Origin of the sequence: Roseovarius sp. SK2, from assembly GCF_028807495.1 — a bacterium.
GTDB lineage: Bacteria > Pseudomonadota > Alphaproteobacteria > Rhodobacterales > Rhodobacteraceae > Roseovarius > Roseovarius confluentis.
On the sequence record NZ_JARAMK010000014.1, the window covers coordinates 1 to 84,643 of the forward strand.

At 64.0% G+C, this 84,643-nt stretch carries 78 protein-coding genes, 1 tRNA gene and 1 pseudogene; 44 read left to right on the top strand and 36 right to left on the bottom strand.

The features are described from left to right. A pseudogene (locus tag PVV74_RS20600) lies at window positions 1–604 on the bottom strand (hypothetical protein); the annotation flags it as partial. Between the two features lie 277 nt (window positions 605–881). Here PVV74_RS20600 and PVV74_RS20605 point away from each other — a divergent pair. Further along, window positions 882–958, top strand: a tRNA-Arg gene (locus tag PVV74_RS20605). A gap of 517 nt (window positions 959–1,475) precedes the next feature. Here PVV74_RS20605 and PVV74_RS20610 read toward each other — a convergent pair. The 5 genes from PVV74_RS20610 to PVV74_RS20630 all read right to left on the bottom strand — a co-directional run bounded on the left by PVV74_RS20610 (window position 1,476) and on the right by PVV74_RS20630 (window position 8,289). Further along, a complete protein-coding gene (locus PVV74_RS20610; RefSeq protein WP_274594494.1) occupies window positions 1,476–3,794 on the bottom strand; it encodes a S8 family peptidase in 2,319 nt (772 codons plus the stop codon). 103 nt (window positions 3,795–3,897) lie between these two features. Continuing rightward, entirely contained in the window at window positions 3,898–4,914 is a 1,017-nt protein-coding gene (locus tag PVV74_RS20615; RefSeq protein WP_274594495.1) for an AAA family ATPase, read from the bottom strand. Between the two features lie 669 nt (window positions 4,915–5,583). Continuing rightward, window positions 5,584–7,194 carry a BCCT family transporter gene (locus tag PVV74_RS20620; protein WP_103762916.1) on the bottom strand — a complete coding sequence of 537 codons (1,611 nt, stop codon included), beginning with the start codon at window positions 7,192–7,194 and terminating at the stop codon, window positions 5,584–5,586. 128 nt (window positions 7,195–7,322) lie between these two features. Then, window positions 7,323–8,027, bottom strand: coding sequence for a winged helix-turn-helix domain-containing protein (locus tag PVV74_RS20625; protein WP_211286128.1), 705 nt, complete (start codon window positions 8,025–8,027; stop codon window positions 7,323–7,325). 19 nt (window positions 8,028–8,046) lie between these two features. Continuing rightward, window positions 8,047–8,289: a hypothetical protein gene (locus PVV74_RS20630; protein ID WP_274594496.1), complete on the bottom strand. Its 243-nt coding sequence runs from the start codon at window positions 8,287–8,289 to the stop codon at window positions 8,047–8,049. A 212-nt stretch (window positions 8,290–8,501) separates the two neighbouring features. On the opposite strand from PVV74_RS20630, the gene PVV74_RS20635 reads away from it, so the two are divergent. From PVV74_RS20635 to PVV74_RS20665, 7 genes are all read left to right on the top strand, one after another. Beyond that, entirely contained in the window at window positions 8,502–9,032 is a 531-nt protein-coding gene (locus PVV74_RS20635; protein ID WP_274594497.1) for a hypothetical protein, read from the top strand. A 104-nt stretch (window positions 9,033–9,136) separates the two neighbouring features. Beyond that, window positions 9,137–9,781 carry a ribonuclease HII gene (locus PVV74_RS20640; protein WP_274594498.1) on the top strand — a complete coding sequence of 215 codons (645 nt, stop codon included), beginning with the start codon at window positions 9,137–9,139 and terminating at the stop codon, window positions 9,779–9,781. Between the two features lie 93 nt (window positions 9,782–9,874). Further along, window positions 9,875–10,987, top strand: a complete 1,113-nt coding sequence (locus tag PVV74_RS20645; protein ID WP_274594499.1) for a site-specific DNA-methyltransferase — start codon at window positions 9,875–9,877, stop codon at window positions 10,985–10,987. A gap of 266 nt (window positions 10,988–11,253) precedes the next feature. After that, window positions 11,254–12,198 (top strand): metal ABC transporter solute-binding protein, Zn/Mn family, encoded by a 945-nt coding sequence (locus PVV74_RS20650; RefSeq protein WP_274594500.1) that lies wholly within the window; start codon window positions 11,254–11,256, stop codon window positions 12,196–12,198. Between the two features lie 4 nt (window positions 12,199–12,202). Then, window positions 12,203–12,997 (top strand): metal ABC transporter ATP-binding protein, encoded by a 795-nt coding sequence (locus tag PVV74_RS20655; RefSeq protein WP_425061925.1) that lies wholly within the window; start codon window positions 12,203–12,205, stop codon window positions 12,995–12,997. A gap of 6 nt (window positions 12,998–13,003) precedes the next feature. Further along, window positions 13,004–14,203: a metal ABC transporter permease gene (locus PVV74_RS20660; RefSeq protein WP_274594501.1), complete on the top strand. Its 1,200-nt coding sequence runs from the start codon at window positions 13,004–13,006 to the stop codon at window positions 14,201–14,203. Beyond that, complete coding sequence (locus PVV74_RS20665) at window positions 14,200–15,132, top strand: metal ABC transporter permease (RefSeq protein WP_274594541.1); 933 nt, start codon at window positions 14,200–14,202, stop codon at window positions 15,130–15,132. Before PVV74_RS20660 ends, PVV74_RS20665 begins: the two co-directional genes overlap by 4 nt. Here the strand turns inward: PVV74_RS20665 and PVV74_RS20670 are convergent. Next, window positions 15,129–15,851 carry a 2-dehydro-3-deoxygalactonokinase gene (locus PVV74_RS20670; protein ID WP_274594502.1) on the bottom strand — a complete coding sequence of 241 codons (723 nt, stop codon included), beginning with the start codon at window positions 15,849–15,851 and terminating at the stop codon, window positions 15,129–15,131. The two genes, PVV74_RS20665 and PVV74_RS20670, sit on opposite strands and share 4 nt — an antisense overlap. Further along, window positions 15,848–16,264: a TIGR01244 family sulfur transferase gene (locus PVV74_RS20675; RefSeq protein WP_103762926.1), complete on the bottom strand. Its 417-nt coding sequence runs from the start codon at window positions 16,262–16,264 to the stop codon at window positions 15,848–15,850. Before PVV74_RS20675 ends, PVV74_RS20670 begins: the two co-directional genes overlap by 4 nt. 172 nt (window positions 16,265–16,436) lie before the next feature. On the opposite strand from PVV74_RS20675, the gene PVV74_RS20680 reads away from it, so the two are divergent. Further along, window positions 16,437–16,724, top strand: a complete 288-nt coding sequence (locus PVV74_RS20680; RefSeq protein WP_103762927.1) for a hypothetical protein — start codon at window positions 16,437–16,439, stop codon at window positions 16,722–16,724. A gap of 20 nt (window positions 16,725–16,744) precedes the next feature. On the opposite strand, the gene PVV74_RS20685 is transcribed toward PVV74_RS20680, so the two are convergent. From PVV74_RS20685 to PVV74_RS20700, 4 genes are all read right to left on the bottom strand, one after another. Further along, window positions 16,745–17,755, bottom strand: coding sequence for a cytochrome d ubiquinol oxidase subunit II (locus tag PVV74_RS20685; protein ID WP_274594503.1), 1,011 nt, complete (start codon window positions 17,753–17,755; stop codon window positions 16,745–16,747). A gap of 4 nt (window positions 17,756–17,759) precedes the next feature. Next, window positions 17,760–19,136 carry a cytochrome ubiquinol oxidase subunit I gene (locus PVV74_RS20690; RefSeq protein ID WP_274594504.1) on the bottom strand — a complete coding sequence of 459 codons (1,377 nt, stop codon included), beginning with the start codon at window positions 19,134–19,136 and terminating at the stop codon, window positions 17,760–17,762. Between the two features lie 156 nt (window positions 19,137–19,292). Continuing rightward, window positions 19,293–20,642 (bottom strand): aminotransferase class III-fold pyridoxal phosphate-dependent enzyme, encoded by a 1,350-nt coding sequence (locus tag PVV74_RS20695; RefSeq protein ID WP_274594505.1) that lies wholly within the window; start codon window positions 20,640–20,642, stop codon window positions 19,293–19,295. A gap of 552 nt (window positions 20,643–21,194) precedes the next feature. Then, entirely contained in the window at window positions 21,195–22,838 is a 1,644-nt protein-coding gene (locus tag PVV74_RS20700) for an ABC transporter substrate-binding protein (protein WP_274594506.1), read from the bottom strand. 266 nt (window positions 22,839–23,104) lie between these two features. On the opposite strand from PVV74_RS20700, the gene aroC reads away from it, so the two are divergent. Next, complete coding sequence (gene aroC, locus PVV74_RS20705) at window positions 23,105–24,208, top strand: chorismate synthase (protein WP_103762932.1); 1,104 nt, start codon at window positions 23,105–23,107, stop codon at window positions 24,206–24,208. Window positions 24,209–24,216: 8 nt separating this feature from the next. Here aroC and PVV74_RS20710 read toward each other — a convergent pair whose 3' ends face one another. The 6 genes from PVV74_RS20710 to PVV74_RS20735 form a co-directional block, all read right to left on the bottom strand. Then, window positions 24,217–24,993, bottom strand: a complete 777-nt coding sequence (locus PVV74_RS20710; protein ID WP_274594507.1) for a methyltransferase domain-containing protein — start codon at window positions 24,991–24,993, stop codon at window positions 24,217–24,219. A gap of 59 nt (window positions 24,994–25,052) precedes the next feature. Continuing rightward, window positions 25,053–25,925 (bottom strand): DMT family transporter, encoded by an 873-nt coding sequence (locus tag PVV74_RS20715; protein ID WP_103762934.1) that lies wholly within the window; start codon window positions 25,923–25,925, stop codon window positions 25,053–25,055. Between the two features lie 73 nt (window positions 25,926–25,998). Next, the gene (locus tag PVV74_RS20720) at window positions 25,999–26,286 is read right to left on the bottom strand and encodes an HU family DNA-binding protein (protein WP_057790788.1); all 288 of its coding nucleotides are present in this window, start codon (window positions 26,284–26,286) and stop codon (window positions 25,999–26,001) included. A 345-nt stretch (window positions 26,287–26,631) separates the two neighbouring features. After that, window positions 26,632–27,912, bottom strand: coding sequence for an organoarsenical effux MFS transporter ArsJ (gene arsJ, locus PVV74_RS20725; protein WP_274594508.1), 1,281 nt, complete (start codon window positions 27,910–27,912; stop codon window positions 26,632–26,634). Then, entirely contained in the window at window positions 27,909–28,907 is a 999-nt protein-coding gene (locus PVV74_RS20730; RefSeq protein WP_274594509.1) for an ArsJ-associated glyceraldehyde-3-phosphate dehydrogenase, read from the bottom strand. Before PVV74_RS20730 ends, arsJ begins: the two co-directional genes overlap by 4 nt. Then, entirely contained in the window at window positions 28,904–29,749 is an 846-nt protein-coding gene (locus PVV74_RS20735) for an arsenate reductase/protein-tyrosine-phosphatase family protein (protein ID WP_274594510.1), read from the bottom strand. The genes PVV74_RS20730 and PVV74_RS20735 overlap by 4 nt, the downstream gene beginning before the upstream one ends. 97 nt (window positions 29,750–29,846) lie before the next feature. Here PVV74_RS20735 and PVV74_RS20740 point away from each other — a divergent pair, with 97 nt between their 5' ends. Both PVV74_RS20740 and PVV74_RS20745 read left to right on the top strand, forming a co-directional pair. Further along, window positions 29,847–30,560, top strand: a complete 714-nt coding sequence (locus PVV74_RS20740) for a Crp/Fnr family transcriptional regulator (RefSeq protein ID WP_274594511.1) — start codon at window positions 29,847–29,849, stop codon at window positions 30,558–30,560. 114 nt (window positions 30,561–30,674) lie between these two features. Beyond that, on the top strand, window positions 30,675–31,757 hold the full coding sequence (locus tag PVV74_RS20745) for a PAS domain-containing protein (protein ID WP_274594512.1): 1,083 nt from the start codon (window positions 30,675–30,677) through the stop codon (window positions 31,755–31,757). Window positions 31,758–32,061: 304 nt separating this feature from the next. On the opposite strand, the gene PVV74_RS20750 is transcribed toward PVV74_RS20745, so the two are convergent. The 4 genes from PVV74_RS20750 to PVV74_RS20765 all read right to left on the bottom strand — a co-directional run bounded on the left by PVV74_RS20750 (window position 32,062) and on the right by PVV74_RS20765 (window position 36,859). Beyond that, a complete protein-coding gene (locus PVV74_RS20750; RefSeq protein WP_274594513.1) occupies window positions 32,062–32,727 on the bottom strand; it encodes a ZinT family metal-binding protein in 666 nt (221 codons plus the stop codon). A 413-nt stretch (window positions 32,728–33,140) separates the two neighbouring features. Next, window positions 33,141–34,685: an alanine/glycine:cation symporter family protein gene (locus PVV74_RS20755; protein WP_103762941.1), complete on the bottom strand. Its 1,545-nt coding sequence runs from the start codon at window positions 34,683–34,685 to the stop codon at window positions 33,141–33,143. Between the two features lie 40 nt (window positions 34,686–34,725). After that, the gene (locus tag PVV74_RS20760) at window positions 34,726–35,160 is read right to left on the bottom strand and encodes a universal stress protein (protein ID WP_103762942.1); all 435 of its coding nucleotides are present in this window, start codon (window positions 35,158–35,160) and stop codon (window positions 34,726–34,728) included. Window positions 35,161–35,374: 214 nt separating this feature from the next. Further along, entirely contained in the window at window positions 35,375–36,859 is a 1,485-nt protein-coding gene (locus PVV74_RS20765) for an AMP nucleosidase (RefSeq protein ID WP_103762943.1), read from the bottom strand. A gap of 94 nt (window positions 36,860–36,953) precedes the next feature. Here PVV74_RS20765 and PVV74_RS20770 point away from each other — a divergent pair, with 94 nt between their 5' ends. Together PVV74_RS20770 and PVV74_RS20775 are read left to right on the top strand one after the other, a co-directional pair. Then, window positions 36,954–37,391, top strand: coding sequence for a VOC family protein (locus PVV74_RS20770; RefSeq protein ID WP_103762944.1), 438 nt, complete (start codon window positions 36,954–36,956; stop codon window positions 37,389–37,391). A 16-nt stretch (window positions 37,392–37,407) separates the two neighbouring features. Then, window positions 37,408–38,274 carry an SDR family oxidoreductase gene (locus tag PVV74_RS20775; protein WP_274594514.1) on the top strand — a complete coding sequence of 289 codons (867 nt, stop codon included), beginning with the start codon at window positions 37,408–37,410 and terminating at the stop codon, window positions 38,272–38,274. 213 nt (window positions 38,275–38,487) lie between these two features. Here PVV74_RS20775 and PVV74_RS20780 read toward each other — a convergent pair whose 3' ends face one another. From PVV74_RS20780 to PVV74_RS20800, 5 genes are all read right to left on the bottom strand, one after another. Next, window positions 38,488–39,762, bottom strand: a complete 1,275-nt coding sequence (locus PVV74_RS20780) for a bifunctional folylpolyglutamate synthase/dihydrofolate synthase (protein WP_274594515.1) — start codon at window positions 39,760–39,762, stop codon at window positions 38,488–38,490. Further along, on the bottom strand, window positions 39,759–40,721 hold the full coding sequence (gene accD, locus PVV74_RS20785) for an acetyl-CoA carboxylase, carboxyltransferase subunit beta (protein WP_274594516.1): 963 nt from the start codon (window positions 40,719–40,721) through the stop codon (window positions 39,759–39,761). Before accD ends, PVV74_RS20780 begins: the two co-directional genes overlap by 4 nt. Window positions 40,722–40,782: 61 nt before the next feature. After that, window positions 40,783–41,679: a CPBP family intramembrane glutamic endopeptidase gene (locus PVV74_RS20790; protein ID WP_103762948.1), complete on the bottom strand. Its 897-nt coding sequence runs from the start codon at window positions 41,677–41,679 to the stop codon at window positions 40,783–40,785. A gap of 126 nt (window positions 41,680–41,805) precedes the next feature. After that, a complete protein-coding gene (locus PVV74_RS20795) occupies window positions 41,806–43,143 on the bottom strand; it encodes an ammonium transporter (RefSeq protein ID WP_103762949.1) in 1,338 nt (445 codons plus the stop codon). A gap of 28 nt (window positions 43,144–43,171) precedes the next feature. Next, the gene (locus PVV74_RS20800; protein ID WP_057790819.1) at window positions 43,172–43,510 is read right to left on the bottom strand and encodes a P-II family nitrogen regulator; all 339 of its coding nucleotides are present in this window, start codon (window positions 43,508–43,510) and stop codon (window positions 43,172–43,174) included. Between the two features lie 345 nt (window positions 43,511–43,855). On the opposite strand from PVV74_RS20800, the gene PVV74_RS20805 reads away from it, so the two are divergent. Beyond that, a complete protein-coding gene (locus PVV74_RS20805) occupies window positions 43,856–46,045 on the top strand; it encodes a transglycosylase domain-containing protein (RefSeq protein WP_274594517.1) in 2,190 nt (729 codons plus the stop codon). An 80-nt stretch (window positions 46,046–46,125) separates the two neighbouring features. Here the strand turns inward: PVV74_RS20805 and PVV74_RS20810 are convergent, their stop codons facing one another. Then, window positions 46,126–46,728 (bottom strand): MlaC/ttg2D family ABC transporter substrate-binding protein, encoded by a 603-nt coding sequence (locus tag PVV74_RS20810; RefSeq protein ID WP_103762951.1) that lies wholly within the window; start codon window positions 46,726–46,728, stop codon window positions 46,126–46,128. After that, entirely contained in the window at window positions 46,721–47,518 is a 798-nt protein-coding gene (locus PVV74_RS20815; protein ID WP_245890464.1) for an MlaA family lipoprotein, read from the bottom strand. Before PVV74_RS20815 ends, PVV74_RS20810 begins: the two co-directional genes overlap by 8 nt. Window positions 47,519–47,685: 167 nt before the next feature. Between PVV74_RS20815 and PVV74_RS20820 the strand changes: the two genes are divergently transcribed. The 6 genes from PVV74_RS20820 to PVV74_RS20845 all read left to right on the top strand — a co-directional run bounded on the left by PVV74_RS20820 (window position 47,686) and on the right by PVV74_RS20845 (window position 53,712). Continuing rightward, on the top strand, window positions 47,686–49,425 hold the full coding sequence (locus tag PVV74_RS20820; protein WP_274594518.1) for a type I secretion system permease/ATPase: 1,740 nt from the start codon (window positions 47,686–47,688) through the stop codon (window positions 49,423–49,425). 38 nt (window positions 49,426–49,463) lie between these two features. Continuing rightward, window positions 49,464–50,729 carry an HlyD family type I secretion periplasmic adaptor subunit gene (locus tag PVV74_RS20825; RefSeq protein ID WP_103763014.1) on the top strand — a complete coding sequence of 422 codons (1,266 nt, stop codon included), beginning with the start codon at window positions 49,464–49,466 and terminating at the stop codon, window positions 50,727–50,729. Between the two features lie 214 nt (window positions 50,730–50,943). Further along, on the top strand, window positions 50,944–51,405 hold the full coding sequence (locus PVV74_RS20830) for a RidA family protein (RefSeq protein ID WP_274594519.1): 462 nt from the start codon (window positions 50,944–50,946) through the stop codon (window positions 51,403–51,405). After that, window positions 51,402–52,169 carry a glycerophosphodiester phosphodiesterase family protein gene (locus tag PVV74_RS20835; RefSeq protein ID WP_274594520.1) on the top strand — a complete coding sequence of 256 codons (768 nt, stop codon included), beginning with the start codon at window positions 51,402–51,404 and terminating at the stop codon, window positions 52,167–52,169. The genes PVV74_RS20830 and PVV74_RS20835 overlap by 4 nt, the downstream gene beginning before the upstream one ends. Window positions 52,170–52,228: 59 nt before the next feature. Continuing rightward, entirely contained in the window at window positions 52,229–53,416 is a 1,188-nt protein-coding gene (locus PVV74_RS20840; RefSeq protein ID WP_274594521.1) for a GNAT family N-acetyltransferase, read from the top strand. Beyond that, window positions 53,413–53,712 (top strand): 4a-hydroxytetrahydrobiopterin dehydratase, encoded by a 300-nt coding sequence (locus PVV74_RS20845; protein ID WP_103762955.1) that lies wholly within the window; start codon window positions 53,413–53,415, stop codon window positions 53,710–53,712. Before PVV74_RS20840 ends, PVV74_RS20845 begins: the two co-directional genes overlap by 4 nt. Before the next feature lie 43 nt (window positions 53,713–53,755). On the opposite strand, the gene PVV74_RS20850 is transcribed toward PVV74_RS20845, so the two are convergent. Beyond that, entirely contained in the window at window positions 53,756–54,244 is a 489-nt protein-coding gene (locus tag PVV74_RS20850) for a peroxiredoxin (RefSeq protein ID WP_103762956.1), read from the bottom strand. A gap of 90 nt (window positions 54,245–54,334) precedes the next feature. On the opposite strand from PVV74_RS20850, the gene PVV74_RS20855 reads away from it, so the two are divergent. Continuing rightward, complete coding sequence (locus tag PVV74_RS20855; RefSeq protein ID WP_274594522.1) at window positions 54,335–55,540, top strand: NAD(P)/FAD-dependent oxidoreductase; 1,206 nt, start codon at window positions 54,335–54,337, stop codon at window positions 55,538–55,540. Further along, window positions 55,537–56,091 (top strand): 16S rRNA (guanine(966)-N(2))-methyltransferase RsmD, encoded by a 555-nt coding sequence (gene rsmD, locus PVV74_RS20860; RefSeq protein WP_274594523.1) that lies wholly within the window; start codon window positions 55,537–55,539, stop codon window positions 56,089–56,091. Before PVV74_RS20855 ends, rsmD begins: the two co-directional genes overlap by 4 nt. Window positions 56,092–56,197: 106 nt before the next feature. Here rsmD and PVV74_RS20865 read toward each other — a convergent pair whose 3' ends face one another. Further along, the gene (locus tag PVV74_RS20865; protein WP_338020438.1) at window positions 56,198–57,637 is read right to left on the bottom strand and encodes an FAD-dependent monooxygenase; all 1,440 of its coding nucleotides are present in this window, start codon (window positions 57,635–57,637) and stop codon (window positions 56,198–56,200) included. Between PVV74_RS20865 and PVV74_RS20870 the strand changes: the two genes are divergently transcribed. The 5 genes from PVV74_RS20870 (at window position 57,537) to PVV74_RS20890 (ending at window position 64,613) form a co-directional block, all read left to right on the top strand. After that, window positions 57,537–58,865: an amidase gene (locus tag PVV74_RS20870; RefSeq protein WP_274594524.1), complete on the top strand. Its 1,329-nt coding sequence runs from the start codon at window positions 57,537–57,539 to the stop codon at window positions 58,863–58,865. The genes PVV74_RS20865 and PVV74_RS20870 overlap by 101 nt on opposite strands. 211 nt (window positions 58,866–59,076) lie before the next feature. Continuing rightward, window positions 59,077–60,255 carry an aminotransferase class I/II-fold pyridoxal phosphate-dependent enzyme gene (locus tag PVV74_RS20875; RefSeq protein ID WP_274594525.1) on the top strand — a complete coding sequence of 393 codons (1,179 nt, stop codon included), beginning with the start codon at window positions 59,077–59,079 and terminating at the stop codon, window positions 60,253–60,255. 15 nt (window positions 60,256–60,270) lie between these two features. Next, window positions 60,271–63,240, top strand: a complete 2,970-nt coding sequence (locus PVV74_RS20880; protein ID WP_103762961.1) for a DNA translocase FtsK — start codon at window positions 60,271–60,273, stop codon at window positions 63,238–63,240. An 83-nt stretch (window positions 63,241–63,323) separates the two neighbouring features. Beyond that, window positions 63,324–63,902, top strand: coding sequence for an exopolysaccharide biosynthesis protein (locus PVV74_RS20885; RefSeq protein ID WP_274594526.1), 579 nt, complete (start codon window positions 63,324–63,326; stop codon window positions 63,900–63,902). Between the two features lie 114 nt (window positions 63,903–64,016). Beyond that, on the top strand, window positions 64,017–64,613 hold the full coding sequence (locus tag PVV74_RS20890; protein WP_274594527.1) for a LolA family protein: 597 nt from the start codon (window positions 64,017–64,019) through the stop codon (window positions 64,611–64,613). Between the two features lie 20 nt (window positions 64,614–64,633). Here the strand turns inward: PVV74_RS20890 and PVV74_RS20895 are convergent, their stop codons facing one another. Then, window positions 64,634–65,227 carry a transglycosylase SLT domain-containing protein gene (locus PVV74_RS20895; RefSeq protein ID WP_103762964.1) on the bottom strand — a complete coding sequence of 198 codons (594 nt, stop codon included), beginning with the start codon at window positions 65,225–65,227 and terminating at the stop codon, window positions 64,634–64,636. A 200-nt stretch (window positions 65,228–65,427) separates the two neighbouring features. Between PVV74_RS20895 and hspQ the strand changes: the two genes are divergently transcribed. After that, on the top strand, window positions 65,428–65,754 hold the full coding sequence (hspQ, locus tag PVV74_RS20900) for a heat shock protein HspQ (protein ID WP_103762965.1): 327 nt from the start codon (window positions 65,428–65,430) through the stop codon (window positions 65,752–65,754). Between the two features lie 41 nt (window positions 65,755–65,795). Here the strand turns inward: hspQ and PVV74_RS20905 are convergent, their stop codons facing one another. The 3 genes from PVV74_RS20905 to PVV74_RS20915 all read right to left on the bottom strand — a co-directional run bounded on the left by PVV74_RS20905 (window position 65,796) and on the right by PVV74_RS20915 (window position 68,390). Next, window positions 65,796–67,373 (bottom strand): gamma-glutamyltransferase family protein, encoded by a 1,578-nt coding sequence (locus tag PVV74_RS20905; RefSeq protein ID WP_274594528.1) that lies wholly within the window; start codon window positions 67,371–67,373, stop codon window positions 65,796–65,798. A gap of 201 nt (window positions 67,374–67,574) precedes the next feature. After that, on the bottom strand, window positions 67,575–68,042 hold the full coding sequence (locus PVV74_RS20910; protein WP_103762967.1) for an ATP-binding protein: 468 nt from the start codon (window positions 68,040–68,042) through the stop codon (window positions 67,575–67,577). 9 nt (window positions 68,043–68,051) lie between these two features. Continuing rightward, the gene (locus PVV74_RS20915) at window positions 68,052–68,390 is read right to left on the bottom strand and encodes an STAS domain-containing protein (RefSeq protein ID WP_103762968.1); all 339 of its coding nucleotides are present in this window, start codon (window positions 68,388–68,390) and stop codon (window positions 68,052–68,054) included. A 112-nt stretch (window positions 68,391–68,502) separates the two neighbouring features. Here PVV74_RS20915 and PVV74_RS20920 point away from each other — a divergent pair, with 112 nt between their 5' ends. From PVV74_RS20920 to rfbA, 15 genes are all read left to right on the top strand, one after another. Further along, window positions 68,503–69,675 (top strand): thiolase family protein, encoded by a 1,173-nt coding sequence (locus tag PVV74_RS20920; protein ID WP_103762969.1) that lies wholly within the window; start codon window positions 68,503–68,505, stop codon window positions 69,673–69,675. 69 nt (window positions 69,676–69,744) lie between these two features. Next, complete coding sequence (locus PVV74_RS20925) at window positions 69,745–70,200, top strand: GAF domain-containing protein (protein ID WP_274594529.1); 456 nt, start codon at window positions 69,745–69,747, stop codon at window positions 70,198–70,200. A 120-nt stretch (window positions 70,201–70,320) separates the two neighbouring features. Then, on the top strand, window positions 70,321–70,869 hold the full coding sequence (locus tag PVV74_RS20930; protein WP_274594543.1) for a helix-turn-helix domain-containing protein: 549 nt from the start codon (window positions 70,321–70,323) through the stop codon (window positions 70,867–70,869). A 10-nt stretch (window positions 70,870–70,879) separates the two neighbouring features. Continuing rightward, window positions 70,880–71,500 (top strand): LysE family translocator, encoded by a 621-nt coding sequence (locus tag PVV74_RS20935; RefSeq protein WP_274594530.1) that lies wholly within the window; start codon window positions 70,880–70,882, stop codon window positions 71,498–71,500. Between the two features lie 60 nt (window positions 71,501–71,560). Continuing rightward, window positions 71,561–71,929: a GFA family protein gene (locus PVV74_RS20940; protein ID WP_274594531.1), complete on the top strand. Its 369-nt coding sequence runs from the start codon at window positions 71,561–71,563 to the stop codon at window positions 71,927–71,929. 39 nt (window positions 71,930–71,968) lie between these two features. Next, window positions 71,969–74,413, top strand: a complete 2,445-nt coding sequence (locus PVV74_RS20945; protein WP_274594532.1) for a GcvT family protein — start codon at window positions 71,969–71,971, stop codon at window positions 74,411–74,413. A gap of 71 nt (window positions 74,414–74,484) precedes the next feature. Further along, complete coding sequence (locus PVV74_RS20950; protein WP_274594533.1) at window positions 74,485–75,111, top strand: LysE family translocator; 627 nt, start codon at window positions 74,485–74,487, stop codon at window positions 75,109–75,111. Then, window positions 75,108–76,178: an alcohol dehydrogenase family protein gene (locus tag PVV74_RS20955; protein ID WP_274594534.1), complete on the top strand. Its 1,071-nt coding sequence runs from the start codon at window positions 75,108–75,110 to the stop codon at window positions 76,176–76,178. The genes PVV74_RS20950 and PVV74_RS20955 overlap by 4 nt, the downstream gene beginning before the upstream one ends. Window positions 76,179–76,200: 22 nt before the next feature. Next, on the top strand, window positions 76,201–77,100 hold the full coding sequence (locus PVV74_RS20960; protein WP_274594535.1) for a homocysteine S-methyltransferase family protein: 900 nt from the start codon (window positions 76,201–76,203) through the stop codon (window positions 77,098–77,100). 13 nt (window positions 77,101–77,113) lie between these two features. Continuing rightward, window positions 77,114–77,788: a hypothetical protein gene (locus PVV74_RS20965; protein ID WP_103763026.1), complete on the top strand. Its 675-nt coding sequence runs from the start codon at window positions 77,114–77,116 to the stop codon at window positions 77,786–77,788. After that, a complete protein-coding gene (locus PVV74_RS20970; protein WP_274594536.1) occupies window positions 77,781–80,231 on the top strand; it encodes a GcvT family protein in 2,451 nt (816 codons plus the stop codon). Before PVV74_RS20965 ends, PVV74_RS20970 begins: the two co-directional genes overlap by 8 nt. A 499-nt stretch (window positions 80,232–80,730) precedes the next feature. Beyond that, a complete protein-coding gene (gene rfbC / locus PVV74_RS20975) occupies window positions 80,731–81,303 on the top strand; it encodes a dTDP-4-dehydrorhamnose 3,5-epimerase (RefSeq protein ID WP_274594544.1) in 573 nt (190 codons plus the stop codon). Continuing rightward, a complete protein-coding gene (gene rfbB / locus PVV74_RS20980) occupies window positions 81,300–82,337 on the top strand; it encodes a dTDP-glucose 4,6-dehydratase (RefSeq protein ID WP_103763028.1) in 1,038 nt (345 codons plus the stop codon). Before rfbC ends, rfbB begins: the two co-directional genes overlap by 4 nt. Beyond that, window positions 82,334–83,176 (top strand): dTDP-4-dehydrorhamnose reductase, encoded by an 843-nt coding sequence (rfbD, locus tag PVV74_RS20985; RefSeq protein WP_274594537.1) that lies wholly within the window; start codon window positions 82,334–82,336, stop codon window positions 83,174–83,176. The genes rfbB and rfbD overlap by 4 nt, the downstream gene beginning before the upstream one ends. Then, complete coding sequence (gene rfbA / locus PVV74_RS20990; protein WP_274594538.1) at window positions 83,173–84,072, top strand: glucose-1-phosphate thymidylyltransferase RfbA; 900 nt, start codon at window positions 83,173–83,175, stop codon at window positions 84,070–84,072. Before rfbD ends, rfbA begins: the two co-directional genes overlap by 4 nt. A gap of 89 nt (window positions 84,073–84,161) precedes the next feature. On the opposite strand, the gene PVV74_RS20995 is transcribed toward rfbA, so the two are convergent. After that, entirely contained in the window at window positions 84,162–84,554 is a 393-nt protein-coding gene (locus PVV74_RS20995; RefSeq protein ID WP_274594539.1) for a hypothetical protein, read from the bottom strand. Window positions 84,555–84,643 lie beyond the last annotated feature (89 nt).

Consider the following 84,643-nt stretch of genomic DNA (forward strand, 5'->3'; position numbering starts at 1 on the left):
CGGTGGCGTTGTCGGTCTGCGCGTCGGCGGCCTCGCCAATTGCGAGGCTGCGGACGCCCTGCGCCGTTGCGAGATGGCCGAAGGCCTGCGCGCGTTCCGCCGTTGCCTGACTCTGCCAGCCAATCGCGGTCGCGCCTGGGCCGGTGGCGACGGACTCGCCACCGACAGCGGTTGTCGAGGGGCCGGTGGCCTGTGACGTGTCGCCGAATGCAATCGAATCGATGCCGTTCGCGGTGGCCTCGTTGCCGATGGCGGTGGCGTTGTCGGTCTGCGCGTCGGCATTCTCGCCAACCGCCAGGCTGCGGACACCCTGCGCGGTTGCGAGATGGCCGAAGGCCTGGGCGCGTTCCGCCGTGGCTTGGCTTTGCCAGCCAATCGCGGTCGTGCCTGGGCCGGTTGCGACGGACTCGCCACCGACAGCGGTGGTCGAGGGGCCGGTCGCTGCGGCTTCGGACCCGATGGCGACACCATCGGTCGACGTGGCATCGGTCACCGACTGGTCACCGATGGCGACCGAAAAGTCACCGTTCGAGGTGCTGTTCTCGCCGCATTCGACGCTGTTGGTCCCGGCACCGGTGTTGCAGGGGGCAGTCCCGTCTGCCAAAGACGCGTGGCTGCCGGCGAGAACAAAAATGATTGCAGTGCCGCTGCGCAAAAGCGCGCGACATGGCGGTTGTGTGATGGAAAACATGAGAACCTTACCTTGGTCAAACTGATTACTGTTCCGCAATACGCACGGACACCTAATGTTATATCGAAAATGGGCGTCAGAACAAATAATTCTTACGTTTTTATTCATTTCCGCGTGCGCCGAAGCATGTCCAAAAGTGTGTCACCGCCATCGTGACACGTCCGCACGATTGGGCTAGGAGTGTCCCAGCGGCCCCGTGGCTCAACTGGATAGAGCAGCCCCCTCCTAAGGGGCAGGTTGCAGGTTCGAATCCTGCCGGGGTCGCCAGTATTGATTTAAGGTATTGATTTAAAAATATAAAAATTTCGAGTTTTACAGTGCTTGTATAAAAGGGCCGCCACCCGCTTTCCGACATTGTCCGCACAACCGCCCGACCGTATGGAAATTTTGGGGCCTACGGTCTACTTAGAGCGATCATATTTGAATTGTTTGTTCGCCGCTGGTGAGAGAGTGACCTACGATCAGAAAAATAATCGGAGAGCCAGTATTCGACACCTATCATAAGATGTCCAATGTAGGCTGCGTAGAAGACGCAGGTCCACAATCCTGCAGTGAAGCTTCCAGATAACGGCTTGGAGCCCAAATTGACCGCGTCGATCTCGGGTGCGTTCGCCGTTGCAGCATGGGCTCGCCCGTCGCGAACGGCCCATACCCGCCGTTCGCGCTTGAGGTGCAATGCTGCGGCAGCACTCCCCTTTGCGGTCATTCGCTGCGCAGTGCGTCAAAACGAAAAGTGGGTTTGTAGCCGGGAGGATAGGCGAAGTGGTAAAGGCTGAGGAGTTATTCAGACCTGAATATCCGCTTGAGGTGCTACTTTCTGTTGAACTTCCGCGTAAAGGTCCACGTCTGCCTCGTTAGCATCGATTTCGACGACCAATGAGAAACGCGCCTCACATCGCTCAGGGTCCACATTGCGGTTTTCTTTCCACCAGCCTCCGACCGGATAGACGGCAAGTACCCCGCGTTGCGCAAGATCGCTGGCAGCGACGGTAAGCGTGTCGATGTGCAGAGACCCGACGCTCCGGCGATTATAGCCGAAGTGCCATTCGCTACTATCAGGACCGTTGTCATCCTGTTGGTCTTCAGCTGCCGTGCGCCCGACACGTCGGATGAAGGCATCGACCTCTTCATCCGCACCCTTCAGGGCAAAGCGAAGACCATGAGATGCATATCTGTTCTTTCGGCCACGTGCGACCTCCGATGGGTTAGGTTCGATGAAGGTGCTGAGGGCGACGCGCAAGGACACGTTCTGTCCGACAAGGCTACGGAGAACGTTCGTTGGCCATGGCAGTTCAAACAAACGCATCTCGTTCAACTTACGTCCCGACCCTTTATTCTCATAGGGTCTGATGGTGTCCTCAACGATCAGTGTAATTGCACTGCTGGCGCTGTTTATCGCACGTTCCAAATTCGGCTGACCGTATCCGTATCGGGTAAACATCACATCATATACACCCTTCTTCTTTCGATCCGCTGGCACAACATGAGACCACATCTGGTCAGTCCATCTTGCCGAGCCCACATAGAGAGCTCGGATGGTCTCCGGCCAAAGGTCAGGGTATGAGGCGCGAAGGATTGCGATTTCACGAGCGGCCAGAGCCGTCGCGGCACTGGTGTCAGAGATGTGTGTGAACGACCGTGCAGGGTAATTCCGACTGGTCGTAATCAGCATCAAATCAGAATGCTGGTTGGGTGTCGTTGAAAACCCGTCATCGTACCAGTTGCCGCCCTCGAGTACGACATCAGGTTTGATTGGCCAGGTCTTAATCCAACTCGCCGTACGGGACATCGGAGCGAGGTCCCCAACTTCAGCCAACGTTGCACCATGTGTTGGCCCGCCAACACCGTTCATTTCGGTCATCGCACCCACCGCGATTGAATTCCATGCTTGAGACGGAGACTGAACCTCCGCCTCATCAAGGTCATCGCATTTGCTTAGGTAGTCTGTATTTCCATCATGTTGGGCATCAATATTACCAATCGAAGTCACGATCAGTCGCCGTTGCTTCACTTCGCCGGACCGACCAGCGGCAAGCTGGTCGAGTTCAGTGGACCAGGACGTAGGCGCGCCGCTGTGAGGGGTGTCGAGGTCTGTGGTCGTGGCCAAAGCGAAGGTCCGCAACCTATCAGGCTCCACTTCTACCGCGTTGATGGCTTTCTGCGTCCTGTCCCCCAACAGATGGTAGGGGTTATGGCCTGCATCTGGGATCACTTTTGCAGATTCCAGTCTATGAGGGACGTAGATTGCCGCGGTGCTGCTCAAGTGCGCTCGCAGATCGCCAAAGAGTGCCGCCCCTGCCATCCTCGATCCATGCCCATGGAGGTCTGCGAGATCCCATCCGGGCACAGCCGAATGGCGATCTGCTGCATCAAAAGCGGGCTGGATTAGCGGGTGCGCCAACGTAATGCCCGTATCCAAAAGTGTTACATAGGACGCCACCTGCTGAGCTTGAGGGCCATACTGTGTTCGGCCAAGCACATCTTGCAACCAATCGACCTGTTCCTCTGCTTCGAGGGCATCCACGAAGTCGATCGGTACACCAGGCGGAGAAACCGAGCGGACCGAACCTGTGCCAAGGGCAGTCCTCGCCATCTGGTCAATGTCACCTTCCACGAGAATGACGGTATCCTCTGGGAACTCCAAGCGATCAGGGTAGACCGTTAGCCCTTCCCGCACTGCCCTGGCAACGAATTGGTCCACTTCTGCTGGTTCCAGCCAGACCTCCCAAGGGATCGGGCCCGCCGCATGCGGGAATGGTTTGTTTGGATGTCGCCATAGGTCCCGAAGCCCTGCTTGGGCTATTGTGTCGATACTGTTCGCAAGATCAGCATTCCTTGGGCGTGTTTGCCCTTGGTTGTTCGGTCTGCCGTCTTCTGTTGCGAATTGATCAAGCTTCTCGCGTAACTTGTTCAACCCACCAGCCGACTTACTCGCTTTTACAATAGCACGACCTGGAACCTGACTATCGGGCTCCGCGTCCCGCACATTTAGAAGTGCTAAGCCGCTTACATCAAATTTGCTTGGAAGAAACGCTTCACCCGGGCGGCCTACGACTTCGATATAAGTTGCGCTTGCTTCGGGCAGTGTCTCTATGGTGTCCAATGCTGCGATCAGTCGGGCGGCATGTGCTTGCCTATCTGGTACGTCTGTCGGCGTATCGGTAACGACCCGCCTTCCCTTGAAATCTTCAGACTTCGAAACCCCGTTAAGAACTATGTGAGGAAGATTCCGTTCTGCCACTGCTTATACCCAATGCCTGCAAGTCTCGTCGGCGCCCAATCGAATGTAACAAATCAGCCGACGTTATTGTGTTTTTCGAATTCAACACTGCCCGACGTGCGGCGTCCATCGCGGCCTGAACTACATCAGAGGATGAAAGGCCGTGGGCCTGTTCAACCACGTCGTCCCAAATAACATCAGACAAATCAAATCCAATCAACCGGCGCGACATTGCTCTTTGCATGGCCTCGGCGGTGGGTAGATCATACTTCAATATAAGGTCGAAGCGGCGAAGCATCGCCTTATCCAAAATCCGTGGCAGGTTGGTTGTTGCGATGATCAACGAAGGCCCGGTATCCTCCTCCATGAATTGGAGAAACGAGTTCAGGGTTCGCCGGGCTTCGCCAACGTCATTGTCACCGTCTCTGGAGGCGGCAAGTGCATCGATCTCATCGAACAGGTAGACCCCTCGTTGAGTCCTTACTGCCTCGAATATCACATTCAGTTTGGAGGCCGTCTCCCCCATGAACTTCGATATCAACCCGTGCAACAGCACAGAATAAAGGGGAAGCTTTAACTCACCAGCCAATGCCGATGCGCTCATCGTCTTTCCGGTACCTGGGGGACCTGCCAGAAGGACACGTTGCCTGGGTGTCAGCCCATGTTTCTCCAGGATGTCGCGTTTGCGGAACTCGACAACGAGTTGCTCAAGCTCAGACGACACAGTTTCTGGAAGGATGAGATCATTCAGCCTGGTCTCTGGATACGCAGTCCCAATGATCGATGCTAACTCGCCCCGTGGCTTGGCGATCAATGTTGGGGTTGGCGTCTGTGACTTTGGCGTCTGTCCCGCTTCAACCCACTGACGAAGCTGTTCGGCCAGACGAGTATGGCCCTTCTGTTCCTCTGCTGACGCAAGCTGAAGCGCGAGATCGAAGAATCGTTCTTCGTTCCCCTCAACGTGACTCTTCAATAGCCCGATGAGTTGCTTTGCGTTGGCCACCGATTTCGTCTCCCTGTTGCCTACCATCTTAGCCAGGCCTTCAAAAATTGCGAATGCGACGTGACGCCATCGATCCAGTTTCTAAGGATTGTTGCTCTCGGCGCATACCTGGCGAGAAAAAACACAGCTCTCAAACTGTCTGCTGCTATCCCCTCTTCCGCACCCAAGACAACGAAATTGTGCCACAACAGCGAACTTCCGCTTGCCTGAAAGTTTGTCGATGCGGGCCGCGGCGCCGCATGGGGCCGGGAGGTCGCAAAATGTCCGCTTTCACGTCGAGGCAAGGAGGCGTTTGCAGGTGCCGCAAATGACCGGAATCCGCCCACTCCTCCCGTTGGCTTCGCAGTTGCAGCGTAAACCGAGCACGTGTTGCGAACGGTAGGAAGGTCCGCGGAGCAGTCGTCTGAACGGCGCTCTACTCGCGTTTGCAGCGCCGGTCGAAAGCTAGTTTCAGATGTTATTTGCCGTTATTGTGAAAGCAGACTCTTTGTCTGGCGCGAAGGCACTTAACATTGCCATCTAGGCGAGTGCAGCCAAGAGAAGTTTTACAAGACCGCTTGCAAGTCATTGCCAGACAACGTGCCGGGAAGATCAGTTTTACACTATAAGTGATTGAATTCATTTAAATGCACTTCATCTGCCGGGGTCGCCAGTTTCCCGTTTATGACGTCAGAACTTGGACAAGCCCGGTCGTTTGCCGATGGTGATGTGATCGATCTCCTCGTTGCGCAAGCCGAGGATCAGCGCCGGGATCATCAGGAACACGAGGCAGAAGATCGGGAGCCCCACGACGGTGATGACCTGTTGCAGGGCGGTCAGGCCGGCGTCGCCCGCGAGGACGATCAGCATCGTGGCCACCAGCCCTTCGGACACGCCCCAGAAGACGCGCTGGCGAGTCGGTCCGGGGTCTGGCGAGCCGGTGCAGAGCATGTCGACCACCAGCGAAGCCGAGTCCGAGGACGTGGCGAAGAAAATCGCGACCACGAGCACGGCGATACCTTGTACGAGGTCGGCGAAGGGGAAGTTTTCGAAGAAGGCGAACATGGCGAGCGGCACGGATTCGGCCACCGCATCGCTGAGTGCACCGGCCTGGTCCCCCAGGGCATCGCGCGCGGCGGCGCCGATGCCGTCGATCTCCATCGCCTGCCAGCCGAAGATCGAGAACCAGATCAGGGTAAAGAGCGACGGTGCCAGCAGCACGCCGAAGACGAATTCGCGGATCGTGCGCCCGCGCGAGATGCGCGCGACGAAAAGGCCGATGAAGGGGGACCACGTCACTGTCCATGCCCAGTAGAACACGGTCCAGCCGCCCTGCCAGCCCCAGCCGTCGGAATTGGGGCCGATATCGGCCAGCATGTCGTTCCAGAACGCAAGGCGCGGCAGGTTGCCGAGGTAGAGCCCGACGGTCTCGACCATGCCGCGCAGCAAAAAGAGGGTCGAGCCGCAGATCAGCACGAAGATCATCAGGCCCACGGCCATGCCGATGTTGATGTTGGACAGAAGCTTGACGCCCTTGTCGAGGCCGGCGACGATGGACACCACAGCCACGGCTGTCAGGACCGCGAGGATCGCGACCTTGAGCATGACGCCGGAGTCCCAGCCAAAGAGCGCGGAAAGCCCGGCGGCGATCTGGGATGAGCCGAGACCGAGCGAGACCGCGACCCCGAAGAGCGTGCCGAGAACCGCCGCGATGTCGATGGCTTTGCCCAATGGACCGTAGATCCGGTCCTTGATCAGAGGGTAGAAAACGGAACTGACGCGCACGGGCAGGTCGTAGCGGTTGATGAAATAGGCGAAGGCAAGCCCCGGCAGGGCGAAGATCGTCCAGGTGTGCAGGGCGAGGTGATAGGTTGCGATGGAAATCGCGTCCTTCGCGGCCTCTTCGGAATAGGGCTCGACCCCCGGCAGGGGCGGGGTGGCGAAATGGCTCATGGGTTCGGCCACACCCCAGAACATCAGGACGGTGCCGATGCCGCCGGCAAACAGCATCGTGAACCACGACAGGTTCGTGTAGTCGGGGCGGGAGTCGCGGGGGCCGAGCCGGATATGGCCGTGACGGCTCATGGCGGTCCAAACGAGGAAACCGAGCCAGAGGTTGACACCGAGGATGAAGAACCAGCCCAGGTGAGAAACGATCCACGCGCGCCCGGCGGCGAAGGCGTCGCCGATGGGTTCCGGCGCGATGACCAGTGCAAGAACAAAGACGATGGTGAAGATGGCGGAGATCGAGAAAATCACCGGATCGGTTTTCAGGCCCATCCGTTCAACCCACGTAGTCATATGACTGTCCCCCTCTGGACGTTTTTCGTTCTTAGACGTTAAGGGCTTGAACGCAGAGGGGGTGGGGTGAGTTCCACAACTTTTGGTAGCGCGGCAAGCGAAACACGCGCCAGAGGGCGCGGGCGGCGTCAGATCACGCGGATGACTTTCTTGTCGATCGCCAGCATATAGCCGCGGCGCGCGATGTTCTTGACCAGCAGTTCCGAGACCATCTGGTTGCCCAGCGTGTCGCGCAGGCGCTTGATGCGGGTCGCGCCGGCGGCCTCTTCGCAATCGTCGGCAGAGCGACCGGAGATCACCGCCTCGATCTCGGCGCCCGAGAGCACGTCGTCGTCCATGCGCGCCTCGGCCAGAACGGCGAGGGTTTCCATCGCCGCATCGGTCAGCTTGAAACCCATGTTGTTGAGGTAGACCGCGTTTTCCTCGCGGCTGATGAGCAGGGAACTGACCTGGATGCCGGAGTGTTCGATCTGCGCGAGGCGGCGGTTCATGCCGACGAGCATGACCAGAAACACCAGCGCGGCCACCAGAAGGGCCGTGGCGAAGACCAGAAGGACGAGGATAAGCATCCGGTAGCTGCCGAGCGTTTCGGAAAAGGCCGTGCCCGAGAGGGCGAGGATTTCCAGCAGCTTGATCTCGGCATCCGAGGTGAGCGCGTCGTTCTCGGCGAAGATCTGCGCCACCTTGTCATTGAAGGCGTTGGCGTCGGGCAGGGTCAGAACCAGAAGGATCGCGGCGCCGACAAGGATCGTGACGATGGCCGCGACGCCAAAGAGCACGATCCGGTTGCCGGAGCGGCGGGTGTCTGTGATGGAGGTGTCGAAATCCTGCACGTGCGGCAGTCTCCTTCTTCTAGCCTTCGCGGACCGAGAGGACCTTGAGCAGTGTCAGGCCTTGTCCGGCCAGTCGGGTGCCAAGCTGAGCCGTGGCGTTGGCCACGGTGCAGGGGCCGCTGATCTGCGCGACCTCGTAAATCAGCTCGAACGGGGTGTCGCGCTTGGCCTTGTACTCGGCATAGCAGGCGGCCTGGGCGGCGCCGGTCGTGGCGGCGGCAAGGCCGAGCGTCACGACGAGGGGGAGGAGTGTGCGTTTCATTGCGCCAAGATGCGCGCATCCCCGCCGCTATTCAATATCCGGTTGGCGGCAAACGGCCTTTCGTGCCGTGTTATCCGATAGCAGGTGGGCGATATTGCCTGTCTGGGCGGGGTGGACCCATCCTTGCTGCATCGCCTGACCCGGGCCGACACGGTGACGTCATGACCGGGGGAGGAGACCGATCAAAGCTGAACGCAGAGAAAGGATCTGACATGACACATCGGAAGTTCATATCGCTGATACTGGCCGCCGCGCTGGCGGTGACCGGAATGACAGCAGTCCCGGCGCAGGCCGGCGACAGGGATGTCGGCAAATGGGTGGCGGGGGCGGTTGCCCTGGGACTGATCGGCGCGGCCATCGCCGACAAGCGCCGCGACGACCGCGCGGTGACGCGCCATCAGGGCGGTCATGTGCCGCGGTTCAACAATGGGCATCGCCGTGGGCACGACCGCTACGACAATCGCGGGTATCGGCGCGGGCATGACGGCTATGGCAATCGCGGTCGTCATGGCGGGCGTTTTGCGCTGCCGCAGCAGTGCCGCCGCGACGTGCGGGTCCGGGGCGGTGTGCTGCGCGGCTACGGCCGGCACTGCCTGCTGAACAACTATTCAAGGTTCAACGCGCTGCCGCATCGCTGCGCGGTGGAGACCCGCGGAAATGGACGGCGTGGCGTGGTTTACGGCAGTGCCTGTCTCGAGCGGCACGGTTTCTTCGACCGCAGAAGTGACAAGTACCGCAAATAAGAGCGCGGATACCGGTCGAGCAGTGAGGGGAGGGGCCCGGTTCAAAGCATCACACGGGTGCCTCCCTTCTTTTCCTCCGATGTAAACGTGACTATCAGGGGCCCATGAGCACAACCGCGCATGGGCCCCATTTCCAGTTCGAGACCGAGGCGCTGGCCGCGGGCGCCTTGCGCGTGGCGGGCGTGGACGAGGTGGGCCGTGGCCCGCTCGCCGGGCCGGTGACGGCGGCGGCGGTGATTCTGGCGCCCGGGCGCATTCCCGAAGGTCTGAACGATTCCAAGGCGCTGACGGCGAAGCGCCGCGCGGTGCTGCACGATGCGATCCTGGAGGTGGCCGAGGTATCGGTGGCCCATGCCAGCGTCGAGGAGATCGACGAGGTCAACATCCTTCGGGCGGCACAGCTGGCGATGACGCGGGCGCTGGAGGGGCTTTCGCGGCCGCCCTGCCTGGCGCTGGTCGATGGCAACCTTTTGCCCCGCGAGATGCCCTGCGAGGGGCGCGCGATCGTCAAGGGCGACGCGGTTTGTCTGTCGATTTCGGCGGCCTCGATTGTGGCCAAAATAAGGCGCGATCGCATCATGTGGGATTTGGCGCAACAGTATCCCGGCTATGGCTGGGAAACGAACGCGGGCTATGGCTCCAAAAGCCACATGGCCGCTTTGCAAAATCTTGGTGTGACCCCACACCATAGACGTTCGTTCAAGCCGGTGCACAATATCTTGTATCAAGAAAAAAACCTAACCGACTGATTCAAAAAGGAATTGACCGCGAATCGGCTTTGACTCATCCTTGGCCTCAACGACCAGAGCGCACAACAAGGCGCCGGGACAGAGGCAGAAAAGATGACGACAAAGACCAAGCAGGGCGTGGAAACGCTCCCGTTGAATACTGTCCTTGGTGGCGATTGTATCGAGGTCATGAACGGCTTGCCGGAAGGCAGCGTCGACCTGATATTTGCCGACCCTCCGTACAACCTGCAACTGCGCGGTGACCTGCACCGGCCAGATAACAGCCAGGTGGATGCGGTCGATGACGCGTGGGACCAGTTCGCCAGTTTCGAGGTCTATGACCGCTTCACCCGCGACTGGCTGAAGGCCGCGCGGCGACTGCTGAAGCCCAATGGCGCGATCTGGGTGATCGGCTCCTATCACAACATTTTCCGGGTCGGCGCGGCATTGCAGGACGCGGGCTTCTGGATCCTGAACGACGTGGTGTGGCGCAAGTCGAACCCGATGCCGAATTTCCGGGGCAAGCGCCTGACCAACGCGCATGAGACGCTGATCTGGGCCAGCCGCGACGAGGCAGCGAAATACACGTTCAACTACGAGGCGCTGAAGTCGCTGAACGAAGGCATCCAGATGCGCAGCGACTGGGTTTTGCCCATTTGCACGGGGCACGAGCGGCTGAAGGACGATCAGGGCGAGAAGGCGCATCCGACGCAGAAGCCCGAGAGCCTGCTGCACCGTGTGTTGCTGGGCACGACCAATCCCGGCGACGTCGTGCTGGACCCGTTCTTTGGCACCGGCACAACGGGCGCCGTGGCCAAGATGCTGGGGCGCGAGTTCATCGGGATCGAGCGCGAGGAAGCCTATCGCAAGGTGGCCGAGAAACGGCTGGCCTTGGTGCGCAAGTACGATCGCGCGGCGTTGCAGGTCAGCACCAGCAAGCGGGCCGAGCCGCGCGTGCCCTTCGGGCAGCTGATAGAGCGCGGCATGCTGCGCCCGGGCGAGGAACTCTTGAGCATGAACGGACGTCACAAGGCCAAGCTGCGCGCCGATGGCACGCTGGTGGGCGATGACGTCAAGGGCTCGATCCACCAGGTCGGCGCGGCGCTGGAAGGTGCGCCCAGCTGCAATGGCTGGACCTATTGGTGCATCAAGCGGGATGGCAAGCCCGTGTCCATTGATGTGTTCCGGCAACAGATCCGGGCTGAAATGGCCGATCGCGCCAACTAAAGGTTTTCACAGAATTCAAGAACACCGCCGGTGCCTGTGGCCTGACACATGGCACTCACCTTGCCCCCGCCCCTGACGGCGGGGGCTTTTTTCATGGGTCTACATCAGGTGTTGCAGGTGGGTGCCGTAATGCTTTGGGACCGTTGAACGCGCGACGACAGAAACGCAAGGACTGCGCCGCATTGACTTTTTGAGAATGACTTGCATATTCATGTTTGACTACCTGCAAGAGGGGCCTTTTACGAATGCGATTTTCTCGCCGGACCATGTTGATCACCTCCCTGGCGGCTGGCGCCTTGGCCGGAACGCCGCTGCGGGCGCAGGGCGCATCGCTTTCAGTGGTGGCCACGACCGGGATGATCGCCGATGCGGCGCGTCGCGTGGGCGGGGAGCATGTCGAGGTCAAAGCGCTGATGGGACCCGGCGTCGATCCGCATTCCTATCGTCAGACCCGAACCGACATCCAGGCCGCGCTGCGCGCCGACCTGGTTCTTTGGCACGGATTATACCTCGAGGCGCAGATGGAAGAATTCCTTCTGAAGCTGGGAGAGCGCGGGACGGCTGTGCCGGTGGGAGAGGCGGTGCCGCGCGACCAGCGGATCGCGCATGAGGATTACGCCAACAAGTTCGACCCGCATGTCTGGATGGTGCCGGACCTTTGGACCTACGTGGTCAATGGCGTGCGTGACGCGCTGAGCGAGGCGGCGCCGGACCGTGCCGATCTGTTCGCGTCCAATGCCGCGGAATATCTGGAAGAGCTGGACGCCCTCGGATCCTACGCGCGGGATGTGTTGGCGACCGTGCCGCAGCCCGCCAGAGTGCTTCTGACCGCGCATGACGCGTTTGGCTATTTCGGCGCGGCTTATGGTTTCGAAGTCGTCGGTATCCAGGGAATATCCACGGAGTCGGAGGCCGGCTTGAACCGGATCAGGACCTTGGCGGACATGCTGGTGGAGCGCGGCATCGGGGCCGTGTTCGTTGAAACTTCCGTCAGCGACCGCAACATTCGTGCGTTGGTCGAAGGGGCTGCCGCGCAGGGGCACAAGGTGAAAATCGGCGGCGAGTTGTTTTCGGACGCGATGGGCGCGCCGGGCACATACACAGGCACCTATATCGGGATGATCGACCACAATGTCTCGACAATCGCCCGGGCGCTTGGCGGCGAGGTGCCGCAGCGCGGAATGCAGGGCAAACTGGAAGAAGGGAGCTGAGGCCGTGAGCGTGGAACTGGTGACGACCGAAGCCAAGCGCGAGGACCGTGATGCGCTGGCCGCAAGCCCACTGGCAGTGCGTGGGCTGACAGTCTCCTACGGAGAAAAACCAGCCGTGTTTTCGCTGGATGCGACGTTTGAACAAGGCGCGATGACGGCCATCATTGGTCCGAATGGCGCCGGAAAGTCGACGATGCTGAAGGCCGCGCTGGGAATCGTGAACCCCGTGTCGGGGCAGGTCACGGCGTGGGGCGAAGACCTCGAAGAGATGCGGGCCCGGATCGCCTATGTCCCGCAAAGAGCGACCGTGGACTGGGATTTTCCGGCGCGCGTTCTGGATGTGGTGATGATGGGCCAATATCGAAAACTTGGCCTGTTGGGCCGGGTAAAGACAAAGCACATGCAAACCGCGCTGCATTGTCTTGAGCGCGTGGGCATGGACGGCTTTGCCGACCGGCAGATCGGGCAACTGTCCGGAGGTCAGCAACAGCGGGTGTTCCTTGCCCGGGCGCTGGCGCAGGACGCGGAGCTGTACCTGCTGGACGAGCCTTTTGCCGGGGTCGATGCCGCGACCGAAACGGCGATCATCTCGGTGCTGAAGGACTTGCGCGGATTAGAAAAGACGGTTGTCGCGGTGCATCACGACCTGTCGACGGTCGCCGAGTATTTCGACCGCGTTTTCATCATCAGTACCAGCAAGGTTGCCGAAGGGTCGGTCGCTGACGCCTTCACGCAGTCCAACCTTCAAAAGGCGTATGGCGGGCGGCTGGCCACGGCGCAAATGGGCGCATTGGGGTAAGCAAGGATGATTTGGGACGCGCTGACACTGCAGCTTGGATACAATGCCACGCTTGTCACGATTGGCGCGGCGCTGCTTGGTATGGCGGCGGGTGCGACGGGAACGTTCCTGTTTCTGGGCAAGAGGGCGCTTGTCAGCGACGCGATCAGCCACGCGACCCTTCCGGGCGTCGCGCTCGCCTTCGTGGTGATGGTGGCGCTTGGCGGGGACGGGCGGGCCCTGCCGGGTCTGCTGGTCGGCTCGGCCCTGTCGGCGGCCGTCGGGCTTTTGTGCGTCAGTGCCCTGACCAACAGGACGCGGCTGTCGGAGGATGCGGCCATCGGGGCGGTACTGTCGGTGTTTTTCGGCTTCGGTATCGTGCTGCTGACGGTGATCCAGTCGATGAATTCCGGGCGGCAGGCCGGGTTGGAGAGCTTCCTGCTCGGCTCGACAGCCGGAATGTTGTGGCAGGACGCGATGGTGATCGCGTCGGGCGGCGCGATCGTGCTTCTTCTGGTTGCCGCGTTCCGGCGGCCGATGACCATGGTGGCCTTTGATCGCGTGTTCGCCGCGAGCCTGGGTATAAACGTGCCCAGGGTCGAGTTGGCGATGATGGGATTGGCGCTGGCGATCACTGTCGTGGGCCTGAAAGTCGTGGGGTTGATCCTGATTGTCGCGCTGCTGATCATTCCGGCGGTCGCGGCGCGGTTCTGGACTGACCGGGTTGGCCATGTGGTGATTTCGGCCGGTCTGATCGGCGCAGCGTCCGGCTATGCCGGAGCGGCAGTTTCGGCCACGGCCCCGGCGTTGCCCACCGGCCCGATCATCGTGCTGGTCGCGTTCGCGCTTTTCATCCTGTCACTTTTGACGGCCCCCAATCGGGGTGTTTTCGCCGTGGTCCTGCGGCATCGGCGGTTTCGTGCGCGGGTTCATGTCCGGCAGGGATTGTTGGCGCTGGCGCAAGGGCAGCCGATTTACGAGGGCCTGACGCTGCGTCTTTTGCGGCGCCGGGGACTTATTCGTGCTGACGGCGTGGCGACCGAGCTTGGCCGAAATCAGGCCGGCAAGGCATTGCGCGATGAGCGGCGCTGGCAGCTGTTACGCTCGGATCCGGCCTATGAGGAAGCGGCGGCCAGCTATGACGGTCTGACACCGCTGGACGATGTTTTGACGCCGGATCAGTTAGGCGCTCTTGATCGCGAATTGCAGCCAAAGGGGGTGTTCTGATGGGCGAGGAATTCGTCGTCCTGTCCCTGGCGCCCATGCTGATCGGGGTCTTTGCCGCGGTCGCCTGCGCGATACCCGGGAATTTCCTGTTGCTGCGGCGTCAGGCGCTGATTGGCGATGCGATCAGTCACGTTGTGCTGCCGGGGATCGTGGTTGCCTTTCTGGTGACCGGGGTCGTGGCCGCGTGGCCGATGATGCTGGGGGCAGGTGGTGCGTCGCTTGTGGCTGTCGGCCTGATCGAGGCGATCAGGCGGCTGGGCGGGATCGAGCCGGGTGCCGCGATGGGCGTCGTCTTTACGGCGATGTTCGCGGGCGGTGTCCTGTTGCTGGAGCAATCGGACACATCTTCGGTGCATCTTGATGTCGAACACGCGCTTTATGGCAACCTCGAAAGCCTGATCTGGCTTGATGCGCAGGGCTGGGCGTCGCTTGTGGATATCGGTGCGCTGCGGGGCCTGCCGCCCGAGTTGCCCCGGATGGCCTTGACGTTGGTGCTGGTAACGGGACTGACATGGGTGTTCTGGCGACCACTGAAGCTGTCGACCTTTGACGAGGCGTTCGCGCGCACGGTTGGGCTGCCCGTAAGCTTGATCGGGCTGGGGCTGGTCGTGGTTGCGGCCATCGCGGCGGTTGCGGCGTTCGACGCGGTGGGCTCGATCATCGTGATCGCGATGTTCATCTGCCCGCCCGCTGCCGCACGGATGGTCACCAACGGCCTGGAGGCGCAGGTGGCATGGTCGATCGGGTTCGCCGTGCTCTCTGCGGTCCTGGGGTACGTGCTGGCCGGATACGGCCCGCTTTGGCTGGGCTTTGACGACGCGGTCAGTGCGGCGGGCATGATCGCGACGGTTTCGGGGGCAATCCTTGGTCTGGCCGCCGCATTCGGCCCGTGCCGCCACCGAAGCGGCGTCAGCGCATCTGCACCCTAGCTGTCCACCAGACCCAGCGTCCGGCCCAGCGCCACAAGCCCGGCCCCGACAAGATCGCCGGGGTCCAGCGCCGTTGCCGGCACGCCCTGAGCAGCGAGCGCCGTCATGTGCGGGGCAGGTTCGGTGCTGATCACCAGAACCTCCTGTCCAAGCCAATAGGGCCGGGTGGCGGCCAGTTCGGCCCCCAGTAGGTGACCTGTCAAAGCCGCGCGGTCGCCTGCAATTTCGGCCTGACGCAAATGCGCGGCAAGGCGCTCCGGTCGGCTCAGCGTATCGGCCAGCGCATCGGCATCGGCCGATGCGGCACCGTCGAGCGCGATCACGAGACGCGGTGTCAGAACCGTCTGGGCGCTGATCGCTTCGCCTGCGCTGATATGAATCCAATGGGTCACATCGGCTTGCGTCGCGCATATCACACCGTCCCAATGCACGCGCGTCGCAAGCGCACCGGCGATCCAGAGACGCACGCTGGCGCTGATGATGTCGGGCGGGCTGGCCTGTTCGAGCGCGGGCAGGGTGCCACGGTTTTCCGGCAGAATGCTTGTGGGCAGGCGATCGGGCGGTCCATCGCCCAATCGCACCATGCGCGGTGCATCGCCAAGCTCCGCCAGAACCGCGTCTTCCGAGGCTGCGGTGGTGTGTCTCAAGAGGCTTTCGCCGTCAAACAGGTGCCCCGACAGGCCGGAGCTTTCGGGAACAAGCGCGATCCAGCGGGTCATCGCGCCTGCATTTGTCGCACGAGCGGAGCCACGTCATACCCCGCCTTTGCGGCGCGTTCGATGATCTCTTCATCGGCACGGCGGCCATGTTCCACCGCGGCCCAGAGCATGGTGCAGCGGGTGCCGCTGCGACAATAGGCCAGAATGGGCTTGGGCAGGTCCTGAAGCGCCTTGTCGAACTCGGCCAGCGCATCGGGGGTGATCATGCCGGACGTGATGGGCACGCTGCACACTTCCAGCCCTTCGGCTTCCGCCGCCTGTTTGATCGCTTCGAACTCGGGCTGTCCGGGTTCTTCGTCATTCGGCCGGTTGCAGAGGATGGATTGAAACCCCGCTCCGGCGACTTCGCGCACATGTGCCGCGTCGATTTGCGGCGAGACGGCGAATTCCTGCGTCAGGGGGCGAATATCCATGCTTTGGCTCCTGTTCCGGCTAAAGCCAATATGGGCGCAAATGAAGATGGATTTCAATGACCGCGTCGCCAAGAGCGATGGTTGGGTGCATGGCGACTGCACGAGACCGGCAAGCGTGCTATATTCCCAGATGCATAATTGTGAACCGCATTGAAAGGGAGGACCGAGGCTTATGACCGACAAGGACGCCTACACCAAGAAGCTTGAAGCTCAGATGAAGGAGTGGCAGGCCAATATCGACAAGATGCGCGCGCAGGCCGAGAAGGCGCAAGCGGATGCGCAGGTCCAGTACGAGGAACACCTGAAAGAGCTTCGCGCACGACGTGACGAGATGCAGGTCAAGCTGGACGAGTTGCAGCGCAATCAGTCGGCGGCATGGAACGACGTCAAGGCCGGTGCCGACAAGGCATGGGACGACATGTCAAAGGCCATGCAGGATGCGTGGAAGCGGTTCAGCTGAACCGCTGACCGCCCCGGGCGTCAGTCATACCGCAGCTCCGTCGCCTTGCCGCGGAAGATCACGTAGGACAGCACCGTGTACCCGATGATCATCGGCAGGACGAAAAGTGTGCCGACGAGGATGATCATCAGGCTTTCCGGTGCGCTTGCGGCCTCGAATATGGTCAGGCGCTCGGGTACCACGTAGGGGTAGAACGAATACGCCATGCCGATAAAGCCCAGCGTGAAAAGCGCGATGGTCAGGGCGAACGGCGCGGCGCACAGCGCGTCGTTTTTGCGCGGCAGGCTGCGCAGCAGGCCCCAGAGGAGCAAGATCAGGCCCGCCGAGATCAGGGGCAGCGGCGCGAGGAAGTAAAGCTCGGGCAGCGTGAACCACTTGTCGAAGATCCGGCTGCTGACATAGGGCGAGGCCAGAGAAATGGCTCCCAGCCCCAGGATCACGCCCCAGATCCCGTCACGCGCCCAGCGGATGGCCTTGGCCTGCAATTCGCCTTCGGCTTTCAGGATCATCCATGTCGCCCCGATGAAGGAGTAGGCCACGGTCAGGAAGACCGCCGTGATCGCCCCGAAGAGCAGGGTGAAGGGCGTCATGTTCAGGCCCATGACGTAAAGCCCCAGCATGAAGCCCTGGGACAGCGATGCCATAAGGCTTCCGATCCAGAACGACAGATCCCAGAGCCGCTTGCGCCGGGCCGGGGCCTTGGCACGGAATTCGAACGCGACGCCCCGCAGGATGAGGCCCACCAACATGAGGGCGACCGGCAGGTAGAGGGTTGTCAGGATCACGCCGTGCGCGGTGGGAAAGGCCACCAGAAGGATGCCGATGGCCAGAACCAGCCACGTCTCATTGGCGTCCCAGAACGGTCCGATCGAGGCGACCATGCGGTCTTTCTCGGCCTCCGTTGCGAAGGGAAACAGCACCCCGATCCCGAGGTCGAACCCGTCGAGGCAGACGTAGATCAGGATCGACAGGCCCATGAGACCGGCAAAGGCCAGCGGCAACCAGATCGCGGGATCTCCGAACGTGTCCATGCGTCTACTCTGCCGGGGCCGGGTTCAGCCCGGGCATGTCCGGACGGCCCCGCTTTTTCGCCTGCTGTCCGACACAGGCGAGGTAATAGAGCACGAAAATATAGGCCAGCAGAAGAGCGGCATAGACCGAAAGGTAGATGACCAGCGTCGTCGCCACCATCGGTGCGGGCACTTCGGCCACGGCTTGTTCGGTCGTCATCACGCCGCTGACCAGCCATGGCTGACGTCCGATCTCTGTCGTGTACCAGCCCGCGAGTGTGGCGATCCAGCCGGAAAAGGCCATCGGCACCAGCGCCAGCAGCAGCGGCTTGGGCAGGCCCTCGGGGCCACGCCGCCGAAACGCCATGAAGCCCACGGCGACCCAGCTGATCAGGAGCATCGCCATGCCGGTGCCAACCATGACACGGAAGGCGTAGAACACCGGCGCGACGGGCGGGTGAAGGAGTGCGCCATCTTCGGCGACAAAGTCGTTGAGGCCCGGAATTTCGCCGTCCGCATGGTGCGTCAGGATGATCGACGCAAGGTTCGGAATGCCGATCTCGGCATGGTTTTCGCGCGCGGCCTCGTCCGGGATCGCGAAGAGCAGAAGCGGGGCGTTGCCTTGGGTGTCCCAGTTGCCTTCCATCGCGGCCACCTTGGCGGGCTGATGTTCCAGGGTGTTCAGCCCGTGCATGTCGCCCGCGAGGATCTGCATCGGGATCAGAAGAGCGCCGAGGCCAAGGCCCGTGACGAGTGACACACGCACGTCTTCGCCCTTGTCGCCGCGCAGCCAGCGCAGAGCGGACAGGCCGGCCAGAAGGAACGCGACCGTCAGGCCCGAGGCCAGCAGCATATGGGTGACGCGGTACGGCATGGACGGGTTGAATATGATCGCCCACCAATCCGTTGCGTGGGCCACGCCGTCGCGCATCTCGAACCCCGCCGGCGTGTGCATCCAGCTGGACAGGACAACGATCCAGAAGGCAGACATGGTCGTGCCAAACGCCACCAGGAACGTGGCCAGCGTGTGCAGCCAGCCCGGAACGCGGCTCATGCCGAAGAGCATGATGCCCAGGAACACGGCCTCGAGAAAGAAGGCGGTCAAGACCTCGTAGGCCAGAAGCGGGCCTGCGATGTTGCCGACGGTTTCCATGAAGCCGGGCCAGTTGGTGCCGAACTGGAAGGACATGGTGATCCCCGACACGACGCCAAGGCCAAAGCTGAGTGCGAACACCTTCACCCAGAAGCGGTAGGCATTCATCCAGCGTTCCGCGCCGCTGCGGTTGAAGCGCAGCTTGAAGTAGAAAAGCACCCACCCCAGCGCGATCGTGATCGTGGGGAACAGGATGTGGAACGAGATGTTGGCACCGAACTGGATGCGCGATAGCAGGAGTGTGTCCATGGCTCTTAGGGTGACAGGTTGCGACGGGCTTCACTAACCGCCACCAATCGATCTAAGGCCAAACGCGCGAATTTCCGCCCAATGCGACCAGAGGGCGCGGCAAAAGTGGGAACGGCGGACGCTCGGATTGCCGCTTCGTTTTCGCTTGTGCTGCCGTCAGGCTGCGGCAAAGCCCGCGTCCAGGGCCGAAAGAACGCGGTCGATCTCTGCCTCGGTAATGATCAGCGGCGGTGACATCAGCAGGTTGTTGCCCCCGATCCGGACCATCGCGCCGGCCTCGTACGTGGCCTTGTGGACCCGCTTGACGGTGGTCGCATCCATCGGGGTTTTCGCGGCGCGGTCGCTGACCAGTTCTATGCCGGTCATCAGGCCGTGCCCGCCCCGTACATCGCCGATGATGTCGTGTTTCTCCATCAGGTTCCGCACGCCGTCGAACAGTTGGGTGCCGCGGGCCGCGGCGTTGGTTTTCGTATCCAGCCGCAAGGTCTCGGACAGGCAGGCCACGACAGCGGCGGCCCCGACCGGATGCGCGGAATAGGTATAGCCCGTCCAGATCGCGCCGCCCGCGTCGGCGCTCTCGAACACCTCCGCGACCGTCTCGCCGAGCAGGACGCCGCCCACGGGGAAATAGGCGCTGGTGATGCCCTTGGCGACGGTCATCATGTCGGGCTGCACGCCCCAGTGCCGGGCGCCCGACCAGTCGCCGGTGCGTCCGAAGCCGCAGATGACCTCGTCGGAGATCAGCAGGATGCCATAGCGGTCGCAAATCTCGCGCATGTGCTTCATGAAGCTGGCGTCGGGCACGATGACCCCGCCCGCGCCCTGGATCGGCTCCATAATGAAGGCGGCGATGGTGCTTGGGTCCTGGAATTCGATCTCGTCCACCATCGCGGCGGCGATCTTCTCGGCCAGCCTGGCAGGATCGGTTTCGTGGAACGGATTGCGATATGTATAAGGGCTGGGCAGGTGGAAACAGCCGGGCAGAAGCGGCTCGTAGGTGATGCGGAAGCGGTTGTTGCCATTGACCGACGCGCCGCCCCAATGTGTGCCGTGATAGCCCTTTTTGAGTGACAGGAACTTGGTGCGCGTGGGCTCGCCGCGCAGGCGGTGATATTGCCGCGCCATGCGCAGGGCCGTGTCGACCGCGTCGGACCCGCCGGAGGTGAAAAAGACGCGGGCCATGCCGTCTTCGGCAAAGAATTCCTGTACCGCGTAGGAGGCCTCGATCGCCGGGGGATTGGTGGTGCCGGCAAAGGCCGAATAATAGGGCAGTTGCCACAGCTGGTCACTGATCGCCTGTTTGATGGCGTCGTTGGAATAGCCCAAGTTCGTGCACCACAGTCCGCCCACGGCGTCCACCACGCGATGCCCGTCGATATCGGTAATCTCGACGCCCTCGGCGCTTTTGATGATGGTGGGAGCGTGTTCCTGCTGTTCGCCCGGGTGGCCCATCGGGTGCCACAGGTGGCGCGCATTCATCTCTCGCAGGAAATTGTCGTCTTTCATGGAAAGCCCCCGTGTCTGAGTCGCGGATTTGATCAAACGTGGCACCGTGCCGGGGTTCTGTCCAGTGACGCCAATGGGGACCGCGCAAAAGAAAGGGGGCCGTTGGTTCGGCCCCTCATTCCCTCCTGCCGCGTTGTCGGGTTACCGTGCCGGGTCTCGCTGGTCGTCCCCGGTCAGGGTGTACCGCGATGCGCCGATCGCGGTGTGTGTCTGAAATATATCGGAAAAGCCTGGATGGGGCGCAGAGGCACGCTGGTCCGTTATGACCGTCGCCCGGGTCATGCGGCATTCCCCGCGTGGTTACGCGGTGCCGAAATCAAGATGTGCCCCAGTGCCGTTCGCAACACGGCGTCCCCCGATGGATGCACGGGTCCGGTCCCCTGTCCCCGTGCGTTTCATGCTGTTTTACAAGGTATAGGCGAAGTGATTCGCGCCGGTCAATATCGCGTGATTCGTTTTAACCGCGACAGGCGCTAACCCCTGACTTCGACTCGAAAAAAAATAGCGGCGCACGGGGCGCCGCTATTGGGGTGGTGATGATCTGGTACAGGTTCAGGTGTCGAGCCAGACATTTTCGAAATGCATGTACCGGAACTGGTGCACCTGGTCGTTCTTCACATGCTCGGCAAAATGCTTGGTCTGATTGCGCCAGAAGGGCTGTATGATCACGCCGTTGTCCTGAAGGCGCGCTTGCAGCTTGGCGGAGTATTCGCGCCGCTGGTCCGCGTCAAACACGCCAACGGCCTCTTCGAGTATCGCGTCGAACTCGGGGTCCGAGTGGCCGGATTCGTTCCAGGCCTCGCCCGACTTGTAGGCCAGCACCAATACCTGCACGCCCAAGGGGCGCGGGCCCCAGTTGGTGGTCGAGAAGGGGTACTTTGTCCAATCGTTCCAGAAGGACGAGCCGGGGATGACGGTGCGCTTGAGGTTGAAGCCCGCCTCGCGCAGCATCGCGCCGATGGCGTCGGTGGTCACCGTGCGCCAGTCGCCGTCGATCGAGATCAGCTCCAGTTCGGTTTCGCCGTGACCTGCGGCCTTGGCCATTTCGATGGCGGCGGCGGGATCGGCCTCTTTCTTGGGGATCTCGGCGTATTCGGGGTGGAACGGTGCGACGTGGTGGTTTTCGGCGGTGATGCCGTCGCCGTTGATGCCCAGTTGCAGCGCGATGTTGTTGTCGACCGCCATCTGCACGGCGTTGCGCAGTTCTTTCGACGTGTAGGGCTCGGTATCCATGCGCATCCGGGCAACGATCGTATTGGCGGTGGGCATGGTGCTTTTGACCAGGCCAAGACCGTCCAGCGTGTCGATGAAGTCGGACGTGGTTTCATCGTTCACGTCGATCTCGTCACCGTCGAAGGCCGCCACGATGGCCGCGCCATCGGTGCCGAAGTCGATGAACTTGATGCCGTCGAGATAGACGTCGCCGCCCCACCATTCACCGTTTTCGCGGCGCTTCACCTCGGCACCGGTGCCGATATCCATCGAGACCAGCTCGAACGGGCCGGTGCCGATCGGGCTTTGGGCAAGGTCGGTGTCGTCGCCGTGGCTGCGGTGCACGATCAGCGCGGGATAGTCGGCCATACCTGCGATGAGCGAGATGTCGGGGCGCGGCAGGTTCAGCTTGACGGTGTAGTCATCGACCTGCTCGACCACGCCATCGGCCAGTTGGCCCGATTCCGCGTCGATCAGGGAGGCCATGCGCGCGGCCATGGAATTGCCTTCCACCGACTTGTCGCACCAGCGGGTGATGTTGTGGACCACGTCCTCGGCGGTGAAATCGTCGCCGTTGTTCCACGTCACGCCCTGGCGCAGGTTGAGGGTGTAGGTCTGCGCGTCGTCCGACACTTCCCAGCTGTCGAGCAGAAGGCCGGTAAAGCTGTAATCGGAGTTCCAGCGCACCAGCGGCTCGCAGAACTGACGGCCCAGGTTGCCTTTCTCGGTCCAGTCGTATTTGCGCGGATCGGTGATTTCCAGAACCCGCATGGCGACCCGCAGCACGCCGCCTTTCTTGCCTTCGCCATCCTGTGCCATGGCGGGTTGAGCCATGCCCAGAAGGCCGTAAGCGGTGGCGGCGCTGGCGCCGAAGGTCGAGGCGAGCGCCATGAATTCGCGGCGGTCCATCTTGCCGGCGTGCGTGTCCTCGGCCAGCTTGCGTATGACGGGGCGCAGCTGCGCGGTTTCCGTTTCGTGTGTCATCGAAGTCTCCCTGTTGATCGGATGTTGTTCCATCCTGTTTTTCCGGCTCGCAGGTCAGCGTTTTCCTGGGTCTTTTCGAAAATCCGCCAGCATTCGACCGGGCATGTCGCCGAATGAGAATGGGCGGACGGATGCGTACGACCTGTAATATTTGCGACATCAAATTGTAGTTTTGCGACGTGATCAATGCGGGTGGTTCGGCCCCGGCGAATTTGCTTGAGACGCTTTGAGCGCACGGGTAGATCAGGCGGCAAAGGAGACAGGGTATGAGCCTCAACACATTCGGACATCTGTTTCGCGTCACCACGTGGGGCGAAAGCCACGGGCCCGCTTTGGGCGCGACCGTGGACGGGTGTCCGCCGGGGGTTCCGGTGGACGAGGCCTTCCTTCAGCAGTTTCTGGACAAGCGCCGCCCGGGCCAGAGCAAGCACACGACGCAGCGCAAGGAGCCGGACGCGGTGAAGATCCTGTCGGGGGTGTTCGAAGGACAAACCACCGGCACGCCGGTGCAGCTGATGATCGAGAACACCGACCAGAGGTCGAAGGATTACGGCGATATCGCGCAAACCTTCCGGCCGGGTCATGCGGACATCACCTATCACCAGAAATACGGCATCCGGGACTATCGCGGCGGTGGGCGCAGTTCTGCCCGAGAGACGGCCGCACGGGTCGCGGCAGGGGGGCTGGCGCGGGCTGCGCTGGCAAGCCTTGCGCCGGGGCTGCAGGTGAAGGGCTACATGACCCGGATGGGCGAGGTCACGATCGACCCCGACCAGATCGACTGGGACCAGATAGACCGCAACGATTTCTTTCTGCCCGATGCGGGCGCGGTGGCGGTCTGGGAGGAGTATCTGCAAGGCATCCGCAAGGCGCAGAACTCTGTCGGGGCGGAGATTGAGGTGGTCTGTCGCGGAGCGCCGGCGGGGCTGGGCGCGCCGGTTTACGGCAAGTTGGACACTGACCTTGCCGCGGCAATGATGAGTATCAACGCGGTGAAGGGCGTGGAGATCGGCGAGGGTATGGCCGCGGCCCGGCTGACCGGCGTCGACAATGCCGACGAGATTTTCATGGGCGAGAATGGTCCGGAATACACCAGCAACCACGCGGGCGGCATCCTTGGTGGCATCTCCACCGGGCAGGACATCGTGGTGCGGTTTGCCGTGAAGCCCACCAGTTCTATCCTGACGCCGCGCCGGTCGATCCGGATGGACGGCAGCCCGACCGAGGTTGTCACCAAGGGGCGGCACGACCCCTGCGTCGGCATCCGCGCGGTGCCGGTGGCAGAGGCGATGATGGCCTGTGTCGTGCTCGATCACCTGTTGTTGCATCGCGGGCAGGTCGGGGCCGGACCGCGGGGCGTGATCGGCTGATCCCAGGCCTATGACTTGCGGGCGACCACCGCGAACTGCGTCAATGAAAAGAAAAAGCGCCCCTCAGCGGCGAGGGCTTCCTGTTCTTTGCGCCAAGCCGTGCAATCGGCTTCGGGGACGAGGTCGTTCTGCCGCGCGTAGTTATCCATTAATGTCAGCATCATGCGGGCCAGACCGTCCGGTCTGAGATCGTGATCATTTAGCGTGACCGGGCGGATATCCTCTACCTCGAAGCCCGCGTCGCGCAGCATCGGCGGCAGCACCGCAGGCACGCGGCGCTCGATGAAATGGTCGTCCCACGAGGCGATCATGCGGTCCATGCGCGGCTGATCCTCGGTGTGCCAGATCCAGCTGTCGAAATGGATGTCGCTGACAACCAGCCGTCCACCGGGGCGCAACACACGGGCGACCTCGCGACAGGCACGTGGCAGGTCATCGAGATATTCGAACACCTGCACCGAGACGGCCTTGTCGACCGATCCCCTCTCAACCGGCAGATCATAAGCCGAGCCATCGCGGAACTCGACCCATTCGAACTCGGTGCAGCGGGCGATGGCGGCCTCCCGCATGTCGTTGCTGGGGTCGACCCCGATGATGCACCCGCCGGGTCCGACGGCGCGGGCCAGTTCGGCAGACAAAAGGCCGTTGCCGCTCCCGATATCGAGGATCGTCTCGGCAGGCTTCGGCAAGACAGCGTCGAACGACAGACGCCGCCGCTGGATGATGTCGGACCCTTGATAGACGAGGTCCAGCAGGCGCGTCGTCTCGGCGTTGAATTGCAGCATGATCGCATCCCCCCGCGTTTCAGAATACCCGAAAGCGGAAAAATCACGAAATCGACGCCTTAGCGCGGGGCCGTTTGACGCGAGAGCTGCACGGCGAGAATGCCGCCTGTTACGACCAGCACGCCAATTATATCCCAGAAACCTAATGCTTCGTTAAGCACGAGGGCGGCGATGGTGACGCCGAAGAACGGGGTGAGGAAGTGGAAGGTCGCGGCCTTGACCGCGCCGATGCGGTTGACCAGGGCGAACCAGACCAGCGTTGCGGCGAGGCCGGGGATCAGCGTGGTGTAGACGAAGGCCGCGATCAGTTGCCACGACCAGGCGATTTCAAGGGTTTCGGTTGCAAGGCCGAAAACGCCCAAGGCGGCGCTGCCGACCAGCATTTGCAGGCCCACGATCATCAGGAAGTTACCGCCCGAGGTCGCGCCGCGCACCATCAGGGTGGCAAAAGTAAGCGCGATGACGCCGCCGATGCAGAGCATGACGCCGTAAAGGTCGGCGCCGCCCTGGATACGCGTGCCCATGATCAGCGCGACGCCGGCCATTCCCGCGGCGAGTCCGGCGAAGCCCAGGGCGCTGACGCGCTGGCCGAGGATCAGCCAACTGGCGAGGCCGACGAGCAGCGGCATCGACGAGGCAATGATCGCGGCGAGCGAGGCCTCGACCGTCTGCATGGCGACGAAATTCAGGCCGAGATAGAGCGCGTTCTGGCACAGGCCGAAGATGATCGTGGCCCGCCATTGCGCGGGTGTCAGACGCCAGGATTGCCCCAGGGCGCGGGCGATCAGAACACCCAGTATGCCCGAGATCAGGAAGCGCAGGGCAAGCGCGCTGACGGGCGGTGCGGCGGCGACGATGATGCGCGCGGAGGTGAAGGCGCTGGACCACATGACGGCAAAGGCCAGCCCCATGAGTAACGCGCGAACATCCATGTTTTACTCGTCCTCGAAATGAAAAGGGCCGCCGGTGGGGCGACCCTTTCCGAAACCTGAAAGGAATACAAGGTCAGCCGTTCACGCTGTCCTTGAGGGCCTTGGCGATCGTCATTTTGACGACCTTGTCGGCATCCTTGTGGATTTGCTCGCCGGTGGCGGGGTTGCGCACCATGCGCGCCGGACGCTCGCGGCAGTAGATCTTGCCAACGCCGGGAAGGGTGACGGCGCCGCCGTTCGACACTTCCTTGGTGATGATCTCGATCATGGAGTCGAGGGCGCTTGTCGCGGTTTTCTTGTCGCTGCCCATTTCCTCGGCGAGGGCCGCAACGAGCTGGGTTTTGGTCATCGGTTTTGCCATTTTCTGGTCTCCTTCAACTGCCCGTTTCTTGGGCCTCCTGCGCGGGATTTAACTGTATCTTGTAGGCAAACACAACAAATAGTGTCGTAAAACAAGGACGATTTCGGTGATTTGGGCCTGTTTTTTTGGGTTCAGGCCGTTTTACACGAGATTCAGGGACCTTCAACGCGCAAATGGCGATCCTGCAAGCGAGGCGGGGAATCGCCAGTGAAACTTGGTTAATCGGGCAAAAGCGGTCGAAATCCCACGTCGGTATCGCGTCGGTATCCGGGTGGTATGGCGACGGTGCGCGTTTCGCGATTTGCCGGGGTTAACGGGCCGTACGTGGTTAACAGGAGACTGGCGCTACGTGGCGGGGCGTTCCTGGCCCAGGGCCGGATCGAGGCGACCGGACGCCAGCGCAGAGGCTGCGACCATCGCGGTCGCGGTCCCGAGCATCAGGGGCAGGCCGCCCAGTTGATAGGTCAGGCCCGACAGCACGGTTCCGAGGAGCCGGCCTCCGGCGTTGGCCATGTAGTAGAAGCCCACGTCCATCGTCACGCGCTCGGCCCGGGTGAAGGCGAGGATCAGGTAGGAGTGCAGGGAAGAGTTCACCGCGAAGATGCCGCCGAAGACCAGCAGACCGGCCACCAGCGTGACGGTGAGCCAGGGTTGCGGGCCGGAAGACGCCAGCGCGGCGGCGGTCAGGACGGCGGGAATGGCGGCCAGCGCCCAGGCCCAGCCGCGGGCGGCGTAGACGAGGTCGGCTTCGGGGCGGGAGGCGGCACGCAGGAGACTGGGGGCGGCGGCCTGCACGGCGCCGTAGAGGATGATCCAGAGGGCCATGAACGTGCCGATGAGGAAGAAGGCGGCGCGATTGCCGTCCTCGGTGCCGTCGGAGAGCACGGCGTAGAAGTAGATCGGGATGCCGACAACGAACCAGACGTCGCGTGCGCCGAAGAGAAAGACGCGCGCCGCCGACAGCCAGTTGACGTTTTGGGACTTGGAGAAGACCTCGGAGAACTTGGCGCCCTTGCGGCCCTTGGGCAGGCCCGGGGGCATGGCGATGAGGACGGCCACGAGAATGAGGGCGAGGATAGCGGCCATGCCGAGCACCGCGCCGGTGAAGCCGATGAGTGCCAGAAGCGCGGCGCCGAGGAGGAAGCCCAGACCTTTTACCGCATTCTTGGAGCCGGTGAGCACGGCGACCCAGCGGAAGAGGCCTCCGCCCGTCGTGGGGGCGAGGAGCTTGACGGCGGACTTGGAGGACATCTTGGCGAGGTCCTTGGCCACGCCGCTGGCGCCTTGGACGACCATGACATAGGCGACCGAAAGGCCGATGGCCCAGTCGGGGTCGAGCTGGGTCAGGGCCAGCAAGGCCAGCACCTGTATCCCGAGACCTGCATAGAGCGTCGAGGTCAGGCCGAAGCGGGCGGCGATCCAGCCGGCGGCGAGGTTGGTGACCATGCCGGCGATCTCATACAGGACGAAGAGATAGGCCAGTTGGACGGGCGAAAAGCCCAGCGTGTGGAAGTGCAGCAGCACCAGCATCCGCAACGCGCCGTCGGTGAGCATGAAGGCCCAGTAGGCCGCGGTGACGGCGATATAGGCCGAGAGGCCCTCGGGGCGTTCGCGGGTCTGGCTCACAGCGACGCGCCGACCATCAGGGCCACGTCGACGAGGCGATAGGCATAGCCCATCTCGTTGTCGTACCACGCGTAGATTTTCACATGGGTGCCGTTGACGACCATGGTGGAAGGCGCGTCGACGATGCCGGAGCGTTGATCGTTGGTGTAGTCGGCGGAGACCAGCGGGCGTTCCTCGTAGCCAAGGATATTTTTCAGCGAGCCTTCGGACGCGGCCTTGAAGAAGGTGTTGACCTCTTCGGCGGTGGTTTCGCGCTCGACCTCGAAGACGCAATCGGTGATCGAGGCGTTCAGCAGCGGCACGCGGACGGCGTGGCCGTTCAGGCGGCCCTTGAGTTCGGGGTAGATGAGCGTGATCGCCGTGGCGCTGCCGGTGGTCGTCGGGATCAGGGAGTTGAGCGCCGAGCGGGCACGGCGCAGATCCTTGGCGGGGCGGTCGACGATGGTCTGCGTGTTGGTGACATCGTGGATCGTGGTCATTGAGCCGTGCTTGATCCGCAGGTTTTCGTGGATGACCTTGACTACGGGGGCGAGGCAATTGGTGGTGCAGCTGGCGGCGGTGACGATGCGGTGGCGGGCGGCGTCGTAGATGTTGTCGTTGACGCCCATGACGATGTTGGCCGCGTCGCCGTCCTTGACCGGGGCGGAGACGACCACCTTTTTCACGCCCGCGTCGAAATAGGGGGCGAGCTTGGCCTCGGACTTGAACACGCCGGTGCAGTCTATGACCACGTCGACGCTATCGAGCGGCAGGGCCGACAGGTCGCGCGTGCCGATGAAGGGGATGCGGGTGCCGTCGATGGTGACGCTGTCGGCGTCATGGGAGAAGTCGGCGTCCCAGCGGCCATGCACGGTATCGAATTCCAGAAGATGCGCGTGCATTTCCGGGTCGCCCACGGCGTCGTTGATCCAGGCGATTTGCGCACCGCGCTCCAGCAGGGGTTTCAGGATCAGCTTGCCGATGCGGCCCAGCCCGTTGACGGCGTATGTTGTCATGCGGAGGCTCCGCTGTTGATGTTTGCGATGTCGTCCACGGCTTTTTGTAGGGAAATCCGATCGAGACTGTCGAGTGACAAGCTTGTAAACGCCTTGATGCGGTTCTGAAGTGCGCCGTAGGCCTGTTGGAAGGCGAGCGCCTTTTGCGCGTCGGTGCCCTCGGCCTTCACCGGGTCGGGCATGCCCCAATGGGCGCTGACGGGCTGGCCGGTCCAGGCCGGGCATTCCTCGTTCGCGGCCTGGTTGCAGACGGTGAAGACGAAATCGAATTGCGGCGCGTCGGGGCCCTGGAAAACCGAGACGTTCTTGGCCTCGAGCACCGAGGTGTCGTGGCCTTTCTGTTGCAGCACATCGAGGGCGAAGGGGTTCAGTTCGGACCTGGGCTTGGTGCCGGCCGAATAGGCGTTGAAGCGGTCGCCGCCCTCCGCCCTGAGAAGACATTCTGCAAAGATCGAGCGGGCGGAATTGCCGGTGCAGATGAAGAGCACGTTGTACTTGCGGTCGGTCATTTGGGGAACTCCGAGAAGAGTGTGCAGGGAGGTGAGGGAACAGGCATCGGGGCGACCACGGCAGCAATCGCCGATGAGATAGTCGAGGGTTTGTCGCATCGCTGTCATGTCGACGCTGTAGCGCAGGGAGGTGCCGGTGCGCGTGCGCGTGATCAGCCCCGCCTGCACCAGCGCGTTCACGTAGGTCGAGAGCGTGTTGGGTTTGAGGTCGAGCGCGCGGGCCAGTTCGGTCGCCGGGACAGCATCGGGATAGCGCCGCATCAGAAGGCGAAAGACCGCCATGCGCTGGGGATGGCCGAGGGTGGCGAGCCGGTGGGGAATCATTGTTTCCATGATTCATGAAATATTGAATTAGTGGCGCATCCGCAAGTGTGGATGTGCCGATGTCATTCACGCATGAACGAAACTGGCCGAGCTGCGTTGCCCCTGCATGGCACATGGTACGAACAACAGGGTTCTGTGTGCGCTGGACATCACGACGCGCGATGCGGTGACCAGGCACTGCGAGGATGTGACGCTGGAGGCCGGCGCGGTCTTGCAGCGCTCGGGCGAGGCGACACATGCGGTCTATTTTCCTGAAACCGCCGTGATCTCCGCGATTGCGACCTATAGCGACGGGTCGGGCATCGAGATGGCCAATATCGGGCGCGAGGCGTCGACGGCGGTGAACCTGATGTTGGGCCAGTCGCGGCATTTCCACACCGACGAAGTGCAGATCGCGGGCGCGGCGCTGCGCCTGTCGGCAGAGCGGTTCGTGCAGTTGAAATCCGAGCACGAGGCGTTCGAGCGGGTGCTGTTCGCCAGTGCGCAATCGGTGTTCTACCAGGTCATGATCTCGGGTGCGTGCAACGGGGCGCACAGTGCGCGGCAACGCCTGGCGCGGTGGCTGCTGACGATGGCGGACCGGATCGACGGCAGCGAGATGCGGCTGACACACGACTTCCTGGCCGAGATGCTGGGGGTCCGGCGGGCGACGGTCACGGAAGCTGCGCAGGACCTTCAGGAGAACGGACTGATTTCCTACAGGCGGGGGCGGGTCAGGATCACCGACCGCACCGGGCTGACGAACGCCAGCTGCGAATGCTACAACCTCGTGCGGGCGGCGAACCGTGAGTTGTTGCCCGAAATTGATCGGGACGCGTGAAATCGCTATTCATGGTACGTTATCGTACAGATCTCGCGCTGGACGTCCCATAAGGTCGGCCTATCTTGGCCGCAGTTCACGCGATAAATCATGTTCTGAAGAGGGGGATGGCCCATGAGAGTGATGGACGCCAGCATGGATGGCGATGACGTGATGAAGAATGCGATCCGGCATTCTCCGTTGTCGATCGTGCTGACGGACCCGCGGATCAAGGACAATCCGATCACCTATGTCAATTCCGCCTTCGAGGCGCTGACGCTGTATAGCCGGCGATACGCGGTCGGGCGCAATTGTCGTTTCCTGCAAGGGCCGGAGACGGAAGAACGGCATGTGACCCGCATCCGTGATGGATTGAAATCCGAACAGGAATTCGAGGTCACGCTGACCAATCACCGCGCCGACGGCTCGGCCTTTCGCAACCAGTTGCTGATCGCGCCGATCCACGGAGAGGACGGCGAGTTGACGGCGTTCTTCGGCCTTCAGCGCGAGGTGCCGGACCCTGCAGGCGCAGCGGAGGGGGACGACGCGTCGATGGGATTGCTGCGCGAGTTGCAGCACCGGGTGAAGAACCACCTGTCGATGATCGTCAGCATGATCCGCATCCAGGCCCGGCAGAACGTGACCGAGGACTCGCTGAAGGCGATCGGGCGGCGGATCGAGGCACTGTCGGTTCTTTATGACGAACTGTTGAGCGGCGGCGGAACGGGCGCCAGCGAGGAGATCGCCACGGGCGCCTACCTGAGCCGCATCGCGTCGGTCGTGTCGAGCCTGGAGCCGCGCGGGGCGATCCGGGTGAACGTGGAATGCGACGAGATCTCGCTGCCCGTGGACCAGGCGGCGCGGCTGGGGCTTTTGCTGTCGGAATTCATGACCAACGCGTTCGAGCACGCGTTCGAGGGGCGGTCGTCGGGCACACTCGAAGTGCGGTTCGCGCGGCGCGAGGACGGCGGTGTTTATCTGATGGTGGAGGATGACGGCAATGGGCTGCCGGAGAACAGCAACTGGCCCTTTTCGGCGCCCAGCATCGCGGCTCAGAAGAACCGGGCGGAGCATCACGACGGCGCGCTGGACACGACGGGCGAAGACGGCAAGCCCGGCGTGGGCGGCAGCATCGTGCAGGCGCTGACGCAATCGCTGGACGCGGAGCTTTCGGTTGAGCGGCTGGAGCAGGGCACGCGGGTGACGGTCGAGTTGTGACCGGGTGAGGCGGGAGCCAGGGGCTTGGGCCGGACTGAAATGGGGATGTCGACGTGGTGCCGGATGCCCGGGCGTCTGCACCGACATCAGCGCACAGGGTCTGCCCACGCGGCACGTCCGTTTTGCGGGTGCGAAGTCAACGGATCGCCGCGACAGATTGGGCGAACGTCTCTGCCACGTTCTGTCGCCGGATTTCATGCTCCTTGCCGGGTCAGCTTGCGCCGCTTTTTTGGGGGTCGCCGCTTTTTCGGACCGGGGCCTGGAATGCGTGCAGCCCTATCCGACCGCACGCATTGACCCGTTTTCAGTGGGCCATCATTTCTTCAGCCACGTCCGCGCCGCTGAGTTCGGCGGGGTAGTAGGTTGGCCAATTGGTGACTTCCTCGAGCAGCTTCGCCCGGTCGTCGCCCCAGTAGAGGTGGAAGTGTCCGGCATCCTGCGGCGCGATGGCATGGTCGCTGAACTGGATGAACGCGGGTGCCCCGGCGTCGCCACCGCTCTTTTCGAATATGTAGCGGACACCGCGGTTGCCGGCCTCGTAGGTCAGCACTTCGTAGCCGTCGTTGGCATAGCGGCCCTGCAGCGGGGTGCCGTCCTCATCGAAGGTGACGCTGTCACCTTCGATGAGGATACGGTCGACCTCGGTCGCATAGCCGGTCTGGTAGTAGTCGGTGTATTCGGCCGCTGTCTTGTCCCCATGCTCGGCCTTGTGCGCCATGACGGGGTCGAGCGTTCCGTCCTGCAGCAGCGGGTAGACCGATTGCCAGTCTCCTTCCCAGTCCGAGAGGTTGCGGTCCTCGATCTGGTCATCCTCGAAGTAACCGTTGTAGACCTTGTCGTTACCGTGATCGTGTTCTTCGGAATGATCGTGATCATGTGTGCTTTCGCTTTGGGCGAACGCCGGCGCGGCAAGCACGAGCAAGGCGCCGGTGGCGACGGTGGCAACGCACCTGGCGAATGTCTGTTGCATGAGAGGCTCCTGTGTTGACGGGATCTTCGACCCCATGAATATTAATGTTATTACATAACAAATCCTCCTTAACGAACGGATTTTGCTTTGACAACCGGGTTACGCAGTTGAAGACCTGTTCAGACGCGAAAGACTGCCGAACGGCAAGTGCTGCCGCGCGCCCGTCCGTTGCACGTGCAAGCCCGCTCCGGTTCGGCGCAGTCAATCTGGTTCGAACGCCGCCACTCGCGGTATCGAGAACCGCGATGCAACAGCACGCTGTGCGTGGGCCGCTCGCAACGTCTGTTCGCTTGGCGTGAAGGCATGTCCACGCCTCCCTGAACTGGAAAGCCGCCGATGCAAAACCGCCCCCGCAGAGCCTGCGAGGGCGGTCTCGTTGGTGGGGCGGACCCGCGTCGGGGGACCGCAGCGCCTTACTTGTACTTCTTGATCTCGCCCGAGCGCAGGCGCGACGCGTAGCTTTGCAGCTCGCGCTTGACGATCGGCATCAGGAAGTAGAGGCCCAGCACGTTGACCACCGCCATCGCGAAGATCGCGGCATCGGAGAAGTCGATCACCGGGCCGAGGCTGGAGGCCGCGCCGATCACCACGAAGATGCAGAAGATCAGCTTGAAGATCAGCTCTTTCGTCTGGCCCTCACCGAAGAGGTAGGTCCAGGCCTTCAGCCCGTAATAGGACCAGCTGAGCATCGTGGAGAAGGCGAAGAGGATCACCGCCAGCGCCAGGATGTACTTGAACCCGTCGATCGAGGACTGGAACGCCGCCGAGGTCAGCGCGACGCCGGAATTGTCGCCGACGGTCTGGATCGCGGTGCCCGCCTCGTTCAGCACGAAGAGGCCGGTTTCGGGGTCGGTCACCAGCTGGTCGGTGATGATGATCACCAGCGCGGTCATGGTGCAGACCACGACCGTGTCGATGAAGGGTTCCAGCAGCGACACGAAGCCCTCGGTGATCGGTTCCTTGGTGCGCACGGCCGAGTGGGCGATGGCCGCCGAGCCCACGCCCGCCTCGTTCGAGAAGGCGGCGCGGCGGAAGCCCTGTATCAGCGCGCCCACCATGCCGCCGGCGACGCCGAGGCCGGTGAAGGCGCCCTCGAAGATGCGCCCGAAGGCGGTGCCGATCTGGTCGAAGTTCATCAGGATGATGATCAGCGCGGTGCCGACATAGAGGATGCCCATGAACGGCACGACCTTTTCGGTGACCTTGGCGATGGATTTCAGCCCGCCGACGATCACGGCGAAGACGACCGACGCCATGACAAGGCCGGTGATCCAGCCGGGGTAGTCACCGAGGACGTTGGCAAGCTGCGCGTGGGCCTGGTTGGCCTGGAACATGTTGCCGCCGCCAAGCGCGCCGAGGATGCAGAAGACCGAGAAGAGCACCGCGAGGATGCCGCCGCCGAAGATGCCACGTTCCTTGAACCCCTTGGAGAGGTAATACATCGGGCCGCCCGAGACTTTGCCATCGGGGTATTCGTTGCGGTATTTCACGCCGAGCGTACATTCGGTGAACTTGGACGCCATGCCCATGAGGCCGGCGAGGATCATCCAGAACGTGGCCCCCGGACCGCCGATGCCGATGGCGACCGCGACGCCCGCGATGTTGCCGAGGCCTACTGTGCCCGAAAGCGCCGTGGCGAGCGCCTGGAAGTGGCTGACTTCGCCCGCGTCGTTGGGATCGGAATAGTCGCCTTTCACAAGAGCGATGGAGTGGCCGACCCAGCGGAACTGCACCACGCCGAAATAAATGGTGAAGACGGTGGCGGCGATCACAAGCCAGCCCACGATCCAGGGGAAACTGGTGCCGGGAAAGTCGGAGAAGATCAGGCTGACGAACCAGCCGGTGGAGTTGGCGAAGATCTCGTTGACCCGCTCGTCGATGGATTGCGCCAGGGCCGGGGCGCTGAGCGCGAGCAGGGCGAAGAGCGCCGCCAGGGGCGTCTTGAGTGAATGTTTCATCTGTGTCCCTCGATTTTCTTGTTGAATGCTTGGCGCGTTGTCACGGCACGATGGTGACGGGCACGGGCGCCGCCTGCGCGAGGCTGCCCGCGACCGAGCCGAAGAGGCGCGAGGACAAGGCGGAATGGCCGGTGCGGCCGATGACGATCTGTTCGGCCTTGTTCTCGTTGATGATGTCGACCAGCGTATCGGCGATATGACCGTAGCGCAGGACCGTGGTGGCGCTAATGCCGGCATCGGTGAGCTTTTTCAGAACGGGTTTGAGCAGCGCATCCTCGGCGCGGGCCAGCTCTTCCTTGCGGCGCATGTGCCGTTCCTCGAGCTCTTCCTTGGTGAGGAAGGAATAAGGCGACCATTCCAGCACGTGGGCGACGATCACCTCGGCGCCTTGTGCCTTTGCCAGGGTGGTTGCGAAGTCGAGAGCCGCCTTGGCGCTTTCACTGTCGTCAAATCCCAGGACCAGTTTTTTTGACATTGTTCTCTCCTGTCGTGTCATTCCGGATCGGAATCCGATCAGCGTAGACGCAAAAGGCGAGTCGGCGCGAGTTTTTTCAATTTCTGTAAGCAAGACGGTGCCGTAGGGTGCCGGATTCCGGTCGGTTTGCGGCTGGTTTGGGCGGTGCGGGAACAGCAGGCCGGGAGGTCCCGGAGCAAGTCCGGGACGGGCGTGCTCGTGTGCCGGGGGGCGCCTAGAGGAACGCGGTTTCGTCGAAGCTGCGCAGCTTGCGGCTGTGGATGCGTTCCAGGGGCATGTCGCGGATATGCTCCATTGCGCGGATGCCGACCATCAAGTGGCGCGAGACCTGTGTCTTGTAGAAATCGCTGGCCATGCCGGGCAGTTTCAGTTCGCCATGCAGGGGCTTGTCCGACACGCACAGGAGCGTGCCGTAGGGCACCCTGAAGCGGAAGCCGTTGGCGGCGATGGTCGCACTTTCCATGTCGAGCGCGATGGCGCGGGACTGGCTGAGGCGCTGGACCGGGCCGGACTGATCGCGCAGTTCCCAGTTGCGGTTGTCGAAGCTGGCGACGGTGCCGGTGCGCATGACGCTTTTCAGCGCGTAGCCTTCCAGTTCGGTCTCGGCGGCGACGGCCTGTTCCAGCGCGATCTGCACCTCGGCCAGGGCCGGGATGGGCACCCAGGCGGGCAGGTCGGCATCGAGCACCGCGTCCTCGCGCAGGTAGGCGTGGGCAAGGACGAAATCGCCCAGCGACTGCGAGTTGCGCAAGCCCGCGCAATGGCCGACCATGATCCACGCGTGCGGGCGCAGGACGGCGATGTGGTCGGTCGCCGTCTTGGCGTTGGAGGGGCCGACGCCGATATTGACCAGCGTGATGCCGCTGCTGTCCTTGCGCTTGAGGTGGTAGGTGGGCATCTGCGGCAGCTTGGAAGTGGGGCGCAGCACCTCGTCGGGGCCGGTGATGGCCGTGTCGCCGGGGCCTATGAAGCTGTCGTAGCCACTGTCGGGATCGGCCAGCATCTTGCGGGCGAAGGCTTCGAACTCGGCCACGTAGAACTGGTAGTTGGTGAAGAGAACGTGGTTCTGGAAATGCTCGGGCGCGGTGGCGGTGTAATGCGCGAGCCGGGCGAGGGAATAATCGACGCGCTGGGCCGTGAAGGGGGCAAGCGGCGCGGGGTCCTCTTGCATCACGGTGTAGGTGCCGTTGACGATGTCGTCATTGGTGGTCGACAGGTCCGGCACATCGAAATAGTCGCGCAGGGTGAAATCGGACGCGCCCTGTTGCGGGACGGTGATGGAGGCGTCGTTTGCGACGGCGAAATGCACCGGCATGGGGGTGTCCGACACGCCGATGGTGACCGGCACCTCGTGGTTGTCCAGCAGGAGGCCGATCTGCTGTGTCAGGTAGTTGCGGAACATGCGCGGCCGGGTGACGGTCGTGCTGTAGGTGCCCGGCTCGGCCAGGTGGCCGAAGCTGAGGCGGCTGTCGATCTTGGCATAGCTGGAGGTGCTGATGCGGATCTCGGGGTAGAAGGCGCGGACGGGGCGCGAGGGCTGGCCGTTCAGCATCGCGGCCTGGAACGCCTCGCACAGGAAGCGCACCGCGTCGTCGTAGAGGGCCACGAGATGCGCCACCGCCGCCGCGGCCTCGGTAAAGTTTTGCGGCGCGGGGGCGTGGGGGCTGTGATAGCGGCCGTCATCGGCGGTCTGAGCCATGGTGTACCCGTTACAATAAACTTGTGCGGCGCACGTTGACAGAGCAAGGGGCGCTTCGCAAGCTGGCGCCGATCTGGCTGCGAGGGAGGGGGCGATGGATTTCGAGACGGTCACGCCGGAGGTGTTCGGCGCGTCCCTGCGGGGGCTGGGGCTGAACCTGCTGGTGCGGGACGTGACGCGAGAGGTGGCGTTTTTGGAGGCGGTGTTCGGGATGACGGCTCACCGGGTAAGCGGAGATTTCGCGATCATGGTTTACGGCGACCAGCTGATGCAGCTGCATGCGGACGGGACCTATGGCAGTCACCCCGCGCTGGGGCTTTTGCCCGAAAGCGGCCCGCGCGGGGCGGGGGCGCAGCTGCACCTTTTCGACAGCGACCCGGACGAGGCGGCGGCCAAGGCAGAGGCCGCGGGCGGGCATGTGTTGCAGCCGCCGACGGACAAACCGCACGGCCTGCGCGAGACCACGATCCTGTGCGAGAACGGCTATGCTTGGGTGGCGTCGCGGCCGCTGGAGGTTATATCAGCCGGGTGAGGCATAGGAGAGCGGCATGGGCAAGGTATTGCTGTCATTGGGTCACGGCTTTTCTTCGCGGGCGTTGGCAAGGCGGCTGGTGCCCCGGGGCTGGCGTGTGATCGGCACGACCCGGAGCGCGGAGAAGGCCGAGGCGCTGGCGGACGAGGGCGTGGAAGGCGTGGTCTGGCCCGGAAGTGACCTGTCCGGGGCGCTGGGCGAGGCGACGCATCTGCTGAGCTCGGTCAGTCCGGGGGAGGACGGCGATCCTGTGTTGAATGCGCTGGGCGAAGACATCGCGAAGGTGGCGGGACGGCTGGAGTGGGCCGGGTACTTGTCGACGACGGGGGTTTACGGCGACCACGAGGGCGATTGGGTGACCGAGGACAGCCCGCTGGAGCCGTCGACCGAGCGGGGGCACAGGCGGGTCGTGGCCGAGGCGGCCTGGGCCGGCATTCCGGACCTGCCGCTGCATATCTTCCGGCTGGCGGGCATCTACGGCCCCGGGCGCGGGCCGTTCGAGAAGGTGCGAAAGGGCACGGCGCGGCGGATCATCAAGCAAGGCCAGGTGTTCAGCCGGACCCACGTGGAGGATATCGCGCAGGTGCTGGAGGCGTCGATCAGGCGGCCCAATCCGGGTGCGGCCTACAACGTGTGTGACGATGATCCGGCGCCGCCGCAGGACGTGATCGGCTATGCGGCGGAACTGCTGGGCGTGCCGATGCCTCCGGCGGTGAATTTCGAGGACGCGGAGATGAGCCCGATGGCGCGGTCCTTCTATGCGGAATCGAAGCGGGTGGATAACAGCCGGATCAAGGAAGAATTGGGGGTCGAGTTGATTTATCCGGATTACAAGGCGGGGTTGACCGCGTTGTTGGCGGAAGAGGAGGCGCGTTCGGGGTAAGCCCCGGCGCGTGGGTTATCACCCACCCTACGAGGTCCCGGGGCAGGCCCGGGACGGGCGCGCTCTTGGCGTTATTCAGGTTGAGAATCCAGACGGTTCTGCCGAGTGCTGCCCGCCGTATTTGAGTATTTGAAGAACAGTGAAAGGCTTGGTCGCCCCCGTTTTCATCGTTCTTCAAATACTCATGCCGGCGGCACGACCACAAGCATACGATCAGCCGTTTTCGCGCAGGATGGCGCCGGCGAGGTAGAGCGAGCCGCAGATCAGGATGCGCGCCGTGGGGTCTTTCGCGGCGATGTCCTCGATGGCGGCGCGGGCGTTGGCGGCGGTGCCCGACGGCAGGCCGACATTGGCGGCGGCGGTGGCCGTGTCTTCGGCGGGCAGGGTGTTCGCCTCGCAGGGGATGGAGATGGCGGTGAGGCTTTGGGCGACGCCGGCGAGCGGCGAGAGGTAGCCCGAGATATCCTTGGTGTTGAGCATGCCGCAGACCAGGTGCGTGGGGCGGGGTGGCAACGAGGCCAGGTGCGCGGCCAGCGCGCGGCCTGCGGCGGGGTTGTGGCCGCCGTCGAGCCAGAGTTCGGCCTGCGGTGCGGCCTCGGCCAGAGGGCCGGTGGAGAGGCGCTGCATCCGGGCGGGCCAGTGGGCGTGCGTGACCGCAGCCTCGAGCGCGGCATCGCCAAGGTGCAGGTGACGCAGGGCGGCGAGGGCGGCGCCGGCGTTCTCATGCTGGTGCGCGCCGGGCAGGTTGGGCAGGGGCAGGTCACGGAGGCCGGTTTCATCCTGGTAGATGAGACGGCCACGTTCGGTGGTGACGTGCCAGTGCTGGCCGTGGGCCAGAAGGGGCGCGCCCAGACGCTGGGCGGCGGCCTCGATGGCGTCCATGCCTTCCTCGTCCTGCGGACCGACGACGCAGGTGACGCCGCGTTTGAGGATGCCGGCCTTTTCGCCGGCGATCTTGGCCAGCGTGTCGCCGAGATATTGCTCGTGGTCCATCGACACGGGCGTGATGATGGTAAGCGCCGGTTTCGCCACGACATTGGTGGCATCGAGCCGTCCGCCCAAGCCCACCTCGAGCAGGGTGTAATCTGCGGGCGTGCGCGACATGGCGAGGATCGCGGCGCAGGTGGTGATCTCGAAGTAGGTGATCGGTTCGCCGCCGTTCGCGGCGTAGCATTCATCGAGCACTTCGGTCAGGTGCGGCTCGGATATCAGCTCGCCGGCCAGCCGGATACGTTCGTGGAAGCGGGCGAGGTGGGGCGAGGTGTAGGCGTGGGCGGTTTTGCCGGCGCCCTCGATCCCGGCGCGGATCATGGCCAGCGTCGAGCCCTTGCCGTTGGTGCCGGCGATGTGGATTACCGGGGGCAGATCGTTCTGCGGGTTGCCGAGCGCCTCCAGCAGGCGCCAGACGCGGTCGAGCGTGAGGTCGATGATCTTGGGGTGCAGCGCCATCATCCGGTCGAGGATGACGTCCGATGTGGGGGCGGTCATTTGTCGGCTTCGTCCGCGGTCTGTTCCTCGGCGGTGTCGGGCTGCGCCGCGTCCTGAGGCTCTTCCTCGGCGGGGAGTTCGGGGGCGGGGAGGTCGGCGGTGACGGCGGGCGGCAGGTTCAGGAGCATGCGCAGGATGGTGATGAGTTCGGTGCGCATTTCGCCGCGCGGAGTCACGCGGTCGAGCATGCCGTGATCCAGCAGATACTCGGCGCGCTGGAAGCCCTCGGGCAGTTTTTCGCGGATGGTCTGTTCGATGACGCGGGGGCCGGCGAAGCAGATGAGCGCGTTGGGTTCGGCGATATGCACGTCGCCCAGCATGGCGTAGGACGCGGTGACGCCGCCCGTGGTGGGGTGGGTCAGCACGACGATGTAGGGCAGGCCTGCCTCTTTGAGCATCTGCACGGCGACGGTGGTGCGGGGCATCTGCATGAGCGACAGGATGCCTTCCTGCATGCGCGCGCCGCCCGCGGCGGAGAAGAGCACGAGGGGGCGGTTGAGCTTCACTGCCTCTTCGGCGGCGGCGATGATGGCGTTGCCGACATACATGCCCATGGACCCGGCCATGAAGGAAAAATCCTGCGCCGCCGCGACGATGGGGGTGCGGCCGATTTCGCCAGAAGCCACCAGCATCGCCTCGGTCTCTCCGGTCGCCTTTTGCGCGGCGCGCATCCGGTCGGGATATTTCTTTTGATCGCGGAATTGCAGCGGGTCGGCGGTGGGCTGGGGCACGGACACTTGTGTAAAGGTGCCGCCGTCGAAAAGGGCTGTGAACCGATCGCGCGGGGTGATCGGCATGTGATGGCCGCAGGAGGTGCAGACGTTGAGGTTTTCGCGCAATTCGCGGTGGAACAGCATGGTTCCGCACTCGTCGCACTTGGTCCACAGGTTCTCGGGGATCTCGCGGCGCGAGAAGATCGAATTGATGCGCGGACGCACGTAATTGGTGATCCAGTTCATCTGTGGCCCAGTTCCCGTTGCAAATCGCCCTTGAGATAAGCCGTGCGCGTGAGAAATGCAATCAGACGCGCAGGGCGAGTCGCGCGGTGAGCCAGCTGACCAGCAAGAGCATCAGGTCGAGCGGCGCCCAGAGCCAGAGTGCATCTCTGTCGTCCAGGGTGAAGGGGTAGGTGTAGAGGGCCAGGCCGTCGAAACTGCCCGCTGGTGCGGCGACGAGGATGGCGAAGAAATTGTTGACGAAATGCAGGCCGAGGGCGGCGCCGATGGTGCCGGTGCGGGCCGTGAGGTCGGCGGCGGCGATGCCGAAGAGCGTGGCCCAGCCGACAATCAGCCAGTTGGCGTCGCCGTTGATCACGGGATCGTAATGCAGAAGGCCGAAGAGCAGGGAGGGGACGATGATCCAGATTCGGGGATTGGCGAAGCGGGCGGCGAGCTGGCTTTGCAGGTAGCCGCGAAAGACCAGTTCCTCGGCCCCGGTCTGGATCAGAAGGGCGGGCAGGGCGAGCGGCAGGAAGGTCAGCCAGCGGGTGGTGTCGATATTCGCCTCGGGCGTGAGGCCGGGCGTGGCGGGCAGCAGGATCGAAAGGGCGAGGTGCAGCCCGACCATGTAGAGACAGACGCGGGCGAAATGGAGCCGTGCAAGGCGCAGGTCACCGACGAAGCTGGGCAGGGCGCGGCCATGGATGGCGCGGCCCGTCATGGCCAGCGCGACGATGATGAAGCCGAAGAGGTAGAGGTTCGCCAGCACGCCGGCCGGGGTTTCGCCGGTTTCCAGGTCGCCGAGCGTGCTGTCCCACGAGGTCGCCGGCGCCACGATGTTCAGCAGCGCCGAGGCGGCGAAGATCAGCGACAGGAACAGCGCCGCCAGCATGATGGCGCCCAGCACAAGGCGCACGAGCGAGGCGGTGGGGCGAGCCGGATGAACAAGGGCTTCGTGCGGTCGGTAGGCGTCGGACATGGAACCAGAGCTAGGGCGCGGGGGCATGGACCGCAATGGCGTTTGCCCCGGAGCGGCCAACAAAAAACCCGGGCGCGAACGCCCGGGCCAGTATCAAGGGTCGGGAGGACCCATTCTTATTTGGTCTCAGCCTTTCGAGAACTCGGGGTAGGCTTCCATCCCCAGTTCCGACATGTCGAGACCTGCGATCTCTTCCTCTTCGCCGACGCGGATGCCCATGACGGCCTTGAGGATGAACCAGACGATCAGGCTGGCCACGAAGGTGAACACACCGTAGGCCACGATGCCGGTCAGCTGGGTGATCAGGTTGGCGTCGCCATTGTAGAAGATCACGGCGATGGTGCCCCAGATACCGGCGAAGAGGTGCACCGGAACGGCGCCGACCACGTCGTCGATTTTCAGCTTGTCGAGCATCGGGACGGTCAGGACCACGATCACGCCACCCACGGCACCGATCCAGAGCGCACCGAAGAGCGTGGGCGCGAGGGGTTCGGCGGTGATCGAAACGAGGCCCGCGAGGGCGCCGTTGAGCACCATGGTGAGGTCCGGTTTCTTGTACATCACCTGGGTCAGGATCAGCGCGGTCACGGCACCGGCCGCGGCAGCCATGTTAGTGTTGGCGAAGATGCGGCTTACGTCGGAGACGTCACCCACGGTGCCCATGGCAAGCTGCGAGCCGCCGTTGAAGCCGAACCAGCCGAGCCACAGGATGAACGTACCCAGTGTGGCGAGCGCCAGGTTGGAACCGGGCATCGGGTGCACCTTGCCGTCCTTGCCGTACTTGCCCAGACGCGGGCCCAGCACGATGGCACCGGCCAGGGCAGCCCAGCCGCCCACGGAGTGCACGACGGTCGAACCGGCGAAGTCGGAGAAGCCGGCTTCGGACAGCCAGCCGCCGCCCCACTGCCAGGAGCCCGAGATCGGGTACATGATGCCGGTCAGGATGACGACGAAGATCAGGAACGGCCACAGCTTGATCCGCTCGGCCAGCGCGCCCGACACGATCGAGGCGGTGGCGGCGACGAAGACCAACTGGAAGAAGAAGTCCGAACCGACGGATGCATAGTCGAGCGCCGCATCGGCCGCGGCCACGCCCACAGGATCGAGCACGGTCTGCCCGCCGATGGCGAAGTAGCCGTTGAAGTCGCCCGGGTACATCGTGTTGAAGCCGATGAGCCAGTACATGATCGCGGCAATCGAGAAGAGTGCGATGTTCTTGGTCATCTGCATGGTGACGTTCTTGGAACGCACCAGCCCGCCCTCGAGCATGGCGAAGCCTGCGGCCATGAAGAACACCAGGAAGCCCGCCATGCAGAACAGCAGGGTGGTCATGATGTAGGGGCCGATCTCGTCGAAGCCCGGAGCGGCGGCCTCTGCGGCGGCGGCCTCGTCCTGAGCGAAGCCGAGTTGGGGCAGGACCGCGATTGCGGTTGCGGCGAGCCCCAGATGAATAAAGCGTTTCATAGTGATGTTATCCCTTCTTTCGCGCGGTTTAAAGCGCGTCATCGTTGGTTTCGCCGGTGCGCACGCGCATGGCCTGCCCGATATCGAGCACGAAGATCTTGCCGTCGCCGATCTTGCCGGTCCGCGCGGTCGTCGCGATGGTCTCGACCACCTGGTCGACCATGCCGGCGGCAACGGCGATCTCGAGCTTGATCTTGGGTACGAAGTTCACGGCGTATTCCGCGCCGCGGTAGATCTCGGTGTGACCGGACTGAGAGCCGAAGCCCTTGATCTCGGTCACCATCATGCCGCGCACGCCGATCCCTGTCAGCGCTTCGCGCACATCTTCAAGCTTGAACGGCTTGATGGTTGCAATGATGAGTTTCACAGATGTCCCTTTCGGTTGCTTGGGCGAGGTTGATTTCGCTGTTGCAGAAAGTGACGGAGATGAGGCGGGCGGGAAGGGTGAGCGCCGGGGAAGTGGGCAGAAATCACCAAGAAATGCACAATTTATGCGCAAATCATCTTAAATGACCAATTAATGTGCAGATAAGAATCGCTGCGACGTGCAAACGTCTACGTCGTATTACGTATACGACCGGGGGAACCGACCGTGCCAAAACGCGCGGGCGCCACGGCGGCGTTTGGTAAAATCGAAACGCTTTTGGGGGTCTACTTTCGGATTGAGGACCTGTAGACTGCCGCAAAACCAGAGGTCCGGGCAGGTTAGGGCATGGGAAACCAGGGGCGAAAAGCGCCGCGACTCGTTGCAGACAGGCGATACGGCAAATCCGCGAAGACACCGGCAAAGAGCCGGACCAAGCCGGCTGCGCGCAAGCCTGCGAAAACCGCGCGCCCTCGGCGCAGGGGCGGTGGCGGCCGTTCGGGCGGCGGGCGCGGCCCGGTGGCGTGGATCAAGCGCCTGTTCCGCTGGATATTGCGGCTGTTCTGGATCGTAACATGGCGCGTGACCGCGGTGGTGGTGCTGGTGACGGCCCTGGCTGTGGCCTATGTCTATGCCGGGTTGCCGGATGTGCGCGCACTACTGGACGGCCGGGCGCGGGGATCGGTCACCATGCTGGACCGCGAGGGCGACGTGTTCGCCTGGCGCGGTGACCAGTTCGGCGGGGTGGTGACGGCCGATACCGTCAGCCCCGACTTGCGCAACGCGGTGCTGGCCACCGAGGACAAGCGGTTCTACCAACACTTCGGCCTGAGCCCGCGCGGCATCGCCAGCGCCGTCCGCATCAATCTGAGCGAGGGGCGTGGGCCGCTGAGCGGGCACGGTGGGTCGACCATCACCCAGCAGACCGCGAAATTGCTGTGTCTTGGCGTGGAATACGACGAGACGGAGTGGGAGAGCGAGGCGGAGTACGTTCAGGATTGCCGCCGCGGATCGCTGAGCCGGAAGGCCAAAGAAGCGATCTATGCGATGGCGATGGAGGCGAAGTATTCCAAGAACGAGATCCTGTCGATCTATCTCAACCGGGCCTATTTCGGCGGCGGCGCCTTTGGCGTGGAGGCCGCGGCGCAACGGTATTTCGGGGTGAGCGCGCGCAAGGTGAACGCGGCGCAGTCGGCCATGCTGGCGGGCCTGCTGACCGCGCCGACGCGGCTGGCGCCGACGACCAACCTGGAACGGTCACAGGCAAGGGCGGCGACGGTGCTGCGGCTGATGAACGAGCAGGGCTACCTGACCGATGCCGAGACGCAGGCCGCGCAGGACAACCCCGCGACGCTGTCGGAGGCCGCCGAGGCGCAGGCCGGAGGCTATTTCGCCGATTGGGTGATGGACAGCGGGCCGGAGCTTTTCACCCGCGACACGACAGAGGACGTCATAATCCGAACGACGCTGGACCAGCGGATGCAACGCGCCGCCGAGGAGGCGCTTGACTGGGTGTTCGAGAACAAGGTCAGTGAAGGATCCGAGGCGCAGGCCGCGATCGTGGTGATGAGCGCGGATGGCGCGGTGCGTGCGATGGTGGGCGGGCGCAAGACCAAGGTGACCGGCGCGTTCAACCGGGCCACGATGGCCAAGCGGCAGACCGGCTCGGCCTTCAAGCCGTTCGTCTATGCCACGGCGCTGGAACTGGGCTATGAACCGACGTCGATCGTCGTGGATGAACCGTATTGCCGCAATATTGCCGGGTCCGGCCAATGGTGCCCCGAAAACTATGACAAGAAATTCCATGGCCGCGTGCCGCTGATCCGGGCGCTGGCGCGGTCCTACAACATCCCTGCGGTGAAGGTGGCCGAAAGCGTGGGCCTGGACCTGGTGCGCCAGGTTGCCAGCGACTTCGGCATCGACAACGAACTGGCCGACGGTCCCGCGCTGGCGCTGGGCGCATCGGAAAGCACGCTGCTGGAAATGACGGGGGCCTATGCGGGTATCCTGAACGGTGGTTCGTCGGTGACGCCTTATGGGCTGGTTGAATTGAAGCTCCTGGGGGACGACGACCCGCTGATGCGCAAGGGGGGCGGCATTGGTGAACGCGTGATCCAGCAGGAGGCCGCGCAGAAGCTGATGGGTATGATGTACGAGGTGGTGCAGTCGGGCACTGGCGGGCGCGCCAAGCTGCCCGACCGGCAGGCCGCCGGCAAGACCGGCACGACGCAGGCGGCACGCGACGCGTGGTTCCTGGGCTTTACCGCCGATTACGTGACCGGGGTGTGGATGGGGTATGACGACAACACCCCGCTCAAGGGTGTGACCGGCGGCGGGCTTCCGGCGGACATCTGGCGCGAGACGATGGTGCGGGTGAACGAGGGTGTGCCGGTCAGCGACCTGCCGATGATCCGGGTCGAACCGCAGCCGCAGATACAACAACAGCCGCGCACGCAGCAGCGCCAGGACCGGGACCGGGGCAACACGATCAACCGGATGCTGGAAGAGCTGCTGGGGCCGGCACATGGCGGGCAATAGTACGGCAAAAACCGGCGACCCCCGCGCTATCGCCGGAGCTTGTGCGGCGGCGGGGCGAGGCGGCCGGACCTGTTTCGGGATCAGCCCGCGCGTTGCACGTCGGCGATCAGGGCGTCGATATTGCCGCCGTTGCGATCGAGCATCGCGCCGATCTCGGTGCGTTCGCTGAGCCGCAGGCTGACGCCCTCGATCACCATGTCGAAAAAGAGGTCGCGGCCCGAGCGGTCGGAGACCAGGAAAAGCACGGTGAAGGGCGACTTGCCGCGCAGCTTTACGGTCGAGCGGACCTCGTGCCAGGACTTGACCTGGCGCACGCCGGTCACGGTGATCTGGCCGCCGATGAACTCGCGGAACCGCTTGCCGTACTTGCGGGCGATATAGCCCTGGAAGGCGGCGGTGAAAGCCCGCATCTGGCCCGAGGAGGCGCGGCGCGAATCGGCGCCCAGCGTGGAGCGGGCAATGATGTTCACGTCGGCATAACGGGCGAAGATGCGTTCGAAATCGCGGATCATCGCGCCGGTCGACTTGCCCGAGGCGATCACGCGGTTGATATCGGCCACGACCTGGTCGATGAGGCCGCGGGCGCGCGCCTCTGTCAGGGCGAAGGCGGGGGTTGCGGCAGCGGGCAGCAGCGTGGCGGCCGCGCCGGCGCCGATCAGGAAACGTCTGGAAATGTCATTCATCGTAGGGGTCCTCCAGCGGCGTGCCGGGTTCGGCATCATAAGGATCTTCGAACGCCCCGCCCGAGCCACCGCCGAGCTTGAAGCGCCTGTTCTGAATATAGAGCGACCGCGCCTGTGCGTAACTGTCGGCGCTGTCGTAAAGGATGGAATCTATGGTGTCGGCATAACGCCCGCGGTCCGACAGGCCCGTGACGCCAGTGGCGATGGTGCCATAGTAGTTCTCGGGCTCGTCGAGCACGTACGTCAGCGGGTTGGTGAAAAGATCGACGATCTTGCCCGCCGCCGCGCGCTCGGTCGAGGGGCCGAGCAGGGGCAGTTCGACATACGCCCCTTCGCGCACGCCCCAGACATGCAGTGTCTGGCCGAAATCGGCGTCGGTGGCCTGGGGCATGTTGAGTTCGGACGCGGTGTCGAACAGGCCGCCCAGCCCGATCGTGGTGTTCACGAGGAAGCGGTAGGTGTCCTCGGTCGCGCCTTTCATGTTGCCTTGCAGGATGTTGTTCACCACGGCGCCCGGGATCGACAGGTTGAAGGCGAAACGGCCGACCATGTTCTCGACATCGTCGGGAATGAAGCCGGAATAGCCCTTGCCTGCGGGCCCCACCAGGTTTTTGTCCAGCGCCCGGTTGAAGGCGTGGGTGCGGCGGTTCTCTTCCTCGTAGGGATCGAAAGGCTCGGAGGCCGGGTAACCCGCGGGGCGCGGCGTGCAGCCCGCCGCGGCGAGGGCCACGACAAGCGCAAGGCCGGTCGCGAACAGCGTTGGTCGTCGTATGGAGATGAAATTTGGCAACGGTCAGGCTTTGGTTAAGGTATTGCGGTCATAAATAATCGATTGGCTGAATTTATCCAGATGCGGCGACTTGACGAAGGTGTCCTGTAGCAGAACGGTGTCTATGGTAGTAAGTCGGAACGGGGTATCGTTCAAGCGACGATCTGGCGGGACGCGGAAGAGACGGCATGCAACTTAGCAAGGCAAGACTTGATGCAGGCCGAGAGGAACTTCGCGCCGCCCGTCGCGAGAGCCGGGGACTTTACTGGTTCGTGGGGATCTTCAGCTTCTTCGTGAACATGCTGATGCTGACCGGCCCGATCTACATGTTGCAGGTCTATGACAGGGTGCTGGGCAGCCGATCGGTCGAGACGCTGATCGCGCTGAGCGTGCTGGTGGTGTTCCTGTACGGGATGATGGGCGTGCTGGACTATGCCCGCGGGCGGATCATGGGCCGGGTCGCGGCGCGTTTCCAGGCCCGGCTGGATCGCCGGGTGTTCGACGCGGTGATCCGCAAGGCGGCGGTGGCGCCGGACGAGCATACGCAAACCGGGTTGCGCGACCTGGAGGCGGTGCAGCGGCTGATGGCCTCGCCGGTGCTGATGGCCATCTTCGACTTGCCCTGGACGCCGGTTTTCCTGGCCGGGATATGGTTGTTTCACCCGTGGCTGGGGGCGCTGGCGCTGATCGGCGGGGGGATCATCATCCTGATCACCGTGGTCAACCAGGCGGTCACCCGCCAGCCGGCAATGAAATCGGCGCGGGCCACGGGTGCGGCGGAAATGCTGTCGAACCAGATCCGCAACGAATCGGAAATGGTGCAGGCGATGGGGATGCGCGATCAGGCGTTCTCGCGCTGGCAGACCGCGCGGGACGAGTCGCTGAGATCCCAGATCGCGTCATCGGATCTTGTGGGTACGTTCACCACGACGACGAAGACCTTCCGGCTGTTCCTGCAATCGGCGATGCTGGGCCTGGGGGCCTATCTTGTCTTGCAGAACGAGCTTACGCCGGGCGCGATGATCGCGGGCTCGATCCTGATGGGCCGGGCGCTGGCACCGGTTGAACTGGCCGTCGGACAATGGGCGCTGGTGCAACGGGCCATGCAGGGCTGGCATTCACTGACCGAACTGCTGGCGCTGGTGCCGCCCGAGCAGCCGCGCACGCCGCTGCCCAAGCCCAAGGCGCTGTTGCAGGTGCAACAGGTCACCGTGGTGCCGCCGGGCGACCAGCAGGCGGCGCTGAAGACGATCAGTTTCACTGTGCAACCGGGCCAGGCGGTGGGCGTGATCGGTCCCTCGGGTGCCGGCAAGTCGACGCTGGCGCGGGCGCTGACCGGCCTGTGGCGGCCTGCGGGCGGGCGAATCCGGCTGGATGGCGCGTCGCTTGATCAGTTCGAACCGCGCGTGCTGGGCAGGCATATCGGATACCTGCCGCAGCGGGTGCAGTTGTTCGAGGGGACCATCGCCGAGAACATCTCGCGCCTGGCCGAGGAGCCCGACGCCGCCAAGATCGTGGAGGCGGCGAAGAAGGCCGATGCGCACGATATGATCCTGAAGCTGCCCGACGGCTATGACACGCGTATCACCGCCGGGGGCGGGCGCCTGTCAGGCGGGCAGATGCAGCGGATCGGGCTGGCGCGGGCGATGTATGGCGACCCTGTGCTGGTGGTGCTGGACGAGCCCAACTCGAACCTCGACAACGAGGGCAGCGAGGCGGTGAACCACGCGATCCGGGAGTTCAAGGCCGAAGGCAAATCGGTGCTGATCATGGCGCACCGGCCCGCGGCGATCCGGGAATGCGACCAGTTGCTGATGCTTGAAAGCGGCATGGTGCGGGCCTTCGGGCCCAAGGACGAGGTGCTGAAGGACGTGGTCAAAAACGCCGGGGAAATCAGCGCCAGCGGCCAGCAGGGAGGGGTGCAGTGAGCGACGAAAAGCGCAGCGCCTGGTCGGTCCGGACGCCGATGATCGTGGGGGTGACCGGGCTGATTATCCTGGTGGGAGGTTTCGGGACCTGGGCCGCGATGACCGAGATATCGGGTGCGGTGATTGCCAGTGGGCAGATCGAGGTCGACCAGAACCGTCAGGTGGTCCAGCATCCCGATGGCGGCGTGGTGGCGTCGATCGAGGTCGATGAGGGCGACACGGTGGACGCGGGGCAGGTGCTGTTGCGGCTGGATGCGACCGCCTTGCGCTCGCAGCTGGCGATCACCGAGAACCAGCTGTTCGAGTTGCAGGCGCGGCGCGGACGGCTGGAGGCCGAGCGGGACGAGCGGGACGAGATCACCTTTCCCGACCTGGTGCGCGACGTGGCGGCGCGCAACACGGAGGTGGCCGAGTTGCTGGACGGGCAGCGGCGGCTTCTGACGGCGCGCAACGAGACCGTGGCGAGCGAGATTTCCCAGCTGGAGAAACGGCGGGGGCAGATCGGCAACCAGATCGAGGGGATCGAGGCGCAACAGGCGGCGATGGACGAGCAGCTGGCGCTGATCGAGGAGGAACTGGCCGACCAGCAATCTTTGTTGGACCGGGGGCTGGCCCAGGCCTCGCGGGTGCTGGCGCTGCAACGGGAGCAGTCGCGGATGCTGGGTCAGCTGGGCGAGCTCGCTGCGCAGGTGGCACAATCCGAAGGGCGGATCACCGAGATTGACATCGAGGTACTGAAGTTGGGCACGCGGCGGCGCGAGGAGGCGATCACCACCTTGCGCGACTTGCAGTTCCGCGAGCTGGAACTGCTGGAGGAGCGGCGTGCGCTGATCGAGCGGACGAGCCGGCTGGACATCACCGCGCCGGTGAGCGGCGTGGTTTACGGGCTTCAGGTCTTTGCGCTGCGCTCGGTTATCCGGCCGGCCGATCCGATCCTTTACGTCGTGCCACAGGACCGTCCGCTGATCATCAATGCGCAGGTCGAGCCCACGGATATCGACAAGCTGTTCGTGGGACAGGAAGTGACGCTGCGGTTTTCGGCGCTGGACCAGCGGACGACGCCGGAGCTGATCGGGCAGGTGATGCAGATCTCGGCCGATTCGTTCCAGGACGACAACACGCGACAGAGCTATTACCGGGCCGAGATTGCGCTGAGCGAAGGTCAGCGGGAGCGGCTGCCGGAGGATGTGACGCTGATCCCCGGCATGCCGGTGGAGACCTTCATCCGCACCGCCGACCGCACGCCGCTGGCCTATCTGACGAAACCGCTGACGGATTACTTCGCCAAGGCGTTTCGCGAATAGGCGGAGCGCCTTCGGCGCGCAGGGTGTCTCGGCGTCCCTTCGGGACGTCTCGGGGGGCGTGGCGGGCGTGACGCGGATCCCGGGGGCGGGCCACGTGGCGGGCGACGGGGCCGTGAGTATTTTTTGCAAGAAAAAGCCCGCGCCGGTTTTTGCGGTTGCATCGGTGCGCCGAGCGTCTAGCGTTCGCGGCAACGCAACCGAGGAGGTCGAGATCATGGGAAAATTCGAGGACAAGCTGGCTGAGATGGGCGTGACCCTGCCCGAGGCGGCGGCACCGGCGGCGAATTACGTGCCGTACGTGCAGGTGGGCGACATGCTGTACGTTTCGGGGCAGCTGCCGAAGCTGGGCGACGAGATGATGATCGGCAAGCTGGGCGACGACATGGACGTGCCCGCAGGCGCGGAGGCGGCGAAGGCCTGTGCGATCAACCTTTTGGCGCAGGTCAAGGCGGCGTGCGGCGGCGACCTGGACCGCCTGAAGCGGGTGGTGAAGCTGGGCGGGTTCGTGAACTCAACGCCGGATTTCACGCAGCAACCGCAGGTGATCAACGGCGCATCGGATTTCATCGGCGAGGCGCTGGGCGAGGCGGGCAAGCACGCGCGGGCCGCGGTATCGTCGCCGGCCCTGCCCTTTGGCGTGGCGGTCGAGATCGAAGGCGTGTTCCAGGTCGGATGAGCCGGCTGGACCCGTCCTTTCTGTGCGCGCCGCTGGCGCATCGGGCGCTGCATGATGTCGCGGATGGCCGGCCGGAGAATTCGCGCGCGGCGATCGCCGCGGCGATACGTCATGGTTATGGCATCGAGATCGATCTGCAATTGAGCCGCGACGGTGCGGCCATGGTGTTTCACGACTATGACCTCAAGCGTCTGACCGGGCAGGCCGGGCTGGTGCAGCAGCGGGACGCGGCGGAACTGGGCCGAATCTCGCTGCTTGGCGGGGATGAGGAAATACCGGCGCTGCCGGAGGTGCTGGACCTGGTGGCGGGGCGCGTGCCGCTGCTGATCGAGTTGAAGGACCAGCAGGGGCAGATGGGCCAGACCGACGGGCGGCTGGAGGCCGCGACGGCAGTGGCGCTGCGAGGCTATGCCGGGCCGGTGGCGGTGATGTCGTTCAACCCCGAGATGATGGTGGCGATGCGCGACCTTGCGCCCGACGTGGTGCGCGGCATCGTGAGTTGCGATTATGCTGCCAAAGACTGGCCCCTGTTGCGTGCCGACGTGCGGGAACGGTTGCGCGATATCCCGGATCATGATCGCGCGGGAGCGTGTTTTGTCAGCCACCAGGCGCAGGACCTGGACCGTGCAAGGGTGGCCGAATTGCAGGGCGCGGGCGCGGATGTGCTGTGCTGGACGATCCGGTCGCCGGAAGAAGAGGCAGACGCACGGCGCGTGGCGCAGAACATCACCTTCGAGGGATATCTTCCGGCAATTCCCGCTTGAACCGGAGCGGGTCGGCCACAAATTGAAGGTATGATTTCCAAAAGCGATGAGCGGCCCTGATGGATGGCGGATCTGTCCTTGTGAGCGTCTATGAAAGCCTGGGCGACGTGGCGCCGGCGGAGTGGGATGCGTGCGCCTGCCCCGAGGCTGGGGACGGCGGCCGGGCGGAGGACCCGTTCACCACCTACCGGTTCCTGAAGGCACTTGAGGACAGCGGTTCGGTCGGGGCCGGCACTGGGTGGCAGCCGCATTACATGGTGGCGGAGATGGACGAACAGGTGATCGCCTGTGCGCCGCTTTACGTGAAAAACCACAGCCAGGGCGAGTATATCTTTGACCACAACTGGGGCCATGCCTATGAACGCGCGGGCGGGCGATATTACCCCAAGCTGCAGATGGCGGTGCCGTTCACGCCGGTGACGGGGCGGCGGATGCTGACCCGGCCGGGATACGGGCAGCCGGGGCGCGATGCGCTGATGCAGGCCGCGGTTAGCATCGGGGACCGCAACGAGCTGTCGTCGCTGCATGTCACCTTTTGCACCGAGTTCGAGCGGGAGGTGGGCACGCAGATGGGCCTGTTGCCGCGGATCACGCAGCAGTTTCACTGGCTGAACCGGGGCTACGAGAGCTTCGACGATTTCCTGGGCAGCCTGAGTTCGCGCAAGCGCAAGAACATCCGCAAGGAGCGGGCGCAGGCGCAGGGCTTTGGCGGCGAGATCGTGCAATTGACCGGCGACTCGATCAAGCCCGAGCACTGGGAGGCGTTCTGGGAGTTCTACCAGGATACCGGGGCGCGGAAGTGGGGAATGCCGTATCTGACGCGCAAGTTCTTTGACATCGCGCAGGAGCGGCTGAGGGACGATATCCTGCTGGTTTTGGCGCTGGAGGACGGCGTGCCCGTGGCTGGCGCGCTGAACATGATCGGGCGCGACGCGCTTTATGGCCGGTACTGGGGCTGTGCGGCGCATCACCCGGCGATGCATTTCGAGTTGTGTTACTATCAGGCGATTGATTATGCCATCGAACACGGGCTGTCCCGTGTCGAGGCCGGCGCGCAGGGCGAACACAAGCTGGCCCGCGGATACCTGCCGGTCGAGACCCATTCGCTGCACTGGTTTCGTGACCCGCCTTTTTCCGATGCCGTGGCGCGTTACCTAGAGGCCGAGCGGGAGGCCGTGGCGGATGACATCGAGATCCTGACGAGTTTCGGCCCGTTCAGGAAAGCAAATGTGGAGGAGCAGGAATGAGCGAACGCTTAAGCGATACGGCGCGAAAAACGACGCTGGAGCCGCTGTTGGAGAGCGGCTGGGAAATGGTTGAAGGGCGCGATGCGATCCACAAGACCTATGAGTTCGAGAATTTCGTGGAGGCGTTCGGGTTCATGACCCGCTGCGCGATCTGGGCCGAGAAGTGGGATCACCATCCCGAGTGGTCGAACGTCTACAAGACGGTCGAGGTGACGCTGACCAGCCACGATGTCGATGGGCTGAGTTCGCGTGACACCAAGCTGGCCCGCAAGATGGACAAGCTGGCCGACGCCTGAGCCGGTCAGCGGCCGGGACGCGCGCGCGCCCCGGCCTGATTCTTCAGATCGCGTCGAGCAGCGATTCGCCGGCGGAGGTTTCGCAGGCGCCGGGGTTGTCCTCGACATGCAGGACCTTGACGGTCCCATCCTCGACCAGCATGGCATAGCGCTTGGACCGGGCGATGAGGCCAACGGGCGGCGCGGTGAAATCCATGCCGACGGCCTTGGTGAACTCCGATTGCGGGTCGCCCAGCATCGTGATGCCCGCATCAGTGGCGCCGGTGTCCTTGCCCCAGGCATCCATCACGAAGGCGTCGTTGACCGAGATGCAGATGATCTCGTCCACGCCCTTGGCGTCGAAATCGGCCTTGGTGCGGATGAAGCTGGGCACGTGGGCCGAGTGGCAGGTGGGGGTGAAGGCGCCGGGGACGGCGAAGATCGCCACCTTGCGGCCTTTGGTCTTGTCGGACAGCGCGACCTCTTCGGGGCCGTCGGCGCCCATCTTGAGCAGCGTGGCATCGGGGAGTTTGTCGCCGGTGGTGATCGTCATTGTCGCATCCTGTCTTTCGTTTGCGTTTCGATTGCCTGTAAGTATAGGCCCTGACGGCCCGAGGGCCATGTGGAATTTGCAGGAGGGGACATGTCGGGGATCGTTGTCGTGGGTGCCGGACAGGCGGGAAGTTCGCTGGTGGCGAAGCTGCGGACGCTTGGCTATGACGGCAAGGTGACGCTGATCGGCGAAGAACATGCACCGCCCTACCAGCGTCCGCCCTTGTCGAAGAAATACCTGTTGGGCGAAATGGAGTTGGAGCGGCTCTATCTGCGGCCCGAAAGCTTTTATTCCGAGAACATGATCGACTTGCGGCTTGATGCGGCGGTGACGGCGATCGACCGGACCGACAAGGTGGTCGTTGCCGGTGGGCAGGCTGTGCCTTACGAGCATCTTGTCCTGACCACGGGGTCGGTGCCGCGACGGTTGCCGCCGGCGATTGGCGGGGCGCTGGAGGGTGTCTATGTCGTGCGTGACCTGCGCGACGTGGACAGCATGGGGCCGGAGTTCCGCGAAGGTGCGAAGGTGCTGATCGTGGGGGGCGGCTATATCGGTCTGGAAGCGGCCGCCGTTGCCGCCTCGAAGGGGTTGCAGGTGACGCTGGTCGAGATGGCGGACCGGATCCTGCAGCGCGTGGCGGCGAAAGAAACGTCGGATTACTTCCGGGCGTTGCACCGCTCGCACGGTGTGGACATTCGCGAAGGCGTCGGGCTGGAGCGGTTGACTGGCGAGGGGCGGGTCAGCGGGGCTGTGCTGAACGACGGCACGGAACTGAAGGCAGACTTCGTGATCGTGGGTGTGGGGATCACCCCCGCCACGGCGCTGGCCGAGGCGGCCGGCGTCGAGGTCGAGAACGGGATCAAGGTGGATGCGCAGGGACGTACCAGCGACCCGTCGATCTGGGCGGCCGGGGATTGCGCGAGTTTTCCGTATCGGGGCGCGCGCCTGCGGCTGGAGAGCGTGCCCAATGCCATCGACATGGCGGAATGCGTGGCCGAGAACATCATGGGGGCGGGCAAGACCTATGTGCCGCAACCGTGGTTCTGGTCGGACCAGTATGACGTCAAGTTGCAGATCGCGGGGCTGAACGTGGGGTATGACCGCGTCGTGACGCGCGAGAGCGAGGGCGGTATCTCGTTCTGGTATTACGCGGGTGATACGCTGCTGGCGGTGGACGCGGCCAATGATGCGCGGGCCTACATGGTGGGCAAGCGGCTGATCGATAATGGGAAAACCGCTGATCCCGCGGTGGTGGCCGACCCCGGCGCGAACCTCAAGGCGCTGTTGAAGGCGTGAGGATCATCGGCGGCGACTTTCGCGGGCGGCGGCTGGCCTCGGTTGGCAAGGGGGACGAGGGCGCACGGCTGCGCCCCACCTCGGACCGGGTGCGTGAGAGCCTGTTCAACGTGTTGATGGCGCGGTTCGGGGACCGGGTGCAGGGGGGCGCGGTGCTGGACCTCTTTGCCGGGACCGGGGCGCTGGGGCTGGAGGCGCTGTCGCGCGGGGCGGCCCGTGCGGTGTTCGTGGAAAGCGGGCGCGTGGGGCAACGGCTGATCCGGGAGAATATCGGGATTTGCGGTGTTGCGGACCGGGTGACGCTGGTTGGCCGGGATGCGCGCAAGCTTGGCGCGGCGACGGAGGCCAGCGGGCTGGTGTTCCTCGATCCGCCTTATGGCAAGGGGTTGGGCGAGGCGGCTTTGGGCGCAGCAATGGCCGGGGGGTGGATCGCGCCGGGCGCTTTGATCGTGTGGGAGGAAGGTGGCGCGGTCGCGGTGCCGGAGGAGTGGAGCCTGCTTGATGAGCGCGCGTACGGGGATACGGTGATACGGGTTCTGGAGGCGGGGTAGGGGGCGCGTGGGTTTTCACCCACCCTACGCGAGGAGGTCCCCCCGGGTCAGGCTCGGGGCAGGCAGGATCAGGTCCGGGACGGTTGGTTTTTACCTTCGCGCGGATTCACCCCTTCATCAGCTCCGGCAGGTCGCCGGTCAGGCCCGCCGCCTCGCGGATGAATTTGCGGCGCAGGCCGGGCATGGCCGACAGCGCGCCCATGCCGACGTCGCGCGCGGCGCGCAGGAGCGGGTTGTCGTTGGAAAAGAGCCGGTTGGTGAGGTCGGTCGTCACCGCCAGCGTCGCGGTGTCGAATCGGCGCCACTGCTGATAGCGGGCGAGCACGTCTGATGCGGCGAAATCCTCGCCCCGGCGGGTGGCGTCGGTGAGGACCTGCGCCAGCGCGCCCACGTCGCGCAGCCCGGCGTTGAGGCCCTGGCCGGCGATTGGGTGCATCCCGTGCGCCGCGTCGCCGATCAGCGCCAGCCGCTCGGCCACGAAGGCGTTGGCGAGCGTCAGGTTCAGCGGATATGTGAAGCGCTTGCCGCGCAGGGAGATGTCGCCCAGGAAATCGCCGAAGCGGGGGCGGAGGACTTCCATGAAGTCGGCGTCGTCCAGGGCGGCGAAGCGAGCTGCCGTGGCCTCGGCCTCGGACCAGACGATGGAACTGACATTGCCGGGCAGCGGCAGGATGGCCAGCGGGCCGGGGGGCATGAAGAACTGGTGCGCGACGCCGTTATGGGGAAGCTCGTGTTCGATGGCGGCCACCAGCGCCGTCTGGCCGTAATCCCAGCCGGTGCGGGTGATCCCGGCCCGCTGGGCGGTGCCCGAGCTGCGCCCGTCGGAGCCCACGACGATGCGGCCCGAGAGCGTTTTGCCGGAGGCGAGCGTGAGGGTGACGCCGGTGGGGGAGACCTCCTGCGCGGTGACGGTGTCGGTGACTTGGGCGATCCGGTCCGCGTCCTGCATCGCCTCGAGGAAGGCGCGGCGCAGGTAGCGGTCTTCGAGCATGTGGCCCATCGGGCCTTCCTCGATCTCGGCATGGTCGAAATGCAGGAAGAAGGGTGCCGCGCCTTCGCCCGCGCGGCCGTCGGAGACCTTGATTTCCAGCATTGCTTGCGCGTTGTCGACCACGCGGGACCAGATGCCGATATTGGTGAGCAGGCGCACCGAGGCCAACGCCAGCGCATAGGCACGGCCATCGAAGGCGGCATCCTCGCGCACGGTCTGGGGCAGGGTGTCGATGACGGTGACGGTCAGGCCAGCCTGTGCGGCGGCGAGAGCGAGCGCGGGGCCGGTGAGGCCGCCGCCGACGATCAGGATATCGCTGTCATGGTCCATGCGGTTCAATATGTCGGCGCGGGCCGGATTGTCCATGCGCCGGATTGTCATTGGGTGGGCTTGCCTTGCGCCGGGGCATCTGCATTCATGCAGGCGATTTGGCAAAGGCGCGGAGGATCCGGGGATGAACGAGTGGCTGACGATGAGCGCGGCGGAGCTGGGGCACGGGATCGAGGCGGGCGAGATCGGGCCGGTGGCGCTGACCGAGGCGTATCTTGCGGCCATCGACGCGCATCCGGCGCGGGACGAGATTTATTCCGTGGTCACCCATGAACGCGCGCGGGCCGAGGCGCAGGCGGCGGAGGCGCGGGCGCGGGCCGGGCGGCGGCTGGGGCCTCTGGATGGCGTGCCGATCAGCTGGAAGGATTTGTTCGACAGCGCGGGGACGGCGACGGAGGCGGGCACGCGCCTGTTGCAGGGTCGGGTGCCGGAGCGGGACGCGGACGTGCTGCGCAACGCGACCGCTGCGGGGCTGGTGTGCCTGGGCAAGACGCATATGAGCGAGTTGGCGTTTTCGGGGATGGGGCTGAACCCGATGACGGCGACGCCGCCAAATGTGCACGATCCGAAGCTGGTGCCGGGGGGATCGTCCTCGGGTGCGGCGGCGAGCGTGGCGCATGGGCTGGCAGCTTGCGGCATCGGGTCGGACACGGGCGGATCGGTGCGTATCCCGTCGGCGTGGAACGACCTTGTGGGATTGAAGACCACGTCGGGGCGTGTGTCGCTGGACGGGGTCGTGCCGCTTTGCGCGAAGTTCGACACGGTCGGGCCGCTGGGCCGCAGCGTGGAAGATTGCGCGCTGATGCTGGCCGCGCTTGAAGGTGGACAGGCGGCGAACCTGGAGGGCGTGTCGCTGGAGGGGATGCGGTTCGCTGCGTTGCAGTCGGTGGTGTTCGAGGACATCCGGGACGAACCGCGCGATGCCTATTTCAGTGCGTTGGAGCGATTGAAAGCCGCGGGGGCGAGGATCGAGGAGGTGGAGTCGCCGGAGGCTGAGCAGGCGATGCCGCTGTCGGCGATCCTGTTCACGTCCGAGGCTTACGGCATCTGGGGCGACGTGATCTCGGCCAACCCGGACAAGATGTTCAAGCCCATTCGCGAGCGGTTCGAATCCGGCAAGGAATTCCGGGCCTGTGACTACGTGGCGGGGTGGAACCTGCTGGCGGCGCTGCGAATCCAGTGGGCGGAACGGATGAAACCCTATGACGCGGTGCTGATGCCGACAGCGCCGAACCTGCCGCCCGAGGTGGACCGGCTGATGACCGACGACGACTATTACGTGACCGAAAATCTGCTGGCGCTGCGCAACACGCGGGTGGGCAACCTGATGGGTCTGGCCGCTGTCAACCTGCCCACGGGCACCCCCGGTTGCGGGCTCATGATGTGCGGCGAAGCCTTCGGGGAAGAGCGGATTCTGCGTGTCGCCAAGGCCGCCGAGACGGCGTTGGCCTGAACAGGCAAAATCATCACTGGACGCAAAATCTTGTCTAGGTGATGCCGGACGGCCACAACACTTGGCCTACTTTAGAGGTATCCGCTAACCTCTTGCCAAAAATGCCACAATCCCCGCGACCCCGGTTGGTTTTGCTGGACGCAACGCGGGGGCTTTTGTAGATTTGCTTCAAACGGGGCGACAACGATCCCGTAACCTAGAGGCAGTGTTGATGTTTCCCGAGCGGTTTTCGAACCTTCCGGAATATGCGTTTCCGCGTTTGCGGAGCCTGTTGGACGTGCACGAGCCCGGCGGTGATGTGATTCACATGACCATCGGCGAGCCGCAGCACGATTTTCCGGCGTGGATCATGGACGTGATCGAGAAGCACGCAGGCGAGTTCCGCAAGTACCCGGTGAACGAGGGTATTCCGGCGCTGAACTCGGCGTTCTGTGACTGGGTTTCGCGGCGCTATGGCGTGGAGCTGAGCCCGGACCGGCACGTTATGGCGCTGAACGGGACGCGCGAGGGGCTGTACAACGCGATGATGACGCTGTGCCCCGAGACGAAGAACGGCAAGCAGCCGATCGTTCTGCTGCCGAACCCGTTCTACCAGGTTTACATGGTGGCGGCGCTGAGCGTAGGGGCGGAGCCGATGTTCCTGCCCGCGATGCGCGAGACCGGGTTCCTGCCGGATTTCGCCAGCCTGCCCGACGATGTGCTGGACCGGGTGACGGTGGCTTATTTGTGCTCGCCGTCGAACCCGCAGGGCGCGGTGGCGGACGCGGATTACTGGAAAACGCTGATCGGGCTGGCGGAAAAGCACGATTTCAAGGTCTTTGCCGACGAATGCTATTCGGAAATCTACCGCGAGACGCCGCCAGTGGGCGCGCTGGAAGTCGCGAAGGACATGAGCGCGGACCCCGAGCGGGTGGTGGCGTTTCACAGCCTGTCGAAACGGTCGAACCTGGCCGGGTTGCGGTCGGGTTTCGTGGCGGCGGGGCCGCAGAGCATGAAGCGGATCCGGCAGTTACGCTCTTACGCGGGCACGCCGCTGCCGATGCCGCTGCAGCACGCGGCGGCCAAGGTCTGGGCGGATGAAAAGCACGTGGACGTGAACCGCAGGCTTTACCAGGAGAAATTCGCGCTGGCCGACGAAATCTTTGACGGCGTGCCGGGCTATCAGGGTCCCGAGGCGGGGTTTTTCCTGTGGCTGCCGGTTGAGGATGGCGAGGCGGCGGCGCTGAAGCTGTGGAAAGAGACAGGCGTGCGGGTGCTGCCCGGTGCGTACCTGGCGCAGGAGGCTGGCGGGCTGAACCCCGGCAAAGAATACATAAGGGTCGCGATGGTGGCCCCAAAGAAGGAGGTGGCACGCGGCCTGACGCAGCTGCGTGACTGTCTTTATAATTAACGAGGAAGAGGCAACATGGCATATCAGACGCGCGGACGTGACCCGCTGTTGGACAGCTCGATGGCGGAAGCGATCGAGAAGCGAGGCAAGGAACTTCTGGGACTGGCCCTGCTGGCACTGGGATTTGCCGCCGCGATGATGATCGCATCCTACAACCCCGACGACCCCAGCTGGATGGCCGCGACGGACGCGCCGGTGCAGAACATGCTGGGCCGCATGGGCGCATCGATTGCCGCGCCGCTGTTCATGATCGTGGGATGGGGGGCGTGGGGCCTTGCCGTCGTCCTTGGGGCGTGGGGTGTGCGTTTCGCCCTGCACCGCGGTCAGGACCGGGCGATTGGCCGTTTGATCTATGCGCCGATCTGGATCGCGCTTCTGGCGATGTATGCCTCGTCGCTGGAGCCGAGCGCGGCATGGTCGGCCTCGCACAGCTTTGGCTATGGCGGGCTGTTCGGGGAGATGGCGCTGGGTACCGTGCTGGGATTCCTGCCGATCAGCGCGACCTTCGGGCTGAAGCTGTTGTCGCTGCTGCTGGCCGTGGGGATGGTTACGCTGGGCGCGTTCATCCTGGGGTTCAGCCGTCTGGAGCTGTCGCAGATCGCACGGTTCCTGGTGGTGGGCACGATCATGACCTATGCCACGCTGCGCGGCTTGGTGGCCCGTGGTGGCGGGATCGCCGCAGGGGCCGCGAAGACGGCGCAGGCCAAGGCCGCCGAGCGCCGGGACCGCCGGATGCAGGACCGTGCCGAGGCCGACGAGATAGCCCGGGCCGAGGCGGCTGTGCCCGAGCCGCGCGTGCACCGGGCCGAGCCGGCGATGGTCGCGAGTGCCCCGCGGCAGGCTTATGCCGCGCCTGTTGCAAGCCAAGCGCCGGAATATGACATGAGCCCCGCGCCGGAAAAGACCGGTGGGCTGCTGTCGCGGATGCCGTCGCTGATGCGCCGGCCCGAGCGTGAGCCCGAGCCGGAACTGATCGAGGCGTCGGAAATGCCCGACATGCCTGCCCCCAGTGGCGACCGGGTCACCGCCAAGATCGCCGACGTGATCAAGAGCCGGGTGCGCCAGAACCCCGCCGTGCAGGTCGAGTCGGTGGCGCCGCTGACCCGTGGCCGTGGCCGTGGGCCGGACCCGCTGATCCTGAACACCGCGCCGCAAAACACGGTGCGGGCCGAGCCGCCGCTGACTGCCGGACGAGCTGTGCCGGGCGTCGCGCCGACCCATGCGCCGATGCAGGAGATGGTCGAAGCCATGCCCGAGGACGAGGTGATCGACGACGGCTATGGCGCCTATGACGCTTACGAGGCAGAGCCGGAGGTTCCGGTTTACTCGCGAGCCGCAACACCCGCGGAAATGCCCGCGGCCGAGCCGAAGAAGGTCGTGCAGCACCCGCCGCGTCGTGCGCCGCAACCGTCCACCCGGGCGCAGGCCGAGGCGCAGCCCAAGCTGCAATTCGAGGAAAAGCCGCAGGTCGAGTACGAGTTGCCGCCGTTGAGCCTCTTGACCAATCCGGTCAACATCCAGCGCCATCACCTGAGCGACGAGGCGTTGGAGGAAAACGCCCGCATGCTGGAGACTGTACTGGATGACTATGGCGTGAAGGGCGAGATCGTCAGCGTGCGCCCCGGCCCCGTGGTGACGATGTACGAGCTGGAGCCTGCGCCGGGCCTGAAGGCCAGCCGCGTGATCGGCCTGTCCGACGATATCGCGCGGTCGATGTCGGCCCTGTCTGCGCGGGTCAGTACGGTGCCGGGACGGTCGGTGATCGGGATCGAACTGCCCAACGACAACCGCGAGATGGTCAGTTTCCGCGAGATCCTGTCGAGCCGCGACTATGGCGATGGCAACCAGAAGCTGCCGCTGGCGCTGGGCAAGGATATCGGCGGCGACCCGATGGTGGCGAACCTGGCAAAGATGCCTCACCTGCTGATCGCGGGGACGACGGGTTCAGGCAAGTCGGTGGCGATCAACACGATGATCCTCAGCCTGCTTTACAAGCTGACGCCCGAGGATCTGCGCCTTGTGATGATCGACCCCAAGATGCTGGAGCTGAGCGTCTATGACGGGATTCCGCACCTGCTGAGCCCAGTGGTGACTGACCCGAAGAAGGCCGTGGTGGCATTGAAGTGGGTAGTGGCGGAAATGGAAGACCGCTATCGCAAGATGTCGAAGATGGGCGTGCGCAACATCGACGGTTACAACAGTCGCGTGGCCGATGCGCTGGCCAAGGGCGAGATGTTCAGCCGGACGGTGCAAACCGGGTTCGACGACGACACGGGCGAGCCGGTGTTCGAGACCGAGGAATTCGCGCCCGAGAAGATGCCCTTCATCGTGGTCATAGTCGACGAGATGGCCGACCTGATGATGGTGGCCGGCAAGGAGATCGAGGCTTGCATCCAGCGCCTGGCGCAGATGGCGCGGGCGAGCGGGATCCACCTGATCATGGCCACGCAGCGCCCGTCGGTGGACGTGATCACCGGCACGATCAAGGCCAACTTCCCCACCCGGATCAGCTTTCAGGTGACCAGCAAGATCGACAGCCGCACGATCCTTGGCGAGATGGGGGCCGAGCAGCTTCTGGGTATGGGTGACATGCTGTACATGGCGGGCGGCGGCAAGATTACCCGCAGTCACGGCCCCTTCGTGAGCGACGAGGAGGTCGAAGAGGTGGTGAACCACCTGAAGGCCTTTGGCCCGCCGGTCTATGTGGGGGGCGTGCAGGACGGCCCCGAGGACGACAAGGCCGACAAGATCGATGCGGTTCTGGGCCTTTCCACGGGCGGCAACACCGATGGCGAGGATGCACTTTACGACCAGGCAGTGCAGATCGCCATCACCGACCGGAAATGCTCCACCTCCTATATCCAGCGCAAGCTGGCCATCGGCTATAACAAGGCCGCGCGGCTGGTCGAGCAGATGGAAGATGAGGGTGTCGTGAGTGCCGCGAACCACGTGGGCAAGCGCGAGATCCTGGTGCCGGAGCAGTAAGTTCCGGCACTGGTCCACGGGAAACGTTTTCCTGACTGTCGCGTTGGCGTGGTACCGAACCACAACGCGCGAGGGACAGGTGAATGGCCGGGGACGCCGAGACACTTCTGGATGAGATCGACCGGCTGGCCGAAGGCGAAGACAGCGTCTCGGTCAGGGACGTGGTCGATGCGATTGGCGGTCGCGGGTTTGGGCCGATCATTTTCGTCATCGCGCTGCTGGGCGCGTCGCCGCTGGGCGGGATCCCGGGTGTGCCGACCCTGTTTGCCATTCTCGTGATCCTGATTGCCGTGCAGATCCTGCTGGGACGGCAGAGTTTCTGGATCCCGGACAGGATCGGCAACCGGGCAGTGGAAGATGAGAAAGTCACCCGCTCGGTCGGCAAGGCGCGTCCCGTGGCGCAGTGGATGGACCGGTATTTCGGGCACCGGCTGGAGGCGCTGACCGGGCAGCCGGCGCAGATCGCCGCCGCCTGCGTGGTGGTGAGCCTGTGCCTGATGATCCCGCCGCTGGAAGTGGTGCCCTTCGCGGCGCTGATCCCGTTTTCGGCCATCGCCCTTCTGGGGCTGGCGATTACGGTGCGGGACGGGGTGCTGATGGTGGTGGCGTTCGCGGCGAGCGCCGGGGCGCTGTTCGCGGCGGTAAACCTTTTCCCGTTCTGAAGCGTTGAGGCCGGAGAAGAGAGGGCTCACGCGCAATTGCGCCGATTGCTATCGCATAACAGCGCGGGTGTGCCTATCTTGCGAAGACGATGAATTAAGGAGAGGTTTCCCCTCATGCGCATGGTTGCCTTGGCTTTGAGTATGCTGCTGGCCACGCCGGCGATGGCCCAAAAGCTGTCGCTGAACGAGATTTCGCAATACCTGAACAGTTTCAGTTCGGCGACGGGCGAGTTCACCCAGATCAACGACGATGGCACGATCAGCACCGGACAGATCTATATCAAGCGGCCCGGGCGGGTGCGGTTCGAATACAATCCGCCGGAGCAGACGCTGGTGGTGGCCGATGGCGACACGGTTGGCATCATGGACCCCAAGTCGAATACCGGGGGCGAGGCCTATCCGCTGGATCGCACGCCGCTGAAGATCATCCTGCAGCGCAACGTGGATTTCGGCCGCGCGCGCATGGTCACCGGTCATAGCAGCGACGGCAAGACGACCACGGTACGCGCACAGGACCCCGCGCATCCGGAATACGGCAATATCGAGCTGGTGTTCACCGGCAACCCGGTCGAACTGCGTCAATGGGTGATCAACGACAGCGGTGGCAGCAAGACCACCGTGGTGCTGGGCGATCTGACCACGGGTATGCAGCTGGGCAATGACAGGTTCGTCATTCCCGGCAAGGACAAGTTCAAGCGGATCGACAGGTAGGCCGGGCGAGGCGGGGCGGCTTAGCGCCGCCCGCAGGCCCGCAATTGTTGATCGTAGACGATGGCGCGCTGGCCCACTTCGCCAGACACGCGCAACAGCCAGGGTTTGGCGTTATAGCTGCCGCGGCTAAAGCCGGTGCGCCCTTCGTGGTAGGCAAGGTAGTGGTTGCGCGCGTCGTGCATGGGAATGCCCAGGCGCTGGTTCGACTGCGCCATGTACCAGCCCATGAAGTCGGTCGCGTCGCGGATATCGTTACGCCGCGCGGCGCGGTTGCCGTCGTTCAGATACTCCTCCCACGTGCCGTCCAGCGCTTGGCTGTAGCCGTAGGCGGAACTTTGGCGGCCCATGGGAATCACCCCGAGCGTCCAGCGGAAGGGCGTGCGCGCCTCGCCGTCGAACTTGCTTTCCTGGTAGATCGTGGCCATCTGCACCGGCACGGGCACGCCCCAGCGACGTTCGGTCGCCTTAAAGGCCCGCAGGTAGTGCGGTTTCTGCGCCACGATGGCACAGGCATTTTCCAGATTGTCGGGCGGCGGGCCGCTGGGGCCGCCACCACAGGCGTTCAGAGTGGCCAAGGCCACCATTCCAATGATCGTGCGAAGACGTCTGCTCATCTGCCTCTCGCTATGTTTGTTTTTCTTTTAAGTTTAACGAAAAAACCGAGCCTTGGGAATGGCGGATTTCACGCTTTGGCGTGAAGGCGCGGCACGAACTGTCGGGCCAGCGTTCACAGACTGTTTCCCGAGAAAAAGGCCGCTCAGATTGGACAAAACTCGGTTGAACGCAGTAGAGTGTGACGGTAGGGGCTAGATGAATGTTGAAGACGCGTGCAAAATATCACCTTGGTCAAATCGTGAAACACCGCAAACATCCGTTTCGCGGTGTGATTTTCGATGTGGACCCGGAGTTCGCCAATACCGAGGAGTGGTACGACTCGATTCCCGAGGAGAGCCGCCCGGTGAAGGATCAGCCGTTTTATCACCTTCTGGCGGAGAACGATCAGACCTATTACGTGGCCTATGTCAGCGAACAGAACCTGATCGCGGATTATTCGGGTGAGCCGGTGGGGCATCCGGATATTCCGGACCTGTTCGGCCCGTTCGAGGATGGGCAGTACCCGCTTCACTTCCAACTGAACTGAGCCCGAGGGGCGCGGTGCCGCGCCCCGGGCCCGTCGGGGCATCAATATCCCAGCGCGCAGCCGTCCTTGCGCGGGTCGGAGCCGCCTTCGAGCACGCCGCTTTCCTTGATCTCGATCGCCTGCGCGCCGCCGATGGCCTCGTCGGGTTCGACGACGTTGTGGCCCAGGTCGGCCAGCGCCCGATGCACGTCGGGGGAATACCCCGTCTCTACCCGCAGCTCGCCCGCGTCGGGGAAGCAGCGGGGGCCGTCGATCGCCTCCTGCGGGGAGAAGCCGAAATCGCGCAGGTTCGACACGAAACGCGCGTGGCCGTTGGCCTGGTACGCGCCGCCCATGACGCCGAACGGCATGGTGACGCGGCCATTGTCGCGCAGCATGCCGGGGATGATCGTGTGCATGGGGCGTTTGCCGCCGTTCATCTCGTTCGCGTGGCCCTCTTCGAGCGTGAAGCCGGCACCGCGGTTTTGCAGCAGGATGCCGAACTTTTCCGACGCGATGCCGGAGCCGAAGCCGTGGAAGATGGAATAGATCAGCGACACGGCCATGCGGTCGCTGTCGACCACGGTGATGTAGATCGTGTCGCGGTGCACGGCCTCACTGAGCGTTGTCGCGGATGGCATGGCCTTTTTCGGGTCGATCAGCGCGGCGAGCGCCTTGGCGGTGTCCATTGACAGCATGTGATCGAGCCGCGCGATGTGATCGCTGTCGGCCATGATGCGGTTGCGGGCGTCGTAGGCCAGCTTGGTCGCCTCGGCCTCGATATGGGCGCGGTGGGCGCCGAAAGGATCCATCGCCGCGATGTCGAACTGCGCGAGGATGTTGAGCAGAAGGATCGCCGTGGCGCCCTGGCCGTTGGGCGGATGCTCGACCAGGTCGATGCCGGCATAGCTGCCGCTGATCGGGTCCGTCGGCGTGCAGGCGGTGGCAGCGAAATCGTCCGCTGTGTGAACGCCGCCCATTGCATTGAGGGCCGCCACCATGTCGTCGGCCACTTCGCCCTTGTAGAACGCGTCGCGCCCGTCGCGGGCGACGCGGCGCAGCACCTCGGCCTGGCCGGGGCAGCGGAAGATCTCGCCTTGTTTCAGGGGTTTGCCGCCGTTCGAAAAATGTGTGAGCCCGTGACCCTGCAGGCATTCGCCGGCACTGGGCCAGTCGCTGGCGACGCGCGGGGCGACTGGCACGCCGTTGTCGGCATAGTGGATGGCGGGGGCGAGCAGCGCATCGAGACCCAGCTTGCCGTGGGTGTCGGACAAATGGCAGAAGGCGTCGACGGCGCCGGGAATCGTGACCGCCTCGGGGCCGTGCAGGGGCACCGTTTCCAGGCCGCGGGCGCGCAGGTCGGCGGCGCTGGCGGCGGCGGGGGCGCGGCCGGAGCCGTTGAGCGCATGGATGTCATCGCTGCCGGGTTTCGTGAACAGAACGAAGCAGTCGCCGCCGATCCCGGTCATCTGCGGCTCGCAGATCCCCAGCAGGACGGCACCGGCGATGGCCGCGTCCATGGCGTTTCCGCCGCGTTTCAGGATGTCGATCGCGGCCTGTGCGGCCAGGGGGTGCGACGTGGCGCACATGCCGTTGGTGGCCAGAACGGCCGAGCGGCCGGGGCGTTGGAAATCGCGCATGATAGCTCCGGTGATTGGTGGTTTTTCGGCACCTTACGGGGTGTGTCAGGAAATGCCAATCAGGAGGAAGAGAACCTCGACGCCGCGCACTGGGTGGGGGCTGTAAAACGCGGCGCCGAGGGAAGCCATATGCAGCTACGGGATCGTTTGTGCCGATCCATTGGGGCGGCTCTGCGATGGGATTGGGGCAATTCGGTGACGTCAGGATTTTTCCGGCGCCAAGTAGCGAGGAAAGGTCATACGCAGCGTATTGCGACCCGCGTGGCGGGTGTGGGAAAGGTCAAGGCACAGCTTGTGAATGAGAAACCACCCGAACCCCCCTTCCGGAAGGTCCGCGCGGGCGCCTGAACTGTCTGGCAGGAGGCCCGGCGGTAGCGCGCCGCCGGGCATGCCGTGGCCCGAATCGGACAGCGTGACCAGCACGCGGTCGGCCAGCAGATCGACGACCATGTGCACCTCGCCGGGGGCGCGGCCGGCATAGCCGTGTTCGGTAACGTTGTTGAGCGCCTCGCTGACTGCGAGGGTGATCGAGCCGCGCAGGTCCCCATCAATCCCGGCATCGGTGAGGGCCGCGCCAAGCGCCTCGACCATGTCGCGCACGTCAAGTTCCGTCGCGGTGGACGAGAGCGCGGCGAGCGGGGCGGATTGCGAAGGGGCGGTGGCGGCCACTTTGCCGCGTCAGCCCGCCGCGCGCTGGAGCGCCGCTGCCATGTCCTTGTGGATCACGAAGATCGAATCCATCCGCGTCAGGCGAAACACCTTGGCAACGTCCGGGGTCAGCCCGGCAAGGTCCAGCCGTCGCCCATCGCCCATTTGTTTCATCGAGGCGATGATGGCGCCAAGGCCGCTGGAATCGACGAAGGCGACGCCGGAGAGGTCAAGCAGCACGTGATCCGCGCCATCATCCGTCAGGGTGCGCATTTCATCCTTGAACCGGATCGCCGAGGCCGCGTCGATGCGGTTGTCTTCGACCGTGATAACCTTGATGTTGTTGTGAGTGGCGCAGGTGAGTTGCATGAAGCCTCCGGACACGGGAAAGATGCGCGCAGACTAGGCGCAATTCCTTACCAAACCGTTTGGCCCCGAGAGCTTTTTCGGAGCGGTACCCAAGGATGAAAGGACAGTCGGCATGAAAGAGGTTGTGATCGCGGGTGCGGCCCGAACGCCCATGGGCGGATTCCAGGGGGATTTCGACGGGGTCGAGGCCAGTGTCCTGGGCGGCGCTGCAATTTCCGCGGCGCTGAAGGATGCAGGTGCCGCGACCGTGGGCGAGCTGTTGATGGGCTGTGTTCTTCCCGCCGGGCAGGGGCAGGCCCCGGCGCGGCAGGCGGGGTTCAAGGCGGGGCTGGGCGAGGACGTGCCGGCGACCACGCTGAACAAGATGTGCGGCTCGGGCATGAAGGCGGCGATGATCGGGTTCGACCAGATCGCGCTGGGCCAAACCGACACGATGGTGACGGGCGGCATGGAGAGCATGTCGAACGCGCCCTACCTGCTGCCCAAGATGCGCGGCGGGGCGCGGATCGGGCATGGGCAGGTGATCGACCACATGTTCCTCGACGGGCTGGAAGACGCCTATGACAAGGGGCGGCTGATGGGCACGTTTGCCGAGGATTGCGCCGAGAAATACCAGTTCACCCGCGAGGCGCAGGATGCGTATGCCATCGGGTCGCTGGAAGGGGCGCTGGAGGCCCAGAAGAGCGGTGCGTTCGCGGGCGAGATCGCGCCGGTGACGCTGGAGACGCGCAAGGGCACGGTGGTGATCGAGGTGGACGAGCAGCCCGGCAAGGCGCGGCCCGAAAAGATTCCCCAGCTGAAGCCTGCGTTCCGCGACGGCGGGACGGTGACGGCGGCCAATTCGAGCTCGATCAGCGACGGGGCGGCGGCGCTGGTGCTGGCCTCGCGCGAGGCGGCGGAGGCGCAGGGGCTGAAGGTCCGGGCGCGGATCCTGGGCCATGCCAGCCACGCGCAGGCGCCGGGATGGTTTACCACGGCCCCGGTGCCGGCGGCGCAGAAGCTGCTGGAGCGGATCGGCTGGACGAAGGACGAGGTGGACCTGTGGGAAGTGAACGAGGCGTTTGCCGTGGTGCCGATGGCCTTCATGCACGAAATGGGCCTGCCACGTGAGAAGGTGAATGTGCATGGCGGGGCCTGTGCGCTGGGTCACCCCATCGGGGCAAGCGGGGCGCGGATCATGGTGACGTTGTTGAATGCGCTGGAAAAAAGAGATCTGAAGCGCGGTGTTGCGGCGATTTGCATCGGCGGGGGCGAGGGCACGGCCATCGCGATCGAGCGGGGCTGAGGCGCAAATCTTTTTCGGAAAAGATTTGCCAAGAGTATTTCTGAAAACTCTTGGCGCGGGAGGCGAGTTATGCGTGCGGATTACGACGCGTTGTCCAAGACCATCGGGGCGTTGACCGAAGGTGAGAGTGACGAAGTGGCGCTGATGGCGACGGTGGTGTGCGAGTTGCACCATGCCGACGACCGGTTCGACTGGACCGGGTTCTACCGGGTGACTGCGCCCGACCTGTTGAAGATCGGCCCCTACCAGGGCGGGCATGGGTGTTTGCAGATCCCATTTTCGCGGGGCGTCTGCGGGGCGGCGGCGCGGACGGGCGAGGTGCAGTTGGTCGATGATGTCGACAGTTTCGACGGGCATATTGCCTGTGCCAGTTCCACCCGGTCGGAGATCGTCCTGCCGGTGCGGGACGGGCAGGGGCGGCTGCTGGCGGTGCTGGATATCGACAGCGATCAGCCGGCGGCGTTCGACGCGGCGGATGCCGACGGATTGGGCCGCATCCTCGCATCGGTGTTCGGGCGACTTTGAACGTCGACCGACGGGTGGCGTGAAATTTTCATTGATTTTTTCACGCGACACGCGCAGCGTGAAAATTGAACGAAGAATTTCACGAAAGAGTGCGCTTTGGAACAGAGCCAGGTATCCGCGATGCGCAGCCTTGGGGCCGATTTGCGGGCTTTGCGGAAGGCGCGGGGACTGACGCTGAGTGACATGGCGCAGGCGCTGGGCCGGTCGGTGGGCTGGCTGAGCCAAGTAGAGCGAGACTTGTCCGAGCCGTCGATTTCGGATCTGCGCCAGATGGCCGAAAGGTTCGGCGTGCCGATGTCGTTTCTCTTTGCCCATGCCAGTGCCCCGGCGGAAGAGCAGGGCATCGTCGTGCGCAAGGTATCTCGGCGGCAGATGGGATCGAGCGAGGAAGGGCTGATCGAGGAGCTATTGTCGCCCGACCTGAGTGACGATTTCGAAGTGATCCATTCCACGTTCCGGCCCGGATCGAAGATGCAGCGCCCGGCCACGCGGCCGACGCAGGAGGTGGGATATGTCGTGTCCGGTCGGCTGGACCTGAGCATCGGCGGGCGGTCTTTCAGCGTGGGGCCGGGCGACAGTTTCCGGATCCGGCACGAGACCTATGCGTGGTCCAATCCTTATGACGAACCATGCGTCGCGATCTGGGTGATCGCGCCGCCGGTATATTGAGGAGGCGGGGGTGAGCCTGGAGGGATGGACCATCTTCGCGTTGTTCTGGGTGGTGTTCGTGACCACGCCCGGGCCCAATGCCGTGAACTGCATCACCAACGGCATGACGGTCGGGTTCCGCCGCAGCCTGTGGGGGGTGGCGGCGATTCTGACGCAGGCGGCGCTGTTCCTGACCTTGTCGGCGGCGGGCGTGACGGCGCTGATCGCAACCTCGCCCGAGGCATTTCAGGTGGCGAAATTCATTGGCGCGGGGTTTTTGATTTACCTCGGGATCCGCGGCTGGATCATGGCGCGGGGTCGCGTCGTGGTGGCCGCGCCAGACGGGCGCAGCATCTACTGGCGGGCCTTTGCCATCGCGACGATCAAACCCAAGAGCGTGGCGGGATACCTGGCGGCGTTCAGCCAGTTCGTGCAGCCGGACGTGCCGATCTGGAGCCAGATGTGGGTGATCTTTCCCACGGCGCTGAGCCTGACCGCGCTGAGCTACATGGGCTACACGGCGCTGGGCGCGGGGTTGGGTCGGGCGGCGCTGGGCGCGGTGTTCAACGTGTGGCTGCGGCGCGGGCTTGCGGCGTGTTTCGTGGTTTACGGCGTGCTGCTGGGGGCGGCCTCGACGCCGGGGAGGGCGTGAGATGATCAAGGCTGAGGGCCTTCGGGCGGATGCGCTTTGGAAGATCGAGAGGAGATGAGAATGCTTGAGGGAAGCTGTCTGTGCGGCAACGTCACTTTCAGGGTGACGGGCGCGCCGCAGGGGGTGTCGGCCTGTCACTGTGGCCAGTGCCGCAAGCAATCAGGCCACGTGTGGTCCTCGGCCTATGTGCCGGAGGCGGATCTGAAGATCACGGGCGCGGTGACGTGGTACGAGGCGACGCCTTCAGCCAAGCGCGGGTTCTGCGGGACCTGCGGAGCGTTCCTGTTCTGGAAGGCGCATGACGAGGACACGATGAGCTTTGCCCTGGGGGCGATCGATGGGCCGACGGGGCTGCGGCTGGAGAAGCATATCTTCACCGCCGACAAGGGCGATTATAACGAGATCGCGGACGGGGTTCCGCAGAAGTGAACGGGCCGCGTGGTGGCATCCGAACAGGGAGAAACGGAGATGGCTGATCTGCCGAAAAACGCGAAAGTGGTCGTCATTGGCGGCGGGGTCGTTGGATGCTCGGCGCTGTATCACCTGGCCAAGAAAGGGTGGAGCGATTGCGTTCTGCTGGAAAAGAATGAGTTGACCGCCGGGAGCACTTGGCACGCGGCGGGGAACGTGCCGACCTTCTCGACCAGCTGGGGCATAATGAACATGCAGCGTTATTCGACCGAGCTTTATGCCCGGTTGGGGGACGAGGTGGATTACCCGATGAACTATCACCAGACGGGCTCGATCCGGCTGGCGCATTCAAAGGAGCGGATGCAGGAGTTCGAGCGGGCAAAGGGGATGGGCAAGCACCAGGGGATGGACCTGGAGATCCTGAGCCCTGACGAGATCAAGGAACGCTATCCGTTCATCGAGACGCATGACATCGTGGGGGCGCTCTACGATCCCAACGACGGCGATATCGACCCGGCGCAGGTGACGCAGGCGCTGGCCAAGGGGGCGCGGGACATGGGGGCGACGATCGTGCGGTTCTGCCCGGCCACCCGCGTGACGCAGGACGGTGACGGCTGGATCGTGCACACGGAAAAGGGCGACATCGCCTGCGATTTCGTGGTGAACGCAGCCGGGTATTATGCCCAGACGGTGGGCGAGTGGTTCAAGCCTTACGGCGGGCGGACGGTGCCGATGATGGTGATGAGCCATCAATACGTGCTGACCGACGAGATCCCCGAGATCGAGGCGTACAGCAAGAAGACGGGCCGCAAGCTGCCGCTTCTGCGGGACGTGGACGTGTCCTATTACTTCCGGCAGGAGAAGCACGGGTTCAACATCGGCCCCTACGAGCCGAATTGCCGGGCGCATTGGGTGGAGCCGTCGGACCCGATGCCGGAGGATTTCAGCTTCCAGCTTTGGTCGGATGACCTGGCGCGGATCGAGGATATCGTGGCGGATTCGATGGAGCGTGTGCCGGTGGCGGCCACGGCGGGGATCAGCCGGATCATCAACGGGCCGATCCCCTATGCGCCCGACGGGCTGCCCCTGCTGGGGCCGATGCCGGGGGTTAAAAACGCGTTCGAGGCCTGTGTCTTTACCTTCGGGATCGCGCAGGGCGGCGGCGCGGGCAAGGTGCTGGCCGAGTGGATCGTGGATGGTGCGCCCGAGTGGGACATGTGGGCGGTCGATCCGAGGCGGTACACCGATTACACCGATCACGACTACTGCGTTGCCAAGGGCATGGAGGTCTACGGCAACGAATACGCCATGCATTTCCCGTGGCACGAATGGCCGGCAGGGCGCGACAAGAAGCTGTCGCCGAACCATGGGAAGGTTCTGGAACTGGGCGGCGTGATGGGGGCCTATAATGGCTGGGAGAGGGCGAACTGGTTCGCGCAGCCCGGCGACGACGCGTCGGAGGAAAGCACACATACGTGGAACCGCAAGGGCCCGTGGGAGCAGCGTATCCGCGAGGAATGCGAGGCGGTGCGCGATGCCTGTGGTTTGCTGGACCTGCCGGGCTTTTCGCGGTTCCGGGTCGAGGGCACGGGGGCCGATGACTGGCTGCGGGGCTTCGTGACCGGGGGGCTGCCCAAGGTGGGGCGGATGAACCTGGTTTACGTGACCAACGCGAAAGGCCGGATCGTGACGGAATTTTCCTGCATCCGGCTGGCGGAAAATGATTTCGTGCTGATCACCGCAGCCACGGCGCAGTGGCATGACGGCGAGCTGATCCGGAACAGCGTGCCGGAGGGTGTGAGTGTGACCGAGACGACGACCGAGCGGTCGGCGTTGCTGGTAGCGGGGCCGAAGAGCCGTGAGGTGCTGGCCGGAATCAGCGATGCCGATCTGGAAGCCGGGTGGCTGAGCCATCAGCATTGCACGGTGGCGGGGCGGCCTGCGTTCCTGATCCGGGTGAGCTTTACCGGCGAGCTGGGGTGGGAGGTGCATGCAGACAATGCCGAGATGCCGGCGATCTATGGCGCCATTCTGGACGCGGGCGCGAAGCCCTTTGGGATGTATGCGCTGAATTCCTTGCGAATCGAGAAAGGGTATCGGGCGTGGAAGGGTGATCTGAGCACGGATTACTCGATGCTGGAGGCCGGGCTGGAGCGGTTCGTGAAGTTCGACAAGGACCAGGATTTTACGGGCAAGGCGGCGCTGTTGGCAGAGAAACAGCAGGGCCGGAAGAAAGCCTTTGCCCCGCTGATCATCGACGCGGGGGAGGCGGATGCGCCCTACATGTCGACAATCTGGAACGGCGACGAGATCGTGGGTGAGACGACGAGCGGCGCCTGGGGCTATCGCGTGAACGCGAGTGTTGCTTTGGCGATGTTGCGGACTGACGTGGCAGCGGCGGGCACGGAACTGGAAGTGGAGATCTATGGCGAGCGGCGCAAGGCCGTGGTGCAGCCGGATCAGCCGCTTTGGGATCCGGAAAATGCGCGGCTGACGGCGTAATTAGAGGTCCCCCCGGGTCAAGCCCGGGGCCGCCAGGGTCAGGCCCGGGACGGGACGCGAAAGGACGAAGGATGATTATCGAGACCTACCTGATTTATCTTGGCGTCCTGGCGGCGTTTTTCGCCACACCGCCGGACACGAGCCAGTTGCTGATCATCTCGAACAGTCTGCGGCACGGGCTGCGGAGGTCGCTGGCCACCGTCGCGGGTGACCTGAGCGCGAACGCGGTGCAGATGACATTGGCGGCGTTTGGCCTGACGGCGGTGATCGCGGCCAATGCCGATGCGCTGTGGGTGGTGAAATGGGTGGGCGTGGCCTACCTCGTCTGGATCGGGTTGCGGTTGATGCTGAGCAAATGCGGGGCCGAGGCGCCGGGCGCGGCGGCGACGGGGCGGCTGTTCCGGCAGGGCTTTGTTACGTCGTCGGCCAATCCTTATGCGGTGGTGTTCTTCGGGGCGCTGTTTCCGCAGTTCATCGATGCGGGCGCGCCAATCCTGCCGCAATTGCTACTGTTGGGCGTCACGTACTTGGTTGTTGACGGTCTGGTGCTGCTCTTGTGGGGCTGGGCCGCGACGCGGACCTTGGGGCGTGTGACATCGCTGACCGGGGTATGGATCAACCGGGTCAGCGGTGCGCTGATGGTGGGCGCTGCGGTGCTCTTGGGGCTGAAGGACCTGGACAAGGGGGCGGCGCGATGACCCCGCCCGAGACCATGTCCGGCGTCTACCTGACCGGCCACGGCGGGCCCGACAAGCTGGAATGGCGCGAGGGTATTCCCGTGCCCCGGCCCGGATCGGGCGAGGTGCTGGTGCGGGTGCTGGCGGCGGGGGTGAACAACACCGACATCAACACGCGTGAGGGCTGGTACTCGGCCGATGTGACCGGGGCCACGGGCGAGCTGCAGGACGGGGTCGAGGATGGCGGCTGGTCCGGGGCGCTGGACTTTCCGCTGATCCAGGGCGGGGATCTGTGCGGCGAAGTCGTCGCGCTAGGCAAGGGCGTGAGCGCGGTGGCGATGGGGATGCGGGTGATCTGCCCGATCAACCAGCCGCGCCCGACCGACGACAACCCGGTGGGGTTCGAAGCGTTGGGGTCGGAATTTGATGGGGCGTTCGCGCAGTATTGCGTCGTGCCGGAGAGGGACCTGTTCGACGTGAGCGACGCGCCCCTGAGCGACGTGGAACTGGCGGCGATTCCCTGCGCCTTCGGCACGGCGGCGGGGCTATTGGACCGGGCCGGTGTGGCGACCGGGCAGAGCGTGCTGATCACCGGAGCATCCGGTGGCGTAGGGTTGGCGGCGGTGCAACTGGCCACGGCCTCGGGGGCGAAGGTCACGGGGGTGTCTTCGGCACCCAAGGCCGAGTGCGTGCGCGACGCGGGTGCGGTGGCGGTGATCGGGCGGGAGGACGTGCCCCCCGCCGATAGGTTTCACGCGGTGATCGATTTGGTGGCCGGGCCGGGCTGGGGCGCGCTGATCGACGCGCTGCGGCCGGGTGGTCATTACGCGGTGGCGGGGGCCATTGCCGGGCCGGTGGTGGAGGCGGATCTGCGGCGCATCTATTTGCGGGACATCACGATCCACGGCTGCACCTTCCAGTCTCGCGCGGTCTTTGCCCGGCTGGTCGAAATGGTGCGGGAAGGGTCGGTGAAACCGCTGATCGCGAAGACGTTTCCCATGAGGGAGATTGGCAGGGCGCAGGAAGAGTTCATGTCGAAGCGGCATGCCGGGAAGCTGGTGCTGATCCCGGACGGCATCGACACCTGAACAAGGGCGCGGGAGGAAGAACATGGCACAGGTCACCCTGTTGGACGGCTCGATCGGGCAGGAGCTGGTGAAACGCTCGGGCGACCGGGCGACGCCGCTGTGGTCGACGCAGGTGATGATCGACCATCCCAAGCTGGTGGGCGAGGTGCACCTGGAGTATTTCGCCGCCGGCGCGACGGTGGCCACGACCAACACTTACGCGGTGCTGCGCGACCGGCTGGTGCGGATCGGGTTGGAGGACAAGATCGGGCAACTTACCGATACGGCGGTGCGGGCCGCGCGCCGGGCCCGGGCGGCGAGCGGCGGCAAGGGGCGGGTGGCCGGGGCAATCGGACCGCTGGTGCAGTCCTACAAGCCCGAGACCTGCCCGCCCGCCGCCGAGGCCGCGACGATCTATGCCGAGCCGGTGGCGCTGATGAAGGATCACGTGGACCTTTTCCTGCTGGAGACGATGTCGTCCGTGGACCAGGCCGAAGGCGCGCTGCGGGCGGCGTCGGGGCAGGGCCTGCCTGTGTGGCTGGAGGTGAGCGTGGATGACCACGACGGCACGCGCCTGCGCTCGGGTGAGCCGGTGGCGGACTTGGCCGGGACGGTGGAAAAGCACGCGCCAGCGGCGGTGCTGGTCAATTGCTCGCGGCCCGAAGCGACGGACGCGGGGATTGAAGTGATCAAGGAGTTCGGCCTGCCCTTTGGCGGATACGCCAACGGGTTCACGGAGATCAGCGACGGGTTCCTGGGCGACGCGCCAACGGTGGGCGCGCTTGAGCAGCGCAAGGACCTTGGGCCGCTGGAATACGCGGAATACGTCATGGGCTGGGTCGGGCAGGGGGCCACGATCGTTGGCGGCTGTTGCGAGATCGGGCCGGCGCATATCGCGGAGATTGCCCGCTGTTTACAGGCGGCAGGACACGAGATCGTATGAGCGAGGTGACGAGATGAGTGACGGCACGCTTCCCCCCGGCATGGTCCCGGCAAGCGGGCGATTCCGCTTTGAAAGCAGGGAATTCGGGCGTCTGGATTTCGAGGTGAGCCACGGGAAGGTCGTGCTGTGGAAGAATTTCGAGGACGGGCAGGAAGCCGAGGGCGTGCAACTGGATGTCATGATCGCCGCGCAGAGCCGGGAGATACCGGACGAGAGCGACGACGCGGAAATGGCCTATTTGCTGGCCCCGGCGCTGACCACAGAATGGCTGAAGATCGATGAATGCCAGTTCGCCAGCCGGGGCCGTGCGGCGCTGGACGGTGTGACGGTCGATTTCGACTGGCGGAAGATGCCCGATGTGCTGGAGGCGCCGGCGGCGATCCAGGAGGGGTCTTATGGCTCGACCGACGTGCTGAAGCTGGCGTTGAGCTTTGTGCCGCCGGATCGCTACAGGCTTCAGGTGCAGGCGACGGACGAGTTTGGGCGGTCCTGCGAGATCGACGCGGACCTGCCGCTGTTCGAGATCGGCGCGAGCGATTTCTCGATGTCGCGGCCGCAGACCGTCGAGGACTGGGTCGACCGGCATTTCGAGCGCGATGACTTGCACGTCGAGTGGCGCACGGTGGGGCCGATGACCAACCAGTGGCAGACCCTTTATGCCGCGTTCAAGGAGACAAGCGATGAGTAACCTTCCGAAGCATGCCCGCGTGGTGATTGTGGGAGGCGGCGTGGTGGGCTGTTCGGTGGCCTATCACTTGGCCAAGCTGGGCTGGCGTGACGTGGTGCTGCTGGAGCGCAAGCAACTGACCAGCGGCACGACGTGGCACGCCGCGGGGCTGATCGCGCAACTGCGGGCAAGTGCGAACATGACGAAGCTGGCGAAATACAGCCAGGAGCTTTACGGCAACCTGGAGGCCGAGACCGGAGTCGCCACCGGGTTCCGGCGCTGCGGGTCGATCACCGTGGCGCTGACCGACGCGCGGCGGGAGGAGATTTACCGGCAGGCCGCGATGGCGCGGGCCTTTGGCGTGGACGTGGAAGAGATCGGCGCGGCGGAGGTGAAGACGCGCTATCCGCATCTGAACGCGGACGACGTGACCGGTGCGGTTTACCTGGACAAGGACGGGCAGGCGGACCCGGCAAATATCGCGCTGGCGCTGGCCAAGGGCGCGCGGCAGAACGGGGCGCTGGTGAAGGAACGGGTGAAGGTCACCGGGATCTCGCGTCAAGGCCGCCGGGTGACGGGCGTGGACTGGGCCGCTGACGATGGTGGCGAGACGGGGCATATCTCCTGCGACATGATCGTGAACTGCGCGGGCATGTGGGGCCACGAGGTGGGGCGTATGGCGGGTGTGAACGTGTCGCTGCATGCGTGCGAGCATTTCTACATCGTGACCGAAGGCATCGACGGGCTGGGGCAATTGCCGGTGCTGCGGGTGCCGGACGAATGCGCCTATTACAAGGAAGACGCGGGCAAGATCCTGCTGGGGGCGTTCGAGCCGAACGCGAAGCCGTGGGGGATGCAGGGCATTCCGGAGAGTTTCGAGTTCGACCAGTTGCCCGAGGATTTCGACCATTTCGAGCCGATCCTCGAAGCGGCCTGCAACCGGATGCCGATGCTGGCGGAGGCGGGGGTGCACACGTTTTTCAACGGGCCGGAGAGTTTCACGCCGGATGATGCCTATCACCTGGGGCTTTGCCCGGAAATGGACAATGTGTGGGTGGCCGCCGGGTTCAACTCGATCGGGATTCAGTCGGCGGGCGGCGCGGGGCACGCTCTGAGCCAGTGGATGGACAGCGGCGAAAAGCCGTTTGACCTGGGCGACGTGGATATTGCCCGGATGCAGCCGTTTCAGGGGAACCGGCATTACCTGTTCGAGCGGTCGAAGGAGACTCTGGGGCTGCTTTACGCCGATCACTTTCCCTACCTGCAAAAGCGCACGGCGCGGGGCGTGCGGCGGTCGCCGTTTCACCACCACCTGCTGGAGCGCGGCGCGGTGATGGGAGAGATGGCCGGCTGGGAACGGGCGAACTGGTTCGCCAAGGAAGGACAGGAGCAGGAGTATCGGTACGGCTGGGGGCGGCAGAACTGGTTCGAGAACGCCGCGGCCGAGCATCACGCGATCCGCACCGGGGTCGGCATGTATGACATGTCGAGTTTTGGCAAGATCCGGGTCGAGGGGCCGGATGCGGAAGTGTTCCTGAACCATATCGGCGGCGGCGACTATTCGGTGCCGAATGGAAAGATCGTCTATACTCAGTTCCTGAACGACCGGGGCGGGATCGAGGCGGATGTGACGGTGACCCGACTGACCGAGACCGCGTACCTGGTGGTGACGCCCGCCGCGACGCGGCTGGCGGACCAGACGTGGATGATGCGGCACAAGGGCGATTTCAACGTGGTGATCACCGACGTGACGGCGGGCGAGGGCGTGCTGGCGGTGATGGGGCCGGATGCGCGCAGGCTGATGCAGGCGGTCAGCCCGAACGACTTTTCCAACGAGGCGAACCCGTTCGGCACGGCGCAGGAGGTCGAGCTGGGCATGGGGCTCGCGCGGGTGCACCGGGTGAGTTACGTGGGCGAGCTGGGCTGGGAGATTTACGTCGGCGCGGATATGGCGGGACACGTGTTCGAGACGCTTTACGAGGCCGGGCAGGAACATGGGCTGAAGCTGTGCGGGATGCACGTGATGGACTCGTGCCGGATCGAAAAAGGGTTCCGGCATTTCGGGCATGACATCACATGCGAGGATCACGTGCTGGAGGCGGGGCTGGGCTTTGCCGTTAAGACGGAGAAGGCGGAGTTCATCGGCCGCGACGCGGTCCTGCGCAAGAAGGAGGCGGGAGTGTCGAAACGGTTGGTGCAATTCCGGCTGACCGATCCCGAGCCGTTGGTCTATCACAACGAGCCGGTGCTGCGGGATGGCGAGATCGTGGGGTATCTGTGTTCGGGGGCGTATGGTCACCACCTGGGCGGGGCGATCGGGATGGGATATGTGCCTTGTCCGGGTGAGAGCGTGCAGGAGGTGCTGGCGTCGGATTACGAGATCGACGTGGCGGGGACGCGGGTAAAGGCCGAAGCGTCGCTGAAGCCGATGTATGACCCGAAATCGGAGCGTGTGAAGGTTTGACGCCTCGGACGGGAGCATTGCCAAGATCAAAAAGCATTTTTCTGCCAGATAGATAGACAGAAAACGATTATTTGATCCGCATTTTTTACACGTTTCGCCTTCAGGTTAACGAGGAAGCGGTTTCCCTGCTTTCACTAGCGTCATACCCTGAAGCACTGTAAAACTTGCCAAACCGCTTGGGCCACTTCAGGTCAATGCTTGCGGGGCCGGAGCATAATGAAATCAAACGGCGTTCATCATTTGCAAGCTTGACGCCAAGCGGCTTTGGAGCCAACAACAGAAGTCCGGAAAGGCGGTGTGTAGGCCAAGTCAGGAACTCAGGAAGTTTCAACGGACAATGGGCCAACGACCGAACAGGACCAGTCAGATCGAGCGGTCCTTTTTGGCACCGGAAATCAAAGGTTACGAAAGCCCGACAAAGAATTCTGAATCAGAGTGAAGAGACGAATATTGTGAGCCCTTTCGCATGCGAAAGTTTTACCAGTGGTCGGAGGTCGCCATGCTGATCGAAAAGACCACGCTGCCTGGTGTGCTGCGCCTGACGCCACGCCGGTTCGGCGACCATCGTGGCTTTTTTGCCGAGACCTACAATATCGACACGATGGCAGCGGCAGGGATCGACACGGTTTTTGTGCAGGACAACCAATCACTCTCGGAGCAGGCGGGCACCCTGCGGGGCCTGCATTTCCAAGCGCCGCCCCATGCCCAGGCCAAGCTGGTGCGCTGCGGGCGCGGAGCACTCTTCGATGTCGCTGTCGATCTGCGTCGCGGCAGCCCCACCTACGGGCACTGGCTGGGCGAAACATTGTCGTTCGAAAACAGTGTACAACTTCTGATCCCGGCGGGCTTTGCTCATGGTTTCGTGACCCTGCAGCAAGAGACCGAGATTATCTATAAATGCTCTGACCTTTACGCTCCCGAGGCAGAAGGCGCGCTGAAATGGGACGATCCGGACCTTGCCATCGACTGGCCGCTTGATGGCCGCGCGCCGGTGATCTCGGACAAGGACGCGCGGGCGCCGGCCCTGCGGGATTTCGACAGCCCGTTTGTCTGGGACGGGGCAGGAACATGAAGCTGCTGGTGACCGGAGGGGCGGGATTCATAGGCTCGGCGGTGGTGCGCCGGGCGATGGCCGACGGGCATTCGGTGGTCAACCTGGATGCGCTGACCTATGCGGCCTGTCTCGAGAACGTCGCCTCGGTTGCCGATCACCCTGACTACGCGTTCGAGCAGGCCGACATCCGTGACAGAGCCGCCCTGGACCGGATTTTTTCCCAACACAGGCCGGATGCAGTAATGCATCTTGCCGCCGAGTCCCATGTGGACCGCTCCATCGACGGCCCGGCGACGTTTATCGAAACCAACGTGCTGGGCACCTTCCACCTGCTGGAGGCCGCGCGCAGCTATTGGCACGGACAAGGGCGGCCCCAGGACTTTCGGTTTCATCATATCTCCACGGATGAGGTGTTCGGCTCTCTGGGAGAGGAAGGAATGTTTACCGAAGAAACGCCTTACGATCCGCGCAGTCCCTATTCCGCCTCGAAAGCCTCAAGCGACCACATGGTGCGCGCGTGGCAGGAAACTTATGGCCTGCCCATCCTGCTGACCAACTGCTCCAACAATTACGGGCCTTTCCATTTCCCTGAAAAGCTGGTGCCGGTGGTGATCCTGAATGCGCTCGCGAACAAGCCGATCGCAGTCTACGGCAAGGGCGAGAATGTGCGCGACTGGCTTTATGTCGAGGATCATGCCGACGCGCTTTTGCTGGTACTGGAAAAGGGCAAGGTGGGGCGCAGCTACAACATCGGCGGCGAGAACGAGGCGCGCAATATCGATCTTGTGCAGATGATCTGTGCCATTCTTGACAGGTTGCGGCCGGGAACAAGGCCCTATGCAAGCCTGATCGAGTTTGTAGCCGATCGACCCGGCCACGACCTGCGCTATGCGATCGACCCTGCGCGCATCCGGGACGAGCTGGGTTGGCGGCCGTCCGTAACGCTTGAAGAGGGACTGGAGCGGACCGTGCGCTGGTATCTGGACAATGAGGCGTGGTGGCGCGCGTTGCTCGACCGTGAAGGTGTCGGCCGCCGGTTGGGCACGGCGTGATCCTGGTTTTCGGAAGAACCGGCCAAGTGGCGACAGAGCTGCAGCGCCAGGCGTCGGTCACGGCCCTGGGACGCGATACGGCAGACCTGTCAGATCCGGAGGCCTGCAGCGCCGCGATCGAGGCACACGCACCGGCGGTTGTGATCAACGCCGCCGCCTGGACTGCTGTCGATGCGGCCGAGGCGCAGGAAAGTGATGCGATGCGGATCAATGCCAAAGCACCGGGTGCCATGGCGCAGGCTTGTTGCGCACTGGAGATTCCGTTCCTGCATATCTCGACCGATTACGTATTTGAGGGCTCTGGCACCCAAGCTTGGCGTGAGACAGACCCTGTTGCACCGAAAAACGCCTACGGGCGCACCAAGCTTGTCGGAGAGCACCAGATTGCGGAGGCCGGAGGGCACTGGGCGATCCTGCGCACCTCGTGGATATTTTCGGCCCATGGGGGCAATTTCGTGAAAACGATGTTGCGTCTGTCCGAGAGCCGCGACCGCCTGAGCATTGTCGCCGACCAGGTGGGCTGCCCGACCCCGGCGGCGGATATCGCGGCAACGCTGTTGCGCATGGGACGTGCGATGACAAAAGGGCAGGGGGGTGGTCTTTATCACTACGGCGGCCAGCCTCCGGTCAGCTGGGCGGACTTTGCCCGCGCGATTTTTGCGAATGCCGGCAAGACCGTTACGGTCGAGGATATTCCGACCAGCGCCTATCCCACGCCGGCAGAGCGGCCGCGGAATTCCCGGCTCGACTGTGCGAAGCTGACGATGGATTTTGGAATTGAGCCGCCGGACTGGACCACAGGACTGGTCAACGTGTTAAAGGAATTGGACAGGGTATGACCGCGCAATCAGCAACAGGCCGCAAAGGCATCATTCTGGCGGGTGGATCGGGGACGCGCCTCTATCCCATCACGATGGGCGTTTCGAAACAGCTTTTGCCGGTCTATGACAAGCCGATGATCTATTATCCCTTGTCTGCGCTGATGCTGACGGGGATCCGTGAGATCTGTGTCATCACGACACCGCAGGATCAGGATCAGTTCCGCCGCACGCTTGGGGATGGGGCGCAATGGGGTCTGTCGCTGACCTATGTGACCCAGTCCAGCCCCGATGGGCTGGCGCAGGCGTATCTGCTGGCGGAGTCGTTTTTGGATGGTGCCCCAAGCGCCATGGTTCTGGGCGACAATATTTTCTTTGGCCACGGCCTGCCGGAACGCCTGCACGAGGCCGACAGAACCGTGACGGGGGGGACCGTCTTTGGGTACCGCGTGGCCGATCCCGAACGATATGGGGTGGTGGATTTCGCCCCCGATGGCACGGTGCGCAGCATCGTGGAAAAGCCGGAGGTGGCCCCGTCGCCCTATGCCGTGACCGGGCTTTATTTCCTCGACAGCACGGCGTCCGAGCGCGCCCGGCATGTGACCCCGTCATCGCGTGGCGAGCTTGAGATCGTCTCGCTGCTCGAGTCCTATCTTGCCGATGGGCAGCTGAGCGTGCAGCAGATGGGGCGGGGATATGCCTGGCTTGATACCGGCACGCATGGGTCCTTGCTGGACGCGGGCAATTTCGTGCGGACGCTGTCAGACCGGCAGGGCCAGCAGGTTGGATGCCCCGAGGAGATCGCGTTTCAGCAGGGCTGGATAGATGCTGAACAGCTCGAGGCCCGGGCCGCGCTTTTTGGGAAAACAGGCTATGGTGCCTATCTCAAGCGGCTGGCGCTTTATCCCCGCGATTAGGGCCTGGTGCAGGGCAGAGGCGCGCACCGCAAAACAGAGACTGTTATGTGCTTTTCGCAAGCGAAAGGTGGTGGCCTGATCAAGCCCTTTTACACGATTATGATGTCGTCGATCAGCCCGTGTGTCGACCCAAGCCCATCCAGCAGGATCGTGTCGCCGCCCCCGAAATCGATCAGAACCCCATCGGCAGTCACCCTTGCGCCCTTGATGATCTGCGCTGGGCTGAGGTCGCCTGCAAGGCTCGCGTCGATTTCGAACGTATCGTGCCGGCGGTTGAAATCATCGATCGTGTCACGACCGTGCCCGTCCGCAAAGACGAACACATCGGCCCCGGGACCGCCGCGGATCCAGTCGTCGCCGGGTCCGCCGTCCAACCTGTCATCGTCCCCGCCGGCATTCAGGTAGTCGTCGCCGTGGCCCCCGAGCAGGGTGTCATCGTGCCGGTTGCCTATTACTTTGTCGTTTCCCTGATCCTCCCCCAATGAAGTGGTCCTCCGCTATGTTTAGGAAAACGGAGGAACCACATGGCAATCAAGCGACCGAAGCCCGAAGAAATTATCACGAAGTTACG

Bases quoted from the DNA above. Each gene is read 5' to 3' on its own strand.
- PVV74_RS20905 (WP_274594528.1), bottom strand. From the start codon at position 67,373: ATGCGCGATTTCCAACGCCCCGGCCGCTCGGCCGTTCTGGCCACCAAC.
- PVV74_RS20640 (WP_274594498.1), top strand. From the start codon at position 9,137: ATGAGCACAACCGCGCATGGGCCCCATTTCCAGTTCGAGACCGAGGCG.
- PVV74_RS20850 (WP_103762956.1), bottom strand. From the start codon at position 54,244: ATGACGATCACCACCGGCGACAAACTCCCCGATGCCACGCTGCTCAAG.
- PVV74_RS20970 (WP_274594536.1), top strand. From the start codon at position 77,781: ATGAGTAACCTTCCGAAGCATGCCCGCGTGGTGATTGTGGGAGGCGGC.
- PVV74_RS20765 (WP_103762943.1), bottom strand. From the start codon at position 36,859: ATGGCTCAGACCGCCGATGACGGCCGCTATCACAGCCCCCACGCCCCC.
- PVV74_RS20825 (WP_103763014.1), top strand. From the start codon at position 49,464: ATGATCGTGGGGGTGACCGGGCTGATTATCCTGGTGGGAGGTTTCGGG.
- PVV74_RS20875 (WP_274594525.1), top strand. From the start codon at position 59,077: ATGTTTCCCGAGCGGTTTTCGAACCTTCCGGAATATGCGTTTCCGCGT.
- aroC (WP_103762932.1), top strand. From the start codon at position 23,105: ATGAGCCTCAACACATTCGGACATCTGTTTCGCGTCACCACGTGGGGC.
- PVV74_RS20745 (WP_274594512.1), top strand. From the start codon at position 30,675: ATGAGAGTGATGGACGCCAGCATGGATGGCGATGACGTGATGAAGAAT.
- PVV74_RS20830 (WP_274594519.1), top strand. From the start codon at position 50,944: ATGGGAAAATTCGAGGACAAGCTGGCTGAGATGGGCGTGACCCTGCCC.
- PVV74_RS20675 (WP_103762926.1), bottom strand. From the start codon at position 16,264: ATGGATATTCGCCCCCTGACGCAGGAATTCGCCGTCTCGCCGCAAATC.
- PVV74_RS20750 (WP_274594513.1), bottom strand. From the start codon at position 32,727: ATGCAACAGACATTCGCCAGGTGCGTTGCCACCGTCGCCACCGGCGCC.
- PVV74_RS20645 (WP_274594499.1), top strand. From the start codon at position 9,875: ATGACGACAAAGACCAAGCAGGGCGTGGAAACGCTCCCGTTGAATACT.
- PVV74_RS20775 (WP_274594514.1), top strand. From the start codon at position 37,408: ATGGGCAAGGTATTGCTGTCATTGGGTCACGGCTTTTCTTCGCGGGCG.
- PVV74_RS20870 (WP_274594524.1), top strand. From the start codon at position 57,537: ATGAACGAGTGGCTGACGATGAGCGCGGCGGAGCTGGGGCACGGGATC.
- PVV74_RS20695 (WP_274594505.1), bottom strand. From the start codon at position 20,642: ATGAAAGACGACAATTTCCTGCGAGAGATGAATGCGCGCCACCTGTGG.
- PVV74_RS20770 (WP_103762944.1), top strand. From the start codon at position 36,954: ATGGATTTCGAGACGGTCACGCCGGAGGTGTTCGGCGCGTCCCTGCGG.
- PVV74_RS20840 (WP_274594521.1), top strand. From the start codon at position 52,229: ATGGATGGCGGATCTGTCCTTGTGAGCGTCTATGAAAGCCTGGGCGAC.
- accD (WP_274594516.1), bottom strand. From the start codon at position 40,721: ATGAACTGGATCACCAATTACGTGCGTCCGCGCATCAATTCGATCTTC.
- PVV74_RS20915 (WP_103762968.1), bottom strand. From the start codon at position 68,390: ATGCAACTCACCTGCGCCACTCACAACAACATCAAGGTTATCACGGTC.
- PVV74_RS20650 (WP_274594500.1), top strand. From the start codon at position 11,254: ATGTTGATCACCTCCCTGGCGGCTGGCGCCTTGGCCGGAACGCCGCTG.
- PVV74_RS20660 (WP_274594501.1), top strand. From the start codon at position 13,004: ATGATTTGGGACGCGCTGACACTGCAGCTTGGATACAATGCCACGCTT.
- PVV74_RS20865 (WP_338020438.1), bottom strand. From the start codon at position 57,637: ATGGCCGCAAGATACGCCTCGGTCAGCGCCACCGGCCCGATCTCGCCC.
- PVV74_RS20740 (WP_274594511.1), top strand. From the start codon at position 29,847: ATGGCACATGGTACGAACAACAGGGTTCTGTGTGCGCTGGACATCACG.
- PVV74_RS20880 (WP_103762961.1), top strand. From the start codon at position 60,271: ATGGCATATCAGACGCGCGGACGTGACCCGCTGTTGGACAGCTCGATG.
- PVV74_RS20635 (WP_274594497.1), top strand. From the start codon at position 8,502: ATGACACATCGGAAGTTCATATCGCTGATACTGGCCGCCGCGCTGGCG.
- PVV74_RS20730 (WP_274594509.1), bottom strand. From the start codon at position 28,907: ATGACAACATACGCCGTCAACGGGCTGGGCCGCATCGGCAAGCTGATC.
- PVV74_RS20690 (WP_274594504.1), bottom strand. From the start codon at position 19,136: ATGGACACACTCCTGCTATCGCGCATCCAGTTCGGTGCCAACATCTCG.
- PVV74_RS20795 (WP_103762949.1), bottom strand. From the start codon at position 43,143: ATGAAACGCTTTATTCATCTGGGGCTCGCCGCAACCGCAATCGCGGTC.
- PVV74_RS20710 (WP_274594507.1), bottom strand. From the start codon at position 24,993: ATGCTGCAATTCAACGCCGAGACGACGCGCCTGCTGGACCTCGTCTAT.
- PVV74_RS20855 (WP_274594522.1), top strand. From the start codon at position 54,335: ATGTCGGGGATCGTTGTCGTGGGTGCCGGACAGGCGGGAAGTTCGCTG.
- PVV74_RS20885 (WP_274594526.1), top strand. From the start codon at position 63,324: ATGGCCGGGGACGCCGAGACACTTCTGGATGAGATCGACCGGCTGGCC.
- PVV74_RS20820 (WP_274594518.1), top strand. From the start codon at position 47,686: ATGCAACTTAGCAAGGCAAGACTTGATGCAGGCCGAGAGGAACTTCGC.
- PVV74_RS20920 (WP_103762969.1), top strand. From the start codon at position 68,503: ATGAAAGAGGTTGTGATCGCGGGTGCGGCCCGAACGCCCATGGGCGGA.
- PVV74_RS20805 (WP_274594517.1), top strand. From the start codon at position 43,856: ATGGGAAACCAGGGGCGAAAAGCGCCGCGACTCGTTGCAGACAGGCGA.
- rfbA (WP_274594538.1), top strand. From the start codon at position 83,173: ATGACCGCGCAATCAGCAACAGGCCGCAAAGGCATCATTCTGGCGGGT.
- PVV74_RS20735 (WP_274594510.1), bottom strand. From the start codon at position 29,749: ATGGAAACAATGATTCCCCACCGGCTCGCCACCCTCGGCCATCCCCAG.
- rfbC (WP_274594544.1), top strand. From the start codon at position 80,731: ATGCTGATCGAAAAGACCACGCTGCCTGGTGTGCTGCGCCTGACGCCA.
- PVV74_RS20700 (WP_274594506.1), bottom strand. From the start codon at position 22,838: ATGACACACGAAACGGAAACCGCGCAGCTGCGCCCCGTCATACGCAAG.
- PVV74_RS20930 (WP_274594543.1), top strand. From the start codon at position 70,321: ATGCGCAGCCTTGGGGCCGATTTGCGGGCTTTGCGGAAGGCGCGGGGA.
- PVV74_RS20940 (WP_274594531.1), top strand. From the start codon at position 71,561: ATGCTTGAGGGAAGCTGTCTGTGCGGCAACGTCACTTTCAGGGTGACG.
- PVV74_RS20790 (WP_103762948.1), bottom strand. From the start codon at position 41,679: ATGTCCGACGCCTACCGACCGCACGAAGCCCTTGTTCATCCGGCTCGC.
- hspQ (WP_103762965.1), top strand. From the start codon at position 65,428: ATGTTGAAGACGCGTGCAAAATATCACCTTGGTCAAATCGTGAAACAC.
- PVV74_RS20720 (WP_057790788.1), bottom strand. From the start codon at position 26,286: ATGGCAAAACCGATGACCAAAACCCAGCTCGTTGCGGCCCTCGCCGAG.
- PVV74_RS20895 (WP_103762964.1), bottom strand. From the start codon at position 65,227: ATGAGCAGACGTCTTCGCACGATCATTGGAATGGTGGCCTTGGCCACT.
- PVV74_RS20950 (WP_274594533.1), top strand. From the start codon at position 74,485: ATGATTATCGAGACCTACCTGATTTATCTTGGCGTCCTGGCGGCGTTT.
- PVV74_RS20955 (WP_274594534.1), top strand. From the start codon at position 75,108: ATGACCCCGCCCGAGACCATGTCCGGCGTCTACCTGACCGGCCACGGC.
- PVV74_RS20715 (WP_103762934.1), bottom strand. From the start codon at position 25,925: ATGGATGTTCGCGCGTTACTCATGGGGCTGGCCTTTGCCGTCATGTGG.
- PVV74_RS20670 (WP_274594502.1), bottom strand. From the start codon at position 15,851: ATGACCCGCTGGATCGCGCTTGTTCCCGAAAGCTCCGGCCTGTCGGGG.
- PVV74_RS20685 (WP_274594503.1), bottom strand. From the start codon at position 17,755: ATGGACACGTTCGGAGATCCCGCGATCTGGTTGCCGCTGGCCTTTGCC.
- PVV74_RS20945 (WP_274594532.1), top strand. From the start codon at position 71,969: ATGGCTGATCTGCCGAAAAACGCGAAAGTGGTCGTCATTGGCGGCGGG.
- PVV74_RS20760 (WP_103762942.1), bottom strand. From the start codon at position 35,160: ATGTCAAAAAAACTGGTCCTGGGATTTGACGACAGTGAAAGCGCCAAG.
- PVV74_RS20965 (WP_103763026.1), top strand. From the start codon at position 77,114: ATGAGTGACGGCACGCTTCCCCCCGGCATGGTCCCGGCAAGCGGGCGA.
- PVV74_RS20890 (WP_274594527.1), top strand. From the start codon at position 64,017: ATGCGCATGGTTGCCTTGGCTTTGAGTATGCTGCTGGCCACGCCGGCG.
- PVV74_RS20630 (WP_274594496.1), bottom strand. From the start codon at position 8,289: ATGAAACGCACACTCCTCCCCCTCGTCGTGACGCTCGGCCTTGCCGCC.
- PVV74_RS20835 (WP_274594520.1), top strand. From the start codon at position 51,402: ATGAGCCGGCTGGACCCGTCCTTTCTGTGCGCGCCGCTGGCGCATCGG.
- PVV74_RS20845 (WP_103762955.1), top strand. From the start codon at position 53,413: ATGAGCGAACGCTTAAGCGATACGGCGCGAAAAACGACGCTGGAGCCG.
- PVV74_RS20810 (WP_103762951.1), bottom strand. From the start codon at position 46,728: ATGAATGACATTTCCAGACGTTTCCTGATCGGCGCCGGCGCGGCCGCC.
- PVV74_RS20620 (WP_103762916.1), bottom strand. From the start codon at position 7,194: ATGACTACGTGGGTTGAACGGATGGGCCTGAAAACCGATCCGGTGATT.
- PVV74_RS20780 (WP_274594515.1), bottom strand. From the start codon at position 39,762: ATGACCGCCCCCACATCGGACGTCATCCTCGACCGGATGATGGCGCTG.
- PVV74_RS20755 (WP_103762941.1), bottom strand. From the start codon at position 34,685: ATGAAACATTCACTCAAGACGCCCCTGGCGGCGCTCTTCGCCCTGCTC.
- PVV74_RS20960 (WP_274594535.1), top strand. From the start codon at position 76,201: ATGGCACAGGTCACCCTGTTGGACGGCTCGATCGGGCAGGAGCTGGTG.
- rfbB (WP_103763028.1), top strand. From the start codon at position 81,300: ATGAAGCTGCTGGTGACCGGAGGGGCGGGATTCATAGGCTCGGCGGTG.
- PVV74_RS20680 (WP_103762927.1), top strand. From the start codon at position 16,437: ATGACCGACAAGGACGCCTACACCAAGAAGCTTGAAGCTCAGATGAAG.
- PVV74_RS20925 (WP_274594529.1), top strand. From the start codon at position 69,745: ATGCGTGCGGATTACGACGCGTTGTCCAAGACCATCGGGGCGTTGACC.